The organism is Streptomyces iakyrus (assembly GCF_000717055.1).
In the GTDB taxonomy this organism is placed as follows: Bacteria; Actinomycetota; Actinomycetes; order Streptomycetales; family Streptomycetaceae; genus Streptomyces; species Streptomyces iakyrus.
This window is the reverse complement of record NZ_JNXI01000004.1, coordinates 461374-573694: the sequence shown is the minus strand read 5'-3', so window position 1 is coordinate 573694 and position 112321 is coordinate 461374. Positions and strand designations below refer to the sequence as shown.

The window sequence follows — 112321 nt, the reverse complement described above, 5'->3', positions numbered from 1 at the left end:
GTGGCCACCGCCTACAAGGCCGGTGTCGGAGACGGCGCCTGCCTGTTCGGTCCGAGCCCCGACCTCATGGTGGCGGCCATGAACACCACCGACTACGAGACGTCCAGGGCGTGCGGCGCGTACGTGCTCGTGCGGGCCGCCAACGGCAAGTCGATCACGGTACGGATCACCAACGAGTGCCCCCTGCCCTGCGCGCCCGGGCAGATCGACCTCAGTGAACAGGCCTTCGCCGAACTCGCCGACCTCAAGCTCGGCCGGCTCCCCATCACCTGGAGCCTGGTCAGCCCGAGCACGGTCGGCACGATCTCCATCAGGTACAAGACCGGGTCCAGCCAACACTGGTGTGCCATCCAGGCGATCGACCACAGAAACCCGATCAGCCGGCTGGAGGTCCGCGGCGCGGGTGGCTGGCGGCAACTGCCCCGCACCGCCTACAACTACTTCGTCTCCGCCGATGGCAGCGGGTGCGGCGGCGCGATCAGAATCACCGACATCTACGGCGAACGGCTGACCATCACCGGTCTCACGGTGCGGCCGAACGTCGTCCAGCCCACCCAGGTCCAGTTCGCCCGGCACTGATCCCTCCGCCCGCGCAAAGCCATCATCGGAACCCCTCGACGTCCTGATGGCATGGGCGACGGCCGCGCCGGGCGGCCGACTGTTCCGGACCGTGACGACGCAAGGCGCCGCGCGGTGTACCGGGCGGCTGCACAGCGTCGCTGTGCAGCCGCCGCGGGGCCGGGACACGACCCGGCTCAGGACACCGGCTCGGGCACCGACGCGGGCTCGGGCACAGAGGCGGGCTCGCTGTCCTCGGATACGGCTTTCTGCAGACGTGTGCCCTCGACGTCGAGGTCGGGCAGGACGCGGTCGAGCCAAGCGGGCAGCCACCAGGCGTGTCGTCCGGCGAGGGCGAGGACGGCCGGGACCAGGGTCATGCGGACGGCGAAGGCGTCGATGGCCACGCCGACGGCCAGCGCGAAGGCGATGGGCTTGATCAGGGCGTCGTCGAGGGGGAAGAAGCCGGCGAAGACGGTGAACATGATCAGGGCGGCCGCGGTGACGACCCGTACGCTGTGCCGCGCGCCGTGGATCACCGACCCACGGGCCACGCCGGTGTGGACCCACTCCTCCCGCATCCCGGAGACGAGGAACACCTCGTAGTCCATGGCGAGTCCGAACAGCACGCCGATCAGGATGATCGGCAGGAAGCTGACGACCGGACCGGTGTGGTCCAGGCCGAAGGCGTCCGCCAGCCAGCCCCATTGGAACAGAGCGACGACCATGCCGAGCGTGGCGCCGACCGACAGCAGGAATCCGACGGCGGCCTTGAGCGGGATCAGCAGCGAGCGGAAGACCATCGTCAGCAGGATCAGGCTCAGGCCGACGACGATCGCCATGAACGGCAGCAGGGAGTCACTGAGCCGGTTGGAGACATCGATGTTGACGGCGGTCGTTCCGGTGACCGCGATCCTCGCTCCGGTCGTCTCGCGGATGTCCGGGGCCACGCTCCTCATGTCGCCGACGAGGCGGCCGGTGCGGGCGCTGTCGGGGCCGGTCTCGGGGATGACCTGGATGACGGTCTGCGCGGGGTCACGTGTGGGCACGGGGGGCAGTACTGCCTTGACGCCCTTGAGATCCCGCAGCTTCTGCGCGGTCTGAGCACCCGCCTGCGCGCCCGGCCCCTTGTCGGTCTCGGTCAGCACCAGGAGCGGGCCGTTGAAGCCGGGGCCGAACTTGTCGCCGACCACGTCGTACGCCTTGCGTTCGGTGGAACTCACCGGCGCCGAGCCGTTGTCCGGCAGGGCGAGACGCAGGTCCGCCGCAGGGAGCGCGAGCGCTACCAGGATGCCCGCGACGGCCAGGACGGTCAGCAGGGGCTTGGCGACGACCGCCTTCACCCAACGGGCGCCCAGGGTCGCCCTGCCCCCGGATTCGCCGGGGTCGACGGCCCGCCGGGCCGCCTTGCTGCCCGGCTTGGGCGTCAGCCGGGCGCCGAGGAAGCCGGTGAGAGCCGGAAGCAGGGTGATCGCGGCCAGGACGGCGACGAGGACGGCACCGGCGGCGCCGAGGCCCATCGTGGTCAGGAACGGGATGCCGATGACACTGAGAGCGGCGAGGGCGATGATCACCGTGCTGCCGGCGAAGACGACCGCACTGCCGGCGGTGCCGTTGGCCAGCGCGATGGACTCCTCCGGGTCGGTTCCGCGGGCGAGTTGCTGGCGGTGGCGGGAGAGGATGAACAGGACGTAGTCGATGCCCACGGCCAGACCGAGCATCAGCGCGAGCGTGACGGCCGTGGAAGAGATGCTGAACGCCGGGGTGAGCGCGAGCAGCCCGGTCAGTCCCACCGCAACACCCAGCAGCGCGGGCAGCAGCGACATGCCCGCGGCGAGCAGGGAACCGAACGTGACGACGAGGACGAGCAGGGCGACGCCGACGCCGACGATCTCCGACGGGCCGATGTGGACACCCTTGCTGCCGTAGACGCTGCCGCCCACAAAGGCCTTGAGGCCCTTCCTCTCGGCCGCCTTGGCCGCCTGTTCGACCGCCTCCAGGGATGAGGCGCGCACCTCGGGCTGCTGCACCGAATACTGCACCTGCACGATCGCGGTGGTCCGGTCGGCCGAGACGGCGCCGGAGGTGGTCGGGCCTATGACGGCGCTGACCTGGGGCGCTGTGGAGGCTGCTGTCTCGGCTCCGGCGATGGCCGCCGTATAGGGAGCGTCGGTGACGCGATGGCCCTCGGGAGCGGTGAAGACGATCTGGGCGGCGGCTCCTGATGCCTCGGGCAGCGTCCTGCCGAGCGTGTCCAGGGCCCGCTGAGACTCGGTCCCCGGCACGGTGAAGCGGTCGTCGAGCTTGCTGCCGAAGACGCCGACGCAGGTGATGAGCGCGGCCAGGACCGCGAGCCAGATGCCGAGCACCAGCTTGCGGTGGCGGTAGGCACTTCGGCCCAGCCGGTGGAGCAGGACAGCCATGACGAACTCCCAAGGTCGGTAGGGGATTCCCGGACGCCGCGACAGGGCCGCCGGTCGAGCAGTGGGCGGGTCGGCTCACACGGCCGATCGGTTGAGGGCATGGAAGGGCGGTCCGGCGCCGAGTGTCGACTCGGCGCCGCCTATGCAATCGACTTTATCACTCGCTCAAGTCGAACGCACAAGTCCTTTGTGTGACCCGACTCAGCTCCCCCCGCTCGGTCTCCTGAACAGCTACTTCTTCCGGGTCGATGGCCCACGTCGATCGACATGGGCCACTGACCTTGTCGTACGAGAACGTCACTTGGAGGGTGAGCGGCGGGCGTTACGATCCAGGATCAGGGTCACCGGTTCGAGCGCCGCTTTCGCTCCCGGAAAGCCGACCGCCGCGACGGCCAGACCGAAGCGGGTCATCCTGACGCGCCCCGGCCGGGCGGCCCGTTCGGCCGGCAGGGTGACGACAGCGGTAGCCGTCGACCAGGTCGCGGCTACGATCCCTGCGCCGGAGTGCGGCCGTGGCGGGACCCGGATGAAGTGCGCGCGGCGCGGTGCGCGTCCTGCGGCTGATCGGTGGGCGGCCGCAGACCAGCGCCCATCCGCCGACGCGTCATACCTGAGGCGTACCGGTGATCGGCGCCGAGTGGACCCGCGGTACCACTCGGCCGATCAAGTGTCCCCCCTGGTCCCAGGGTTCGGGCGGGCCGCGCTCCTAACGTCGACTGCGCAGGTCGCGGCACTCGCCCGGCCCAGTCCGAGGGAAAGGCCCACTCCCATGATCGAAGCGCGTGAGCTGACCAAACGGTACGGCGACAAGACCGTCGTCGACGCGTTGAGTTTCACCGTCAAGCCCGGTGAGGTCACCGGCTTCCTCGGCCCCAACGGTGCCGGCAAGTCCACCACCATGCGCATGATCGTCGGCCTGGACGCCCCCACCAAGGGCTCGGTCACCGTCAACGGCACGTCGTACGCGAAGCACACGGCACCGCTGCATGAGATCGGCACCCTGCTGGAGGCCAGGTCCGTCCACCCCGGTCGCAGCGCGTTCAACCATCTGATGGCGCTTGCGTACACGCACGGCATTCCGCGCCGCCGGGTCGACGAGGTCATCGAACTGGCCGGGCTGACCAGCGTGGCCGACAAGCGGGTCGGAGCCTTCTCACTCGGCATGGGCCAGCGGCTCGGCATCGCGGCGGCCCTGCTCGGCGACCCCGCGATCGTCATGCTCGACGAGCCGGTCAACGGCCTTGACCCCGAGGGCGTGCTGTGGGTACGCAATCTGCTGCGCTCGCTGGCCGACGAGGGCCGGGCGGTCATGCTCTCCTCGCACCTGATGAGCGAGACGGCGATGATCGCCGACCACCTGGTGATCATCGGCCGTGGGCGGCTACTCGCGGACACGACCGTCGACGACTTCACCCGGGAGGCGAGCGGAGGCGGCGTGAAGGTCGTCACCGCCGAGGCCGGCAGGCTGCGCTCGCTGCTGGCGGGCCCGGACGTGACGATCTCCTCCTCGTCCGCCGAGGAACTCCTGGTCTCCGGACGCGACGCCCGGGAGATCGGGCGGATCGCGGCCGGGCACGGGGTGGCACTGTACGAACTCACCCCGCAGGCAGTCTCGCTGGAGGCCGCGTTCATGGACCTCACCAGGGACGTCGTCGAGTACCAGAGCCATCCCGTCGAGACCGAGCGAAAGGCAGCCTGATGACTGTCACCGAACTTTCCCCCACTCGGGCGGGCACCCGGGTGTACAAGGTCACCGGTCCGCGGGTGCTGCGCGCGGAGTGGGCCAAGTTCTGGTCCCTGCGCTCCAGTTGGATCACCCTCGCCGTCGCCGTGGCCCTGCTGATCGCCCTCGGCTCGATCGCCTCCGCCACCTACAGCCCCGACGCGGCCCCCCAGGACGGACCGCCCGGACCCGGCTCCGGCGAGCAGGACGCGGTCAGCCTCGCCCTGCTCGGGGTGACCTTCGCGTCGCTGGCCGTCGGCGTGCTCGGCGTCCTGCTGTCGGCCGGCGAGTACACCACCGGCATGATCCGCTCCACCCTCACCGCGGTTCCCCGCCGCCTGCCCGTCCTGTGGACCAAGGCCGCAGTGCTCGGCGCCGTCATCCTGGTCCTGACCACGCTCGGCGCCCTGGCCGCATTCCAACTGGGCACCCTGGGCCTGGACGACGAGAAGATCGCCCTGTCCCTGGGCGACGACGGTGTGCTGCGCAGCCTGGCCGGTGCCGGCCTGTACCTCGCCCTGGTCGCCGTCGCGGGTGTGGCCCTGGGCGTGCTGCTGCGTTCCAGCGCCGGGGCGATCGCGGTCCTGGTAGGCGTCCTGCTCATCCTTCCGGGCCTGGCCTCCCTGCTGCCCGACTCCCTCTACGACAACATCAACCCCTACTTCCCCAGCAACGCGGGCTCGGCGATGTACGCCCTGCATGAGTCCTCCGACGCCCTCTCCCCGGGAGCGGGACTCGCCGTCTTCGCAGGGTGGGTGGCCCTCACCCTCACCGCCGCCGCATGGCGGCTCCTCAAGAGCGACGCCTGAGCGGCGGTGCGAGACAGTGGGATCATGAGACAGGCCCCCGCGACCATCGCCCGGGGGGCGGCCACCACGCCGTCCCCCGGGCTCGCCGACGCCTGGGCACACCCTCTCCTGGGCCGGATACTGCGCGGTCGGAGCGCCCGACGCCGACTGGACCAGCGGCATCCGTGGGTGCTCGACACCGCGGTCGTCCTCGTCGTCGCCCTGCTCAGCCTCCCCGATCTGCTGTCCCACAGTCGCCACGGCCCCTTCGGGGACACGACGGACCGCAGCCACTTGGCCACACCGGCGCTGGTCGCCTTCGCCGTCGCACTCGTCGTACCGCTGTGGTGGCGCCGCAGGACCCCGGCGATCACGTACTGGGTGATCTCCGGCGTGTTGCTGGCCCAGTGGTCGCTGGGGGTGTGGCCGCAGACCGGCATGGCCGCGCTCGTCGCTCTCTACAGTCTTGCCCTGCACGGATCACTGCGCGTGCTCGGTTGGGCCGCCGCTCTCACCGCGGCCGATCTGTCCCTGGCGGTGGGGGTGCTGGCCCCTGTCGAGCACCCCTTCCTCGGTCTCTTCTTCCTGCTGGGCACGGCTACGGCAGCCATCGCCATCGGTCTGACGCTACGGATCCGCCGCCTCTACCTCGCGGCACTGGAGGACCGGGCCACCCGGCTGGAGATCGAGCAGGACCAGCGCATCCGGCTCACCACCGCCGCCGAACGCACCCGCATCGCCCGCGAGATGCACGACATCGTCGGTCACAACCTCTCCGTCATGGTCAGCGTCGCCGACGGCGCCTCCACTCTCGCCGCCAACCGCGGCGAGACGTCCGCCGACGCCCTGCGCATCCTCGCCGACACCGGCCGCCAGGCGATGAGCGAGCTCCGACGGGTCCTCGGTGTGCTGCGTGAGGAGCGGGGACATGAACAGGACGAACAGCTGCTCGGCCCGCAGCCCGGCATCCGGGACCTGGACGCGCTGCTGACACGCGTGCGAGCGGCGGGGCTGCCCGTGACCTACCGGACCATGGGCGACCTCGATGCCCTCGGCAGCGGCGTTCAGCTCACGGTGTACCGCATCGTGCAGGAAGCCCTCACCAACACCCTCAAACACGCCGGCCCGGGTGCCACGGCCGACGTCACCGTCACCAAGGAGACCGACACCGTGCACATCAAGGTAGCCGACACCGGCGCAGCCGCCGGGGCACAGTCCGGTGACGCCGGGCACGGTCTCGTCGGCATCCGCCAGCGGGCCGCCATGTATGGCGGCACCGTCACCCTCGGCCCGCCTGCCACCGGCCACGGCTGGCTCGTGGACGTCGTCCTCGACGTCCCCCCGGGAGATCATCAGCCATGACCACCGTCCTCATCGCCGACGACCAGCCCCTGCAACGCATGGGCGTGCGCATGCTCTTGGAGGGCACTCCCGGCCTGACCCCGGTCGGCGAGGCGGCACACGGCGCCGAGGCCGTCCGCATGGCCGCCGAACTGCGCCCCGACGTCGTCCTCATGGACATCCGCATGCCCGGCATGGACGGCATCGAGGCCACCCGACGCATCATCGCCGCCGGCGGCCGCACCCGTGTCCTCATCGTCACCACCTTCGACCTCGACGAGTACGCCTACGAAGGCCTGCGCGCAGGCGCCGGCGGCTTCCTGCTCAAGGACGCACGCCCCGAGGAACTCGTCGCCGGTATCCACGCGGTTGCCACCGGCGACGCCGTGGTCTCCCCCCGCCTCACCCGTCGCCTCCTGGACGCCTACGCCCACCGGGTCCTGGCCCCCGCGGACAGCCCACCCGCCGAGGACCCCCGCCTGAAGACCCTCACCGATCGCGAACGCGAAGTCCTCGTCGCCATCGGCAAGGGCTGGAACAACACCGAGATCGCCGAGCGTCTCGTCCTGACCGAATCCACCGTCAAGAAGCACGTAGGCCGCGTTCTCGCCAAGATCGGCGCCCGCGACCGCATCCAGGCGGTCATCACGGCGTACGACTCCGGTCTGGTCAGAGCCAAGTCGTAGCCGGCCGAGGCCTGCCGCGGGCCGCTCGGAGCCGTCAGCCGCGGGCCGGAGCGGACGTCGGCATCCGGTGGGCGGCGCAACTGCTCGCGCAGCACCCGCTCGTTGTCCGGCTCGGCGAACGGTTCCTGCACGGATACCCGAACCGCTGGTCACCGGTGCCCGTGGCCTGCGGAAGGGGACGGCTGTCGCACCGAAGTACCTGACGCCGGTGACCGCCGCGTAGCAGGTGCCGGAGATCGGCACGCGGTGACCGCCACCGACGGCGGATCCGGACGGTGGCCGACGCCGTCCGTGCCGAGCGGGGACGGTGTCGCCCTCTGGGGGGCGAAACGGCTGTCGGGTCCGGCTGCGGCAGATCGAACCGTCCGAACTGTGCAGCGATCCTGAGAGAGCTCCCACAGTGCGCCGGACAGGCCGCCGGCCGAGCTCACCGGTCCCTCGGTGCACCCGTCGCGAGGAGTCCGTTGACCACGAGCGTCGCCATCACCTCCGCCGTGTCCGTGAGCTGCTGCGACGAAGCGGGTTCGGGTCGGCCGAGGCGCCGCGCCAGAGGACCCTCCACCATTCCCGCGACGGGCGGGACGACGGCGAAGAACAGCACGTCCATCGGAATGGGGGCCATGCGCCCGGAGGCGACGAGCCGTTCGATGCTGGGCGTCATGAGCTGCAGGACCGGAGCGACGAAACGCTCGTACAGATAGTCCAGCCGTTCGGTGTCCCGTGACGACTCGTCGACGAAGATGCGTCCGATCAACGGCGTGTCCGCCGCGGTGCGGTAGAAGCCGGTGATGATCTGGCGCAGCCGCTCGGCGTCGTCGATCCCGGAATCCACCTGCGGCAGGCGCTCCAGTTGCAGCTCCAGCGCATGGTCCATGACCGCCCGCCAGAAGGCTGCCTTCGACCCGTACCGGTCGTTGATGAAATTGTGGCTGACGCCCAGGCGGCGGGCCAGTTCACGTGCGGAGGCACGGTCGTAGCCCAGCTCCGCGAAGGCCTCGAGGCCTCGCTGGAGGATGTTCTCCTCCCCGGGCACCGCCGGAGTGCCGGCACCGGGGCGCCCCGGCCGCCGGACGGACTCGGTTCGTGCTCCCATCACTGCCTCCATGACTGCTGGTTCGTGCCTGCGCGGCGTGCCTCACAGGGTCGTTCGTCGGTGAGTCCTCGTGCTCTTCCCGAAGTGGCCTTACCCGACTGCCTGCGAGGTTTGCCCGCAGCCCGGCTCCGGTCTCACGAGAAGAGCTTACTTGACACCCGTCAGATTGCTATTAATCTGACAGGTGTCAGAGGGTGTTCGCGCGGACACCCCGCCGCCCCGACCGGCTCGGGGAACCGAGTGCGTCCGACGCCCCGGTCGCACCCTCTCGGAAGTGAGAGCCACATGACCGCGAACCACACCCCCCACCCTCCCTCCGAACGAGTGATCGACCTGGAAGCCGTGGGCCGCCGGCCCTCCATGGAGGCAGACCGCATGGCGCCGCTGCTCACCGCCGGGGATCCGCTTGCCGATGCCGTCATCGCCGAGCTGGACCTGTACGGCGCCAAGGCACGGCAGGCTCTCGACGGCGGTCTGAGGAAGGGGCTGGCAGGCCTCGACGAGCGGCCCCCGGAAGCTGTCGCGGCGCTGCTGAAGCACGTGGAGACGACCCCTTCCCGGGTCGACCCCCTGATGCTCCATCGCGGCGACGCCGTGAGTCTGTCCGTCCCGCCCCTGTGGTTCGGTCTCTGCGTGATCACCGGTGCGCTGGCCCACACCTGCACCTCCCCCGCCACGGCACGGCTGCTGACACCGACCGACAGGCCGATGCCCACCGTTTCGCGCCGGCTCACGGAGACCGGGGTGTGGGCGCGGCAGACCATCCGGCCGGGCGGGCTGCTGCGCGGAGGGCCGGGGTACGTGGCCACCGTCGAGACCCGGCTGCGCCACGCCCGCATGCGGGCCGCGTCCCTCACGGACTGGAACATGGGCGTCCAGGGTCTGCCGATCGGTCAGCTCGACATGGCACGTACCTGGCTCGGCTTCACCCTCACCGGCTTCCAGGCCCTGACGGCCGTCGGTATCGAGATCACCGCCGAGGAGGAGAGCCACCTCTACCAGTACTGGTCTTACGTCGCCCATCTCCTGGGGCTCGAGGAGAGCCTGTACAAGGACGTCACCGACCACGCCGGCGCCCGCCGTCTGCAGGACCTGCTGAGCACCATGACGGCCGCACCCGATGACGCCTCACGCGCTGCGACAGCCGCCTTGATCGGCGCACAGGCCCGTGCCACGGCTCACGCGCCGGGCGCGGTCCTGTCCGAGGAGCAACTGGAAGACCTCATCCACTGCGTGCTCCGGCAGTCCCTCAGGATCACCGCAGCGGACCGGCTGGGCATCCGCGACGTCCCGGCCGCGACCGACCTCATGCCGCTGATCAGCACCCTGAACCGCCAGGCCCGGTACTGGCAGACCTTCTCCCCCGCTTCGGCCCGGGCGGCCCGCCGACAGGCCGCCGAAGAGCCCGGGACCGAATCCGAACCGATCGCGGCTGTTCTTCCTCTCGGTGTCGCTCTCCAGCACGCGGGAGTCCATCGCTCAGGCACGCCGGCGGCCTGACGGCTGCGCGATCAACGACCGCATCAATGACGAGCTCCAACGAAGCAGCCGTCCGCATCACATCCCCGCACGTTCCTCCTCTCTGCCCACGTTCTCTGGAGACTTCGTCATGTCACAAACCTCCCTCGGCACACCGGCCACGGCCACTGTGTCCCCGCTCCCGTCCTCCGGCGCGCCACCTCGCCATCGCTGGTGGATTCTCACCGTCATCGGTGTAGCCCAGCTCATGGTGGTGCTCGACTCGACGATCGTGAACATCGCCCTGCCCTCGGCCCAGAAGGACCTGGGCTTCTCCGACGGCGACCGGCAGTGGGTCGTCACCGCCTATGCCCTCGCCTTCGGCAGCCTGCTGCTTCTCGGCGGACGCATAGCCGACCTGTTCGGCCGCAAGATCACCTTCCTGGTCGGCCTGGTCGGCTTCGCCGGGGCCTCCGCGTTGGGCGGCGCCGCGAACAGCTTCGAGATGCTGGTCGCCGCGCGCGTCGGTCAGGGCCTGTTCGGGGCCTTGCTCGCACCCGCCGCGATGTCGCTGCTGACCACGACGTTCACCGACTCCAAGGAGCGCGCCAGGGCCTTCGGTGTCTACGGCGCCATCGCCGGCGCCGGCGGTGCCATAGGTCTGCTGCTCGGTGGTGTGCTCACCGAGCACCTCGACTGGCGGTGGACCCTGTACGTCAACCTCGTCTTCGCCGGTGCGGCGTTTGTCGGAGGTGTCCTCCTTCTGAGCCGTACGGCCCGCGACAAGACCACCAGCCTCGACATCCCCGGTGCCATCCTCGTCGGCGGCGGCCTGTTCAGCCTGGTCTACGGCTTCGCCAACGCCGAGAGTCATGACTGGAGTTCGCCGCAAACATGGGGCTGGCTGGTCGCCGGAGTCGTCCTGCTCGCCGCGTTCACCGTGTGGCAGACCAGGTCCTCCCATCCCCTGCTGCCCCTGCGCGTGCTGCTCGACCGCAACCGCGGCGCCTCCTTCATCGCCGTGCTGATCAGCGGCGCCGGCATGTTCGGAGTGTTCCTCTTCCTCACCTACTACCTGCAGCAGAGCCTCGGCTACACGCCCATCGAGACCGGGCTGGCCTTCCTGCCCATGACCGGCGCGCTCATGGTGACCTCCGCCCTCGCCACCAGCGTGCTGATCCCCCGCATCGGCCCCAAGCCGGTGGTGCCGCTCGGCATGGGCCTGGCCGCCGCGGGCATGGTCTGGATGACCGCCCTCGACCTGCACAGCTCCTACGTCGGGGACATCCTGCCGACTCTGGTCGTGGTGGGTCTCGGCCTCGGCCTGGTGATGCCCCCTGCCATGAGCCTGGCCGTCGACGGCGTGGACGCCGAGCACTCCGGAGTCGCCTCCGCCACCGTCAACGCCATGATGCAGGTCGGCGGCTCGATCGGCACCGCCCTGCTCAACACTCTCGCCACCAGTGCCGCCACCGACTACCTGGCCGGCAAGGACCCAAGGAATGCCGCCGTGCAGGCCCAGGCGGGCCTGGAGGCCTACTCCACCGCCTACTGGTGGTCAGCTGTCCTCTTCGGCGTCGGCCTGGTCATCAGCGTCATCCTCTACCGACGCGGCGTACCGGAGCAGGACCCGGATGCCGCCCCCGTCGTACACATGTGACATCCGGACAGGGGCCGGACCGACCTGGTATCCCGGGGCGGTCCGGCCCTTTCGGCGACCCTGTGTCGCCGGTCTTCTGCGGCCGCGCCGAGTCAGGGGCACCCGGACGATCTCCGACTCAGGTCACTGGCGCAGCATGGACAGATCGACGGCGTTCGCCATGGCCGCCATTCCGGCGTCGTTGGGGTGCAGATGATCCCCGCTGTCGTAAGCGGGCAGCATCCGGGCCGGGACCAGGACCGCCTTGCCCACCAGCCGTTTCAGTTCGCCACCGAGCTCGCAGCAGACGAACTCAATGCCTCCGACATGGACTTGACGCCGCCGTGTGTGGTGAGTCCGCCGTCGACCGGGATCTCGACGCCGGTGATGAAGGAGGACTCGTCGGACAAGAGGAAGACCACGAGCGGGGCGACCTCGTCCACCGTGCCGGTGCGGCCGAGCGGGGTCTCCCGGATGTTCGCCTCACGGAAGGCAGGGGCGGCGGAGGCGGTCATCTCGGTCTCGATGAAGCCGGGGTGGATCGTGTTGACGCGGATGCCGCGCGGGCCGAGCTCCGTGGCCGCGGTCTTCGACAGGCCGCGCAGTGCCCATTTGCTGGTCGTGTAGGCGACCGGGTAGTGGGCGGTGAGAGCGGCTGTGGAGCCGACGTTGACGATGGACGAGCCGGGCGGCATCAGCGGCGTCAAGTGCTGGATGCCAAGGAGCGGCCCGGTGACGTTGACGGCGTGGACTCGGGCGAAGTCATCGGGTGTCACTTCGTCGAGGCGGGCGCGCCATGTGATGCCCGCGTTGTTGACCAGGCCGTGCACCTGGCCGTACGACTCCCTCAGTTCGGCGGCCAGCTCCGCCCAGTGCTCCTCATCGGTGACGTCGAGGTGGCGGCAGCCGGGGGCCTCGGTCACGTCGGTGGCGATGACGCGGGCGCCTTCGCGGGTCAGGGCCTCGGCCTCGGTGGCGCCCTGGCCGCGCGCGGCGCCGGTGACGACGACGACCTTGCCGAGGAGCCTCTGGGGGCGCGGATCGCTCACGGCCGCTCCCGGGTGCGGCGCCGGGCGGTCGGCAATGGCTCCGGAATCCCGCCCGCGACCACGGTGTTGGAGACGGTGCCGATGCCTTCCACGGTGAGGGTGACGGTGTCGCCCGGCTTCAGTGGGGGTGGGGACTGCTCGCCGCGGACGCCCCACAGCTCGGCGAGGCAGCCGCCGTTGCCGCAGGTGCCGGAGCCGAGCACGTCGCCGGGGCGGACGACGGTGCCTCGCGAGGCGTAGGCGACCATCTCCTCGAAGGTCCAGCTCATGTTGGACAGCAGGTCCTTGCCGACGACCTCGCCGTTCACCGAGGCGGTCAGCGCCAGGCGCAGAAAGCCGTCGGTGTCGCGGTACGGCTCCAGTTCGTCGGCGGTGACCAGGTACGGGCCGAGGGTGGCGGCGGTGTCCTTGCCCTTGCACGGGCCGAGGCGGACCTGCATCTCGCGGGACTGGAGGTCTCGGGCCGACCAGTCGTTGAAGACCGTGTAGCCGATGATGTGGTTCCTCGCCCGGTCGGGAGTCAGGTCGCGCCCCTCCCTGCCGATGACCGCGGCGACCTCCAGCTCGAAGTCGAGGACCTCGCTGCCCGGCGGCACCGGGACGTCGTCGTGGGCGCCGATGACCGCGTACGGGTTGGTGAAGTAGAACGTCGGGGCGTCGTACCAGGCTTCGGGCACCCCGCCGCCGCCGTCCCCGTCGACGGATCGCCGTACTCCTTCGACGTGTTCCTCGAAGGTGACGAAGTCCCGCACGGTGGGCGGCTGGAGCGGTGGCAGCAGCCGCACCTCGGACACGTGGGGGCCCGGCGGGACGTCCAGCGTGGCGGCGCCGGCGCGCAGCAGCGCGTCGAGTCCGTCGCCGCGGCTGATCAGCTCCGTGAGCGAGCGCGCCCCAGGGACCGGGTGGAGGGTGCCGTCCTCCTCAACGACGGCGACCCGGCGCTGGTGTCGGTGTTCATAGGTGGCGAAACGCATGCACGGCTCCAGGCTCCGACGGTGTTCGACAGCGGTGGAAGCCGGGGACGCGGCAAGGGCGTCAGGGCGGTGACAGGGCCACCGCGTCCCCGGGGTTCGAGGAGGATCAGACCGGCGGGGCGACGAACACGCCGCGGTCGACGTCGTTGAACGACTCCTTGGCGATCAGCTCGTTCATCGGGTTCGCCGTGCCCCACTGGTCGGTGACCTCGGGCTGGGAGAAGTCGTAGACGTGGGGGTGCCAGGTGTCCTCGTCCAGATGCTCCAACTCCGTCGTGTACTCGACGGTGTTGCCGTGCGGGTCCAGGAAGTACGTGAAGGTGTTGTCGCCCGCCATGTGCCGGCCGGGGCCCCAGATCTTGCGGACGCCGGCCCGCATCACGCGGCCGGAGCCGCGCATGTACTCGTCCAGGCCGCGCATCTCGAAGGAGACGTGGTGCAGGGAGGTGTGTGGGCCCTTGGCGATGGCCATGGAGTGGTGCTGGTTGGAGATCCGCATGAAGTGCATGACGTCACCGACGTACGGCGAGCTGAGCGTGTCGGAGTGGCGGAAGCCGAGGTGGGTTTCGTACCACTCGCGGGTCCTGTCGAGGTCCGGCGAGTTCAGCACGACGTGCGACAGCTTGACCGGGATGGCCTCCTTCTCCTCGATCTTGCGGTGCTGCCGCACGTCCACATCGGCAGAGACTTCGATGGTGCGTCCGTCGATGTCGAAGAAGCGGAAGCCGTAGCCGCCACCGGGTGTGTCGATCTTGCCCGGCTGGGAGACCAACTGCACTCCGCCCGCGAGGAGTTGCTCGGCGAGGGTGTCCACGTCCGCCGTGCTCGCAGCGCCGTACGAGACGAGGTCGAGGCGCTTCTCCTCGGCCTCGCGCAGCCGCACCACGTACTGCTCGGGGCTGCCCTCGGCGGCGAGGAAGGAGATACCGGAGTCCTCGGCGACCTTGGTCAGGCCCCAGACGCCGGCGTAGAAGTCGAGCTGCTTGTCGTAGTCGGGCACGGCGAGGTCGACGTGACGCAGATGCGTGAGCAGGCGCATGATGTCAGTCCTTCAGAAGGAGGGCGGCGGCGTTGCCACCGCGCACGGCGTGGTAGTCGTCGTCGGGTAGGCGTGCGGCGCGCAGTGCGCCGACGGGGTCCTCGGTGCCCATGTCGAAGGGGAAGTCGGAGCCGAGCAGCACACGGTCGGCTCCGACCGCGCCGATCAGCGCCCGCAAGACGTGCGGGTCGTGGACGAGGGAGTCGAAGTACAGGCGCTTGAGGTAGCTGCTGGGCAGCTGGGCGCAGCCCGCGGCCGCGTCGGAGCGGGCCGACCAGGCGTGGTCGGAGCGGCCGATGTGGGTGGGCAGATAGCCGCCCCCGTGCGCGGCGATCACGTTCAGCTCCGGGTGCCGGTCGAGCACCCCGGAGAAGATCAGGTGGGACAGCGCGACGGCGTTCTCGGTGGGCTGGCCGACGGTGTTGGACAGGTACCACTGGTCGAGTCGCTCGTCGAGCGTGCAGCCGAAGGGGTGCAGGAAGAGGATCGCGCCCGTCTCCTCGGCCCGGGTCCAGAAGGGTTCGTACGCGGGGTCGGACAACTCGCGGCCCGGTGCGTGACTGGAAATCTCGACACCCAGAAGGCCCTGGTCCAGGGCGTGTTCGAGGGCACGCACGGCCTGCTCCGGATGCTGGAGGGGGGCGAGACCGAGTCCCCGCAGCCGGTCGGGTGCCCGTGCGCAGTGCGCGGCCGTCGCCTCGCCCGCGAGCCGGTAGACCTTCTCGGCCGTCTCCTCGTCAGCCCAGTAGTGGTAGTGCGACGGGGAGGGGCTGACCAGCTGGACGTCCACGCCCTGCGCGTCCATCGCGGCCAGCCGCACCGTGACGTCGGTCATCTTCGGGATGCGCTCGCGGACCATGGGGCCGTTGACGGCGAGGGCGGCGGGCCCGTTGCGCCGGGCGTCGAGGGCCCGGACCTCCGCCAGTCCCGGCAGCTCCGACACCAGCGCCTCGACGTCGGGGATCAAGATGTGCGCGTGTACGTCGACGGTCGGGGGGCGGCGCACGTCAGCGCTCGACGAGGGGCGGTGGTCGGACCGGGGCCAACGCCCGGCGAACTCCGAGGGAGGGAGGGCCGTCACGGCAGCTCCTTGAGCCCGGTCATGGTGGCCTCCATCAGCCCGGGCACATCACCGGGCACGCCGTCGAGTTGCCACTGCCCGATCTGCACGGACGCTTCGACGACCGACCGGACCCGATCGATCCGCCGCTCGTAGTAGCGCCTGAGCAGTTCCTCGCCCCACGCGGATCCGCTGGTCAGCAGCTGGGACAGCACCCACGCGTCCTCCAGCGCCATCGCCGCGCCCTGGGCCACCGTGGGCGGGCAGCAGTGCGCTGCGTCACCGACGAGGACGACCCTGCCCCGGTGCCAGGCCCCCTCGACCAGCATCCGTTCGAACCAGGTGTAGTTCACCTGCGCCGGGTCGGTGATCGAGTCGCGGATCTCGTCCCAGGCACCGCCGTAGCTCTTGGAGAGGCGGCGCATCTCCTGCGCGTAGGATTCGGCCGGGATCGTGCCGCGGTCGCGGCTGGGCTCCACCAGATAGGCGTAGATCGTGTCCTTGCCTGTGGGCGTGTAGCCGGCGATGTAGCAGGGCCCTCCGTGGGAGAGGACGCTGCGGTCCACTCCGGCCGGACGGGGTGCCGGGACACGCCAAATGCCCATGCCGGTCGGTTCGGGTTCGGCGTCGATGCCGATGGCGGCGCGGGTCGCGGAGTGCAGGCCGTCGGCGGCAACGACGAGGTCGTAGCGGCCCTCGGTGCCGTCACTGAGGCGGACGGTCACCGACGCCTCGTCCTGGGTGAGGATTTCGGCGGTGGTGCCGAGCCGGACGTTCGCGCCGGACGCGCGGACGGCCTCGACGAGGATGCGCTGGAGCACGGGTCGCTGCATGCCCAAGGTGGCGGGGAGGTCGTCTCCGCCGGTGCGAACGGTTTCGATGACGCGCAGCACGGTGCCGTCGGGCGCCGTATGGCCCAGGGAGTTGGAGCAGTGGCCGTTCTCGCTGACCTCGTCCCAGACGCCGATCTCGCGCAGCACGCGCAGGGCGTTGCCCTGAAGGGTGATGCCGGAGCCGCGTACGTTCCAGTCCTCCTTGACCTCGGCGAGGTCGACGTCGATGCCGGCCCGCCGCAGCAGCACGGTGATGACGTTGCCGGAGGTGCCCCCTCCGATGACCAGGACCCGCTTTCTTTCCATGGCCAACTCCTTTGTTGGTCGGATCACTTGACGGCGACGGGGTTGACGGGGGAACCGACGGCTCCGGTGATGGGCAGCGGGGCGGCGGTGAGCCAGAACTCGTACACGCCGTCGCGAGCGCAGTCGTCCGCGAGAGTGTCGGGGTCCCACATCTCGCCGATCAGCAGGCCCATGTTGGGAATGGCGACCTGGTGCAGCGGCTGGAAGGCGCCCTCGAACTCGTTCGGCCGAACCTCGAATCCCCAGGTGTCGGTGGCGATGGCGGCGATCTCGGTACGGTGCAGCCAGTCGGCGGTGGTGAAGGACAGACCGGGAGAGTCTCCGCCCGCGTAGTCGCCCCACCCCTCACGGCGGGCGCGCGACAGCCGCCCGGTCCTGACGACGACGATGTCTCCGCGGCCGACGGCCACGCCGTGCGCCTCGGCCGTCGCGGTCAGGTGCTCCTCGGTGATCGCGAAACCGTCCGGCAGTTCTCCGGATGCGCCGCCGATCACCCGGCCGACGTCGAGGAGGACTCCGCGCCCGGCGACGTGCGGCGCCATGTGCTCGATGCCTGTGACCAGATCGCCGTCGGAGGTGACGACCTTCTCGGCCGCCCGACCGTTCCATGCCTTGCCGTGGTCGAAGATGTGCCCGAGCCCGTCCCACTGGGTGGAGCACTGCAGGGGCATCGCGATCACGTCGTCCGCACCGCCGAGACCGTGCGGGAAGCCCTGGTTGCCCAGCGCCGCGTCCGTGCCCGTGTCGAGCATGGTGTGCACGGGGTTGGTGCGGCGGCGCCAGCCCTTCTGCGGGCCGTTCACGTCGAACCGCTGGGAGAGGGAGAAGCCGACTCCCCGGCGGACCAGTTCGGCGCCCTCACGGCGCTTGTTCTCGTCGAGGAAGTTGAGCGTGCCGAGCACGTCGTCCTCGCCCCAACGGCCCCAGTTGGAGTAGGCCTTGGCGGCCTCGGCGATCGCGCCCTCGGGGTCATGGCGGTCCGGACTCATGACACCTTCTCCGCCACACAGCAGGTGCGCTGCACGCCCAGCCCGGTGATGGAGCCCTCCATCACGTCGCCGTCTCGCAGCAGCCGCCCCCAGTGGATGCCGTTGCCGGCCGGGCTGCCGGTGAGCACCAGGTCACCGGGCAGGAGCCGGGAGGTCTGGGAGATGTACGACACCAGCCGGGCGATGCCGAAGAGCATGTCCTTGGTGGACTCGTCCTGCATGGTCTCGCCGTTGAGCTTCAGCGTGACCCGCAGGTCACCCGGGTCCGTGATCGACCCGGCCGGCACGATCCACGGGCCGAGCGGGGTGAAGCCGGGGGCGTTCTTGCAGCGCAGCCAGTCGGTGCCGATGGCCTTCATGTCCCGGCGGAAGACGGTGGCGCGGTCGGTGAGGTCGTTGGCGATCGTGTAGCCGGCGACGTACTCCAGGGCCTCCTCGACCGTCACCCGGTGGGCGGGCTTGCCGATCACGGCGGCCAGCTCCAGCTCCCAGTCCGGCTGTTCGGCCCAGGAGGGCAGGACGACGTCGTCGAAGGGGCCGGTGATCGCACCGGGCAGGCCGATGAACACGTACGGCAGGTCCTCGGCCGCCCGCTGGTCCATGACCGCGGCGATCTCCGCGCGCGCCTCCTCCACGGTGCGTGGGTCGTCGGAGGAGCGGTGGGCGACCTCCAGGTCGATGACGTGCTGCCGGTAGTTGGCGCCGGACTGGAAGACCTGGCGGGGCTCGACCGGCGCATGCACCCGCAGTCCCTCCAGCGGCCGCCAGTCCAGGGCCTCTTCGTGCACGAGGGTGTGCAGGACGGGGAGGGCCTCCTCCCAGCGCTCCAGGACGGCGCGCAGATCGGGCGGCTCCCAGGCCAGGGTCTGGCGCAGGTCCAGCACGCGCCCGTCAGGGGTCAGGACACCGGGGAAGGGGGCCTGGTCAGGGGCGGAGAGGAAGCCAAGGGCGAAAGGTCCGGAGAAGGACGTGGAAGCGGCTGCGGGTTTCACGGAAATGTCCTCCAGATTGCGGTGGGACCAATCTGACCCCTCCCCTCTAATCTGGGAAATAGATTCTTTAGATGTTGATCATCCGCTGCGTGAATGCCGCTGCGAGCGGCCTCGTTCTGGAGGCGTCGTGTCCCTCTCCGGTCTCGATCTCAATCTCGTCCTGTCTCTGCGGGCCCTGCTGGAGGAACGCAACGTCACCCGCGCCGGGCAGCGCGTCGGGCTCAGTCAACCGGCGATGAGCGCGGCCCTGGCCCGCCTGCGCCGCCACTTCGACGACGACCTGCTCTCCCGCGCCGGCAAACACTACGAACTGACCGCGCTCGGCCTCGCCCTGCTGGACCGCACCTCGACCGCCTGCGACCTGCTCGAACGGGTCTTCAGCAGCAGGGCCGACTTCGCCCCGGGCAGCGAGGAGCACGAGTTCACCGTGCTGACCTCCGACTACGCCCTGACCGTGTTCGGCGCCGAGCTCACCCGGACCGTGCACGCCGAGGCCCCAGGGGTGCGACTGCGCTTCCAGCAGACGCCCACCGACGTCACTGAGGACCCGGCAACGCTGCTCAGCACGGCCGACGCTCTTCTGATGCCGCACGGCATCATCAGCGGCTTCCCGGCTGTCGAGCTGTTCACCGACCGCTGGGCCTTCCTGGTCGCCGAGGCCAATGACGAGGTCGGCGACCAGCTGACCATGGACGACCTGGCCCGGCTGCCCTGGGTCGTCTACCAGCGTGCCTACGACGCTCCGGCCGCACGGCAGTTGAGCATGCTCGGCGTCGATCCCCGTGTGGAAATCTTCGCCGACAGCTTCCAGGCGCTGCCTTTCCTGGTCGCCGGAACCCGCCGGATCGCCCTGGTGCAGCAGCGCCTGGCCGAGTTGCTGAGCGGGGTGGCCGCCGTACGCCTCATGGAACCGCCCTACGGTGCGGTCCCTCTCCAGGAGGCACTGTGGTGGCACCCGGTGCACACCCACGACGCGGCCCACATCTGGCTGCGGGAGACCGCGGCCCGCGTCGGAGCGGAGCTGGCGGCTTCCCAGCCCGGCCGTATCGCCGCGGTCGCACCGAGATAGCGGGCTCCCACAGGTGTCCGGCATCCAGGACCCGGATGATCCACATCCTCGATCTCGATCGGACAGGGGCTAGGCAGGACCTGTGCCTTGGCTCATAGTCGTCTCCATCCGGCGCCGGAGCCGCACCTTCACCCGTTGCCGGAGCCGCACCCTCGCCCACTGCCGGGACCGCACAGCGCCTGGCAGCCGACCTGCCGGCGCAGCCCGGCGGCATCGGCACCCCCGTCGCGAGCCTGCCACGGACACCGGGTGACCCGACCGCGACGGCCGCACCATCCCGCCCCCTTCCGACACGCCCCGTGGAGTTCCCGCATGCCTGCACCCGTGCCCCCGCTCCCGCCCCCACCGTCCAAGGCTGCAGCGGACTCCCCGGCCGAGCAGACCGTGTCCGGCCCCGGCCATCGGCTTCGCCTCACGCTGCTGATGGCCGGGGCCTGTCTGCCCATCCTGGGCGCCGTGCTCATCGCCCCGGTCCTGCCGCAGATGCAGGACCACTTCGCGGGTGTGCCGGGCGTCGACGCGCTCGTCCCCATCGCCCTGACCATCCCCGCTCTGGCGCTGGCGCTGCTGGCGCCCTTCGCCGGCGTGCTCGTCGACCGACTGGGCCGCAAGCGCCTGCTCGTCGTAGCGACCGTCTTGTACGCGATCCTCGGCACCGCCCCCCTCTGGCTGGACTCCCTGGGCGCCATCGTCGCCAGCCGCGCCCTCGTGGGCATCACCGAGGCCGCCATCATGACCTGCTGCACCACACTGATCGGCGACTACTACTTCGGCCGGCAGCGCGATCGCTACCTCGCGATGCAGACGATGTGCGCCTCGATCTCCGCGACGGCCTTCTTCGTGCTGGGCGGCGCGGCCGGATCGGCCGGCTGGCGCGCACCGTTCTGGGCCTACGCCGTGAGCCTGCTGCTGGCCCCCGCCATGGCCGCTTTTCTTCCCCGGCCCCGACCGGACGACCACGCGAACTCCCCCTCCCCCACCGTCTCGGATCAGATGGCCAGGCGGTCTTTCCCCTGGCGTCCGCTGGCCGGCACTTGCGCGCTGACGGTCTTCGGCGCCGTCCTCTTCTACACCCTCCAGGTGGAGATGGCGTTCCTCCTGGACGACATGGACGTGACCGAGACCGGCATCATCGGACTGGCCACCGCCGCCGCCAGTGCCGCGATCGTGATCGGCGCCATCGTCTTCACCAAGGTCGGCCGCAGCCCGCAAGCCTGGCTGCCGACCGCCTTCGGCCTCTGCACTGTCGGCTTCGCAGTGGTCTGGGTCGCCCCCAACCCCGTCGTGCTGACCCTCGGAGCCGTGATCAACGGCCTGGGCGGCGGCCTCATGCTGCCGAGCCTGCTGACCTTCGCCATGTCCAAGCTCCACTACGCCGACCGCGGTCGCGGCATCGGCCTGTGGACGGGTTCCTTCTTCCTCGGTCAGTTCCTGTGCCCGCTCGTGGCACTCGCCCTCGCCTCCGCCGTCGGCACCCTTGCGGGGGCCATGGGCGTATTCGCCCTCGCCGGGGCCGTCGCCACCGCCGCACTCGGCCTCGCGGCCCGGCGTCGCCGGACCGGTACCGCCCCGGAGCCTGTCCGGCAGATGGCGGGCTGACGTGCCGCGGCGCCGATCGGCCGCGAGAACCACACCGTCGGGATCGGCATCGCGGACATCCCCGCGATGCCGATCACCGCTCGTACCACTCGTCCCATCGGAGAGACATGCTGACCCTGATCGCCGCCATCCGTCGCCGGCCGGGCATGACCCATCAGGCATTCCTGCACTACCTCCACCACGTGCACGGATCCCTGGCCGCCGCGAACCCCCTCCGGATTCGGCGCTACGTACAGAACCACGTCTTCGACGCGTCCTTCGGCAGCGAAGGGGACCTGACGTACCTGACCGAGTTCGGCCGGGACTCCGTCACCGAACTGCACTTCGAGAACATGGAGGCCCTGACCGCCACGATGTCCGACCCGTACTCACGCGAAGTCATCGGCCCCGACGGCGCCCACTTCAACGACCTGCCCAGTGCCCTGGCGCTGCTGACCCGCCCCGCGGTACTCATCGCCCCGCCGGCATCCGATGCGGGCGAAAGCCACGTGAAAGTACTCCACTTCGTCCACAAAGCCGAAGGGCCTGGCCGGGACGACGTCACCGAGCGGTGGCAGGCCGCCCACGAAGAGGTGCTCAACGCGGAGTCCCAGGACAAGGTACTGCGGGGGTACGTCCAGCACCGGCAGATGCCGGGGGCCGAGAGGGCGCTGCGCCATTTCGGCGCCGCGGGCGAACCCGCGTACACAGGAGTCGCCGCCCTGTACTACGACTCCCCGGAGGAAGCGCTGACCCACTTCCCCTCGTACGAACGTTCATTGCGGGAGCTGTCCGCCGGGATCGGCGACTTCTACGACCCGTCCCGCTCGTTCGCCCTCTACAGCCGCGAGGTGACCGTCTTCTGATCGGCTCCGCACTGCGCGGGGCTCGCAGGGCCTGGGTAGCTGGGCGGCCTGGAAGAGTCGCCGGTCGATGTCGAATCCGATTTCCACCCTTCGACCTGCGATGATCCGAGTTGTTCGAGTGACTCCTTCGAGCAATTAAGTCGGTATGGTAGGCGCATGGCTCATGTCTCAGCGGCCGAACGCCGCCCTCAGTTGATCAAGGCGGCCATTGACCTGATGGCGCGAGAGGGAGTCGCTGCCGGCAGTACCCGTGCGATCGCCGCCGAGCTCGGCGTGGCGCAGGCCACGGTGCACTACACGTTCGGCACCAAGGAGGACTTGTACCGCGCGGTCATCCAGCACCTGACCCAGGAGATGGAGAGTCAGGTGCGGCAGGCCGCACCCGACGGCGCCGGCTTCGAGGAAACCGTGGGCGTGCTAGCTGCCGCCCTGTGGCGCACGGTGCGCAACCAGTCGAGGAGCTATCAACTGCTCACCGAACTGACCATGTTCGCGCTCCGGTCGCCCCATCTCCGCGAGGCACTCGAAACGCACAACCTCGGTGTCCTCAGCGTGACATCGGAGCTGGTGACGGACGCGGCCGACCGCGCAGGCCAGCAGCTCGCACAGCCGGCGAGGACGATTGCGCGGTTCTTCCTCGCCGGATTCGACGGACTCGTATTGCAGCACCTGACACACCCCGACGACGAGGCGGAACTCTCCTGTCTGCAGGCTTTGATCTCCTCCACGCTGGCCCTCGCCAGCGGTCGCATGGAGATGGTCGCCGTACCTCATGCTCTCAACGAAGGAGATCTGTCGAGCGGTTGATCCGTCCCACCTGAAACCGACGCGTTCGAGATCCCGAACGCCTTCCCGGCGGTCGCTGACGCCGCCGTCCCGGCGAATGCGAGCGAGTCCGGCCTGGAGCAGGGCAGGCGGCGGCCGGCGCGGCCTGCTCTAGCGTGCGGCACTCTGGGGGGCTGTCACAGGTTCCGGAGACGGCGTGGTGATCGGCACGGGCACGGTGTTCCTGCCCGGGGGGCGGACCGTATCGGACAAACCGCCGGAAGGGGGCGCGGCCGCCCGCAGTTCTTGCGCGGCGGGCCCGAGAGCAGCCCAAGGACCACGTCCCGCACCGCGCGCTGGGGTTCAAGCCCGCGATCCGCTGCATCAGGCCCTCGAATGACCCCTGCCACCGGGCGCGGTCTACGCTGCGACCCGCGGCCACCATATGATCTTCAGTCTTCAGACACCGATGATCAACGGTGGCCGCACCCGTTCACAGCGCCCTCACCGCAGATCGCGCCGGGAGGACATATGCAACACGGCGAAGTCTGGTGGGTCGAGTTCGATGAGCGACGGCCGGTCGTGCTGCTGCCGGGAGACGAGGCGTCCGGGCTCCGGGCGATGCAGGTTGCCGCTCCGGCGGGGGTCGACATCAGCGGTCTGGGCGTCGAAGTGGCCGTGGGCGCCACGGAAGCTCAGGGAGATTGAGGACGCCCTCAGTGTTGCTGGACAGCCACAGGAGTGGACCACGACGGTAGCCGCGAAGATCAGCGAGATGAAGGATGCCCTCCGCCGCGGTGGACTGGAGTAAGCGGGTATGGGACGGAGGCCGCCGATGGTGTGGGCGATCTCGTCCAGATGATCGGCGCCGGCCATCTCCGCGGCGTCCCCCACCAGCAAGATCACGATTTACGGCTGGAGGTCCACACTGTGGAACTCCCACAAGACGACTGGCCAAGTACCAAGCCCCCGCTTCCGGCGCGCGACTCGGTCACTCACCAAGCCGGAACCCATCCGGTGGCCGCCAAGCTTGCTCACTCTGCTGACGCATCATCAGATTAGGGCAGGGTTGGTGTCCTGCCTTTGCGGTGGCAGGGCGGTCGCTGCAAAAGGCGACGCGTAGCGAGGAAGCACTCGCCCACCACGGACCGCTCGAACATTTTCGCTGGTCAGCGTGCCCTTCCCCGTGGCTTCAGAGGCGTCGCCGGCAGTTCGGGAGCCGGCAGCGGATCCCCGTCGTACCCCTTTACCTCGCCAAAACGTGTCCCTTCCATCCAGTCCTGACGCGCCTGCTCGATCTCCTCCTGGGACCGTCCGATCCAGTTCCAGAACATGATCAGTTCCTCCTCGAACGGCTCGCCGCCCAGGAGCATGAGGTTGGCGTCCGACTCCGCCCGCAAGGGCAGTTCGCCGCGGCCGCAGCCGAGGTACAGCATGGAGCCGGGGAGGACGGGGACGCCGTCGACGTGGGCCTCGCCGGACATGGACAGGACGGCGTACTCGAAGTCCGGCTCCAGGGGGAGGCGTAGGTCCGCGCCCCGGGTCAGGGCCAGGTCGGCGCCGACGATCGGGGTGTACGCCGTGCCGGGTGAGGTCGCGCCGTCCAGGTCGCCGAGGATCAGCGTGGCCGTCAGGCCGGGTGCGGTGACGACCGGCAGACCGGCGTGGTGCTCGAAGCGCGGCTCGGTGTGGCGGTGACTGTCGGGGAGCGCGACCCAGAGCTGCGCGCCGTGCAGGAAACGGGCGTGCGAGCGCGGGCTCTCCTCCGAGTGGCTGATGGCCCGGCCGGAGGTCATCAGGCCGAGTTCGCGCGGGCGGATCGTCTGGAGGCTGCCGGTGGAGTCGCGGTGCAGGACCTCGCCCTCGTGCAGCCAGCTCACCGTCTGCAGGCCCATGTGGGGGTGCGGCGGCACCTGCATGCCGGGCTCGTCGGCGATGTCGTCAGGACCGTAGTGGTCGACGAAGCACCAGGCTCCGATCATCCGGCGGCCGAGGTTGGGCAGCAGCCGGCGGACCTCGCTGGACTCGCCCAGCTTCACCCGGCGCGGGCTGAGGAGTTCACGCACCGGCTCCGCCACCACGAAGCCACGGCCACCGCACAGGGAGGGGGCCGCCTCGCGCTCAAGATTGCTCATGGCGCACAACCTAGTCCGGCCCGAGGGCCTGCGTCAGCGTCACGTTCGGGCCGCGCCGCAGATGCCGAGGAATAGTAGCCATGTATATAGTCGCCATGTACTGTATTTGGCATGAGTAACGGCACCGAAGGCGCGACGCCGGGCTTCCTGGTGTGGCGGCTGTCGATGAAGTGGCGGGTCGCGGTCGACCGCGCGGTGGCCCCGCTGGGCCTCACCCACGCGCAGTACTCCCTGGTCGCCTCGCTGCACGGCATGCAGCGCTCCGGCGAACGGCCCAGCCAGCGCCGCCTCGCCGACCACACCGGGCTGGAGCCCCTCTACGTGTCGAAGCTGGCCCGCGCCCTGGAGAGCGCCGGGCTCCTGGACCGCACCCGGGACCCGCGTGACCCGCGCGCGGTGCAGCTCGCCCTCACCGAACAGGGCCGCGAGGTCACCCGGCGGGCGATCGAGGTCGTCCACGGCCTCCTCCAGCAGCTCCTCGGCCCGCTCGGCGGCCTCGACAGCGCCCGCACACAGGAGTTCACGCGCGCATTGACGGCCCTGCTCGACGCACCTCTTGAACCCTTCAGCGAGAACGGGACGGAGCAGTCATGACCACCACCACGCCCCTCGTCGACCCGCGTGTCATCGGCCTGGCCCACTACGCCGGCCGCGCCCTCCTCCAGCAGGTGCTGGACCGGCACGGCATGACCTTCGAGCAGTCCGTCACCCTCCGCCTCGCCGCGATCGCCGACGGCCCGGTCGGGCGCGAACAGCTCGTCGACGGCGTCACCGAAGCGCTGAGGACCGGCGCCGGGGAGGTGCACGGCGTGCTCGACGAGCTGATCACCGCAGGGCTGCTGGCCCCGGACGGGGAGGCGGAGGTGCGGATCACGGACGCCGGGCGCGAGCTGTACGCCATCACCTCCGCCGCGACGGCCCCCATCACCGCGCGGATCTACGACGGCATCCCGGCGGAGGACCTGGCCGTCACGGGCCGCGTACTGACTTTGCTCACCGAGCGGTACGGCACCGAACTGGCCACCCTGACCCGCTAGGGGCTCTCCCCCTACACCCGCAGGCGGAATACCGGACGGGCGGACCCGGTTGTCGGCCTCGAAGGAGGCCCCGAGTGAACGCCACGCAGGACACCACGTACTACGCCCACGGAACCCCGGCCGAGCGCTGGGAGCGCGCGCAGCTGTTCTTCGACGCCAAGGACTACGCCGCCGCCGCGCGCGTCCTGGTCGGGCTGGTCGAGGAGGTGCCGGAGCAGACCGGGCCCCGGCTGCTGCTGGCGCGCTCCTACTACCACTCCGCCCAACTGCACCGCGCCGAGGGCGAGTTGCGGACGATCGTCGAGCGGGACCCCGTGGAGCACTACGCCCGGCTGATGCTCGGCCGCACCCTCCAGCGGCAGAACCGGCACGAGGAGGCGGAGTCGCACCTGCGGATCGCCTCGGCGCTCGCGGGTGACTTCGAGGAGCGCTGACCCGGGCCGTACCCGAAGGTGCCCGGCTCCGTGAGGAGCCGGGCATTCGTGTGCCGGGGGCTTCGCTACCCGGCCGGTGTTCCGTACGACCGCCGCCCCCGCCGGTAGGCGATCTCCCCCAGCAGGACGTCGACGGCGAGGAACGCGGCCAGCGGGATGCCGAACAGAGGCAGGAAGTACCCGAGGACGGCGACGCCCGCGAGCAGCGGCACCAGGATCTGCGGCGGGACCTGCTGCCAGGCGCCGCGCGGGATCGGACGGCCGAAGGCGCTGCCGCGGCCGCGCTGCCACCACATGCGGTAGCCCCAGACGATCAGCAGGATCAGGGACAGCGCGAGCAGCATCAGGGCGATCTGGTTGGCCAGGCCGAAGAGGACGCCGGTGTGCAGGTCGATGCCCCAGCGGGTGAGCTTCGCGAGCACCGGGTAGTCCTCGAAGCGCAGCACGTCGGCGACCTCGCCGCTGGCCGGGTCGATCGCGACGGCGTCCTGCTTCGTGGGCCAGCTGCGCTGGACCTGCTTGACGACGTACGCCGAGTTCGCGTCGGCGGGCGGCACGATCTCCACCGGGTCGCCCAGCCCTTCGGCCCGCGCCGCCGCCAGGACCTTGTCCAGGCCCACGCCGTGCGCGGCGTCGCCCGCCTGCCCGGCGGCGGCGTCGTGGCCGCCGTGCTCGCCGCCGGCCGCGGCCGACACCGACGGGGTGGCCTGGCCCAGTGAGGTCCGCAGCTCGTCGATGTGGGCTCCGGCGTACGCCGACCAGGTCAGACCGGTCACCGAGAGGAAGAAGAACCCGGTCGCCGCCCACACGCCGACGCTGCCGTGCAGTCCGAGCGTGCGGCGCCGCCCCTTGGTGCCCCGCACCTTGCGCAGGGCGCGGCGCCGGGAGAACCACAGCACGAGTCCGCCCGCCGAGATGACGCCCAGCCAGCTGGCCGCCAGCTCGCTGTAGAGCCGCCCCGTCTCCCCCAGGTGCAGGTCCCGGTGGAACTCGTCGATCCAGGTGCGCAACGGCAGGGCGCCGGTCGAGCCGTACTGTTCGAGGGAGCCGCGCACCTTCGCGGTGTACGGGTCGACGAACACGGCGAGCGTGTGGCCCTCGCCGACGCCCGGGACGCCGGAGAGCATCACCCTGGTCGTCGCGTCGGCCTCCGGCGAGGGGCGGACGGCCGAGATCGTGCCCTCGGGGTGGGCCTTGCGGGCGGCGGCCACCTGCTCGCCGACCGGCAGCTTCCGCTCTCCGACGGGGACGGTCATCTCGTGGTCGTACACGAGCTTCTCGGCCTGGAAGGAACCGGCGTACAGCAGACCGGTGACGGCGGCGACGAGGAGGAAGGGCGCCACCAGCACCCCGGCGTAGAAGTGCAGACGGAGGATCAGCGGGCGCAGGGGTGCCCAGGTGCTCTTCGACGGGGCCGGGGTGGCTGGTTGGGGGGCCTCGTCCGTGGTGGTCGAGGGAGCGGTGGTCATCGGCGGGCTTCTCCGGGTGGTGTCTTCTGGGCCGTTGCGGTGTCGGCGGTGGCCGTTGCGGTGCAGTAGTCGGAGCGGCGGGGCGTTCGGTTCCCGGCGAAGTCATATGACGTGCATCACATGGGGGTGGGGGGTGCCATGCCATCCTGAAGCGATGGGAACTCCGGACGATCGCGCACCCCTGGCCGAACGGGTCGGGCAACTCCTCGACGGGGGGCTGCCGTTGACCATCGTCGCGGCCGGTGACCCGGTGCTGCGGCGCGGCAGCGAGCCGTTCGACGGTCAGCTGGAGCCCGCCCTGCTGGCCCGGTTCGTCGAGGCCCTGCGGATCACCATGCGGGCGGCGCCCGGCGTCGGCCTGGCGGCGCCGCAGGTGGGCGTGGAGCTCCGGATCGCCGTGATCGAGGATCCGGCGCCGGTGCCGGAGGAGGTGCGTCTCGTGCGCGGGCGGGTGCCGCAGCCTTTCCGCGTCCTGGTCAATCCCTCCTACGAGCCCGTCGGTGACGCGCGGGCCGCGTTCTTCGAGGGCTGCCTGAGCGTGCCGGGCTGGCAGGCGGTGGTGACGCGGCCCGCCGAGGTGCGGCTGACCGGGCAGGACGAGCACGGGCGGGCGCTGGACGAGGTGTTCTCGGGCTGGCCGGCCCGGATCGTGCAGCACGAGACGGACCACCTCGACGGTGTCCTGTATCTGGACCGCGCCGAGCTGCGTTCGCTGTCCTCCAACCAGGCGATGGCGGAGCGCTGGGGCCGGCCCACGCCGGAGGAGGCGGCGCGGGCGCTGGGCTTCGAGCTGCCGTAGCGAGCAGATCCGTCCAGTGGGCACCTACCAGGGCACGATCGTGATGGTCACGCACGACGAGGGCACCGTCGACGCGCTGGCGGCCGGACCGGTGCCGCTCCTGCCGGAGGCGGAGGAGGACCTTCGGGACGACGACTGGCGGAACCGTCGCCCCGCCTCACCCCGGCCCGGACGGACCACGGGTCACGCGTCCCGGTACGCCTCCAGCAGCCGCAGCCACACCTCGCTGATCGTCGGGTACGACGGGACGGCGTGCCACAGGCGGCCGACCGGAACCTGGCCGGCGACCGCGATGGTCGCGGAGTGGATGAGTTCGCCGACGCCGGGGCCGACGAAGGTGACACCCCGCAGGATCTCGTCCTCGACGTCGACGACCATGCGGGCGCGGCCCTGGTAGCCGTCGGCGTAGAGGCCTGCCCCGGAGACGGTGGACAGGTCCACGTCGACGGCCCTCACCCGGTGCCCCGCCTCTTCCGCCTCGGCCAGGGACAGGCCCACGGCCGCCGCCTCCGGGTCGGTGAAGACGACCTGCGGGACGGCCGTGTGGTCGGCGGTCGCGGCGTGGGCGCCCCAGGGCTCCGCCAGGAGGGTCTCTCCGGTGGCCCGCGCGGCGATGGCGGCGCCCGCGATGCGAGCCTGGTACTTGCCCTGGTGGGTGAGGAGGGCGCGGTGGTTCACGTCGCCGACGGCGTACAGCCAGTCGTGGCCGCTCACGCGGAGGCTGTCGTCGACCGGGAGCCACGAGCCGGGGTCCAGGCCGATCGACTCCAGGCCGATGTCGTCGGTGCGCGGGGCGCGGCCGGTGGCGAAGAGGATCTCGTCGGCCTCGATGCGCTCGCCCGTGCCGGTGACGGCGACGACCGTCCCGTTCTCCCGGGTCACCGACTCCACCGAGGTCCCCGTACGGACATCGGCTCCGGCCTCCTTGAGGGCCTCGGCGATCAGTTCCCCGGCGAAGGGCTCCATCCTGGGGAGCAGGCCCTTGCCGCGGACCAGCAGGGTGACCTGCGAGCCGAGGGCCTGCCATACCGTGGCCATCTCGGTGGCGACCACGCCGCCGCCGATCACGATCAGCCGGCCGGGCACGGTGTGGGAGCTGGTGGCCTCGCGGCTGGTCCACGGCTTGACGGCGTCGAGCCCGGGGAGGCCGGGCAGGGCGGCGCGGCTTCCGGTGCAGACGGCGACGGCGTACCGGGCGGTCAGGACGCGCTCGCCGCCGTCGGGGCCGGTGACCGTCACCGTGCGCGGCCCGGTGAGTCGGCCGTGGCCGCGGTGGAGGTCGGCGCCGATGGAGTCGAGCCAGCCGACCTGGCCGTCGTCCTTCCAGTCGGAGGTGTAGTAGTCCCGGTGGGCGAGGACCGCGGCCGCGTCGAGGGGGCCCTGCACGGACTGGCGCAGCCCGGGCACGCGGCGGGCGTCCGCGCGGGCGATGACCGGCCGCAGCAGGGCCTTGCTGGGCATGCACGCCCAGTAGGAGCACTCGCCGCCGACCAGTTCGCTCTCCACGACCGCGGTGGTCAGTCCGGCGGCGCGGGTGCGGTCGGCGACGTTCTCCCCCACGGGCCCGGCCCCGAGCACCACGACGTCGTACGCGTTGGTTTCCGTTTCCGTCATGGGGTCAGTCTGGTGGGTGGTGTGCGCCCTGGCCACATGGGTAGGGGCGCGGAATACGTGTCCGGTCGGCCGTGTTGTGCCGACGGCTTGACCCCACACCAGGAAGTAGGGATGTACGCCATGAGCAGCACCGTGGAGCTCACCAAGGAGAACTTCGACCAGACGGTCACGGACAACGAGTTCGTCCTGATCGACTTCTGGGCCGACTGGTGCGGGCCGTGCAAGCAGTTCGCCCCGGTGTACGAGAAGGCGGCCGGGGAGAACCCGGACCTGGTGTTCGGCAAGGTGGACACCGAGGCGCAGCCCGAGCTGGCCGCCGCCTTCGGTATCCAGTCCATCCCCACACTGATGATCGTCCGTGACCAGGTCGCCGTGTTCGCCCAGCCCGGGGCCCTGCCCGAGGCCGCCCTGACGGACGTCATCGGACAGGCCCGCAACCTCGACATGGACGAGGTGCGCAAGGCGATCGCCGAGCAGCAGGCCCAGGAGGGCCAGCAGGCCGGCTAACGGACCCCGCTCAGCGTCAGAAGGGGTACGGAGCCACGTCTCCGCGTACCGTCGTCCAGCGCAGTTCGGTGAAGGCCTCCAGGTTGGCCTCACCGCCGAAACGGGCGCCGGTGCCGGAGGCGGCTACTCCGCCGAAGGGCGCCACGGCCTCGTCGTTCACGGTCTGGTCGTTGATGTGGACGATGCCGGTCGGGATGCGCTCGGCGAGGTCCAGGCCGCGGGCCGGGTCCCTGGTGACGATGCCCAGGGAGAGGCCGTACGGGCTCTGCGCGGCCAGGGCCGCCGCCTCGTCGGCGGTGGTGAAGGAGCGGACGGGCGCGACGGGGCCGAAGACCTCCTCCGTGTACGCGGGGGTGCGGTCGTCGACGTGGGCGAGGACCGTCGGCCGGTAGAAGAGCCGGTCGTGGGTGCCGCCGGCGGCGACCTTGGCGCCCGCGCTCCTGCTGGCCTCGACCAGGCCGCTGATCTTGTCGAGCTGACCGGCGTCGATGATCGGGCCCAGGTGGACCCGGTCCCGGTACGGGTCGCCGACGGCGAGCGAGTCCGCCTTGGCGGCCAGCCGCTGGACGTACTCGTCGTAGAGGGACGCGTGCACCAGATGGCGTCCGGTGGTCATGCAGATCTGGCCCTGGTGGAAGAACGAGCCCCAGGCGGCCGTGGAGATCACCGCGTCGAGGTCGGCGTCCTCCAGCACGATCATGGCGGAGTTGCCGCCCAGTTCCAGGTGGGCCCGCTTGAGGTGGCGCCCGGCGGCCTCGCCCACGGCACGTCCGGCGGCGGTGGAGCCGGTGAAGGAGATGACCGGCACGCGCGGGTCGGCGACCAGGGCCTGTCCGGCGTCCGGGCCGCCGGGCAGCACGTGCAGCAGTTCCTCCGGCAGGCCGGCGGCGGCGAAGACCGCGGCGAGGGACAGCCCTCCGCAGACGGCCGTGCGCGGGTCCGGCTTCAGCAGGACCGCGTTGCCCAGCGCCAGGGCCGGCGCGACGGAGCGGATGGACAGGATCAGCGGGGCGTTGAACGGCGAGATCACGCCCACTACACCGGCCGGGACGCGGCGCGTGTACGACAGGCGGGGCGCCTCGCTGGGCAGGACCTGGCCGGCGGGGCGGGAGGCCAGTGCGGCGGCCTCGTAGCACTCCTGGGCGGCCACGTGCAGTTCGAAGTCGGCCTTGCCGGGGACGGAACCCGATTCGCGGACGAGCCATTCCCGGAGTTCGTCGGCGTGCGCGGTGAACAGGTCGCCCGCCTTGCGGAGCACGGCGGCACGGGCGAAGTGCGGGGTGCGTGCCCACTCCCGCTGTGCGGTGGCGGCCCGTCCGGCGGCGGCGCCGACGTCCTCCGCGGTGGCCAGGGCGAGGGTCCCGAGGGCGTGGCCGGTGGCGGGCTCGGTGACGGTGTACCCGGTCCCCGCGAGGCGGCGGGGCTGCCAGGTCCTGGTGTCGAGCAACGGCATGACGGCTCTCCGATCGATCGTCACCGGCTGACGGGGTGGTCTGAACTCCCGTATGTGCGCGGCCGGTTCGGCGGTCACAGGGCGGGACGCGCCCAGCGGGCGCAGCGGTGTGCCGCGGCCGCCCGGGAATGCGCCCCCGTTTTTGTTGAGCATGCAACATCCTAGCCGTGCCGTGGCGCGGGCGCCGGGCACCCGGTCACGCGTCGGCCCGGCGTGTGCCGGGCGTCAGCTCGACTCGCGGTGCAGCACCGTCGCCCCCAGCATCTTGTGCGTCTCGGGTTCGGTGGCGGGCCTGCGTACCGCGCGGTCGACCAGTTCGGCGAGTTCACGGCCGCAGGGCAGCTCCAGACGGACCGTGCTCAGCCGGGGCCGCAGCAGCCGCCCGAGCATCAGGTCGTCGGCGCCGACCACGGCCGTCTCCTCGGGGATGCGGATGCCCTCGTCCAGCAGGGCCCGCATGAGCAGCATCGCGTACTCGTCGTTGTAGGTGAACACGGCGTCCAGGCCCAGGGCCCGCCAGCGGGCGGCGAGGCGCGCCGCGGCAAGTTCGTCGTAGGCGAGGGGCAGTTCGGTCACCGTGGCGTCCGTGCCGCGCACGGACTGGCGTACGCCGTCGAGGCGGGGCGCGGAGAACGTCTCCAGGCCGGGCTCCTGGGGGACGACGACGCCGATCCGCCGCCGGCCGCGGTCGTAGAGGTGGGCGCCGGCGGTGTGGCCGACGACGTCGTGGTCCATGAGGAGCGCGTGCGCGCCCTCGATGGTCTCGGGGCCGAGGGTGACCACGGCCCGCGCCCCCGAGCGCTTGAGCACCGCGACCCCGCGCGGACCGAGGCCGGAGCCCGGCACGAGCACGGCCACGGGCCGCAACTCGGCCCAGGCACGGGCGGCTTCGTCGCCGTGCGGGCCGCCGGTGCCGTGCTGCACGACCGTGTAGTCCAGGGCGGAGAGCGCGTTCTGGAGGTCGGTGAGGAACCGGCTGTAGAGCGGGCCGACGGGGAAGGTCGGCGCGGGGATCAGCACCATGCGGCTGTGCCCGGCGCGCAGGCTGCGGGCCGCCGCGTGCGGTACGTAGCCGAGCTCCTTCGCCGCCTCGCGCACACGGCGGCGGGTGGGTTCGCTGATCCGTACGGCGCTGGTGTTGTTGAGGACGTAGGAGACGGTTGCGCGCGAGACGCCGGCCAGGCGGGCCACATCGGCGCTCGTGGGCACGGAGCGCGACGGTGCGGGGGACGGGGGCGCGGGCGTTTTCGGTATCTGCACCATGACGTACGGCATCTTGGCAGAAGCCCCAATGCGCGCTTCCGGCGGGGGAGTTGTGAGGAAGCCGTGAGCGGTCACGAGGTTCCGGGCGCGGACCTCAGCGGGTCGGGGCCGTGCCCGTCACCCGGTCGACCAGGTCGGTCCACGCCTCCTCCAGGCGCGCCATGGGCAGACCGCACTGCCTGGTCAGGTGGTGTACCAGGGCCGGGTCGAGCTGCCCCATCAGTGCATGGGAGAGCAACTCGCAGTCGGCGTCCGGGACCGCCTGCCGCAGCAGCATGACGACGTGGTGGCGCAGCACGCTGCGGGCCGGGTTGGTGAAGCGGCGGGTGGCGCACGGCTCGGCGGCCAGCTGGAGCTCCAGGTCCTCGGTCGACCTGCGCAGCATCGCCCAGCCGAACGCCCGCAGGCGCTCCACGGGCGGCGCTCCGGGCCCGAGCGGCGGCGGGCCGCCGAGGAAGGAGGCCTGGAACTTCTTCTCCGAATGGTCGAGCAGCGCCGTCAGCAGGCCGGTACGGTCGCCGAACCGGCGGAAGACCGTGCCCTTGCCGACGCGTGCCTCGGCGGCCACCGCCTCCATCGTGACGGCCTCGGCACCGCGCTCCGCCACCAGCCGTCCGGCGGCTTCCAGCAGTCGGGCGCGGTTGCGTGCGGCGTCGGCCCGCAGGCACGGCTCGTCGCCCTCCAGGGCGGTCCCCAGCTGCACCAGCTCGGGGTGGCCGACGGGCTCCTGGGGCGTCGGAAGGGGGTGCGGGACGGCGGACATGAAGCCAGCGTAAAGCATCGGGAACAAAACTGGACCGCGGTCCGGTTAGGGTGCTACAACATTAAACGGACCCCGGTCCGGATCGTCAGCAGTCTTTCCGAGCAGTGCCTCAGATGTGGGAGTTCAGCATGTCCGTTCGTATCCTCGCCCTCGTCGGCAGCCTCCGCGCCGGTTCGCACAACCGCCAGCTCGCCGAGGCGGCCGTCAAGCTCGCCCCCGAGGGTGCCGAGGTGGACCTGTTCGAGGGTCTTGCCGAGATCCCCTTCTACAACGAGGACATCGACGTGGAGAGCAGCGTCCCGGCCGCCGCCGCGCGGCTGCGTGAGGCCGCGAACGCCGCGGACGGCCTGATCCTCTTCACCCCCGAGTACAACGGCACCATCCCGGCCGTCCTGAAGAACGCCATCGACTGGCTGTCCCGCCCGTACGGCGCCGGTGCCCTCAGCGGCAAGCCGGTCGCCGTGGTCGGCACCGCGTTCGGCCAGTACGGCGGTGTCTGGGCCCACGACGAGACCCGCAAGTCCGTGGGCGTGGCCGGCGGCAAGGTCCTGGAGGACGTCAAGCTGTCCATCCCCGGCTCGGTGACCCGCTTCGCCGAGACCCACCCGGCCGACGACGCCGAGGTCGCCCAGCAGCTGACCGAGGTCATCGCCCGGCTGCACGGCGACGTCTCGGAGGCCGCCGCGGCCTGACCGCCCTCACCCCGTGCCCACTGAGGGGCCGCGGCCGGCAACGGCCCCGGCCCCTCCGGCGTGCCCGGGGGCAGGGCCGCCGCGCCCGGGCCGTTCAGGTGACCGCCGCGCCCGCCAGGGCCCGTAGTTCCTCCAGCGCCGCCGCCACCGCCGGCCGGGCGTGTCCGCCGCTCCGGGTGCAGGTCAGGAGCTTGCGGTGCGGGTTGCCGGCGCAGCGCACCCGGACGATCGGCAGGTGCGGGGTCAGATGGGCCAGGCGCGGGATGAGGGCGACGCCGAGCCGGTGGGCCACCAGGTGGGCGCTGACGTTCCAGTCGAGGGCGTGGTGGACGACCTCGGGGGTGAACCCGGCCGCGCCGCAGGCGGACAGGACGTGCGGACGGCAGGGGCTGTCCTCCACGGGCGCGATCCACGCCTCCCGCGCCGCCTCGGCGAGATCGATCCGGGCCCGCCCCGCCAGCCGGTGCCCTTCGGGTACGACCAGGTCGAACGGGTCGTCGAGCAGCGGCTCCTGGTCGAACCGCGCGTCGCTCAGCGGCGGGTTGTGCGGAGTCGCCTCGACGACGGCCAGGTCGCTGACGCCCTCGAAGAGCAGGTCGAAACTCCCCGGAACGCCCGCCTCGGTGATCCGGACGGACAGCCGCGGATGCCGCTCCCCCAGCCGGGCCGCCATCGGCGCCAGCAGCACCGAGACGGCCACCGGGAAGCCGGTCACACGCAGCACCCCGGAGGGCGCCCCGTGGTCGGCCCGCAGATCCAGCTCCGCCTGGTCCCAGCGGGCCTGGATGGCGTCGGCGTGCGCGAGCAGGCTCTCGGCGGCCGGGGTGAGCCGCACCCCGCGCCCCTGCGGTTCCAGCAGGTCGACGCCCAGGTCCCGGGCGAGCTGCCGGACCTGCTGGGAGGCGGCGGACGGGGTGAAGTGCAGGGCGCGGGCGGCCGCGGTGACCGTGCCGTAGTGGGCGACCGCCCTCAGGACGTGCAGTCGGCGCAGGTCAATCATGAAGTCCAGCCTTCACAGTGACGTCTGCAAAGTCAACCTGGACGTGTACGGACTCCCCGACGCACCCTGGCTGTGTCGCGACGTCCCACCAGCCACGACGTACGAGGAGCCAGCCATGCCCAGCACCGACGCCACCGCCTGCCCGCACTGCGGTTGGCCGGACCGGGGCGAGCCGTTCCGGGTGCTGTCCCGGCACACCACCGCGACGGGTCACACGGAGTGGACGCGCTGCGGATGCGGCTCGCTGCAGGTCCGGGTCGCCGACGGCCGCGGCACGCGCGTCGTCTCGCGCAGTGGCCCGGCGGCCCGGTCGGGTGCCGCGAGCCACTGATCGACGCACCGGAACATCCGGAAGCCGCCTCGCACCTCCGCGCCACCGGTCACGACCGGTCAGGTGCAGTCGTATGCGAAGCCGGTGGTGGCCGTGCGCGGCGTCCCGGAGAGGATGCGCAGCTCGGCCCGTGCCGTGCGGTGTCCCGGGCCCTCGAAGGTCCAGCGCAGGTGGAGGCGGGCCTGCCGCTGGCCCCGGACCAGCTCTTCCTTCAGCACGCCCGAGGCGGTGCCGTCGCTCCGGATCCAGCGGTAGGACAGCGTGCCCGGGCGGCCGTTCGTGGTGACGAGGCCGACGAGGTCCGCGGTGCCGCCACAGCCCAGGGCCGTCGGCCGGGCCGTGACCGTCACCGTGTTCACCCTCAGCGGCGGGCCGAGGCGCTGCCAGGCGAGGAACGCGAGGACGCAGACCAGGACCAGCGCGGGCAGGGCGTGCCTGCGCAGCCGACGGACCCGGGGCGCGGGAGGCGGCGGTAGCGCAGGGAGCGTCACGTGGGTGCGCTGCCGTGCGGCGGCGGTCACGCCCGGGCCGAAGCGCAGCACGCTTCCCTCGACCCGGTCGGGGGGCACCGGCCACGGCCCCTGCTCCGGGGCCGGCTGCCCGACGGGGGTCTCGTCCGGGGCGGGCCGCTGGATCCAGTGGCTGGCGAGCACGGTGGCGCTGTATTCGGCGTCGTCGGGGGCGGGCCGGCCACTCGGGGAGGGGGTGTCGGCGGGACCATCGGCTCGGGCGTCGCCGGGGCCGTCGGCGGAGTCGAGTACCCGGGTCCGCTCACCGGCGGGGTCGAGTACCCGAGTCCGCTCGCCCGCGGAGTCGAGGACCCGAGTCCGCTCATCCGAGGCGTTCAGCACCTCGGTCCGCTCGTCGGCCGTTCTCGCGGGTGCGCGGTCGTCGTCGTGTGCGGTCATCGGAGGTCGCACCGCCTGGTCAGGAGCTCCTGCGAGGCGCCTCCGCCGTCGGCGGCCGGGGTCGTGGTGGCCTGCACCGTCCAGTAGCAGCCGAGGGTCTGGAAGGTGTGGTCGACGGTGAGCGTGTACTGGGTGGCGCCGCTGCGCTCGAAGGTCTGGAGCGCGCCGTCCGGGGTGCCCGGCTGCCCCGCCGTGTTCCCCGTGAACCAGGAGACGGTGATGGAGACCGGACCGGTGCCGTCCGTGGTGACGCCGAGGGTCGCCGTGGCGGTCGTGGGGCCCGTCTGCCGGAAGGCCGACACGGTGACGTCCTTGACGGCGGGACCGGTGGGCGGGGCCGCAGTGGTGACCGTCGGTGTCGCCGCGGTGGCCGTCACGCCGGGCGCCGACGTCTCCTCGCCGCCGGGCGGGGTGGCCGGGGCCGGGGGCGCACCGGATCCGGTGGCCGCGGGGTCCGATGCCGACGGGGTGGGGGACGGCGACGGGCCGTCCGACGCGCGGGGGGTGGTGGACGGGGACGGGGAGGAGGTGGCCGGGGAGGCGGAGGCCGCCGGGCCCGCACCTGACCCGGCGCCGGTGGTCGCCAGAGCCTGCGCCGCCCGCTGCGCCGCGGTCCCCGGGTCGTACGGCAGTCCGTACGTCAGGAGGGCTCCGAGGAGTACGGCGGCGGCGGACACGATCAGCCCGGAGCGGCCGGGTAGCCATGGGTGCGCCCGGCCGGGGTCCGGCGTCCGGCTCAGCACCGTCCGGGCGGTGTCCGTGGTGCTGCGGGGGGCGGTGCGGGCCGAGGGCAGGAGCAGCGGCAGCAGGGCCACCAGCGCGGCGAGCCTGCCCCGGCCGCGTTCCTCCCAGTCGGGGCCGTAGGCGGTGCCGGCGACCGCCTCCAGTTCGGTGACGAACGCCTCGGCCTGGACGGGCCGCTCCGCCGGGTCCTTGGCCAGACCGCGCCGCACCAGTTCCCGCACCGCCTCCGGGGCCTCTTCGGCGGGGACGGGCGCGTCGATGTGCCGCAGCGCGAGCTCCGCGAGGTTGTCACCCGCGTACGGCTTGTGGCCCGTCAGGCACTCGAAGAAGGTGGCCGTGGCCGCGTACACGTCGGCGGCCGGGGAGGCGGGTGCGCCGGTCCACTGCTCGGGGGCCATGTAGGACGGGGTGCCCGCCACGCCCGCGCTGGTGCCCGCGTCCACCGCGATGCCGAAGTCGACCAGCTTGGAGGATCCGTCCGGCGCGACCAGCACGTTCTCCGGCTTGTAGTCGCGGTGCACGACGCCGACGCGGTGTGCGTCGGCCAGGCCGAGCAGCGATCCCTTGAGGACGACGAGCGCGGCCTCGGGAGCGAGCGGGCCTTCCCTCCTGAGCAGCGTGCGCAGCGGGACGCCGTCGACCAGCTCCATCACGATGGCGGCGCCGTCCGGGCTCTCGACGTACTCGTACAACCCGGCGACATGGGGGCTCCCCAGCCCGCCGAGCAGCCGCGCCTCCGCCCGGAAGTCGTGCACGAAGCCCGGCCGGGTGCGCAGCGACTCGCTGAGGTACTTCACGGCCACCGGCACGCCGGTCTCCTCGTGCACGGCGAGGACCACCCGCCCGCTCGCCCCCGACCCGAGCTCCAGCGACTCGGTGTATCCGGGCACCGCCCATGCGTTCATTTCCCGTCCCCCCAAGGCGGCCGCTCCCCAGCGGCCGGTCACGCACCCGGAGACACATCTTTCGGCCACTCCGGTTGCGTGGCCAGAAGCAGGCGCGAGGCGTGCCCGGACTGTGACAGAGGCCGGCCTTTCATGAAGGCCCGGGCACACCGAGCAGAAGCAGCGTCACATCGTCGTCAGAGGCGTCCGCGTCCACGATCAGGGTCCTGATCAGGTGGTCCGCCGCCTGGTCGAGGATGCCGGGGTCGTCGACGGGGGCGCCCTTCAACGCGTCGTCGACCGTGTGGGTGAGGACGTCGACCTGGGCCTCGATGTCGGTGCCGGGCCTTTCGACCAGCCCGTCGGTGTAGAGCACGAGCGCACTGCCCGGCGGCAGCGGCATGGTCACTTCCTCGAACGGCACCGCGTGTCCCGCGTCGTTGACGCCCAGCGGCACGCCGACCGGTGCCCCCAGCCGGCAGGCGGGCCCGTCGGGCGGCAGGGCGATGACGGGCAGGTGCCCCGCCGAGCACAGGGTGACCTCGTTTCTGCCCTGATCCAGGACCAGGTAGACACAGGTGACCAGTTGGTCCGCCAGGTCGCCGACGAACGTGTCGAGGGCACTCATCAGCCCGCTGGGTGTGGCACCCGTGCGGGCCAGGGCGTGGGAAGCGGCGCGCAGCCGCCCCATGACGGCCGCGGCCTCCAGGCCCCGGCCCATCACATCGCCGATGAGGACGCCGGTACGGTGCCCGTCGAGCGGGATGACATCGAACCAGTCGCCGCCGACTCCGGGGTCCTGGACGGACGCCAGGTAGCGGTAGGCACATGGCAGGTACGCCAGGCGGGGCGGCTCCCCCATGAGGCTGTGCTGCAGGGTGTAGGCGATCCGCCGCTGTTGCTCGTAGCGCTCGGCTCGTTCGTTCTCCAGCTGTCTGCGCTCGGTGATGTCCCGGACGGTCAGGACCACGAGGGTCTCCTGCTCGGCCTGCAGGCTGCTGACGCTCACCTCGACGGGGAACTCGGTGCCGTCGCCGCGCAGCCCGTACAGGTCCCGGTCGAGGACGACCGGCTTCGGATCACGCAGGCGGAGGTAGGCACCGAGGAGCGCCTGGTGCCGCCGGCGCCGGGCGGTCGGCACCAGGCCGACGACGTCGGTGCCGACGAGATCGCCCGGCGCGCGTCCGAAGAGGCGTTTCACCTGCATGTTGGCCATGACGACCGTGCCGTCGCCGTCCGTGATCAGGGTGGCGTCGGGAGCGGACTCCAGCAGCGCCAGGAACCGCCGGTGCGACTGCTGGACCTCGCGTTCGGCCGCTACGCGGTCGGTGATGTCGATGTACACGCCGCACAGGGCGTAGGGCGCGCCGGAGGCGTCGTTGAGCAGGAACCGGGTGGACAGGAACTCCCGTCGGCCTCCCGGCAGGGCGAACGTCTTCTGCCGCTGTACGGGCCTGCCCTCCGCCAGCACGGCGAGGTCGGAGGCCTGCCCCTGACGCGCGAGGTCGGGGGGCAGGACGTCCTGGTCCCTGCGGCCCAGGATCTGCTCCCGGGAGAGATGCAAGGTCTGCTCGAACCTCGTGTTGACCGCCAGGAAGCGGCCCTCCAGGTCCTTGATGAACACCAGCGCGGGCGTGTGCTCCATGAAGGCCTGCAGCAGTTCGTTCTGGCGCACCTGCCACTCGAGGCGGACCTGAGCCACCTCGACACGGCGGCCCACGGCCAGGGCCGTGAAGATCACTGCGGTGAACACGGCCACGTGACCGAAGACGAGCAGCCCGGTCCCCAGGCGCTCCCCGAACAGCCCGGCGTCCTCGGCGGCCAGCGCGGCCCAGCCCAGCAGCGGCGGCACGATCACGACGGTGACGAACAGCCATCGTCCCAACGCGCCGGTCGTCCCCGCGTTCAGCAGCAGCGCCGCGGGACCCTCGCCCGGACGGGCCAGGAAGAGCGCCGTGCCCACCAGCACCAGAGCCACCGCGGTGTGCAGGGCCATGCCCGTGTAGGGGCCGAACTTCTCCAGTTCGGGCACCCCGTAGGCGGCCCCGTAGAGCCTCAGCATGCCGAGAGCGCCGACGGCCAGGCCCAGGACCTGACTCACCCAGGCGGGAATCCGGGACACACCGGCGCACAGGGCACCCGCCCCCGCGGCCACCAGCGCCGCAGCCGTGTTCGGCGCCATCCGCCCCGGGGCCCCCGTTCTCTGGTGGACGGTGTCGTCCGTGAAGAGCAACTCGTCTATCCCCAGGCCTGCCCCGGTCGCATCCTCCGCGAGGGTGAGCGCGCCGAGCACGGCGACCAGGACCGCCGCCGCGCAGGACACGGCGAGCGCAACGGGGCGGATTCGGCCGCGGGAGATCACGTACAAGGAGAGGCCGAGCGTGACGAGGGCCACGGCGGTGTTGCCCTTCATGGCCACCGAGTCGCCGGGCAGCACCTCCTTCAGCACATCGGCCCCGGAGACCCAGCCGACCAGGCTCACCAGTCCCAGCAGGCCGGCTGCCAGGGCCGCGGCCCCGGACACGTGACGGGCGGTGGCGAGGACGCGCGGGCGGAACGGCAGCCCGTCGGCCTGCACCGGGCTGCGCGCGCCGGACGGTCCCGGCATCTGCTGGTCCCTCGTCACCGCATACTCATCCCTGCCGGGTGAAACCAACCCGTATCAATCAGCCTAAGTAAGAGGAAAGGGTATAGCTGCCGGGGGCCGCGGGCCCTACGAGGCGACGCCCCCTGCGGGCGGCGGCAGGCGGCGGTTCCCGCCGTGCGAGGGCGTCAGGCCGCTACGCTGACCGCCGAGCCGGCGGGGGCGTGCGCCCTGCGGCGCCGTGCTCACCGCGGTGTACTCCGCCCGGCCCGGCGGCGCCACCCGCCGAACGGCGGGCAGGTTCCGCCGCACGGCGGCGCCCGCTGCCGGGGACACCGGGCCGACCATGGCTGCCCGAGCCGCCGCCCGACGTCCGTGCCCTGGAGGCCGCCGCCGCGAACGCCCCCTGGTTGCCGGCCACCCTGCACGCGGTCGCGTCGTCGGGGAGCCTGCGGGCGGCCGCCGCCGGGATCAACGTCCACCACTCCACACTCCAGGACCGGCTGACCCACGCCGAGCACCTGCTCGGCTGGCCGCTGCGCACCCCGCAGGGCCGGCTCCGCCTGCGACTGGCCCTGGCGATGCGCCGGCTGGCCCGGCCGTGAACGTGGGTCAGCCGACGTGATCCGGATCGCGCCGCCGGCCCGCCCGGCAGCCCGTTCCCTGCGGCAGACTGTCCGAGCGCCCTCCGTACAAGATCCGGGAGCTTGAGGCATGAGCGTGCAGCGGTATCCCCTGGCCGGGGTCACGGTGGTCAGTCTGGAGCAGGCCGTGGCGGCGCCCTACGCCACCCGGCAGCTCGCCGACCTCGGCGCCCGGGTGATCAAGGTGGAACGGCCGGGCGGCGGCGACTTCGCCCGCCGGTACGACACGACGGTGCACGGCCACTCCAGCTATTTCGTCTGGCTCAACCGCTCCAAGGAGTCCCTCACCCTCGACCTGAAGGACCCCCGCGGCCACGAGATCCTGCACGACCTCCTCGACGGCGCCGACGTCTTCGTGCAGAACCTCGCCCCGGGCGCCGCCGCCCGCCTCGGGCTGGACGCCGCCACCGTCACCGGCCGGCGCCCGAACCTGATCCCGTGCACGATCTCCGGCTACGGCACGACCGGCCCGTGGTCCGACCGCAAGGCCTACGACCTGCTCGTGCAGTGCCAGACCGGGCTGGTGTCGCTGACCGGCACCCCCGAGGGGACCGCCCGGACCGGGATCTCCGTCGCCGACATCGCCGCCGGCATGTACGCCTACAGCGGCGTCCTCACCGCGCTGTACACCCGTGCCACGACCGGCGAGGCGCACCCCGTGGAGGTGTCCCTGTTCGAGGCGCTGGCGGAGTGGATGGGCCAGCCCGCGTACTACACCCGGCACGGCGGCACCCAGCCCCCGCGGCTCGGCACCCAGCACGCCACCATCGCGCCGTACGGGACGTACACCGCCGCCGACGGCCGGGAGGTGCTGTTCTCCATCCAGAACGAGCGGGAATGGGTGGCCCTGTGCGCCGAGTTCCTCGGCCGTCCGGAGCTGGTGGACGATCCGCGGTTCGCCACCGGCTCCGACCGTGTCGCCCACCGCGAGGAGCTGAACACCGTCGTCGCCGAGCGGTTCGCCCGCTCCGGCTCGGACGAGATCCTGAAGGACCTGGAGCGCATCGGCATCGCCTGCGCGGGGGTCAACGACGTCGCTGCCTTCCTGGACCACCCCGTACTGGCCGCCCGTGGCCGCTGGAGCGAGGTCGGGGTGCCGGGCGCCACCGTGGAGGCGCTGCTCCCGCCCGCCGACCTCGCGGGCCTGCCCGCGCGCATGGACCCCGTGCCTGCGGTGGGTGAGCACACCGATGCGATCCTGGCCGAACTGGGCCGCACCGCCGAGGAGGTGGCGGCCCTCCGCGCGGACGGCGTCGTCTGAGAGCAGGCCCTCCCCGGTCGTCTAGCCGGCCTCGGCGGCCGGCCGGTCCGCGTCCTGGGCTTCCTTGGCCTCCTCGGCCGCCTGCTTGCGCGAGGCGCGCAGGCTCGTGAACGTCGTCACCGCCAGGACCAGCACGATGAAGCTCAGCGAGAACGGGATGCCGATCTCGGGGACGTGGACACCCGACTCGTGCAGGGCGTGCAGCACCAGCTTCACGCCGATGAAGCCCAGGATGATCGACAGGCCGTAGGAGAGGTGGACCAGCTTCTTCAGCAGGCCGCCGATGAGGAAGTACAGCTGGCGCAGGCCCATGAGGGCGAAGGCGTTCGCGGTGAACACGATGTACGGGTCCTGCGTCAGGCCGTAGATGGCGGGGATGGAGTCGAGGGCGAAGAGCACGTCGGTGGAGCCGATCGCGAGCATCACGACCAGCATCGGCGTCATGACGCGCTTGCCGTTCTCGGTGATGAACAGCTTCGTGCCGTGGTAGCGGTCTGCCACGCCGAAGCGCTGCTCCGCCATCTTCAGCAGCTTGTTCTCCTGGTACTCCTCCTCGTGGTCCTGCGTGCGGGCGTCCTGGACCAGCTTCCAGGCGGTCCAGATCAGGAACGCGCCGAAGAGGTAGAAGACCCAGGAGAAGGCGGAGATGATCGCCGCGCCCGCCGCGATGAACACCGCCCGCAGCACCAGGGCCATCAGGACGCCGATCATCAGCACCCGCTGCTGGTACTGCGTGGGCACCGCGAACTTGCCCATGATCAGGACGAAGACGAAGAGGTTGTCGACGCTGAGCGACTTCTCGGTGATGTACCCGGCGAAGAACTCGCCCGTGGGCCCGCCCCCACCGAAGTACCACAGCCCGACCCCGAAGAGGACCGCCAGGACGACCCACACCACCGTCCATGTCCCGGCTTCCTTGATGGACACGTCGTGCGGCTTGCGGCCGACGAAGAAGTCGACGGCGACGAGCACGCACAGGGCCGCCACGGTCAGCAGCCACACGGACAGCGAGACGCTCACTTGTTGCTCCTGATGCAGGTGTGGGGAAGGGAATCCTCGTCCGGCGTGGCTGATTCCCGCCACTCCTGCCAGGTGAACAGTTGGTCAAAGCTGCACGTGCAGCGCCTCCAGGACGTCCTGGTCCGTCAGTTGCCCGAAGTCCTCGTACCAGAGGCCCACGGCCATGAACGCGGCCGGCCTGTGCAGGCAGATCACCTCGTCCGCCTCGGCGCGCATCAGGTCGGCCCCCTCCGGGGAGCAGACGGGCGCGGCCAGGATCACTCGTGCCGGTTCCTGCCGGCGTACGAAGCGCAGTGCGGCGCGTGCCGTGGAGCCGGTCGCCAGGCCGTCATCGACGACGATCACGGTCCGTCCGCGCAGGTCCGGGGCGGGCCGGCCCTGCCGGTACAACCGCTCGCGGCGCCGCAGTTCGGCGCGCTCCCGCTCGATGACGCCGGCGAGGGCGGCCTCCCCGATGCCGAGGAGGCGCAGGGCGTCCTCGTCGAGGAGCGGCACCTCGTCCCCGGCCATCGCGCCGACGCCGAGTTCCTCCTGGTGGGGAGCTCCGATCTTGCGTACGACGAGCACGTCGAGCGGGGCGCCCAGTGCGGCGGCGACCTCGCGCGCCACGGCGACGCCGCCGCGGGGCAGGGCGAGGACGAGGGGATCGGGCAGGGCCCCCTCGCGCTGCCTGGCCCGCAGTGTTTCGGCCAGTTCCGCACCGGCCTGCCGGCGATCACGGAACAGCATGACGGTCACCTCTGCTTCCCGCACGAAAGAGGGCCCTCGGCCGGTCCGGCTCCCGCGTACCCCCGTGTCCGCCGGACGATGCACACCGGCCGGTCACCGGCCTTCGGCGGTCCGTACCTGCTCGTCGCACCACTGCCGGGCGGTCTCGGTGACGTCGTCGAGGGCGCCCGGTTCCTCGAACAGGTGGGTGGCGCCGGGCACCACGTGGAGGGCGGGCGGCGTGGGCAGCCGCCGCGCGGCCTCCTCGTTGAGCCGCAGCACGTGCGTGTCCCGGCCGCCCACGATCAGCAGCACGGGGGCCCGTACGGCGTCCAGGGCGTCACCCGCCAGGTCGGGCCGTCCGCCGCGCGAGACGACCGCCCGTACCCGGGCGGGCCGTTGGGCGGCGGCGACCAGGGCCGCGCCCGCGCCGGTGCTGGCGCCGAACAGGACGACGGGCAGGCCGGAGGTGCCGGGTTCCCGCGCCAGCCAGTCGAGGGCGGCCACCAGCCGGTGGCCCAGCAGGGGGATGTCGAAGCGGAGTTCGGCGGTGCGGGCGTCGAGCCGTTCCTCCTCCTCGGTGAGCAGGTCGATCAGCAGGGTGCCGAGCCCGGCGGTGCGCAGGCCGGCGGCGACCTCGCGGTTGCGGGGGCTGTGCCGGGAGCTGCCGCTGCCGTGTGCGAACAGCACGACCGCGCGGGCGTCCGGCGGCACGGTCAGATCGCCGGTGAGGACCGCGCGGCCCGCGGGCAGGGTGACCGTCCGGGAGATCATCGTCAGCCTCCTCTCCCCCGGTTCCCGGGGTACCCCCACCGCGGTGGACGTCCCATGGCGTGATCTGTGGGATGCGTGTCGTTGACGCCGTACGGCGGGCCGGTGGAGCGTGAGGAGCGTGACCGATCGCCGTATCGTCTTCGTCGTCTTCGACGGTTTCCAGCCGCTCGACCTCACCGGACCGCACGAGGTGTTCCACAGTGCGGGCGGGTACACCTGCGACGTCGTGGCGCCCCGGGCGGGGCCGGTCCGGTCGGTGAGCGGGCTGCTCGTGCACGCCGGGCACGGCGTCGCGGACCTCGATCCGGCCGGGACGGACACCCTCGTGGTGGTCGGCGGCCGGGGCGTCGACCGGGCTCGCGAGGACACGGAGCTGATCGCGTGGGTCGCCGCCGCGGCGGCCGGTGCCCGGCGGGTGGCCTCGGTGTGCAGCGGGGTGTTCCTGCTGGCCGCCGCGGGGCTGCTGGACGGGCGGCGGGTCACCACGCACTGGGCCCGTGAGGGGCAGCTGGCCCGGGAGCATCCCGAGGTGCGCGTGGACTGCGATCCGATCTTCGTCCGGGACGGGCGGGTGTGGACGTCGGCCGGGGTGACGGCCGGGATGGATCTGGCGCTCGCCCTGGTGGAGGACGACCTGGGCCGGGACGTCGCGCACGAGGTGGCCCGCCGGCTGGTGCTGTTCCTGCGCCGGCCGGGCGGTCAGTCGCAGTTCAGTGTGGCGCTGTGGTCGCGGCAGCCGGCGACGGACCCGGTGCGGGCCGCGGTCACCGCGATCCACGCCGATCCGGGGGCCCGGCACGACATCGCCGGCCTCGCCGCGCACGCCGGGCTGAGCCCGCGTCATCTGCAGCGCCGCTTCACCGCCGAGATGGGCGCGCCGCCGGCGGCGTACGTCGAGCGGGTGCGCGTCGAGGCGGCGCAGCGCGCCCTCACGGACGGGGACGAGCCGGTGGAGGCCATCGCCCGCCGCTGCGGCTTCGCCACGGCCGAGACCCTGCGCCGCACGTTCCACCGGCGGCTCGGCGTGGCGCCGTCGGACTACCGCGCCCGGTTCCGCTCCACCGCGGGACCCCGAGAACCTGAGGAAGGACGAACCGCATGACGACCTACGGCCTGCTGGTCTTCGAGGACGCCGAGGAGCTCGACTTCGTGGGGCCCTGGGAGGTGTTCACCGTCTCGGCCCGGCTCCGCGAGGCCGGCGACACGGCGGTGCTGGTCGGCGAGCACCCAGGGCCGGTGCGCTGCAACAAGGGGCTGCGCGTCCTGCCCGACCACACCTTCGACGACCACCCGCCGCTGGACGTGCTGCATGTGCCGGGCGGGCTGGGCGCGCGCGAGGGCCAGCTCCACAACCCGGCCGTGACCGGCTGGATCGGGAGAACGGCGGAGCGGGCCGCGTGGGTGCACGGCGTGTGCACCGGCACGTTCCTGCTGCATGCCGCCGGGCCCGCCCGGGGCCGCCGGGTGGCCACGCACTGGAGCCAGGAGGACACCCTGGAGGCGCGCGGGGACGTGACGGTGGTCCGGGACGTCCGCTACGTCGTGGACGGGAACCTGGTCACGAGCCAGGGCGTCTCGGCGGGAATCGACAGTGCGTTGTGGCTGGTCGGACGGTTGCACGGCCGGGAGCACGCGCGGGCCGTACGGCGCTATATCCAGTACGACCCGGCGCCGCCGTACCTCGCGGACGAGCCCGTCTGATCGCAACACGCGGGCGGGGCCGCATGGGAGGGCGAGCCTCGGGCAGGCGATGTTCATGGGCGGTGACACGGGCGACGGCGGGCAAGGGCGGCAGCCGGGCGAGTGCGGGCACCGGGCGGTGCCGCACCCGGGCGACATCCGGATCGAGGCGTGGGCGGCGTGCAGAGAGCATTGTCTGGCTGAGGCCGTCCTGGCGATGGTGGACGGCTTCGCGGACGTCACCGGGGTGCGGCCCACCGCCGTGGACCGGGTGCGGCTGCCCGCGGCCAGCGACGACGACCTGCTCGCCGCGCTGCTGGACGAGGTCATCTACCGGCTGGAGGCCTACGGTCAGGTGCCCGTGGACGTGGAGGCGGACGAGGCCGACGGCGGCCTGGACGTCCGGCTGGCCGTCACCGGCATCGCGGACGTGGAGATCACCGGGGCGGTTCCGGTGGCGGTGGCGTGGGACCGGCTGCGGATGGGGCCGGACCCGTACGGGTGGTCGTGTGCGGTGACGGTGGACGCCTGACCTACCGTGGAGGGATGGGCGGCGGCGTCGTGACGCTGTTCCTGTGCGGTGATGTGATGCTCGGGCGCGGCGTCGACCAGATCCTCCCGCATCCCGGTGATCCGGCACTGCGCGAGGCGTACGCCGAGGACGCCCGGGCCTATGTCCGGCTGGCGGAGTCGGCGCACGGCCCGGTGCCGGCGCCCGTGGCCCCGTCGTGGCCGTGGGGCGAAGCGCTGCGGGTGCTGGACGAAGCCGCCCCGGACGCCCGGATCGTGAACCTGGAGACGTCGGTGACGGGCAGCGGCACGTTCGCGCCCGGCAAGGAGATCCACTACCGGATGCACCCGTCGAACCTGCCGGCGCTGGCCGTGGCCCGGCCCGACGTGACGGTCCTCGCCAACAACCACGTCCTGGACTTCGGCCGCCCGGGTCTGCTGGAGACCCTGGACGTGCTGGCCCGGGCGGGGCTGCGGACGGCGGGCGCGGGACGGAACGCCGGCCAGGCGTACGCACCCGCGGTGATCCCGCTACCGGACGGCCGGCGGCTGCGGGTGTTCGCCCTCGGGGCGCACTCCAGCGGCATCCCGTCCGGCTGGGCGGCGACCGCGGACCGGCCGGGTGTGGCCTACCTGCCCGGCTTCTCGGGCACCGCCGCCGAGGCCGCGGTCCGGCGCCTCGGAGGGGCCGGCGGCCTCACGGTCGTGTCCGTGCACTGGGGCTCGAACTGGGGCTACCGCGTCCCGCGCGAGCAGATCCGTTTCGCACACGCGCTGGTGGACGGTGGTGCCGACGTCGTCCACGGGCACTCCTCGCACCACCCCCGGCCGCTGGAGGTGTACCGGGGCCGGCTGATCCTCTACGGCTGCGGCGACTTCGTCGACGACTACGAGGGCATCTCCGGATACGAGGAGTACCGCGACGACCTGCGGCTCGCCTTCCTCGTGTCGGTCGAGCCGGACAGCGGGCGGCTGGCCGGGCTGCGCATGGTGCCGTTCCGGGCGCGGCGGATGCGGCTGGAGCCCGCGTCCGGGGAGGACCGCGCCTGGCTGCGCGCCACGCTGGACCGGATCAGCGGTGGGGTGGGGGTGGAGCAGGCGGCCGACGGTTCGCTGGTCCTCGCCGCGCCGGCCGCGTGACGCGGGGGCGTGGGAGGCCAGCTGGGCCTGGGAGATCAGCCCGCCCACGCCACCAGCCGATCGCGGCTCTCCGGCTCCCGCAGCCGGGCGAGTGACTCCTTTTCGAGCTGACGCACCCGCTCACGGGTCAGGCCGACGTGCCGTGCGACCTCGCTGAGCGTGCGGGTGTGCCCGTCGTGCAGTCCGTAGCGCAGGCTGAGGATCATGGCCTCGCGGGGCGCGAGGGTGCCGACAGCCTCGCGGAGTTCCTCGGCGAGCGCCCGGAACTCGGCCACCTCCGGGGCCTGGAGCACCTCGGTGTCGGCGATGAGGTCCCCGACGACGGTCTGGCCCGACTCGTCCACGGGCGTGTCCAGGCTGACGGCGTCCCGCCCGACGTGGCGCAGCCATTCGATCCTGTCCTCGGCGAGGCCGCTCTCCCGGGCCACCTCCCCGGCCCCCGGCTCACGCCCCAGGTCGAGGCGCAGCCGCCGCTCGACCTTGGCGATCTTCTGGAGCTGCTCCACGACGTGCATCGGGAGCCGGACGGAGCGCGCGTGCGCCGCGAGACCCCGCTCGATCGCCTGGCGGATCCACCAGGTCGCGTACGTGGAGAACTTGAAGCCCTTGGTGTGGTCAAACTTCTCCACGGCCCGGATCAGCCCCAGGTTGCCCTCCTGGATGACGTCCAGCAGGGGCAGACCACGGTGGGCGTGCCGTTTCGCCATCGACACCACGAGCCGCAGGTTGGCCCGGACCATGTGGTCCTTGGCCTCCTGTCCGTCCCGGACGGCCTCCTCCAGGTTCCGGCGCGCCTGTGGTGTGAGGTCGTGGTCCCCTGCGTCGGCCGGGTCCAGCCGCTCCAGTGCCCGCAGGCCGGTCTCCATCCGCCGGGCGAGCCGTACCTCTTCCTCGGCGGTGAGCAGTGGCGTCGCCGAGATCTGTGCGAGGTACTGGCCGAGGAGGTCCGGCTCCTCGTCGGGCTCGGGGATGCGGCTGCGCAGCCGGGCGGTGCGGACCGGGGCGCGCCGGTCCTCGCGGACCCTCGCCTCGGGGTCTTCTGCCAGGGGAGACATCGTCGGGTTTCCTCCCTCCCCCGCCTTGTTCCGGCTCGCCCGGGCGGGTACCCGGGGGAACCGGTCCGAACCGTGTGCCCCGGGGTCTCCGGGGGTACCCCGGGGCGCATGACCGGCATCGAACTGAGCAGCAACGCGTTCAACAACCACTCCTTCATCGCGCGCCGGCACGCGTACGAGGGACCGAACGTCTCTCCGCCGCTGGCCTGGAGCGGTGTCCCGGACGACGCGGCCGAACTGGTCCTGCTGTGCGAGGATCCCGACGCCCCGTCGGGCACCTTCGCGCACTGGGTCGTGGTCGGCATCGACCCGCCCAGTGACGGCGTCGAGGCCGGGCAGAGCCCGCCGGGCGGCACGGAACTCGTCAACGGCTACGGGCAGCACGGCTGGGGCGGCCCCCATCCGCCGCCGGGTGACGACGCCCACCACTACTTCTTCCGGCTCTACGCGCTGTCCGAACCGTGCGTCCTGCCCGACGCGCCGCGCGCGGACCAGGTGCACGAGGAGGTCGAGAAGCACCGCCTCGCGGACGGGACGCTGGTGGGCCTGTACCAGCGCTGAGGCCGCACCCTCCGCGCCACAACGGTTGGTTGTGGCGCGGGTGCCGAACGGTTGTTTGCCCGGCCCCCTGCTTCTCGCTTGGATGACTCCCGGACAACGCCGGGTTGTCCGGGAGAGCGGGGAGTGCGCCGGGTATGGCGGGCAGACGGTCGCTGGGGCGGCGGTTCGGATGGCTGTGGGGCGCGTACGCGGTCAGCACGGCCGGCACCTGGCTCGCGTTCGACGCGTTCGCCCTGATCGCGGTCCTCGCCCTGGACGCCGGACCGGCGCAGGTGTCGCTGCTGGCGGCGGCGGGCCCGGCGGTCGGCGCCGCGGTGTCGGTACCCCTCGGGCCGTGGGTGGAGGTCCGCCGCAAACGGCCGGTGATGATGGCGACGGACCTGGTCCGGTGCGCGGTGCTGCTGAGCATCCCCGTGGCGTTCGCGCTCGGCCGGCTGAGCTTCGGCCAGTTGCTGCTGGTGTCGGTGGCCGTCGCGGCGGCCGACATCACCTTCAACGCGGCGGCCGGAGCGTTCCTGAAGGATCTGCTGCCGCGGCAGGACCTGCTCGTGGCGAACGGACGGTTCGAGGCGACGACCTGGACCGCCAGCATGGTCGGTCCGCCGCTGGGCGGAGCCGCGATCAGCCTGTTCGGCCCGGTGACGACGGTGGTGGCCGACGCGGTGAGCTATCTGCTGTCGGCGGCCGGCATCCGGGCGGTCGGCGACGCCGGGCAGCATCCGGCACCACCGGAACCCGCCGTGACGAGGGCCCGCGACCTGCTGGAGGGCTGGCGCCACATCCTGGCCGATCCGGCACTGCGCCCGCTGTTCCTCAACACGCTGCTGGTCAACTCCCTGATCATGGCGGCGTCTCCGCCGCTGCTGATCCTGATGGTCGACGACCTGCGCTTCGCCCCCTGGCAGTACGCCCTCGCCTTCGCGGTGCCCTGCACCGGCGGCCTGCTCGGCTCCCGCCTGGCCCCGCGCCTCGTCGCCCGCCACGGCCGGCACCGGGTCCTGGTCACCGCGGGGGCGCTGCGGGCCTGCTGGCCGATCGGCCTGGCCTTCACCGGCCCCGGCACGCCCGGCCTGGTCCTGGTCATGCTGGTCGAGTTCGGCCTGATCACCTGCTGCGCGGTCTACAACCCGGTCCTCGCAACACACCGCCTCGACCGCACGCCCGCGGGCCGGGTCACGCGCACCCTCGCCGCCTGGTCGGCCACCGGCAAGGCCACCACCGCGACGACGACCGCCCTGTGGGGCGTACTGGCCGCCCGGGCCGGTCCCCGCACGGCCATCGTGCTGGCCGGTGCCCTGCTCCTCGTCACGCCGCTGCTGCTCCCCCGCCGGGACGACACCACGGAGGCCGGCGAGGAACCGGCCTCCGTGGCAGTGCGGCCTGAAAGCGGCTGACCGGACCGGGGCCGGGGTCAGACCGCCCCGGGCACGTCCTCCGTGACGCCGTTCAGCTCGGAGTCCGGGTCGGTGCCGTACGGGCGGGTGAGAATCTCCAGGCCGTGGCCCGCCGGGTCGAGGAAGTAGACGCCCCGGCCGCCGTCGTTGCGGTTGATGCGGCGGGGGTGGGTGCCGTGCGGGTCGGCCTGGATGGGGACGCGGGCCTTGACGAGACGGTCCAGCGCCTCGTCGAACTCGTCCTCGGAGACGAGGAACGCGTAGTGCTGCACGGGGATGTCGGCATCGATGGTGGCGAAGTCCAGAGTGACGCCGTTGGCGGTCGTCACGGGCAGGAACACGCCGGCCGGTGCGCCGACCTCCAGTCCCAGGATGTCTGAGAGGAAGTGAGCGGACTTCTCCCGGTCACGGGACAGGACGATGGTGTGGTTGAGCTCGACTGACACGGTTGAATGCCTCCACGGGCATCTCCGCGGCGCCTCCATGCCTCACCCGGACGGTGACCGGCACGCGATGCCGCGCGACGGATCGTAGACAGGGACCGCGCCGGCCGTCGAGCGGTTTCCGGCCGTGCCTCGCCACCGTCCGGACACGCCTGCGGCGGACCACCGCGCATCCGGTGGTCCGCCGCTGGCGTGTGGGCCGTGGTGCGGCTCAGTACCAGGCGGTGTTCACCAGGTCGTGGCCGTCGCACGAGAGCACGGCGCGCGAGACGCGGCCGTTGAGGTTGTTGCCCATCTGCGTGTAGGCGTAGTTGATGCCGGAGTCCACCGTCTCGGAGACCCAGCCGTCGTTGCGGCCCGTGCCGTTGTTGGAACGCTGCAGTACGGCCGCGCAGCCGGGCCGGGAGTTCTCGATCCGGGCGAACGAGCCGCACTTGTCGGAGTAGAAGTACTTCAGTGCCATGCCTTCGAAGTACTTGGTGGCTCCGATCTGCCGGAACGTGCCCGAGCAGAACGAGGTGGTGGGGTACTGGCCCTCCTGCCCGTAGAGCCCGTAGTTGCCGCCCGAGAACGCCTGGGCGTGGGCGGAGGCCGGAAGGAGCGCCATCACCGCGGCGGCGCCCCCCGCGGCCAGCAGTGTCGTGAGTGATCGGCGGCTCATGAGCCCTCTTTCGTTTTCGTGTGCCGTGGGGTGGTCGGGTCGTGCGCGGCGGCCGGCCCCCGTGCCGGCCGCCGCCCGCTGTCGTGACCGTAAGGGTCGTCACCCCACCACCGACACCTGACATCTATCAGGATCGAAGCCGAAGCCGCAGGTCGCCCGCTCCCCGGTTGCCCTGACATCCGTCAGGAGCGCCCGCCCCGCCCGGGCTCATACCGTTGCCGCGGGCCGAGGTCCCGTCGGACAACCGGGCCATCCAGGAAGGGCAACCATGCGCATGCTCCTGCGCGGCGCCGCCGCGCTCGCGGCCGTCGTCACGGTCGCGGCACTCACGAGCGGTGCCGCGGCACACCCCCGGACGGAAGGGGCGGCCGGCGCCATCAAGAGCTCCGCAGCGGCCCAGATTCCGCCCGGTGTCACCGCCGGCGTCGCCGTCTTCGACCGCCAGACCGGCACGTTCACCGAACAGGTCAACGACAGTGCGCAGTTCCGGTCGGCGTCGGTCGTCAAACTTCTGCTGGCGCTGGACTTCCTGTGGGACCGGGGGCCCGACTACGTCATCCCCGCGGCCGACCGTGCCCGGCTGGAATCGATGCTGCGCGGCAGCGACGACGACGCCGCGAACCACTACTGGTCGACGTACGGCGGCTCCGCGATCATCAAGCGGATGCTCGACCGGCCCGAGGTCGGTCTGCGAGACACGGTGGCACCGCCCGCCGAGTACCCGGGGTTCTGGGGCTACACGGCCATGTCCGCCCGGGACACGGTGGCCGTCTACCGGTACATCCTGGAGAAGGCACCCGCGCCCGTCCGCACCTTCATCATGGACAACCTGAGCCGCTCCACCCGTTGTTCGGCCACCGACCACTTCGACCAGCACTTCGGCATCGCCGGGTCGTTCGACCGGCCCTGGGCGGTCAAGCAGGGCTGGTCCGGGAAGTTCGCCAAGGGCACGTGCGGCTCCCAGGCGACGCCCGCGGAGACGGCCGCGCAGACGGCCGCCGCTCCCCGTGCGGCCGCCGTAGACCTCACCCGCCCCGCGCTGCACACCACCGGCACGGTGGGCGCGAACGACCGCACGATCGTGGCCGTACTGACCCTGCACGCGACCGGCACGACGTACGGCAAGGCCTACACCGACATCGGCCGGCTGACCCGCTCGCTGAACGTGCCGGGCGGGGTACGGCCCTCCGGGACCTGGTTCGGCACCTGGGGGGAACTCGTCAACGTCCGCAGGGGACCGGCCACGGGCGACGAGCGGATCACCCGGCTCCCCGCCGGTGTCGAGGTGCTGGTCGGCTGCCAGACCCGGGGCGAGGTGGTCAGTGTGCCGCCCTACACCAACGACTGGTGGGCCTATCTGCCCCAGTACGGGGGCTACATCTCCAACATCTACATCAGCTCGCCGGACAACCGGCTGCCGAACGTCCCGGAGTGCGGCTCGCCGCGGCCGTGACGGGAACGGGGGACGAGCGGTGGGCGGGGCTGCGGCTCCGTCCACCGCTCGCGTTCGTGCCGCTCAGCCCTCGTACTCGGCGAGGTAGCGCATCACCTTGTCCACGTGCGGCCGCACCCGCTCCGGCACGCCCCGCTCCTCGATGACCGTGCGGTCACTGGTGCGGTAGCCGGCCGCGACGAGCGCGGGCAGGTCCTTCTTCGGCAGCCCCGCCTGCTTGAAGCGCTGGTCGAGCCAGCACACGTACAGGCTCATGGTGGAGATCGCGTCCGGTGGCGACATGTGGTCCTTGTCGCCGTCGCCGTCCCCGTCGACGGCCCACGCCCGGAACACCGACGGTGTCCACATGGCGATGCCGTACTCCTCGCTCTCCGGGCGGGAGGCCTTGGGGTCGAAGTCGCTCTCCGCCTTGATCAGCGCGGCGAGCAGGGCGGGCGTGATCTCCTCGTCTGTGCAGCGGTGGGCCGCGCGGGCGATGACGGGGCGCAGCGCCTCGGGTACGTCGGAGTTCTCGGGGATCTCACCGGCGAGCGGGCTGGGTGTACCGGTGACCGTGGGGGTGCCCCTGTCGCGTTCGTCGTCCTGGGTGAGGCCGCCTTCGCCTCCGCCACCGAGCAGTGCCGCCCCGGCGGCCGCGGCGGCGGTCAGGACGACGAGCCCGGCTGCGAGAACGGGCATCCGTCTTCGGCGGCGGTGCGGACCGGCGGTGACGGCCTCGACCCGGGCGGCGACGCTGCCGGCCGTGTGCGGGAGCCGGGCGGCGTGGTCCGGGGCCAGGCAGTCGGCGATCAGGCGGCGCATGTCCTCGTCGAGGCCGGCGTCGAGCCGCAGGGGCGCGGTGCCGCGTGCGTAGGTCTGGGCGACGAGCGAGCGGGCCCGGGCCGTCGCGCCCGGGAAGGGGTGGAGTCCGCCGGTGAGGACCTGGTGGGCGAGGACGCCGAAGGCCCAGATGTCGGCGGTGGGCCGGACGACGGCGCCCTGGGTGCCGGTGCGCTGGGACCACCACTCGGGCGGCAGGTGGTCGAGGGTGCCGAGCGGCGGCAAGTGGGCGTGGGTGCCGTCGAGTTCGGCGGCGAGACCGAAGTCGGCCAGCCACACCTCGCCGTCGGGGCCCAGCAGCACGTTGGCGGGTTTGAGGTCGCCGTGCACCCAGCCGGCGTCGTGCATGTGGGCCAGTCCGGCGGCGACTCCGCGCAGGACGCGGTCGGCGTCCGCGATCGGCCCGCCCGTCCCGGCGGCGTCCAGTACGTCTTTCAGGCTGGCCTCGGCCCGGTCCATGACCAGCGCGATGGCGCCGTCCAGGGCGGGCAGTTCCGGCACCTCGACGGTGCACACGGCGTGGGTGCGGACGAGGTGGGGGTGGTCGGCCTCCGCGCTGAACCGGACCTCGCGCGCCACGAGTTCACCGAGCGCCGCGCGCTGCCCGGGCCCCAGGGCTCCGGTCGGGAGCACCTTCACGGCGACGGGCGAGCCGTCGGTGACCGTCCGGGCCTCGTACACGGTTCCCCAGCCGCCGGAGCCGATGACCGCGCCCACTTCCCAGCCCTCGATGCGGAAGCCCTCCGGCAGCCCAGGCGGGCGGGGCGCTTCCAGTTCGTCGTCCCGTTCCTCGGGCGTCGTCATGCGCGGGCCTCCTGCTGGTCGGTGAGGCGGGCCGCACCGCGGGGCGGCAGCAGGCCGAGGTGCTCCTCACCGACCAGACCAAAGCGCAGGGCGACGGAGGCGAGCCGGGTGCGCTTGGCGCCGGTGCGGCCGCCGTCGGCCGCGGTCGCCGCTTCCTCGCCGAGGTCCAGGCGCAGTTTGGCGAAGGCCAGGTAGTCGATGTGGTAGTTGACCGCGGAGCGGGTCAGGTCCCGGCAGGACTCCAGGGGCCGCAGCCGCTCCACGATCTGGCCGACGCCGGGCAGTGCCGCGTCGGAGGGGTCGCGCAGGCGGGGTTCGCACAGGGCGACCAGGACGAGGAAGTACTTCGACGTCGGGTCCAGGGCGAAGGGGTGGACGGTCTGTTCGCCGCCGCCGGGGACCGACTGCTCGCCGAGATAGGCGTGCTGGGGTGCGAACACCTTGAAGGTGGCGGTGCCGGACAGAGCGGGCAGCACCACACGGGAGAACTCGAAGGGCACGGGCGCCCCGAGCCGCCCGGGTGCGACGGTGAGGTACTCGCCCGCCCCCTCCAGGTTCTCCACCACGTACGACACGCTGCGGCTGAAGTTGGACAGCCGCCAGTAGTCGCCCGCTGCTTCCAGTTGCCCGGCCCGGCGGGAGATTCCGGGGTCGGTGAGCACGATACGCACTCCCGCTCCGCCGCGTCCGAAGTCCGCGATGTCCCCCGGTCCCAGGTGGATCAGTTCGGGACTGCCCGTCTCCTCCGCACCCCACTGGGTGGTGCCGGGCAACTGCACGATGATCGTTTCCACGCGGACTCCCCCGCTGATGTCGCCCCCGATTTGGTCGCGAGGATTGTACGGTCGGCTTCCGCTTGCCGCGGAGCCGGCGGGGCCGCCTCGGGGGGCGGTTTCCCGGCGCTGCGCGACGAGCTCGGAGACGGTCGTACGGGTCCTCACGGTTCCGGTCCTGCGGGGCGGCTGCGCGCGGCCACCGGTTACCGGCGGCCGCGTGCCCTCAGCCGAGGCAGATGACCAGCAGGCAGAGTTCCTTGGGCTTGGTGTCCGAGGGAGACGTCTCGGGCGGAGTGCTCGCCGCGGGCGGGGGTGTCGAGGGGGACGTCGGCTGCTGCGCGTCCGAGCCCGACCCGGCGGCCGGCGCCGTCGCCGGCTCGGTGGCGTCCGACGCGGCGGAAGCGGCGTCGCCGGTGGCCGTGTCGACGGTGTCGGTGACGGTCTTGCGCCGGGGCGGGGTCGTCAGCGGCAGCTCGCGGGGCGCGGCGGCCGCGTCCGTCCGCGTGCCGGCCGGCGCGGTGCGGGGGTCGGCGGCCCGGGACTGCTGGTGACGCGAGGCCCGGTCGGCGCGCGACGGAGCGGTGGGGGTGGCCTCGGAGCGGGGGGTGTCGGCCTGCCTGGAGGTCGGTTCGGCATACGTGGGCGCCTCTCCCACGGAGCCGCCCATGGTCGTGTCCTGCGGCGTCGTGGCCGCCTGCACGCCGGGCTTGGCGTTCCCGTTCATCGCGGCGACGGTCAGTCCGCCTCCGACGAGCGCGACCGCCGTCGCGACCACGGCCCGGCGCTGGTTCTTCTTCCAGCGGGCCAGCTGGCGACGCCGGGCCGCCCGCCCCTGCGGCCGGGCCTTGAAGCCTTCGGCCGTGTCGGCGGCCGTGTCCGTGTCCGTGTCCGGGGAGTCGTACGCGTCGGACGGGCCGGAGCCGGGGCCCTCCTGCGCACGCGCGCGGGTCTCGTCCCACAGGGTGCCGTCGTGCCAGGTTCCGGTGGCGGCCGGGTACTCCCACGTGGCCGGTCCGCCCGGGGCCGTGACGGGCGCGGGGGCCGGGCCGGGCCGGTCTTCGACGGCACGGGGGTCGATGTCCGGGGCGTAGGCGCCGCACCCCGGGCAGACCAGGGCGCCGTTGAGGTGCCGACGGCACGACGAGCAGTAGTCCATGTGTGGTTTTCCCGATCTGGCTGTTCCGGCGGCTCGCCGGCCGCGGCCTGGTCACGTTCGCACGTGGGATCGAGCCGTAACGCTAACGAGACTTTGGAAGGGCGGTGTGCAGCCTGTGTGATACCCCTGCACAGATCCTCTGGATCTCGCGTGTGCCCCACGTGACCCGCGAATAAAGGGGACGAGGAGTGGGAACGCTCGGGCACTCACCGTGACGGCGCGCCCTCTCCGCCCGCGCTCATCCTCAACTCCCCTGGTTTTCCTGCGAACTGACGCACAACCCTTTGCATGCCCCGAGGGTCACACCATGCAGGAGCAACCACCTCGAAGAGTTGCAAGGGGGAAATATGCGATTCACCCGTTCCGTCCTGGCCGCATCCGCCGCGGCGGCGCTGTCGGTGGGAACCATGACCGCCCTGGCGTCGCCGGCCTCAGCGGCGCCCAACACCACACCGCAGAAGGTCTGCGGGAGCAGCTACAAGACGGTCAACAAGGCGACCGTCGGCTCGCTGGGGACCGTCTACCTGACCTACAACGCCTCCAACGGCAAGAACTGCGTCGCGACCATCCGCAACAACCCCGGCACGGCCGTGAACATGTCCGCCTGGATCTACGTGCCGGACACCGAGGAGAGCCACTACGACGAGGGCCTGTTCACGTCGTACGCCGGACCGGCGTACGCCTACGGCAAGGGCCACTGCGTCGACTGGGGCGGCAGCATCGCCAACACGTACGTGCAGGTGTACGGCTCCAACTGCGGTTCCCTGAAGGAGCACCGGGTCACCTTCACCCGCTGACCCCCTCCAGCCGGGCCATCACATCCCCCTGCCGCGCTTCGCGGCGGCTGTGGTGGCCCGGCCTTCTGCACGCCGCCGGGTGCGGCGGCATCAAGCCAAGGCCGCGTCGCGCCTTCCGGGTTGGCCGCCCCGCCCCTATCCTCGTGCGCCGATGTTACCGACGGTAAGGGGTAGAGATGAGCGGCACCACGCGCAGAAGATTCCTGGGTACCGCCGCGGCCACCGGCGGGCTCGCCCTCGGGACGGCTCAGCGGGCCTCGGCCGAGAACGCCGCGGTGGCACAGAGCGTGGCCGTACTGGGCGGGGGCGTCGCAGGGCTCACGGCCGCACACGAACTCGCCGAACGCGGCTTCCGGGTCACGGTCTACGAGCGCAAGGCGCTGGGCGGCAAGGCCCGCAGCATGGACGTACCGGGCAGCGGCACGGGCGGGCGCCGCCCCCTGCCCGGGGAGCACGGCTTCCGTTTCATCCCCGGCATCTACCACAACCTGCCCGACACCATGCGGCGCATCCCGTTCCCCGGCAACCCGGGCGGCGTCCACGACAACCTCGTCGCCCCCAAGGAGATGCTGTTCGCCCGGTCGGGCGGCCGTGAGGACATCCGGATACCGCTCCCCTGGCCCGGCAACACCCCGGCCGAACTCACCCCCGACGAGATCCGCCGCGCCTTCACCTCCGTCCTGGACACGGCCTTCAACCTCCCCCTCCACGAGGCCCTCTACTTCGCCAACCGCTTCCTGGTCTTCCTCACGAGCTGCGACGAGCGCCGTGACGAGGTGTGGGAGCGGACGCCGTGGTGGGATTTCGTACGGGCCGGACGGATGTCCTACGACTACCAGCGGATCCTCGCCGTCGGCATCACCCGCAACATCGCGGCCACCAAGGCGGAGGAGGCCAGCACCCGTACGGTCGCCACCCTGCTGGAGGCCTTCGCCTTCAATCTCCTCGGTCGGGGCGCGGACGGACCACTGGACCGGATCCTCAACGCGCCCACCAACGAGGCCTGGATCGACCCCTGGGTGACGTACCTGGAGTCACTCGGGGTCGAGTTCCGCGTCGGCTGGACCGTGCGGGACCTGACCCTGGGCGGGGGTGTGATCGCCGGGGCCGTGGTGGAGGACCCCCAGGGCACGCGCCGGACGGTCACCGCCGACCACTACATCTCGGCGATGCCGGTCGAGCACGCCCGCCGCACCTGGAACTCCGCCGTACGCGCCGCGGACCCCCAGCTGGCCGCGTGTGACCGGCTGGAGACGGACTGGATGACCGGCATCCAGTTCTATCTGACCGAACGCACGCCGATCCTGCACGGCCACCTGGACCTCATCGACTCCCCGTGGTCGCTGACCGCGATCGCCCAGGCCCAGCACTGGCCGGGCCACGACTTCCCGGCCGACTTCGGCGACGGCACGGTCGCGGACTGCCTGTCCGTGGACGTCTCCGAGTGGGACCGCCCGGGCATCCTGTACGGCAAGACGGCCAAGCAGTGCACCCGTACCGAAGTCGCCCGCGAGGTGTGGGCGCAGTTGAAGGCGGCGCTCAACGACAGCGGCCGTACGGTCCTGAAGGACTCCGTGCTGCACTCCTGGTTCCTCGATCCGGCCGTGGACGGACTGGGCACTCCGCACCCGGTCAACGAGGAGCAACTGCTGATCCATCCGGTGGGGACCTTCCACCACCGCCCGCGGTCGGCCACGAGGATCCCCAACCTCTTCCTGGCCGGCGACTACGTGGCCGTGCCCATCGACCTGGCCACCATGGAGGGCGCCAACTCCTCGGCCCGCCAGGCCGTCAACGCCCTCCTGGAAGAGACCGGCTCGACCGCCGAGCGTTGCACGGTCACCCCCTTGTACCGGGCCCCCGAGCTGGAGGCGTTCAAGCGGCACGACCGCACCCGGTACCGCCTCCGCCTGCCGAACGTCTTCGACGTCGGCTGAGCCGTGACATCGCGCAGCCCGAGGCCCTCATCAGGCCCTCGAACGCCTCCTGCCGGCGGGCAGGGTCTACGCTGTGACCTGCGGCCATCGCATGATCTTCAGTTGTCACACACCGAATGATCAACGGTGGCCGCACCGTCTCCACAGCGCGTCAGGGTCGCGCGGCGTCCGTCTGCCGTCCGGTGTCAGGAGGACATGTGCAACGTGGCGAAGTCTGGTGGGTCGAGTTCGACGAGCGGCGGCTGGTCGTACTGCTGTCGGGAGACGACGCGTCCGGGATCCGGGTGATGCAGGTCGTCGCTCCGGCGGGCGTCGACATCAGCGGTCTGGGCGTCGAAGTGGAGGTGGGCGCCATGGAAGGACTGCCCTTCGAAGGCGTGCTGCGGTTCGCGTTCCCGCGTCCGGGCCTTACCCCTTGCACGTGGCTGACCACCGTGTCCCGGGACGACCTGATCGAGCGGGCGGGCGCCCTGTCCTCAACGAAGCTCAGCGAGATCGGGGATGCCCTCCGACTCGGTGAACAGGAGAAGGAGTGGACCTCGGCGACGACCGCGAAGCTCAGCGAGATGAGGGACGCCCTCCGTCTCGGCGGACCCGCGTAGGCAGCGAGGTGCACCTCGGTGGTCAGTCCGCCGCCTGGTCCCGCGTCTCGGCGACCACTTCCCACCGCCCCGCGTCCGGCGCGAAAGGTACAGGTCAAGCCCAGGCCGTCACCGGCACGAACGAACTGTCCTGCCGGAACAGGTCCGTTCCGTCGGAGCGCTCCACGCGGAGCTGGTAGGCGTAGTGCCGCAGGTAGCGACCTGGGTAGTTGTACGACTCGAAGCGGACGGAACCCGATGCCGTACCGGCCCGGAGGATGAACGTGGCGTCCTTGGCGAAGGTGCTCGTGCCGTCGTTCGGGTCGAAGCGGGCGCGGAAGTCCCAGTGGCGCAGGTAGTTCCCGGCGGCGTCGCGGAAGGAGCAGCCGCTGCCGTCGGCGAGGCCTGCGACGACCGTGAAGGTGGCTGCCTGCTTCTCGGCGGTGGTGCTGGAGGCGCTGACCACAGGCAGGTTGAGCAGTGAGGACTGCTGCTGCCAGTAGCGGGTGGAGTAGTTGGCCGAGCGGAACGAGCGTGTGACGTTCCGGGACAGGGCCGGCCCGCCCGTGACCGTCTCCTTGACGACCGTGAAGTGCCGTGCCGTGCCCGAGATCGCGGGCAGTACGGCCGGGGCCGACCAGGTGGCGAAGGTGTCGTAGCTGTCGCTGTAGTAGTAGGAGCCGTCGCCGTAGCCGTCGAAGAAGATGCGCCAGCCGCCGTTGTCGAGCCGGACCAGAGCGGGGCCTTCGCGGTAGCTGCCCCAGCCCGCCCAGTCGCCGGTCCGGCGGATCGTGTACGGGCCGGTGAGGTTCGAGGCGGTGGCGTACTCGATGTACTTCGTCGTCTCGTTCTTCGGGAAGGCGTGGTACGTGGAGCCGATCTTCACGATGAACGTGTCGATGTGGTTGGCGCCGATGCCGGACAGGGCGACGGGTGAACTCCACGCCGTCAGGGCCGAGTTCGTGGCCCGCAGCAGGTACGGCGTGAAGATCCACTCGTCGTTCGTGGTGGAGCAGGACACGATGATGCTCACGCTGCCGTCGCTGTCGACGAACCACTCGGGCGCCCAGGCGCGGGAGAGACCCGCGATGGGGACGGTGTAGTCGTACAGGAACGTCCAGTTGACGCGGTCGGAGCTGCGGGCGAATCCGATGGTCGTGCTGGGGTCCTGCCAGGTGTGGGTGGTGTAGGTGACGTAGTAGTAGCCGTCGGTGTGCCGGATGACACTGGCGTCGCGGATCCGGTTCGCGGGCGGGGTGTACGCGGAGGAGCGCAGCAGCCGGAAGTCGGTGGCGTCGTCCGACTGGTAGACGTCGACCGTGCCGTCGTTGCTGTCGAGGAACGGCACGATGGTGTAGCGGGTGGCCGAGCCGTTCGGGGGTGCGGCGGCAAGGGCGGTGCCGAGCAGTCCGGGTGTCTCGCCGAGCAGGACCGCCGAGGCGGGCAGGGCGGCCAGGGCGCGCAGCAGGGTGCGGCGGGACGGGGCGGCGGGGTGTGAGGTCACGGACGGCTCTCCCTGGGACACCTGGATGAGGAAGTTCGATATGCCGAACAAGGTTCGGACCATCGACCGACGTCGGGGGCTCAGAACGTAAGGGCGACGGGGCGGGCCGTCAATGGTTTGAACAGGGGCCGATGCGCCCCGTGAGGAAGACGTGGCCGGTGGGTGAACTTACACTCCTGTCGTCGGCATTCCGCCCCCGGCCGCCGGACGTTACCGTTCGGTAGACAGCCGATTCCGGAGGTGTCCGTATGGTGCTCGACCGTTCCGAAGGCCTGGCGGAGACCGCCCGCGCGCTGGCCGCCGGGGAGGTGACGTCGCGGGCGCTGGTCGAGCGGACGCTCGCGCGGATCGAGGCGTCCCAGGAGAGCCTCAACGCCTTCCGGATCGTCCGTGCCGAGGCCGCGCTCGCGGAGGCCGACGCCGCGGACCGGCAGCTGGCGTCCCCGGGCGCGCGGAAGCCGTTGCTCGGCGTCCCCGTCGCCGTGAAGGACGACATGGACGTGGCCGGTGAGCCGACCGCGTTCGGCTGCTGCGGGGAGTTCCCGCCGGTCGCCGAGGACGGCGAGGCCGTGCGGCGGCTGCGCGCGGCCGGGGCCGTGATCATCGGCAAGACCAACACCTGCGAGTTCGGGCAGTGGCCCTTCACCGAGGGGCCCGCCTTCGGCGCCACCCGTAATCCGTGGAGCACCGAGCACACGCCCGGCGGTTCCTCGGGCGGATCGGCCGCCGCGGTCGCCGCCGGTCTGGTGCCCGCCGCGCTGGGCTCGGACGGTGCCGGGTCGGTGCGGATCCCGGCCGCCTGGACCCATCTGGTCGGGATCAAGCCACAGCGCGGCAGGATCTCGACCTGGCCGCGCGGGGAGTCCTTCCAGGGCATCACCGTCAACGGCACCCTGGCCCGCACGGTCGCCGACGCGGCCCTGCTGCTGGACGCGGCGAGCGGCAACCACGCCCAGGACCCGCACCAGCCCCCGCACCTCGACGTGTCCAGGGCTGTCGGCCGCGACCCCGGGCGGCTGCGCATCGCGCTCTCCCTCAAGCCGCCCTTCACGGCGGTGCCCGCCCGGCTCCTGCCCGAGGTGCGGACCCGGGTCGTCGAACTGGCCGAACGGCTCGCCGCGCTGGGGCACTTCGTCGAGGAGGCGGATCCGCCGTACGGGCAGATCGGGCTGACCTTCGTGCCGCGCGCCACGGCCGGGATCGCCGAGCGGGTGGGCGAGGCGCCCTTCCCCGCGCTGCTCGACCGGCGCACCCGGGACGCCGCCCGGCTGGGCCGGCTGCTCGGCGGTGCCCCGCTGCGGGCGGCCCGGCGTGCGGAGAGCGCGCTGCACCGGCGTATCGGCTCCTTCTTCACCTCCTACGACGTCGTGCTCGCGCCGACGACCGCCGCTCCTCCGCCCCGGATCGGCGCCCTGCTCGAACTCAGCGGGTTCGCCACCGACCGGGCGATGATCGCGGCCTGCCCGTACGCCTGGCCGTGGAACGTGCTGGGCTGGCCCGGGGTCAACGTGCCGGCCGGGTTCACGCCGGACGGCCTGCCGGTCGGCGCGCAGTTGCTTGGCCCGGCCAACAGCGAGCCGCTGCTCGTGCAAGTGGCCGCCCAGCTGGAGGCGGAGCTGCGCTGGGCCGAGAAATGGCCGTCGCCGCCGGTCACGGCACGTTCCGCCGCCGCCTGAGCGACCGTACGCTGCCCTCATGGCGGACGCGTCGATGGTCGGGCTCATGGGGCGGGTCACCGGAACGGTCGGGCCCGGGCTGGTCGGTGAGGTGATCGTCCGGGTGCGCGGGGGTGCCGAGCACTTCCTCGCCCACCCGGCTTCCGCGGCGGATCGCATCGAGACGGGCACGGTCGTGATGGTGGTCGAGTACCTGCCCCCGAGAACCGTCTACGTCGCGGCTGCGTACGACAGTTGAGCCCGCTGCGACGCAGGTGAGAGCCGTACGCGTCAAGCTTCGGCCAAGGATGCGCAGGTGTCTGTACCGGGGCTCCGCCGAGGAGCACACTCCCCTTCGTTCGGTGCCGAGAGGGCACCATGCAGAGGGGGCGCATGCCGATGGTCGTCGGCGTCGTTGTGGGGGCGGCGGTTGCCGCCGTCCTCGTGCTGATCGGTGTTCAAGCTCATGTGGCGGGTCGCCGAACCCAACGAGGCACTGATCATCTCGGGGTCCAAGCACCGAACGGAGGGCCTTGAGGAGGGCATGGGCTCACCAGGCAGACGCGGGCCGCGTGCGGCACCGAGATGGAGAAGCTGGGCCTGATCGTGGACTCGTTGCAGATCCACGAGATCGAGGACCCGACCGGGTACATCCGGAACCTCGCCATGCCGCACGCGGCGGCCGTGCAGCGCGACGCGCGCATCGCACAGGCGGAGGCCAACCGGCTGGCCACCGAGGCCGAGCAGCAGTCGTTCGCCCGGATGGCGGAGGCGACCCGGGACAGCGAGATCCTCCAGGCCGGCTACCAGGCGGAGCGCGACAAGGCGGCCGCCAAGGCCCGGCAGGCGGGGCCGCTCGCCGAGGCCGGTGCCCGGCAGGAGGTCGTCGTCCAGGAGACGCGGGTGGCGGAGCTGGAGGCGCACCGGCGCGAGCAGCAACTCCAGGCGGACGTCCGCAAACCCGCCGACGCGGCGGCCTACGAGACCCGCACGCTGGCCGAGGCCGACCGCGACGCGCGGATCTCGTCGGCGCAGGCGCAGGCGCGGGAGACGGAGCTCGCGGCGGCGGCCGAGGCGACCCGGGTCAAGGCGGCCGCGGGCGCCGAGGCCGAGGCGACCAAGGCGCGGGGCGAGGCGGCCGCGCAGGCGACCCGGGCCACCGGTGAGGCCGAGGCGGCGGCGGCGCGGGCCAGGGGGCTGGCCGAGGCCGAGGCGGCCAAGGCGAAGGGCCTCGCGGACGCGGAGGCCATCAAGGCCCGTGCCGCCGCCTTGGCCAAGAACCAGGAGGCCGTCGTCGCCCGGCAACTCGCCGAGAACTGGCCGGAGATCGTGAAAGCCGGCGCGTCCGCCTTCGGCAACGTCGACAACATGGTGCTGCTCAACGGCGCCGACGGCATGGCCGACCTGTTCGCCAAGGCGCTGACCATGCGCGGGACGGGGCTGGGCCTCGCCCGTCAGCTGCTCGCGTCGATGGACCGGGGCGGGCAGGCGCCGCAGGACGCCTCCGCCCTCAACGGGCAGGCGCGGAAGGTGCCGCTGGACGACAAGTGACCCGGGCGGCGTGCTCGCGGGGGCTGCCTCTAAGGTGCCCCCCGTGAGCACGTTTGCCGACGAGAACGTCCCCGGCCGTCATGGCCCCTCCGCCACCGTCCAGGCCGACCCGCGCGAGGTGGGCCGGGTGCGGACGGAGTACTCCCCCGCGCACGACGGCGACCCCGACCCCGGGGAGATCGTCTGGACGTGGGTGCCCTACGAGGAGAACGACGGCCGCGGCAAGGACCGCCCGGTACTGGTGGTCGCCCGCGAGCCGGGCGGCACGTTCCTGGCCGTGCAATTGTCCAGCAAGCGGCACGACGGCGACCGGGAGTGGGTGCCGATCGGCAGCGGGCCGTGGGACCGGACGGGCCGGGACTCGTGGGTCGACGTGGACCGGGTGCTGCGCCTGCACGAGTCCGGCATGCGCCGGGAGGCCTGCGCCCTGGACCGCATGCGGTTCAACCTGGTCAGACGCCGCCTGCAGGAGCGCTACGGCTGGAGCTGAACGTCGTCTCGAAGGCGCCCAGTACCGCGCGGTCCCGGGTGCGGTCCAGGATTCCGAACGTCACGTGCTCGAAGGCCCCGGCGAAGCGGCCGTCCGGCCCCAGCAGGGCCCGGAACGCCTCCGCCACCTGCGCGGGGTCGTTGCGGAAGACCCCGCAGCCCCAGGCGCCGAGGACGAGCCGGCGGTAGCCGTGGGCGGCGGCCGTCTCCAGGACGCGCTCGGCGCGGACCGCGAGGGCCCGCGGCAGTTCGCCGGCCCGTTCGGGCGCCGTGCGCAGCACCACGCCCGCGTTGGGCGCGGGCGAGGTCAGGAATCCGGCAATCCAGGGCTCGGCCAGCAGGGCACCCCGGTCGTCGCGGAAGACGGGCACGGCCGGTGAGTGGATGACACGGTCCGTATAGAACGGGTCGCGGTGGGCCCGGTGGTGGTCGTAGAACGCGCGGGCCTGAAGGAGGCACGTGTACAGCGCGGAGGCCCGGCACAGGGCCTCCTCCTGGGCCTGGGCGCCGTTCAGATAGCCGCCGCCGGGATTCCTGGCCGAGGCGAAGTTCAGCACAGCCACGCGCCCGCCGAGCCTGCGGGCGGCCGCCAGGCTGCTCTCGTCGGTGACCTCCAGCAGCGTCTCCCGCGCCCCGGTCACCCGATCGGCGGGCACCGGCACCGGTTCGGGCCCGTACAGGCACGTGCCCTCGCGCGCCGCCCGTAGCTCCTCCGCGATCGAGACCTCGCGCCCGTCCGGCGCGCGGTAGCACCCGGCGGCGACGATCTGCTCGGTCTGCTGCGCGATACCGCGCAGGCGCGTGCTCACGGCGCCACCCCCGTACGCGCCGTGACCGCGCGCCGCGCGGCCGTTCTTGTCGTGCTCACGCAGGCATGGTGAGTGATGCCGGATCGTCGGGGCAACAGAGTTTTCGCCATCGGAGAACGCCCGGGAAAGTCCTTGGAAACACGGGGCCGGACCGGATGACCGCCCGGGAACGCCCCGGTTCGCCCCCTTGTGCCGAGCGGCAGGAGCGTCTTGGGTGGGACGAGTGATCCCGGCCCGGGCCGCCGAAGAGCCCGGACCGGTGGCATGGTGGAATCTCAGGAGGATCCCGACATGTCCGATTCGGTAAGTGGCTGTACCCGGCCACGCACGTCCATGTCCGAAGCCGAGGTCGAGGCGCTGGTGCGCGGCATCTGCTTCAAGACCGGCCCGCCGCGCCGCCTCGGTGTCGAGGTGGAATGGCTCGTCCACGAGTTGCGCGCACCGCAGCTCCCCGTCACACCCGAACGACTCGAAGCGGCCTACAAGGCACTGCGGCCGCTGCCTCTGAGGTCGGCGCTCACCGTGGAACCCGGCGGCCAGCTGGAGCTGAGCTCGCCCCCCGCCGCCTCGCTGACGGAAGTCATCGCCACCGTCTCCGCCGACCTCGACGCCGTCCGCGCGGTTCTGCGCGACGACGGCCTCGCCCTCGTCGGCCTCGGCCAGGATCCCTGGCACGAACCCCGCAGGTTCCTGCGCGAACCGCGCTACGATGCCATGGAGGCGTGCCTGGACCGCACGGGCCCCGCCGGCCGCGCCATGATGTGCACCTCCGCCTCCGTGCAGGTGTGCCTGGACGCCGGTCACGAGGAGCCCGGGCCGCTCGGCCTGGTGCGGCGCTGGTGGCTGGCCCACCATCTGGGCCCGGTCCTGGTGGCCGCGTTCGCCAACTCGCCGCTCGCCGGGCACCGTCCCACCGGCTGGCTGTCCACCCGGCAGCTGACGTGGACCCGGATCGGCGCCGGACGGGCGGGCGGACCGCGGCTGGACGCCGACCCGCGCGGCGCCTGGGCCCGGCACGTGCTGGACTCCCCCGTGATGTGCGTACGGCGGGACGGCGGGCCCTGGGACGTCCCCGAGGGCCTCACCTTCCGGGACTGGATCCGCACGGGCGCGCCCCGGCCGCCCACCCGGGAGGATCTCGACTACCACGTCACGACGCTGTTCCCGCCGGTCAGGCCGCGCGGCCACCTCGAACTGCGCATGATCGACGCGCAGCCCGGGGACGACGGCTGGATCGTGCCGCTCGCCGTGACGGCGGCGCTGTTCGACGACCCGGAGGCCACCGAGACCGCCTACCGGGCCGTGAAACCACTGGCCGAGCGGACCCTGGGGCTGCCCGCGCCGCACAACCCGCTGTGGCTCGACGCGGCCCGCGGCGGGCTGTCCGACGCCGAACTGCGCGAGGTGGCCGTCACGTGCTTCACGACCGCACTGGACGCCCTGCCCCGGCTCGGCGCCGCCCCCGAGGTCATCGAGGCCGTCACGGCCCATCTCGACCGCTATGTCGTCCTGGGCCGCTGCCCCGCCGATGACCTGCTCGACCGCCAGCGCGGCACGGACGGCCGCGCCCACGGGAAGGACTTCCGCCCATGACCGACACCGAGCCCGCCGTCGACGCCCGGGACGTCGACCCCGAGGTGCTCCGCGAGCGGGCGGTCGCCTCACTGATCGTGGCCCGTGACCGCACCACGCTGCTGACGAGCTGCGTGGAGGATCCCGACCTGACAGCGCAGCACTCGCCGCTGATGTCGCCCCTGGTGTGGGACCTCGCGCACATCGGCAACCAGGAGGAGCAGTGGCTGCTGCGGGCCGTCGCCGGGCACGAGGCGCTACGCCCCGAGATAGACGGCCTCTACGACGCCTTCGAACACCCGCGTGCCGAGCGGCCGAAGCTGCCCCTGCTGTCGCCCGCCGAGGCCCGCACCTACGCGGCCGACGTACGCGGAAGGGCACTGGACGTGCTGGAGCGGCACACCTTCCACGGAACGCGGCTGACGGAGGCCGGGTTCGCCTTCGGGATGATCGCGCAGCACGAACAGCAGCATGACGAGACCATGCTGATCACCCATCAGCTGCGCACGGGCCCGCAGGCCCTGACCGCCCCGGACCCGGAGCCGGTGCCGCTGTTCACCGGCCCGGCCGAAGTCCTCGTCCCCGGCGGGCCGTTCACCATGGGAACCTCCGGTGAGCCGTGGGCGCTGGACAACGAACGCCCCGCGCACCGGCGGGAGGTGGCGCCCTTCCGCATCGACACCACCCCGGTGACGAACGGCGCCTACCGGGCGTTCATCGAGGACGGCGGCTACGACGACCCCCGCTGGTGGGCGCCCGAGGGCTGGGCGCACATCCGCAGGCACGGCATCGACGCCCCGCTGTTCTGGCGGCGCGACGGAAAGCAGTTCCTCAGGCGCCGGTTCGGCGTCACCGAGGTCGTCCCGCCGGACGAGCCGGTGCTGCACGTGTGCTGGTACGAGGCCGACGCCTACGCCCGCTGGGCGGGGCGCCGGCTGCCCACGGAGGCCGAGTGGGAGAAGGCGGCCCGGCACGACCCGGCCGGCGACCGCTCGATGCGCTACCCGTGGGGCGACGAGGACCCGGGGCCCGAGCACGCCAACCTCGGCCAGCGGCACCTGCGTCCGGCCCCGGCCGGGAGCTACCCGGCCGGCGAGTCGCCGCTCGGCGTTCGGCAGTTGATCGGCGACGTGTGGGAGTGGACGTCGAGCGACTTCCTGCCCTACCCGGGGTTCAGGGCGTTCCCGTACAAGGAGTACTCGGAGGTCTTCTTCGGGTCCGACCACAAGGTGCTGCGCGGCGGTTCGTTCGCGGTGGACGCGGTGGCCTGCCGGGGCACCTTCCGCAACTGGGACTACCCGATCCGGCGGCAGATCTTCGCCGGCTTCCGCACGGCCCGTTCGGAGGACGCCTGATGTGCCGTCATGTGGCGTACGTGGGGCCCGCGGAACCGCTGGGCCGGCTCCTCGTGGAGCCCCCGCACGGGCTGTACCGGCAGTCGTGGGCGCCCCGGCACCAGAGGTACGGGACGGTCAACGCCGACGGTTTCGGCGTCGGCTGGTACGCCGAGGGCGACCCGGTGCCCGCCCGCTACCGCCGGGCCGGGCCCGTCTGGGCGGACCTGTCGTTCGCCGACCTCGCCCGGGTCGTGACGTCCACCGCGCTGCTCGCCGCCGTGCGGGACGCGACCCTCTCGGGCGCCGACGCGGAGGCCGCCGCGGCCCCGTTCGCGGCGGGGACCTGGCTGTTCAGCCACAACGGGGCGGTGAAGGGCTGGCCCGGCTCGCTCGCCACGGTGTCCCGGACGCTGCCGCACGAGGACCTGCTGTCACTGGAGGCCCGCAACGACTCCGCGCTCGTCTGGGCGCTGGTGCTGGCGCGGCTGCGCAGCGGCGACGAGGAGAGCCAGGCGATGGCCGACACGGTCCTGGAGGTCGCCGCCGCGGCGCCCGGTTCCCGGCTCAACCTCCTCCTCACCAACGGCGACACGATCACCGCCACCGCCTGGGGCGACACCCTGTGGTACCTCACCCGGCCCGGCGGCGGCACCGTCGTGGCCTCCGAGCCCTACGACGACGATCCGCACTGGCGGGAGGTCCCTGACCGCACTCTGCTCGCGGCGAGCCGCACCGACGTGCTGCTCACGCCGCTCAAGGAGCCGGCCGACGCCGCCGTGTCCTCCCCATCGCCGAAGGAGCCCCGTACGTGAGCCCGTTCCACGTCACCCGCACCCTGCCCGAGGACGCCACGGACGCCGCGCTGCGCGCCGACGTCCACCGGGGTCTGACCGGACGCCCCAAGACCCTGCCGCCGAAGTGGTTCTACGACGCGCACGGCAGCGACCTGTTCGAGAAGATCACGGAACTGCCGGAGTACTACCCGACGCGTGCGGAGCGGGAGATCCTCCTCGCGCGCGCCGGCGACATCGCCGCGGCGACCCGGGCGCGGACCCTGGTCGAGCTCGGCTCCGGCTCCTCGGAGAAGACCCGGCACCTGATCGACGCCCTCACGGACCTGCGCACCTACGTCCCGGTCGACGTCAGCGGGAGTGCCCTCAGCCAGGCCGGGCAGGCGCTCGCCGCCGAGCGGCCCGGGCTGGACGTGCACGCCCTGATCGCCGACTTCACCGGGGAACTGACCCTGCCGGACACGCAGGGGCCCCGGCTGGTGGCGTTCCTCGGCGGCACGATCGGCAACCTGTTGCCCGCCGAACGCGCCGCGTTCCTGGCGTCCGTGCGTGCCCTGCTCGCTCCGGGCGACGCCCTGCTGCTGGGGACGGACCTGGTCAAGGACGAGGAGGTGCTGGTCCGGGCGTACGACGACGGGGCCGGGGTGACGGCCGCGTTCAACAAGAACGTCCTGACCGTGATCAACCGCGAGTTGGGCGCCGACTTCGATCCCGCCGCGTTCGACCATGTGGCGCTGTGGGACGCCGGGCACGAGTGGATCGAGATGCGGCTGCGCTCCCGTACGGCGCAGACGGTGAAGGTGCCGGCGCTCGGCCTCGCCGTCGACTTCGCGGCGGGCGAGGAGATGCGCACCGAGGTGTCGGCGAAGTTCCGGCAGGAGGGCGTACGCACCGAACTGTCGGCGGCGGGGCTGGAGCTGGCCCACTGGTGGACGGACGACGCGGGCCGCTTCGCGCTGTCGCTGAGCGTGGCGCGCTGACCCCCGCCGGCCCCGGAGCGGTGGCACCGGCGGGAGGCGACGTCTCGCGCTTCGCCGCCGCTTGGGGCACGGTGGAATGACGCGTGACACTCCCGTCACAGGAACGTCATGGGAAGAGGAGCAGCGGCATGTCGAACCACACCTACCGGGTCACGGAGATCGTCGGCACCTCACCGGACGGCGTCGACCAGGCCATCCGCAACGGCATCGACCGGGCCTCGCAGACGCTGCGCAACCTGGACTGGTTCGAGGTGACGCAGGTGCGCGGCCAGTTGGAGGACGGGCAGATCGCGCACTGGCAGGTGGGGCTGAAGGTGGGCTTCCGCCTCGACGAGTCGGAGTAGTGCTCAGGTCCGCCCCTCGCGCTCCTGCGCCGCCTTCAGCTCGGCGGACCGGGTCACCCAGTCGGCCCGTACGACGGTGAATCCGGCGCGCCGGGCGTCCGCGCAGACCAGCTCGTCGTCGTCCACGAGGACGCGGACCTCGCGGGTGCGGGCGAGCCGTCGCAGGATCTCCAGCTTGGTGAACCGGGCGGGACGCCGGTCGGCGTCCCGCCGCATGTGTACGCGCCCTTCGGGCAGCCCCTGGGCGGCGAGCCAGTCCAGCGTGTCGCGCCGGCAGCGCTCGGGCCGCCCGGTGAGGTAGACGATCTCGCACTCCCGCGCGCTCTCCCGGACCAGGGCGATGCCCTCAGGGACCGGCGGGTCCTGGGGCGCGGCCGAGAAGAACCCGTCCCAGTCCTTCGGCCTGCGTTCCAGGAACCGCTGCCGGTGCGTGGTGTCGGCGAGGGTGTTGTCCAGGTCGAACACGGCCAGCGGGGCCTTGCTGCGGTCGTCGCTCACGCCGCCCAGCGTAAGGGGTCCCCGCGCTGTGCGCATGTGAGACAACACGCATGAACAAGCCATGTAAGCGGGTCTGTTCACCCTCACAGTTGATGGCTCAAGGACAGCACTGACATACTCCGCTCTCAGCCTCGCCACCACCCGCGGCCGAGGCTGGTCGGGGAACTCCACACAGAACCCCGAGGCCGTCCGCGTGAATCCGAGCAGGGCGTTTTCCGGATTCACGCCCCCCCCACAGAGCCCGCACCCCCACCGCGCGTCCGGCACCCCTTCCCCCTGCCCGAAAACCGGACGCGTCCACTGACCCGACGGGGTCGAGTGCGGGGCACGATGCAGCGAAGAAGGTGCGCCTGTGCCCGAATATCCACCACGGCGGGATGACACTCCCACATTCCCGCTTCCGCACATCGAACAAACTCCGCCGTCTCGCATATCCGACCATCCCGAATTTCACTCTCTGCGTCGGGCGCAGCGCCGGTTCGGCATCCGCGCGACGGTCCTGTCCGTCGGTGGATTCCTGCTGTACGTACTGCTGTCGAGTTTTGTGCCCGCGGTGATGAACCAGCCGCTGTTCGGCCGCCTCACGGTCGGACTCAGCCTCGGTCTCGGGCAGTTCGTCATCATGGGCGTGACCGCGTGGTGCTATGTCCGGCACATGCGCACCCGGGTCGATCCGCTCGCCCGCGGCCTGAAGTCCCGGCTGCACGAGACCGGGAGCCGCCGCGCCCGGACGACGGCGCCACCCCAGGGGGCCGGGCAGCCGCTCCGGCCCGGCGCGAGGGGGTTCCGCACGTGGTGAGCGCCGCCGCCATCGACGACAGCAGCTTGCAGCTGACGTTCGTCCTGTTCCTGACCGTGGTCGTGATCACTCTGTTCATGGCGCTGCTGACGGCTCCTCAGCGCGATGAGATCAGCGAGTTCTACCTCGGCAACCGCGCCATGTCGCCGCTGCGCAACGGCCTCGCCATGTGCGGCGACTACCTGTCCGCCGCCACGCTGCTGGGCAGCACCGGGCTGGTCGCCCTGACCGGCTATGACGGGCTGATGTACCTCGGCGGGACCACCGTCGCCTGGATGATGGTGCTGCTGCTGATCGCCGAACCCCTGCACCGCACGGGCAGGTTCACGCTCGGCGACACGGTGGCGCTGCGCCTGCCGCGGCAGCAGCGGCCGGTCCGGGTCGCGCTGGCGGTCTGCATCCTGGCCATCGCCACGCTGTACCTGGTGGCCCAACTCGTCGGCAGTGTGGCCCTGCTGACCCAGTTCACCGGTGTGCCCAGCGGCAGCACCCGTACCCTGTGCGTGGTGGTGATCGGCGCCTTCGTGATCCTGTACGCCTCCCTCGGCGGCATGCCCGGCGCGACGGTCATCCAGATCATCAAGGCCGTGATGCTGGTGGTGGGCGTGCTGTTCACCGCGGGCTGGGTGCTGCACCACTTCGACTGGAACCCCAACGCGCTGCTGGAGAGGGCGTCCCAGCGCAGCGGTTCGGGTCTGAGCTTCCTCGAACCAGGGCTGCGCTACGGCGGCACCGTCAGCAACAAGCTGGACTTCCTCAGTCTCGAACTGGCCATCGTGCTCGGCCTCGCCGCCCTGCCGCACGTGCTGATGCGGCTGCTCACCCCGCGCAACAGCGGCGTGCTGCGCTCCTCCGTGCTGTGGGCCGTCGGCCTGGTCGGCGCCGTCTGCTTCGGAGCCGGCATCATGGGGCTCGGCGCCACCGCGCTGCTCGGCCGGGAGACCATCGAGAGCACGGACCGCACCGGCAACGCCTCCGTCCTGCTGCTCGCCCACGAGCTGGGCGGCAGTGTCCTGACCGCGCTGCTGACCTGTCTGGCGTACCTGACGCTGCTGGCCGTGGCGGTCGGTCTCACCCTGGCCGCGGCTTCCTCCCTGGCGCACGACCTGTACAGCGAGGTGATCCGCAAGGGCCGGGCGACCGAGACGGAGGAGCTGACCGTCGCCCGGCTGTCCGGGGCGGTCATCGGGGTTCTCGGCATTCTGCTGGCCCTCGTCGCCTGGGGGGCGAACACCGCGACGCTCGCCTTCCTGGCCTTCGCCATCGCCGCGTCCGCGATCCTGCCGACGATCATCTACACCCTCTTCTGGCGGCGCTTCAGCGCGAAGGGCGCCCTGCTGAGCCTCTACGGCGGTCTGCTCTGCTCCGTCCTGCTGGCCGCGTTCTCCCCGGTCGTCTCCTCGGCCCCGGGCTCGTTCTACCCCGAGGCCGACTTCGCCTGGTTCCCGCTCCAGAACCCCGGCATCGTCTCGATCCCGGTGGGCTTCCTCCTGGGCTGGCTCGGCACCGTGCTGGACAAGGGGCCGGCCGAAGAGCCCTCCGCCCACGAGAAGTTCGAGGTGCGGATGCTCGTGGGCGCGGACGACTGACCCGCACCCCGGGACAGCGGCGGCCGGGCGCTGGGACGCACATTGTTAATGGGATCCATTTTCATGTAGCGTCCTCGGTGCCCGTCCACCGAGGAGGAGTCCCATGGCCGTCCCGAAGCGGAAGATGTCCCGCAGCAACACCCGTCACCGCCGCGCCCAGTGGAAGGCGGCCACGCCGACCCTGGTCCCCGTCACCGTCGACGGCGTGCGTCACCTCGTCCCGCAGAACCTGGTGAGGGCCTACGAGCGCGGCCTGCTACGCCCCGACGGCTGAGCTCGCCGTCTGGGCCCAGAAGTGCTCCCGGACCCGGCGCAGCCAGGCTTCCACCGGCGCCTCGTCGGGCTCGTCCGGCAGCGCCGTGGGCCCTGCGCCGAAGGCCTCCTCGTAGTGCCGGAGCAGGGGCAGGGCCTCCGACGGGTCGGCGGCGACGCGCTCGCCGAAGGCGTGGTACTCGTCCGGGTTCTCGACGCGGATCGTCAGCCGCCCGGTGGTGTACAGCTCCAGGCCCTGCGCGCACAGCCGTTTCAGATGCCGGGCGTGCTTCGCGGTCCGCTTGCGGGTGTCGGCGGAGAACGAACCGTCGCCGCGTGCCTCCAGCCGCCGGAACTGCTGCGTGGCGTATCCGAGGTAGGCGTCCCTGACCCGCTTGGCGCTCAGGAACGCGGTACGGATGCCGATGAGCTCGTCGCCGAGCGGGGTGCGCACCTCGTACAGGTCGTCGGGGAGCCACACCAGCTCCATCGCGGTCGGGTTGCCGCCCAGCGCCAGCCGGCACCACTTGGCCGCCTCGTGCAGGGTGCGGTCCGGCGCCGTGCTGACGTGTGACTCCTTCGGCATGCGCAGACCGTGCAGCTCGTCGGTGGGCACGGCGAACAGGCCGAGGCGGTCGATGTCCGAACCCGGGCGGGCGAGACCGTATGCGGTCGATCCCACGATGCCGGAGAGCAGGATGTTGGGGACGGTCACGGTCGGCCGCCTTTCGCTTCTGGATACCGGCACATTGTGCTGACGTGCCGGGACGCGGTCACGCGGTTTTCCGGCGGTGGTTCCCTAGGGGCGATGGAATACCGGCGGCCCCGCCGGGCGTAGAACCTGGTATGGATCCCGTGCGCCTGTCCGTCCTCGACCGCTCCCGCACTCGCGAGGGGCACACCCACCCCGAGGCGCTGCGCGACACCGTGCGGCTGGCGCAAGAGCTGGAGCGGCTCGGCTACCACCGGCTCTGGGTCTCGGAGCATCACGGTGTGCCCGGGGTGGCCGGTTCCGCGCCGACCGTGCTGGCCGCCGCCGTCGCGGGCGCCACCCGGACGATCCGGGTCGGCACCGGCGGGGTGATGCTGCCCAACCACCGGCCGCTGGTCGTGGCCGAGCAGTTCGGGGTGCTGGAGTCGCTGTTCCCCGGTCGGATCGACATGGGCCTCGGCCGGTCGGTCGGCTTCACGGACGGCGTGCGCCGGGCCCTGGGCCGCGACAAGGGTGACGCCGAGGACTTCGAGGCCCAGCTCGCGGAGCTGCTCGGCTGGTTCCGGGGCACCTCCCCCACCGGGGTGCGCGCCCGCCCCGCCGAGGGTCTGACCGTGCCACCGTTCGTCCTGGCCATGGGCGCGGGCGCCGGCATCGCCGCCCGCGCGGGCCTGCCCATGGTCATCGGCGACCTCAGGAACCGGGAGAAGATGCGGCGCGGCATCGACCACTACCGCGACCGTTTCCGCCCCTCCGTCTGGGCACCGGAGCCCTACGTCGTCATCTCGGGCACGATCGCCGTGGCCGGCACCCCCGAGGAGGCCCGGCGGCTGCTGATCCCCGAGGCCTGGTCGATGGCCCACTCCCGCACCCGCGGCACCTTCCCGCCGCTGCCGCCCGCCGAGCGCGTGGAGGCCCTCACGATGACCGGCAAGGAGCGGGACTTCTACGAGTCGGGCCTGACCGGTCACATCGCCGGGACCGAGGAGCAGGTGGCGCACGAACTGGCGACGGTGGTGAAGGAGACGGGCGCCCAGGAGGTCCTGGTCACGACCAGCACGTACGACCGTGAGGCCCTGCTGGACTCCTACACGCGGCTGGCCGCGATCGCCTCCGGTTAGATCCGGTTAGAGTCGTCTCCCATGCACGACCGCGACCCCCGTGACCCGTTCGTCCGTGTCCGCGGAGCCCGCGAGCACAACCTCCGGGGCATCGACGTCGACATCCCCCGGGACGTGCTGGCCGTGTTCACCGGCGTGTCCGGCTCGGGGAAGTCGTCGCTGGCGTTCGGCACGATCTACGCGGAGGCGCAGCGCCGCTACTTCGAGTCGGTCGCGCCGTACGCGCGCCGGCTGATCCACCAGGTCGGCGCGCCGAAGGTCGGGGAGATCACCGGTCTGCCGCCGGCCGTGTCGCTCCAGCAGCGCCGTGCCGCCCCGACCTCGCGCTCCTCCGTCGGCACGGTCACCAACCTCTCCAACTCCCTGCGGATGCTGTTCTCCCGGGCCGGCACCCATCCGCCGGGTGCTGAGCGGCTGGACTCCGACGCCTTCTCACCCAATACGGCGGTGGGGGCCTGCCCGGCGTGCCACGGGCTCGGGCAGGTGCACCGTACGAGCGAGGAGCTGCTGGTCCCCGACCCCTCGCTGTCGGTCCGCGACGGGGCGATCGCCGCGTGGCCGGGCGCCTGGCAGGGCAAGAACCTCCGGGACATCCTCGACGCGCTCGGACACGACGTGGACCGGCCGTGGCGGGAGCTGCCCGCCCGCGAGCGGGAGTGGATCCTGTTCACGGACGAGCAGCCGGTGGTCACGGTGCATCCGGTACGGGACGCCGACCGCATCCAACGGCCCTACCAGGGCACGTACATGAGCGCCCACCGGTACGTGATGAAGACGTTCTCGGACTCCAAGAGCCCGGCCCTGCGGGCGAGGGCCGAGCGGTTCCTCACCAGTGCGCCCTGCCCGGCGTGCGGCGGCAGCCGGCTGCGTCCCGAGGCCCTGGCGGTGACGTTCGGCGGCCGGACCATCGCCGAGCTGGCCGCGGTGCCGCTGACGGAGCTGGCCGCCGGTCTCGACGGGACCTCGGAGGCCGCCCGGGTCCTCACCGACGACCTGCGGTCCCGGATCGCGCCGGTCGTCGAGCTGGGCCTCGGCTACCTCAGCCTCGACCGGCCCGCTCCCACCCTCTCCCCGGGCGAGCTGCAACGCCTGCGCCTCGCCACCCAGCTGCGCTCCGGTCTCTTCGGGGTGGTCTACGTCCTCGACGAGCCGTCGGCCGGACTGCACCCGGCGGACACCGAGGCGCTGCTCACGGTGCTGGATCGGCTGAAGACGTCCGGGAACTCGGTGTTCGTGGTGGAGCACCACCTCGACGTCATGCGGGGCGCCGACTGGCTGGTCGACGTGGGGCCGGCAGCGGGCGAACACGGCGGGCGCGTGCTGCACAGCGGCCCCGTGGCCGGGCTGGCGGGGGTCGCGGAATCGGCGACGGCCCGCTACCTCTTCCATGACTCCCCCGCCCCGGCCCGGGACGTGCGCGAGGCGACCGGGTGGCTGAAGACCGGCCCGGTCACCCGGCACAACCTGCGCGGTGTGACAGCGGAGTTCCCGCTCGGCGTGTTCACCGCGGTGACCGGGGTGTCCGGCTCCGGCAAGTCCACGCTCATCGGCGAGATCACGCAGGACTCGGCCGGCGTGGGCCGGCTGGTCTCGGTCGACCAGAAGCCGATCGGCCGCACGCCGCGCTCGAACCTCGCCACGTACACGGGCCTCTTCGACGTCGTACGCAAGGTGTTCGCGGCCACCGACGGGGCCCGCGAACGCGGTTTCGGCGTAGGGCGGTTCTCCTTCAACGTGGCGGGCGGGCGCTGCGAGACCTGCCAGGGCGAGGGGTTCGTCAGCGTGGAGCTGCTGTTCCTGCCCAGCACGTACGCGCCCTGCCCGGACTGCGGCGGGGCCCGCTACAACCCGTCGACGCTGGAGGTGACGTACCGGGGGCGGAACATCGCGCAGGTGCTGGATCTGACGGTGGAGAGCGCGGCGGAGTTCTTCGCGGACACCCCGGCCGTGGCCCGCAGCCTTGCCGCCCTGCTCGACGTCGGCCTTGGTTACCTCCGCCTCGGCCAGCCCGCGACCGAGCTCTCCGGCGGCGAGGCCCAGCGCATCAAGCTGGCGAGCGAACTGCAGCGCGGCCGGCGCGGCCACACGCTCTACCTCCTCGACGAACCCACGACCGGCCTCCACCCGGCCGATGTGGACGTCCTGATGCGCCAGTTGCACGGCCTCGTCGACGCCGGGCACACCGTGGTCGTCGTCGAGCACGACATGTCCGTCGTCGCACGCGCGGACTGGGTGATCGACCTCGGCCCCGGCGGCGGCGACGCGGGCGGCCACATCGTGGCGGCGGGCCCACCGCGAGAGATCGCCCGGTCCCGGACGAGCCGCACGGCCCCCTACCTGGCACGCACGCTGTCCGACAGCCGCTGAGACACATCCGGTGGGACGGGCGGGGGCGTGGCGGGCAGCGCGCGGGGACGCGCCCGCGGCAGGCACTGCGGGCGCCCGGCCTCGGGGGACGCAGCGCGCCGGGCCGCCGCTTCCGGCGTCACGCCCCGGCGACCGACTGCCGCCATCCGCGTGGAGGCATCTTCGTCCGGCTACCGGGGCGCGTCTCGGGCCGGGGGGCCCGCAGCCGGGGCATTCAGCGGCGGGCGGACGGGACGCGCCGGGTTCGCTGCCGGGCCACAGCCCAACCGGCGCGCACCTACGCCACCAACACCGTGCGCGCCGGTACGCAGCGCACCAGTACGCACCCGCAGCCGCCCCTGCCGACGTCCCGCCCCGGCGGTCGACTGCCGCCGACCCGCAAACGCGCCCCGTGCGGCGGCCGGGCCGCGCCACGGGCCCGACGGCCCGCATCGTCCCGAACGCGTTGCGCAGCCGGACCGAGCCCGCGGGCGGGGCCGGACACGCCGCGTTCGATGCCGGGTCGCCGCCCGGCCGGGGCGCGTCTACGCGACCAGCACCGTGTGCGTCCACGTCGGCGCCGTCGTGTCCGGGGGCTGGGCCGCGCGGGCGAGGGTGCGGCGGTCGGGGCCGGCGCCCGGTGGGAGGGGGGCGCGGACCTCGACCTCCGCGATCAGGCCGTGGGCCGTCGCCACCCGCCAAAGAGAGGCGAGCAGCGTGTCGTCGCCGACGTACGCGGGGGCCGTGGTGGCCCTGCCGCCGCTGAGCCGGTAGCCGATCCGCACCGGCTGGACCGGCACCCCGGCGTCCAGGGCCGCCTGGAAGACGGCACGCCGGAAGGTGCCCTGGGCCCGGCCGCACCAAGTGCTGCCCTCGGGGAAGGCCGCGACCGCGGCGCCCTCGCGCAGGGCGCCGGCGATCCGGGCGACCGTGTCGGGCAGGGCCCGCAGCCGGTCCCGGTCGATGAACAGGGTTCCGCCGCGGGCGGCCAGCGCACCGGCGACCGGCCAGTGCCGCACCTCGGTCTTGGCCAGCATCCGGGCGGGTCGGACGGCGGCGAGCAGCGGGATGTCCAGCCAGGAGATGTGGTTGGCGACCAGCAGCAGTCCGCCGGTGGGGGCGGCGGCGCCGGTGATGCGGACCCGGACGCCTGCGGCCCGCACGATCCACCGGCACCACCGCCGGACCAGCGACACCGGTATCCGCCCGCCGAAGGGCGTCAGCGCGATCCCCGCGAGCAGGAGCAGCAGGACCGCGGTGAGCCGCAGCACGGCCCGCGGCACGGTCCGTGCCCGCACGGCCGCCGGCGCCTCGACGCAGCTCTGCGGCGTGCAGGGCGCGGTGGGCAGCCAGGCGCTCATCAGGCCGGTACGAGGGAGAGGAAGTGACGCAGGTACCGGGCGTTGACGCGGCTCATCGGCAGCAGCACGTACAGGTCGGCCACGCCGAAGTCCGGGTCGTGGGCCGGTTCGCCGCACACCCACGCACCCAGCCGGAGGTAGCCCCGCAGCAGGGCGGGCAGTTCGACGCGGGCGGCGGGCGCGGGACCCGGCGTCCACGGCAGCAGCGGCCGCACCCGGAACTCCTCCGGGGAGAGGTGCTTGTCGCGCACCCGGTCCCAGGTGGCGGACGCGAGGGTGCCGCCGTCGGCGAGCGGGACGGAGCAGCAGCCGGCGAGCCATTCGTGGCCGTGGTCGACCATGTAGCGGGCGATGCCGGCCCAGATGAGGCTGATGACAGCACCGTCGCGGTGGTCGGGGTGCACACAGGAGCGGCCGACCTCGACGAGCTGCGGCCGGATCCCGTCGAGCGCGGCCAGGTCGAACTCGCCTTCGGAGTACAGCCGCCCCGCGACCGCGGCGCGCTCGGGCGGCAGCAGCCGGTAGGTGCCGACGACCTGGCCGGTCGTCTCCTCCCGGACGAGCAGGTGGTCGCAGTACGCGTCGAACGCGTCGGCGTCGAGGCCCGGCTGCGGGCCGGCCAGCAGGGCGCCCATCTCCCCGGCGAAGACGTCGTGCCGCAGGCGCTGGGCGGCACGCACGTCCTCCTCGTTCCGGGCGAGGGCGACGGTGTAGCGGGTGGGGGCCGTGGGCTGCGCGGGGCGGTCGACGGTCAGTACGCCGGTCATGGCTCTCTCCTGGTCACGGGCCGGTTCGGCGAGGCGGGGCGGGGCGCTGAGCGGTGTCGTACAGGTCCTGCGCCTCTGTTCTTCCGATGCCGACTGACCTGCGCGTGTCATGTGCAGAGAGAGCGGGTGTGGGGTTGTTGAACGGCTCGCGCCCGCGGAGGCGGCCCACGAGCAGGTGCTCAGCACGTCGTTCCTGGTGCGACGCGTCGACGAACAGCGCTTCCGGCAGGCCGTGGCCGCGCAGGCACACGACGTCGGGACAGACTGGCGCTCGGCGTGACCGGTCCGCTGCCGTGCTACAGCTTCGTGACCGCGCCGCGCACCCACGCCCTGGACCTCGGTCCCGAGCGGTCACGAACGATTTGGCGGCCCTGGTACTGACCGTGTCCTGGCCGATCCGGGCCCGTGACGGATAGGCGCGAGACGGGGCCGGAGAGCACCACTCCCGGCCCCGCCCGTCCGCACCTGCCGGCGAACGTTCACTGCAACCCCCTGGGGGCGCGGGGAACTGCGCGATCGACCACGACGCATCCGCAGCCGCCGCAGCACCGAAGCCCCTGCGGCGCTACCGCTTGGCCCTCCGCGCGGCTCGCAGCCACTCCTTGTTCATGTTCGTGATGGACATCAACGGGATGCCCTTCGGGCAGGCGGTGGCGCACTCGCCCGCGAGCGTGCACCCGCCGAACCCCTCCTCGTCCATCTGCTCCACCATGTCCAGCACCCGCGTCTCCCGCTCGGGCGCCCCCTGCGGCAGCACGTTGAGGTGGTTGATCTTGGCGGACGTGAACAGCATCGCCGCCCCGTTCGGGCAGGCCGCCACGCACGCCCCGCACCCGATGCACTCGGCGTGCTCGAAGGCGAGGTCGGCGTCCGGCTTCGGCACCGGCGTGGCGTGCGCCTCGGGAGCCGCCCCCGTCGGCGCGGTGATGTACCCGCCGGCCTGGATGATCCGGTCGAAGGCCGACCGGTCCACGACGAGATCCTTGATCACCGGGAACGCCGACGCCCGCCACGGCTCGACGTCGATCGTGTCGCCGTCCTGGAACGACCGCATGTGCAGCTGGCAGGTCGTCGTGCGCTCGGGACCGTGCGCGTCGCCGTTGATGACGAGCGAGCACGCGCCGCAGATGCCTTCGCGGCAGTCGTGGTCGAAGGCGACCGGGTCGTCGCCCTTGACGATGAGTTCCTCGTTGAGCGTGTCGAGCATCTCCAGGAACGACATGTCGGGCGAGATGCCGTCCACCTCGTACGTGGACATCGTGCCGTCGGCGTCGGCGTTCTGCTGCCGCCAGACGCGCAGGGTGAGCTTCATGCGTAGCTCCGCTGAGTGGGGTGGACGTACTCGAAGACCAGGTCTTCCTTGTGCAGCACCGGAGCTTCGCCCGTGCCGGTGAACTCCCAGGCGGCGGCGTACGCGAACCGCTCGTCGTCGCGGGCGGCCTCGCCGTCGGGCGTCTGGGACTCCTCGCGGAAGTGGCCGCCGCAGGACTCCTCACGGTGGAGCGCGTCGAGACACATCAGCTCGGCGAGCTCCAGGTAGTCGACGATGCGGTTGGCCTTCTCCAGCGACTGGTTGAATTCCTCGCCGGTGCCGGGCACCTTGATGCGCCGCCAGAACTCCTCGCGGATCTGCGGGATGCGTTCCAGCGCCTTGCGCAGCCCGGCGTCGGTGCGGGCCATGCCGCAGAACTCCCACATGAGTTCGCCGACCTCGCGGTGAAAGGAGTCGGGGGTGCGGTCGCCGTCGACGGACAGCAGCAGGTTGAGGCGGTCCTGGGTGCCGGCCAGTACCTCCTGCACCTCGGGGTGTTCGTCGGTCACCGTGTCGTGGTGCGGGTTGCGGGCCAGGTAGTCGTTGATGGTCGAGGGGAGGACGAAGTAGCCGTCCGCGAGTCCCTGCATCAGCGCGGAGGCGCCGAGGCGGTTGGCACCGTGGTCGGAGAAGTTGGCCTCGCCGACCGCGAACAGCCCGGGGATGGTGGTCTGGAGGTCGTAGTCGACCCACAGGCCGCCCATCGTGTAGTGCACGGCGGGGTAGATCCGCATCGGCACCTCGTACGGATCCTCGTCGGTGATCCGCTGGTACATGTCGAAGAGGTTGCCGTACTTGGCCTCGACGGCCCCCCGGCCCATGCGTTCGATGGCGTCGGCGAAGTCGAGGTAGACGCCCTGGCCGCCGGGGCCCACTCCCCTGCCCTCGTCGCACACGTTCTTCGCGGCGCGCGAGGCGATGTCCCGCGGGACGAGATTGCCGAAGGAGGGGTAGATGCGCTCCAGGTAGTAGTCGCGCTCGTCCTCGGGGATGTCGTTCGGGGGCCGCCGGTCGCCCTTGGCCTTCGGCACCCAGATGCGGCCGTCGTTGCGCAGCGACTCGCTCATCAGCGTCAGCTTGGACTGGTGGTCGCCGGTGCGCGGGATGCAGGTGGGGTGGATCTGGGTGAAGCAGGGGTTGGCGAACAGGGCGCCGCGCCGGTGGGCCCGCCAGATGGCGGTGGCGTTGGAGTTCATGGCGTTGGTCGACAGGTAGAAGACGTTGCCGTAGCCGCCGGAGGCGAGGACGACGGCGTCCGCGAAGTACGTGTCGATGCGCCCGGTGACGAGGTCCCGTGCCACGATGCCGCGTGCCCGCCCGTCGACGACGATCAGGTCGAGCATCTCGGTGCGCGGGTGCATCTCGACGTTCCCGGCGGCGATCTGCCGGCTGAGGGCCTGGTAGGCGCCCAGGAGGAGCTGCTGGCCCGTCTGGCCGCGGGCGTAGAACGTGCGCGACACCTGCACCCCGCCGAACGACCGGGTGTCGAGCAGGCCGCCGTACTCGCGGGCGAAGGGCACGCCCTGGGCCACGCACTGGTCGATGATCTCGACGGAGATCTGCGCGAGCCGGTGCACGTTGGACTCGCGGGCCCGGAAGTCGCCGCCCTTGACCGTGTCGTAGAACAGGCGGTGGACGGAGTCGCCGTCGTTGCGGTAGTTCTTCGCGGCGTTGATGCCGCCCTGCGCGGCGATGGAGTGGGCGCGGCGGGGTGAGTCCTGGTAGCAGAACTGCACGACGTGGTAGCCCTGTTCGGCGAGCGTGGCCCCGGCGGAGCCGCCGGCGAGGCCGGTGCCGACGACGATCACGGTGTGCTTGCGCCGGTTGGCGGGGTTGACCAGCTTGGCCTCGAAGCGCCGCTTGTCCCAGCGCTCGTTGACCGGCCCGGCGGGGGCCTTGGTGTCGGCGACCGGTTCCCCGGTCGTGTAGTCGGCGTAGGAAGTCATGTTCAGCTCACCACTCCGGTCATGACGCCCACGGGTACGGCGATGAAGCCGGCCGTGAGCAGCAGCGCGAGGACGTCGGCGAAGGTCTTGAGGAAGCGGTCGCGGGTGCGGCTGCCCACACCGAGGGTCTGGGCCGCGCTCCAGAAGCCGTGCCGGATGTGCAGGCCGAGGGCGAGCATCGCGACGATGTAGATGACGTTGCCGTACCAGGTGGAGAAGGTGTCCACGACGTTCTGGTACGGGTGGCCCTCCTGGAAGCCGCCGGTGTGCACGGTGCCGGTCGTCAGGTCGAGGATGTGCCAGACGATGAACAGGCCGAGGATGATGCCGCCCCACCGCATGGTGCGCGTGGCGTAGGAGGCCCGGGCCTTCTTGTGGACGTACTTGCTCGGCCGTGCCCTGATGTCGCGCCGGCTGAGCTGGTACGCCGAGGTGGCGTGCGCGACGACGGCGACGACCAGCACGATCCGGACGAGCCAGAGCGTCCACTCGTAGTGCATGAACGGCTCCCCGACGGTGCGCAGCCAGTGCGCGTAGTGGTTGAACTCGCCCGCCCCGAAGAAGATCTTCAGGTTTCCGATCATATGGACGACCAGGTACAGCAGCATGATCAGACCACTGACCGCCATCACGGTCTTCTTGCCGACGGTGGAGTCCCACACGGTGCGTGCGAAGGACGGCCGTCGGTCCGTCCGCGTTGCCAGAGCCATGCGCAGCACGCTACGGACGTGCGGCCGATCGGTCCAAGACATGGTCCGGCTTGATTCCATAGGCTGGAGCTATCGTAGGAGTATGCAGTTCCAGCAGCTCCAGTACTTCGTGGCCGTCGCCGAGACCCGGCACTTCACCCGGGCCGCCGATCTGGTCCATGTCGCGCAGCCGTCGCTGTCGCAGCAGATCAAGGCGCTGGAGCGGGAGTTGGGAGCGGACCTCTTCCTGCGCGCCCGCGGCAACATCACGCTCACGGACGCCGGGGAGGCGCTCCTCCCGCTGGCCCGGCGGATCCTGGCCGACGCGGACACGGCGCGGCACGAGGTGCAGGAGCTGGCGCAGTTGCGCAGCGGCCGGGTGCGGCTGGGGGCGACGCCGAGTGTGTGTACAGGACTGCTGCCGGATGTGCTGCGGGCCTTTCACGACCGCTATCCGGGAATCCGCCTGCTGATCGAGGAGGGCGGGTCGCACGACCTGGTGCGGGAGCTGGCACGCGGCGCGCTGGATCTGGCCCTGGTCGTGCTGCCGCTGCCGACGCCGGCGCCGGCGCTGACCACGGTGGAGCTGCTGCGGGAGGATCTGGTCGTGGTCTCGTCTCCGGACGCGCCGAGGCCCGGCCAGGGGCGGCGTACGGTGCGCGTCTCCGACCTGGAGGGTGAGCGGCTGGTGATGTTCCGGCACGGGTACGACCTGCGGGAGCTGACCGTGGCCGCCTGCCGTGCCGAGGGGTTCGAGCCCGACTTCGCCGTGGAGGGCGGGGAAATGGACGCGGTGCTGGGTTTCGTGCGGGCCGGGCTGGGGGTGGCCGTGGTGCCGCGGATGGTGGCGGCGAGGTCCGGGCGCGGGCTGCGGGTCACTCCGCTGGCCCGGCCCGGACTGCATCGCGTGATCGCGCTGGCGCATCGCAGTGATGTGGCGCCGCCTCGGGCCGCCCGGGAGCTGCAGCGGATGCTGCAGCGGATGCTGCTGGAGCGGTGACACGGCCCGTCCCTGTGGAGGATCCGGCACCCGCCGCCCCACGCCCGAGATCCCACTCCGCGGCGCCTTGCCGCAGAGGCCGCTGCTACCCCGCCGGGAGACGGCCGGCGGCCGGCCGGTGGGAGGACGCCAGGAGCAGGAGTTCATCGACGGGCCACTGGTCGTATACGTGCTCACCGTACTTGGCCGCGAGGATCCGGCCGTCGGTGCCGATCAGGAAGTCGGCGGGCAGGCCGAGCCTGCCGCCGGCCTGACGGGTCGCAGGGAGCCGCTCGCGGCCGCGGAGGACCTCCCGTCCGCCGCGCAGCACCGCCCGGACGACCGGCCCCCATGCGCGCGGGCTGAGCAGCGCCCGGGGAGCCGACTCGACGCCGAACTCGGCGTACAGCCGCTTGCCGGGATCGGCGACGACCGCGAAGGGCAGGTCGGCGGTATGCCGGAGCAGTTCCTCGGCGGGCGAGTGGAAGACCACGACCTCACGGACGCCTGCGGCCTCGATCTCCGCGTGCCTGCGGACCACCGACCGCAGGTGCAGATGACACACGGGACATCCGGCGAACCGCCGGAACTGGAGGTGGACCAGGCGGTCGGGGTCGGGGACGCCGACCGGGCCGCCCGAGACGGTGTCGATCCGGCGGCCGGTGACGGTGGAGCCGGGCCGTAACGGCCGGGCGGGCCTGCGCATCAGCATGGGCGCTTCCGCTGTCCATGCGCTCGGTCGCGAAAGAACTCGGCATGAGCACCATGGCGCTGTACCGGTACGTCGACGACCGCGCAGAGCTGGAAAGGCTGGTCGTCGACCTCGTGCTCGAAACGGTGGACACGGAAGCGCCCGGCCCGGGAGGCCACTGGCACGACCGCATCGAGGTGCTGGTGCGGCGGCTGCGGGACGCCATGGCGGCCCATCCGGAGGTCGTGCCCCTGACCGTCGCCCATCGGCACCGCTCGCTCGTCGGGCTGCGCTGGTCGGAGTCCGTGCTCGGCGTGCTCGCGGAGGCCGGATTCGACGGCGCCCAGCGCGTGGTCGCACTGCGGGGCCTGCTCGGCTACGTCATCGGCGCGATCCAGCTGGAGCAGCTCGGGCCCCTGTCCGGCGAGGGCACGGTCGCCATCACCGAGCTGCCCCCCGACGCCTTCCCCTACATGACCGAGACCGCCCGGGACGCCCGGAAGGTCAGTGCCGACGGGGAGTTTCTGGGCGGTCTCGCGCTGCTGCTGCGCGGGCTGGGGGCCTGACCCGGCCGCGCGCAGCGGCCGGGGGCGTCAGCCCGTCGCGTCCACCAAAGCCAGTTCGTGGAGCCTGTCCGGGGGGCCCGGGCGGGCGTAGTACCAGCCCTGGGCCGTGTCGCAGCCGAGTATGCGCAGCTGTTCGGCCTGGGCACCCGTCTCCACGCCCTCCACCGTCACCGCCAGGTCCAGGCTGTGGGCCAGGGAGACGATCCCCTCGACGATCTTGAGGTCGACGGGGTCGGCCGGGAACTGCTGCATGCTCTGGGTGAAGGACCGGTCCAGCTTCAGGATGCTGACGGGCAGCCGGCGCAGGTTGGCGAGGTTGGAGTAGCCCGTTCCGAAGTCGTCCAGGGCGATGTCGACGCCCATCTCCGCCAGCCGCCGCAGCGGCTTGAGCAGGTCGTCGTCCGCGCCGATCAGCGCCGACTCCGTGACCTCCAGGCACAGCGCGTCGGGCGCGACGCCCGTGCGCTCCAGGATGTCGACCGTGTCCTGGACCAGACCGGGATGCGTCAGCTGGCACGGCGAGAGATTGACGTTGATCCGCAGCGGCCCCATCGCCTCGGCGCCGCCGTGCAGTTCCCGCCACTCGCGGGCCTGACGCACCGACTGCTCCAGCACCCAACGGCCCAGCGGCACGATCAGGCCCGTGTGCTCCGCGAGCGGGATGAAGCGGTCCGGCCCGAGCACGCCGTGCTGCGGATGCAGCCAGCGCACCAGGGCCTCGGCGCCCCGGACGCTGCCGTCGCCGAGGTGGACCAGCGGCTGGTACTCGATGAAGAACTCGCCGCGTTCCAGCGCCGTCGGGAGCGCCGTGGTCAGCCCGTGCCGGGTGATGGCCCGGGCGTCCGCCTCCGGGTCGGCGAGCTCGAAGCGGTTGCCCCCCGCCGACTTGGCCCGGTACATGGTGATGTCGGCGCTGCGCAGCACCTCCGCCGGGCTGCGTTCCCCGGCCGGGCCCTCGACGATGCCGATGCTGCCGCGCACGGTCAGCTCCCGGCCGTCGACGCTGATCGGCGCGAGCAGCGCGTTCATGATGCGCCCGGCGAGCTCGTCGACGTCACCCTGGGTGTCGGGGCCGGTGGTCAGCGCCACGAACTCGTCGCCGCCGAGCCGGGCGACCATCTCGCCGGGCGCGGTGGCGCAGGACTGCAGCCGGTCGGCGACCTCCACCAGCAGCCGGTCGCCGGCGGCGTGGCCGAGGCTGTCGTTGATGGTCTTGAAACCGTCGAGGTCCAGGTAGCACAGCCCGAACCGCTGGCCTTCCCCGGCGCCCAGTGCCTTCTCCAGACGCTCGAAGAAGAACGTGCGGTTGGGCAGGCCGGTCAGGGCGTCGTGCGTGGCCTCGTAGCGCAGCCGCAGATTGAGCAGCCGCCGCTCGGTGGTGTCCTCCATGAGGGCAAGCTGGTACTGGGGTTCACCGTCGGCGTCCCGCAGCAGGGAGACCGTCAGATTGGTCCACAGGACGGTTCCGTCGGGGCGGTAGAACGCCTTCTCCAGGTGGTAGTGCTCCCGGTCGCCCCGCACGAGTTCGTCGTAGAGCCGCCAGGTCTGCGGAGCGTCGTCGGGGTGGGTCCACTCGCGGACGTTGCGGCTGCGCAGCGTCTGGTCGGACACCCCGAACATGCGCAGCAGCGCGCCGTTGACCTGCAGTATGTTGCCGTCGAGGTCGGCCATGCCGATGCCTATGGCCGCGCCCTCGAACACGGCCCGAAAGCGCGCCTCGCTGGCGTGCAGAGCCTGGGCCACCACACCCTGCGCCTGGAGGGCGGCCTGTGCGATGGCCTCTTGCTCTGCCAGGGTCCGCTCGCGCAGCGCCCGGGCGAAGCCGGCGGCCATGGCGTGCTGGAGCCGCGCGCACCGGGCCCGCAGGTCCTCCTGGTCCCCGCCGTCGCCGCAGTACAGGACCAGGTACGCGTCGACGCAGTCCAGGGTGCGGCTGAGCGCCTCCGGGTCGGTGCAGTGCGCGTCCACGAGGGCGGCGCCGACGGCCCTGCCCGCGTCGGAGTCGAAGGCCCGGGCCAGCAGTGCCTCGCTCAGCCGCCGGGCCAGGGGCAGCAGGTGCGCCTCGAACTCGGTGCGGGTCGACGACGTCGAAGTCACCGGGAAGACGGCCCGGCTCCAGATCGTCGCGAATCTGCGCAGTCTGTCCTCCGGCCCGTCCGGTTCCGCGGTCACGCGGTACGCCCCACGCCCGCGAACCCGGAGAACGCGTAGGGATCCTCGTCCTCCGGTGCGGTGTCGGGGCGCCAGCGCGGCATCGCCACCAGTCCGGGTTCCACCATGTCGTACCCCTCGAAGAACCGCGCGATCTCGTCGCGCGAACGCATGATCAGCGGGTTGCGGATGTCCTCGTACACGTCCACCGCACCCCCGGCCCGCTCCGGCGGCAGCGGGATCCCCTCGTAGGAGGCGTGGGTGAGCACGAGCAGGCTGCCGGGCGCGAGCGCCTCGCGCAGTTCCGCCACGGCCCCGTACGGGTCGTCCTCGTCTTCCACGAAGTGCAGTATGGCAACGAGGAGCAGCGCCACTGGCTGATTCAGGTCGATCAGCCGCTCCACCTCGGGACTGCGCAGGATTTCCTGGGGCTTGCGCAGATCCGCGGCGACGACGCCCGCGTCGTCGTTGGCCTCCAGTACCGCCTGGCTGTGCGCCACGGCCACCGGGTCGTGGTCGACGTACACCACGCGCGCGCCGGGGCGGGCGGCCTGCGCCACCTCGTGCACATTGCCGAAGGTGGGGATCCCGGAGCCGATGTCCAGGAACTGGGTGACGCCCTGGCCGGCCGCGTAGCGCACGGCGCGGCGCATGAACGCACGGTTCGCCTGCATGATCTTGGGGAGCCCCGGCATGAACTCCATGGCCCTGCGGGCCGCTTCGCGGTCGACCTCGAAGTTGTGCGATCCGCCCAGGTAGTAGTCGTACATCCGGGAGACGCTGGGCACCGATATGTCGATGCTCCGTGGGGCCCAGGCGGGACGCTCCATCTATCTCTCCAAGGCGTAGGCGATCCGGTGTTCGAGCAGAGGCTACTGATCGCCCGCCAATGGAGCGACCTGAAACGGAAATTGACCATCCGTTCCCGGTCACTGCCTGCGGCACGTGCCGAATTGATACCCCTCCGCATGCCCCTCGAACATATGACGAACAGTGTTCGAGGCATTCCGGAGGGTTCCGCCCCGGAAGGGTAAAGGTGTTGGCAATTCGATGACTTCAGGTGAAGAACGGCAAAACGGTCCGCCCCTCCGTGGGTCACGGAGGGGCGGACCGGGTCTGCGCTTCGGTTGGACGAGCTGATCAACCCTGGGGAGGTTTCTCCACTACTCCGACGCGCCGACCAGCTTTCCGTCGGGCCGGACGGCGAACCAGGTGCCGCCGACGCCCTGGCCGTTGGTGTCGCCCGGGGCCTTGTCGTTGGCGAAGGTGTAGATGGGCGAGCAGTTGATCGTCTGCTGCTTGCCCTTGCCGTCGGTCCGGTCGAAGATCATGTAGCCCTTCTTCTGGATGCCCTTGGTGTCGGCGAAGTCGACGGGCTCCACGAGCGGCCACTTCTCGAGGCACTCACCGGTGCAGTTGGAGACCGGCTTGGGCCAGGCCTCGTCCTTCTTGAACCGGTAGACGGTCATGCCGTTCTTGTCGACGACGATCTCGCCGAGCTTGGGGTCGTTGCGGGTGGACAGCCCGGCCTGGACCGCTTCGCCGCCGCCCTCCGCACCGCCCTCCGCACCGCCCTGCGCCTTCTTGCCGTCGGGGGCGAGCGCGTACCACTTGCCGCCCACCCCCTGGCCCTTGACGTCACCGGCGTTGACGTCCTTGGCGTAGCGGTAGGCGGGCCAGCCGCCGACCGTGAGCTGCTTGGTGCCGTCGGCCCGGGTGACGGAGCCGAGCAGCGCCTTGTCGATGCCCTCGCCGGCCTCGGCGTCGTCCGCGGGCACCGGCGGCCAGGTCTTGGCGCAGTCGCCGTCGCAGTTCGACTTGGGCGGCTGCTCGGTGTCCTGGTCGAACCGGTACAGGGTGAGTCCGAGGCTGTCGGTGACCACCTTGCCGACCTTCTCGGCGGTGGAGACGGACAGCTTGCCGGCGGGGTTGGACGGGCTGGAGGCACTGGGCGCGGCCGGCTGACCGGTCGCGGCGCCGCCCGCAGCGCCCGCGGTACCCGAGCCGATGCTGCCGTAGTCCCCGGGCGCGGCCGTGGCGCCCACGTTCTGGCTGGCCGCCGGTGGGCTGTCCTGACCGCACGCCGTCGTCAGCGCCAGGACCGCCGCGGCGCTCGCCACGAGTGAGGCGCTCCGCCAGGAGGTCTTCATCGTCAACTCCCCATAATCGCAAGGGTGTTGCAGCGCCCTGCTGCGCCGCCGCACGGTCATGAGTACGCACGGGGGCAGCGCTTGTGTTCAACCGTCGGCCAAATTTCTTTCCCGAATCTCCGACGAGCCCCCGACGGACTCGTACGCACGTACACCCGAGCCCCCCGCGGGCGACCGCTGATCAAACCGGCGGCACCGAAGATCCCTCTTTCGGGCCAATCCCCTTGCGCTCCGGCACGTCCTGGCGGCACAGGGCTCATGATCTTCGTCGTGCATGGACCCCTCTCGACTCAACCCGCCCTTGCGGCACGGGCCTTGGCGGCGGCGACGCTGACCTGGGCGCTCGTCGGCGCACCGGCCGGGGTCGCGGTGGCCGACGCGTGCGCGTACGCCTCGACGGGGCCGGACGGCACGGAGGCGGTGGCGTACGCCGGGAGCAAGAAGACCTGGCCGACCAAGCCGCCGTGCCCGGCACCCACGCCGAGCCCCTCCCCCACGCCGAGCGCGCCCCCGTCCCCGCCGCCGAAGCCGCCCCCGCCGAAGCCCACCCCGACGCCCGAGCCGCCACCACCGAAGCCTGCGCCCCCGAAACCGGCCCCCACCACGGCCAGACCCGCGCCACCGCCGCCAGAACCACCGCCCGCGCGGCGACCGGCGCCGGCCCCGCCCCGGCCGGTCCCGGAGCCCGTGCCGCCGACGCCCGCTCCCCGGGCACCGGCTCCGCCGGCCACCCCCGCGCCGCGTCCGTCCGCGACACCCGTGCACTACCCGCGCTATCGCGCCGCCCCGCCCCGGCCACGGCCGGCGAACGGCACGCTGTCGCCGCTCACCTTCGTCCTGCTCGTCACGGTGCCCGCGGTGGTGGCCGTCGCCGCGCTGCGCGCGCGCTGATCCCTGAAGCCCTGGAGGTACCCCTTGCCGGAATGGCTTGTTCTCACCCTCGCGATGCTGGCCGCCTGTGCCGTGGTGGTCGTCATCACCTTCGTACGCCACCGCGCGGCGCCCGAGGACGAGGACCCCAGTGAGACTCCGGACGTCATCGAGTACATGACGATGTGGATCGGCGTGGTCTACGCCATCGTCCTGGGCCTGGCGATCGCCGGTGTCTGGGAAGGGCGCAGCGCCGCGCAGGACCATGTCCAGGCCGAGGCGACCGCGCTGCACGAGATCTCGGAGCGGGTACGGGTCTATCCGGCGGAGGAACGCGACCGCATCCGGGACGACATCCGCACGTATGTCAGCCATGTCGTGACCACCGAGTGGGACACGATGGCCGACGAGAGCGAGGTCACCGAGCGCGGTGCCCGGCTCTTCGAGCGGATCCGCCAGGACGTCACCGACTACGAGCCGGCGACGGACTTCGAGGCCCAGGCCTACCAGCCCTTGATGGACCAGGTGACCGCGGCGAGCCAGGCCCGGATCGCCCGGGCGGAGTCGACCGGGGAGACCATGCCGGGTGTGGTGTGGTTCGGGCTGATCGCCGGGGCCGTCGTCACCATCGGGATGATCTTCGCGCTGCAGATCCGCAGAACCACCCGCGAGCTGGTCCTGGCGGGGCTGTTCTCGGCGCTGATCGCCTTCCTGCTGTTCCTGATCTGGGACTTCGACTCTCCCTACAGCAGGGGCGTGACCGCCTCGGCCGACCCGTTCCTGAACCTCTTCCCGGGCGTCGGGGACTGACGACGCCTCGCACCACACAGCCCGGCCGGGGGGCGTGCGACACACCGTCGCCGTCCCCCGGCCGCGTGGCGGATGGTCCCCCGGTCGGTCCACACCCGTGCCCCATTCGCACTACAGCGATCGCGCCGCCCCACGTGCTTTTCTAGCGTTTCGGGCATCGAGGTGCATTGGTGACGTGAGCGGAACAGGTCCGCGATTGCTCCTCGGGGACCGGAGGATCCACCATGCGCGCGATATGTCTCGCTTCGGCCGTAGTGCTGGGCACCGTCGCCCTCACCTCCTGCGTGCCCGCCGACGCGGCGGTCCGGACCGACTTCGGTTTCAGCGTCGAGCCCTCCACCGTCAGGGCCGGGGGCGACGTCACCCTGCGGGTGGTGCGCAATGAGGCGTGCCGGGGTGAGGCGGCGGTCAACTCACCGGTCTTCGACCTGGTCACCATCCGGCCGTACGAGTCCTGGGCGAGGGCCAGCGTCGACTGGGACGCCAAGCCCGGTGCCGTGTACATCGTGGAGTTCGAGTGTGACGGGTCGAGCGGCACCGCGCACCTGACGATCGCGCGCGGCCGCCCGACCCACCACCCCACCCCTCACCCGACGCGCCACCCCCACAGGGGGGTGCACGCCGGGGAGGGCGGCACCATCGCCGGCTTCGACCTCAAGGAGATCGGCCTCGGCGCCGCGCTCATCGCCGGGTCGCTCGGTGTCGCCTGCCACTTCGCGCGCCGCCGCCCCGACGAGGACGCCGGCTGACCCCTCCCGCACCGCAGGTCCTCGCCCCGGCTCGCCGACGAGGGAGAGCCGGAGCGAGGACCGTTCACGTGCGAGGTGACGGCGCGTCCAGGAAGGGTGCGGCGATGGTGTCAGATGTTCCGCTCGGCCCGGCGGCGCATCCAGAACACACCGCCGCCGACCACGGCCGCGGCCACGAGACCGCCGCCGATGGCCACGTCGGTCGGCGTCGCACCGGTGGTGCTGCTGCCGCCGATACCGCCGCGGACACCACCGATGACGGTGAAGGCCTGCGGCTTGGTCATCCGCCTGCCGTTGCAGTCGACCGTGATGTCGTACGGCCCCGGGCGGGCGTTGCTGTTGATGATGGCGGTGCCCCGCGCGGTCCCGCTGCCGCCGCCGTTGCCACCGCCATTGCCGCCGCCATTGCCGCCTCCGTTGCCGCCGCCGTTGCCACCGCCGTTGCCACCGCCGTTGCCACCGCCATGGCCGCCGCCGTTGCCGCCATCGCCGCCACCGTTGCCGTCGCCGCCCCGGTTGCCCTCGTGGCCCCTGCCGCCATCGCCGCCGACCGGCGAGAGCCGCGTCGGCGAGAACGCGTTGGACGTCGCCGTGCCGCCGTGGCGGCAGCCGTCGACCGTGATGGTCAGCTGGCCGCCGCGGGCGATCACGCTGGGCAGGGCGGTGATGTTGCTGGGCGTGTCCCACGCGACGGCCGCGGGGGCGGAGAGGCCGAGGGCGGCGACCGCTGCGCCGGCGACCGCCAGGGCACGAGTGTTACGCATGTGAACCTCCGCGGAAGACGCCCCGGGACCCGTCCCCGGTCGATCGGCGAGAAAGCGCCTCCCAGAAAGACAGTCAGTTGCCGTGCCCCAAGCCGCATTTCGGGAATGGTCCGTCCTGGTGAGAGAAGGCGGTGGGGGAAAACCGCGCAACCGGATATCCCCGCAGGTCACGGGCCGTCAGAAATTTCCTCGCGGCGGCAACTCGGATGGCGCACCACATGTCGCCGCACCGCCCCGCACCTCCCGCGGCCACCCGTTCGCCGCCGCCCCGTCGCCGGTTTCCCGCACGCCACTTAGCGTGTCGCTATGCGCGATGGACACGGCGACGGCCGCGTCGAGAGGGGATGGCGAATGTCTGCGTCCGAGCTGGCCCAGGCGGAAGAGGAGGCCCGGCCCAGGAAGCGCGCCCCATGGGGTGTGATAGCGCTGGTTCTGCTGACCGGCCTCGCGCTCATCCGGAACGGTTCGGGTGAGTTCGACGAGGGCCCGCCGCAGCCGGCGACCGCGGCCGCGGCGGACAGCCGGGTACCGGGCGGCACCTTCGCCGGGACCGTGCGGCCCTTGTCCTACGCCCTCCCGGACCGGGTCCGGATCCCGGCGATCCAGGTCGACGCGCCGATCATCCCCGTCGGGCTGGACGCGGACGGCTGGGTCGGCGCACCGCCGCCGGAGGACCCCAACCTGGCCGGCTGGTTCACCGGTGCCGTCACCCCCGGCGAGAAGGGCACCGCGGTCGTGGTCGGCCATGTCGACAACCAGCAGGGTCCTGCCGTGTTCTACGGGCTCGGGGCCCTGAAGCAGGGACATCGCGTCGAGGTCGCCCGGCAGGACGGAAAGACCGCCGTATTCGAGATCTACGGCGTCGAGGTGTTCGAGAAGGACAATTTCCCCGGCGACCGTGTCTACGCGTCCAAGGGCGCCGCGGAACTGCGGGTCATCACCTGCGGCGGCGGTTTCTCCAAGCAGGACGGATATGCGGGGAACGTCGTCGCGTTCGCCCGCCTGGTCGAGGTGCGCTGAGCGTTCCCGGCCGGGCGGGCGAAAGCCCCGGTGTCCTTACGCGTAATCCCGCCGGGGCACCGTGACGTGGTAGCCGGAGTCCAGCAGTTCGGGGAGGTAGCGCCGCAGGGCCCGCACACTCTGCGAGCGGTCGCCCCCGGCGTCGTGCGCGAGCACCACGACGCCGGGGGCGGCGCCGCGTTCGACCCGGTTCGCGATGGACCGGGCCCCGGGGGTGGTCCAGTCGAGGGTGTCGACCGTCCAGGCGAGCGGCTCCATGCCCAGTTCGGCGCCGATCTGGAAGGCGGCGCGGTTCCAGGCTCCGTAGGGTGCGCGGAACCACTCGGGGCGCTCTCCGTAGGCGTCCTCGATGACGTCGGAGGTGCGTTCCATCTCGGAGCGGATCTGCCGGCGGGTGAGGCGGGTGAGCAACGGGTGGGACCAGGTGTGGTTCCCCACGACGTGGCCCTCGTCGGCCATCCGGGCCAGCATCCTCCGGCCACCGGCGACCATCTCGCCGCACACGAAGAACATCGCGCGCACGTCGTACTCGGCCAGGGTGTCCAGGATGTCCGGGGTGTAGCGGGGATCGGGGCCGTCGTCGAAGGTCAGCACCATGGTGCGGCCCCGGCCGGACACGCGCAGCAGCGGTTCGCGGCGCACCAGGGTCCGCCGGGGAGCGGCGCGCGGCGGGCCGTAGCCCGTCAGGGGCTGCAACCGGTACGCGGAGGACTTGACGAGGCTGCGGGCCCGGGGGCCCGCCGCCGGGGCGGAGGCGACGGAGCCGTCCCCGGTGACAGCCGTGACCACTCCGGCCGTGGCGGCCGCTCCCACGGCGCCGGCCCCCGCGATCAACGCCCGGCGCCGGGTGAGCAGCCGGGAGAGCAACTGATCCTTCTTCATGACTCATCAGTCGCCCGGCGGGAGGCCGACGCACGCGAGCAACACCGGTGCGGCGGCACAGTTTCACCCGTTCGGCCCACGCAGATGGGTCAGCGGCGGCGCACCAGGGGGAAGGGCAGGGTCTCGCGGATCGTCAGTCCGGTGAGGAACATGACGAGCCGGTCCACGCCGATGCCGAGGCCGCCGGTGGGCGGCATGGCGTATTCGAGGGCGTCGAGGAAGTCCTCGTCGAGCTCCATCGCCTCGGGATCGCCCCCGGCGGCGAGCAGGGACTGGGCGGTGAGGCGGCGGCGCTGCTCGACGGGGTCGGTGAGTTCGGAGTAGGCGGTGCCGAGTTCGGTGCCGAAGGCGACGAGGTCCCAGCGTTCGGCCAGGCGCGGGTCGGTGCGGTGCTGCCGGGTCAGCGGGGAGACGTCGGTGGGGAAGTCCTTGTAGAAGGTGGGCAGCCGGGTCTTCTCCTCGACGAGCCGCTCGTACATCTCCAGGACGACGTCGCCGTGGCCGTCGTCGGCGGTGTACGGCACGCCGGCGCGGTCGCAGAGCCGCAGCAGTTCCGGCAGTTCCGTGCCGGGGCGGATCTCCTCGCCGAGGGCCTCGCCGATGGCGCCGTAGACGGTCTTGACGGGCCACTGGCCGGAGATGTCGTACTCCTTGCCGTCCTTGTGGGCGACGGGGGTGCCGAAGGCGGCGGTCGCGGCGCCCTGGATCAGTTCACGGACGAGGTCGAGCATCACGTCGTAGTCGGCGAAGGCCTGGTAGGCCTCCAGCATCGTGAACTCGGGGTTGTGCTTGTAGGAGACGCCCTCGTTGCGGAAGGTGCGGCCCATCTCGAAGACCTTTTCCAGGCCGCCGACGCACAGTCGCTTCAGGTACAGCTCGGGGGCGATGCGCAGGTAGAGGTCGAGGTCGTAGGCGTTGATGTGGGTGGTGAAGGGGCGGGCGTTGGCGCCCCCGTGGATCTGCTGGAGCATCGGGGTCTCGACCTCCAGGTAGCCGCGTTCCAGCAGGCCCTGGCGCAGGGCCTGGACGGCGGTGGAGCGGGCGCGGACCACCTGGCGGGCGTCGGGGCTCGCGACCAGGTCGAGGTAGCGGCGGCGGACCTTGGCCTCCGGGTCGGCCAGCCCGCGGCGTTTGTCGGGCAGCGGGCGCAGGCACTTGCCGGTGAGCTGCCAGGAGGTGACGAAGACGGTCGGCTCGCCCTTGTCGCTGACGCCCGCCTCGCCGGTGACGGTGATGTGGTCGCCGATGTCGGTGTCGGCGGTGAAGCGGTCCAGGGCGGGGCCGGAGCGGTCGCGGGTGAGGGCGAGTTGGTGGTCGCCCGACCAGTCGCGCAGGACGACGAAGACGATGCCGCCGAAGTCGCGGACCAGCATGATCCGGCCGGCGACGGTGACCTGCTCGCCCGGCCGGACCTCGGCGAGGGTGTGGGTGCGGGCCGGGACGGCCACCGGGTAGGGGTCGGTCCCGTCGGCACGCAGCCGGTCGAGTGTGCGGTGCCGGACGCGGACCTGGTCGGACAGGCCGGAGAGGGGGTCGGCGGGCTCGGTCCCGTCCCCTCCGGCGAGGCCGAGCGCCGCCAACGACGGCAGCCCCTCCGTGGTGGCGGGCCGCTGCCCGCCCTTCGGGTGCCCTTTTCCCCAGAGTTTGCGCATGGACGGTACGGAGACGAAACCCTCGGCGATGCCGGAGGCGAGGCCGACCCGGGCGAGGGAGGCGGCCTCCGCGTAGCAGAGGAAGCGGGGGTACCACTCGGGGTGGTACTTGGCGTTGGAGCGGTACAGGGCCTCCAGCTGCCACCACTTGGAGAAGAACAGCAGCAGGCGGCGCCAGAGGCGGAGCACGGGTCCCGCGCCGATGCGGGCGCCCTCCTCGAACACGGAGCGGAACACGGCGAAGTTCAGGGACACCTTGCGCACGCCGAGTTTCGGGGCGGCGGCGCACAGTTCGGCGACCATGAACTCCATGACGCCGTTGGGGGCGGTGCGGTGACGGCGCATCAGGTCCAGGGAGACGCCGTCCTTGCCCCAGGGCACGAAGGACTGGATGGCGAGCAGCCGGCCGTCCTGGTCGAGGGCCTCGGCGAGGAGGCAGTCGCCGTCGGCGGGGTCGCCGAGGCGGTCCAGGGCCATGGAGAAGCCGCGTTCGGTCTCGGTGTCGCGCCAGGCGTCGGCCCGTTCGACGAGCCGGCGCATCTCCTCCTCGGAGAGCGTGGAGTGGCGGCGGACCCGGCAGGTGACTCCGCTGCGGCGGATCCGGTTGACGGCCTGGCGGGTGACGCGCATGTCGCGGCCGTCGAGGTCGAAGTCGAGGACGTGCAGGATCGCCTCGTCACCGAGCTGGAGCGCGCCGAGCCCGGCGCGGACGAAGGCCCGGGCGCCCTCCTCGGAGGCCCCCATCACGGCCGGGACCCAGGCGTAGCGGCGGGCCACGTCCTGCCAGGCGGCGATCGCGTGCGGCCAGGCCTCCCGGTCGCCCACCGGGTCGCCGCCGGCCAGGCACACCCCGGCCTCGACGCGGTATGTGACGGCGGCCTTGCCGCTGGGTGAGAAGACGACGGCCTTGTCGCGGCGGGTGGCGAAGTAGCTGAGGGAGTCCTGGTCGCCGTAGCGGCCGAGGAGGGCGCGGATGCGGGTCTCCTCGTCGTCGTGCAGGGCGGCTTCCAGGCGCTGGGAGCGGAACAGGGTGGCGGCGGCGTTCAGCAGGGCGAGCGCACCGAACAGGCCGAGCAGGAAGTACAGGGCGTGCGGCGGGCGGCCGTCGAAGGAGCCCGCGGGCACCAGGCCGCCGCAGACCCGGTTCGCGGCCCAGGCCAGGCGCTCGCCCCTCGGCAGGCTGCCCGGGAACGCCTCGACCAGGGCCCAGCCGACCAGGATCGCCACGACCAGGCCCGCCACCAGGACGGCCAGGGCCCGGCGGACGGCGGCGCGGCGGGAGGCGGCGTAGAACTCCTTGCGGGCGTAGATCAGCAGGATCAGGGCGAGGCCGCACACGACGAAGGACGGGACGGACTCGGCGAACTCGCCGACGGCCATGCCGAGGATGTCGGTCAGGACCAGCAGGCCCAGGTAGACGACGACCAGCCACCAGGCGATCTTCTTGCGGGCGCCGGTCGCGGCGGCGAGCAGGAACAGGAAGACCGCGTAGGCGAGGTTGGCGCTGACCGGGACGAGCAGCAGGTCCAGGAAGCGGACGAGGGGGCGCAGCCCGGTGCGCAGCGGGGGGATCAGCGCCAGCAGGGCGCAGAGCAGACCGAGGGCGCCGAAGAAGACCGCGAAGCCCTCGGGTACCCGGCTCAGGAAGCCGTGCGCCCGGCGGGGCGGCCGTATGGCGCCTGAGGTGCCCCCGGCCGTCCCGGTGTCCGCGATGACGCTCATGCTTCCGACTCTAGGAACACCCGCGCCTCCCCGCCCGTCGAGCGCTCCCGCCCGGCGGGCGGACCTCGGTGTTCCGATAGCCTCGCGGCGTGACGGAACAGCACGCCCATCGGTTCGAGCGGGGCACGGACGGGCCCAAGGTGATCGTGGCCGGGGTGGACGGCTCCGAGTCCTCCCTGCGGGCCGCGGCTTACGCCGCCGGGCTGGCCCGCCGGCAGCACGCACTGCTCGCGGTGGTGTACGTGCAGCCGGTGCTGGCGGCGGGCGCGGCGCTGGGGGCGCCGGTGGCGGAGACGACGGACGAGATAGCCGAGGACCTGGTGGCGCAGATCCGGGAGGCGGCCGAGCGGCTCAAGGGGATATTCGAGGTCCGCTGGGAGTTCCACACGTTCCGCGGCGATCCCTACAACGGCCTGGTGACGGCGGCCGACGAACTCAAGGCGGACGCGGTGGTCGTGGGCGCCTCGGAGCAGGCGGGCCACCGCATCGTCGGCTCGGTGGCGGTCCGCCTGGTGAAGGCGGGGCGGTGGCCGGTGACGGTGGTGCCGTAGCGGGTGACGCCCGGGCGGGCGGTGCGGGAGGTGACCGCCCGGGGCCGTGCCGGCGGCCGCTGTTGTGCGGCCGGTCCTTCATGAACCGCCGTCAGGTGTCCGCGGGGCTTAGGGCAGCCGCAGCGGGCCTACTCCCCCATCACCAGGCCGTCCCCGGCCGCGCCGCGGCTGAGGACGACGTCACGGATGCGGTCGCGGACGGCCCGGACGTCGGCGCCCTGCGCGATCGCCCGGTTGAGGTTGACGACCCGGCCCGCGTCGACGTCGAACAGCTGCGGGACGAACTCCGCCTTCGTCACCTTCCAGCGCTCGCCGGGCCGTGCGGGCGGGGCGAAGGTGAAGCGGCCCAGGGTGGACTGGTTGCCCCGCGGGTCCTTGGCGCCCTGGTAGTTGGTCATCTCGCCGGCGATCTGGTCGCCCATGCCGTAGATCACCCAGGTGCCGTTGACCTTCTCGTAGGCCTGCGGGACGTGTGCGTGGGTGCCGAGGATCAGGTCGATGTCGGGGCGGTTCCCGGTGCGTGCGGCGGTGAGGGTCCGGGCCAGGGTCAGCTGCCGGTCGTCGGGGGCGTCCTGCCACTCGGTGCCCCAGTGCAGGGAGACCGCGACGACGTCGGCGCCCGCCCGGCGCGCGGCCCGGGCGTCCTCGATGATCCTGGCCTCGTCGATGAGGTTGACGGCCCACGGCTGTCCGGCCGGGAGGGGGAAGCCGTTGGTGTCGTAGGTGTAGGCGAGGTGGGCGACCGTGGCCGTGCCGGCCCGCAGGACCGTCGTCGTGCGTGCCTCCTGCTCGGTGCGGGCCGATCCGGCGTGCCGGACCCCTGCCCGGTCGAGGGTGTCGAGGGTGCGGCGGATGCCGTCGGCGCCGTCGTCCAGGGTGTGGTTGGAGGCGGTGGAGCAGCCGTCGTAGCCGGTGACGGCGAGCGCCCGGGCCACCTCGGGCGGGGACTTGAAGGTCGGGTAGCCGGTGTAGACGCCGTCCGCGCCGTAGACGGTCTCCATGTGGCACAGGGACAGGTCGGCGCGGGAGACGACGGAGCGGATCCCGGCGAGCATCGGCCGGAAGTCGTAGCCGGTGCCGTCGGCGTCGAAGCGGGCCCGGTCGATGATCGTGTCGTGCGGGAGGACGTCACCGGAGGCGACGAGTGTGAAGCCGCGGGGTCCGGCGGCGGCCGGTGCCGGGCGTCCGCGGTCGGGCTTGTCGTGGCCGCGGGCCTGGCAGGCGGCGCCTGCGGCGAGGACGACGGTCAGGGCCAGGGCGATCTGTCGACTGCGCGCGAGCATGCATTCACCCCACTGTGGGCGTTGTGGTCGTATTTACGCACAATCAGGAAAGAAGGCTCTCGACGCCCCACGCTGCTCCGACACGCTCATCAGCCCGTCCGGCACCCACATGGCCGGGCACCCGACCGTTCGTCGAACCGTTCGTCGACGCGATCGACCGTCCGCCGCACAGCCGGGTACGTGCCCTGTGCCGGGGCCACACCCTGCGGTGGCATACGGCCATGACGGCCGGATCCACTCTCACGAACGGAACGACCGCCGAGCACGAGCTCGCCGCACTGCAGCGGGAGCACGGCCGGCCCCTCTTCGCGTTGCTGCTGCGGCTGTGCGACGGCGACCGGCAGCGCGCGGAGGACCTGGTCCAGGAGACGCTGGTGCGTGCCTGGCAGCACCCCGAGGCCCTGCGCGCCGACGATTTCGACTCCGTACGGCCCTGGCTGATGACCGTCGCGCGGCGGCTCGCGATCGACGCCCGGCGAGCCCGCCAGGCCCGTCCGCCCGAGGTCGGGGACGCGGTGCTGGAGAACGCGCGGGTCATCTCCGACCACGCCGAGCGGGCCGCGGCGATGCTCGATGTCCGCCAGGCTGTGAAGACACTCACTCCACAGCACCGTGAAGTCCTGGTGCTCGTGTATTTCCAGGGGGCGAGTGTGGCGGAAGCAGCGGCGACCCTCGGGATCCCGCCCGGTACGGTGAAGTCCCGCGCGTACTACGCGCTGCGCGCCCTGCGCAGGGTGCTACCGGGTTACGCCGCCGACCTGCGGTGAAACCAATGGATGGGTCAAGCCTCCGTAAAGCGCCTTGCCGATGACCCCGGTTGAGTAATCGGCTGTTCTCATCCGTGTTCCGGAGGGGGGCCGCGAGCGTCCCCGGGGGCCCGGTGTCGGGCAACGCGCACGTACCGGAGGAAGGCAGGAAGGGATGCTGGACGAAGAGCAGGGGAGCACGGACGGCGCCGACGGCGAACTGACCGTTCCCATGGCGTGGTTGTACGCCGAGTACATCGCCGACGAGCTGCTGCGGACGGGCGATCTGATGCCGCCGACGTCCTTCGAGTTCCGCGCCGGGCGGGACGCCCTGGCGCTGACCATCTTCCTGTCCGACACCGACGGGGAGCTGTCCGGCATCCGGGTCGTCACGCAGCTGGAGACGTGGCTGTCGCTGACGGCGTACGACCAGCCGTGGCAGGAGTGGGTGCGCGAACGGCTGGCCGAGCTCGCCGCGGGCGCAGCGCGGACGGGCGGCCCCGCACCGGACCTGGACCTCGCGGAGGAGGCCTGGCGCTGGCTCCAGGAGACGGAGCTGCTCGCGCCCGATCTGAACGCGGTTCCGGGCGGTGCTCCCGTGGCCGGGGAGGACGACGGGCCGAAGGTCTGGACGCCCGCCTGGCAGCTCGGACTGCCCCTGGGACACCTCGCCATCCATCTTTTTTGAATTTCTGCGGCCCCGGACCAATCCGGGAGCCGGAGGGCTCCGAATCCTTTGGTTGCGATTGTGTCACCGGCTTGAGTGATTCCGCTGCCTGGTCCGTACCGGTGGGAGCAAGGAGTAACCCCACCCGCACCCAACGGCACGAGGATTCGGCATGAGGTCCCTGGAGAGGCATCGCGACGTCGCGGCCTACGCGCTCGGCGTGCTGGACGAGGCGGAGGCCTTCCGCTTCGAGGACCACCTCATGGAGTGCCCTCGGTGCGCTGCAGAGGTGACGGAATTCGGCGCCACCACACGGCAGTTGATGCTGTACCGGCGCTCCACGCCCCGGTTCGTGCACCCGATGGCGCAGCCCGGTCCGCGCATGCTGGACGCGCTGCTCGCCGAGGTGGCGACCCGGCGCCGGGCCGGACGCAGACGCCTGCTGTTCGCCCTGGCCGCCTCGGTGGTCTTCGCGGCGTCCGTACCGGGCATCGCGATGATGGCCCAGGGCAGCAGCGCCGAGGAGCCCCGGACGGTCGCGGCGACCGACACGCGGACGGGGGTGTGGGCGCAGGTGACGACGGCGGACGAGGCCTCGGGCAGCCAGGTCGAGCTGAAGGTGAAGGACGCCGCCGGGCCGCGCGCCTGCCACCTGGTCATCATTGGACGCGACGGCACCGAGGAGACCGCGACCAGCTGGCACGGCCCGGGGCACGACGCCGACCCCGACACGATGATGGCCAGCACCTCCATGCATCCGGGGCAGATCGCACGCTACGAGATCCGCTCGGCCTCCGGCGAGGTCCTGTGGAGACTCCAGCCGAGCTGACCATCCGTCCGCCCCGGCCGCCGGGCGCTCCCCCCGCCCCGGTGTGAGACTGCTGGCGACGCACCCGGGAGATCACCGGGTGCCCGCGGTCCCGGCGGAGGGAGACGAGGTGACGACGGCAGAGACCGGCGGCGGTCGCCTGGAGGAGTTCCTCGCCGACCCGGAGACCTCGGCGCTGGAACTGCCCGCCGCGGTCGCCCGCTGCACCGCGGCCCTCGGCCTCCAGCACTCCGTGGTGTACCTGGCCGACCTCCAGCAGCGCCGGCTCGTGCCGCTCACCGACGTGACCCGGTCCCTGCCCGTCGACGACTCGCTCGCCGGCTGGACCTACCGCACCCAGTCGCTGCGGGTCGAGGAGTCCGGGACGGGCGGCATGACGGCCTGGATCCCCCTCCTGGACGGCGCCGAGCGGCTCGGCGTCCTCGCGGTGCTGTCCCCGTCGCTGACCCCGGCGGTGCTGCGCCGCGGCCGGGCCCTCGCCACGCTGCTCGCCATGATGATCACGTCGAAGCGGGCGTACAAGGACTCCTTCGTCCGGCGTACGCGCACCGAGCCGATGCGGCTGCCCGCCGAGATGCTGCGGGCCTTCCTGCCGCCGCGCACGATCGGCACCGCCCACGTGGTGTCCACGGCTGTTCTGGAACCGGCCTACGACCTCGGCGGCGACGCCTTCGACCACTCCCTCACGGAGACGGCCCTGCACGCCACGGTCCTCGACGCCATGGGGCACAACCTGGCCTCCGGGCTCACCACGGCCGTGGCGCTGGCCGCGTGCCGCAACGCCCGGCGGACCGGGGCGGACCTGCCCGAACTGGTCGAGTGCGTCGACGACGCCCTGGCGCACTGGCTCCCCGACCAGTTCTGCACGGGCGTGATGGCCCAGCTGGACCTGGCGTCCGGAGTGCTGCGGTGGAGCAACTGCGGGCACCCCACCCCGCTGCTCATCCGCGACGGGCGGCTGCGCACCGACGCCATGCTGCGCGATCCCGAACCGCCGATGGGGCAGCCGTCCCTGCTCGCCGGGCGGCAGCGGCAGACGCACGAGATCGCGCTGAAGCCCGGCGACCGGGTCCTGATGTACACCGACGGGGTGACCGAGGCCCGCACCGGCGACGGCGCCGAGTTCGGCCTCGAACAGTTCGCCGACTACATCATCCGCACGATGGCCGCGGGCGAGCTGGCGCCCGAGACGCTGCGGCGGCTCATCCACTCCATCCTCGACTCGCCCGCCGGCCGGCTACGCGACGACGCGACCATCCTGATGTTCGAGTGGACTCCGCCGCCGCGCTGACGCGGCACCGTCTCACTTGAGCAGGCGGGACATCCTGCGGTCCGCGAGCGGCTTGCCGCCCGTCTGGCAGGTCGGGCAGTACTGGAGCGAGGAGTCGGCGAAGGACACCTCGCGGATGGTGTCGCCGCACACCGGGCAGGGCTCGCCGGTACGGCCGTGGACGCGCAGTCCGCTCTTCTTCTCGGCCTTGAGCCGCCCCGCCGCCACGCCCCGGGACCGTTCGACCGCCTCGGTGAGCGTGTCGCGCAGGGCCGCGTACAGCCGTCCGGTCTCCTCCTCGCTCAGGGACGCCGCCAGCTTGAACGGCGACATCCTCGCCGCGTGCAGGATCTCGTCGCTGTAAGCGTTGCCGACACCCGCGATCAGGCTCTGGTCGCGCAACGCGCCCTTGAGCTGCCGTCGTTCCCCGGCCAGGAGCTCCGCGAGGCGCCGCTCGCCGAAGTCGTCCGCGAGCGGATCGGGGCCGAGCCGGGCCACGCCCGGGACCTCCTGCGGGTCGGCCACGACGTACACCGCGAGCCGCTTCTGCGTGCCGGCCTCGGTGAGGTCGAACCCCGCGCCGGTCTCCAGGGCCACGCGCAGCGCGAGGGGGCCCTTGCCGGGGCGGGGCGGGCCGTCGGGGAGGCGGTCCTTCCAGTGCAGCCAGCCGGCGCGGGCCAGGTGCGTCACGAGGTGCGGGCCGTCCGCGGTCGCGAGGTCGAGGAACTTGCCGTACCGGCGCACGGCGGTGACCTCGCGGCCCTCCAGCACGGACAGGGGCGGGTCGTACGTCTTCAGGACGCTGATCGCCACGGGCAGCACCCGTACGATCTCGTGGCCGACGAGGTGCTCGGTCAGGAAGTCCTTGAGCGCCTCGACCTCGGGGAGTTCCGGCATGGGTCCAGAGTGCCACGCCCGGTCAGCCGGAGCCGGGCACCACGAACTCGCACCACACCGCCTTGCCGCCGCCCCGGGCCTCCACGCCCCACACGTCGGTGAGCAGCTCGACCAGGAGCAGGCCCCGCCCGGAGACGCCCGAGTCGCCCGCCTCCCGGCGGCGTGGCAGGGCGCTGGAGGAGTCCTCGACCTCGACGCGCAGCCGGCGCTCCGAGCCGCTGAAGGCCCGCAGGGTGACGACCGCGGAGCCCTCGGTGTGCATCAGGGCGTTGGTGATCAGCTCGTCGGCGACCAGTTCGATCTCGTCGGCGCGCTCGCCCGCTCCCCACCCGGTGACCGCGGTGCGGATCATGCGCCGGGCCTCGGCGAGGGCGCCGGGGTCGCCGGGGGCCACATGCCGCTGGAGCCGGCGGCCGGACCGCGTGCCGTCCGGGTCGCGGCGGCGCAGCAGGAGCAGCGCCACGTCGTCGTCGCCGCCCCGCTCGGCTGCCACGTCGATGAGCCGGTCGGCCAGGTCCCGTACGTCCTCGGGGCCGGTGTCGACGAGCGCGGTGAGGGTGCGCATGCCGTCGTCGAGGTCGGCGCCGGGCTGCTCCACCAGGCCGTCGGTGCACAGCAGCAGGGTGTCGCCGGGGTCGAGCTCCAGGGTGCCCACGGGGTAGTCGAGGCGGCCGAACTCGGCGGACAGGCCGAGCGGCAGCCCGCCGGGGACGGTGACGCGCCGGCAGGTGCCGTCGGTGTGCCGCACCAGCGGATCGATGTGCCCGGCCCGGACCATCTGGAGCACGCCGGTGGTCAGGTCGGCCTCGGCGTAGAGGCAGGTCGCGGAGCGGTCGGTGTCGAGTTCGTGCAGGAAGACGGAGGCCCGGGCCATGACGGTGGCCGGGGGGTGCCCCTCGGCGGCGTAGGCGCGCAGCACGATGCGCAGCTGCCCCATGACGGCGGCCGCGTGCGTGTCGTGGCCCTGGACGTCGCCGATGACGGCGCCGACCCGGCCGCCGGGCAGCGGGATCAGGTCGTACCAGTCGCCGCCGATGTCCCGGCCGAAGGAGCCGCCGATGGTGGCGGCGCGGTAGCGCACGGCGACGTCGGCGCCGGGCACGCTCGGGATGGTCCGGGGCAGCATGGCCTGCTGGAGGCCCTGCGCGAGGTCCATCTCCTGCTCGTAGAACATGGCCCGTTGCAGGCTCTGCGCGATGCTGCTGCCGAGGGCGACGAGGATGTTGCGTTCCTCGGACGTGAAGCCGTAGCGGTCGCTGTAGAGCAGCCCCACCACGCCAATCGGCCGGGCCTGGACGATGAGCGGCAGATAGGCGGCCGAGGTGATCTCGAGGTCGGTGATGTGGGGCCACAGGATGGGGTAGCGCTCGGCGAACTCCTGCGGGGACTCGATGAAGCACGGGCCGAGGGTCCGGACGGCCTCACTCATCGGGTAGGGCTCGTCGATCCGGGTGACGCGGGTGCCGGGCACGAAGCTGTCCGCGGGCCCCTCGGCGACCAGACGGATGCGGCCGGCCTCGACCAGGCCCATGACGAGGCTGGCGGCGCCCAGGTGGGTGAGGCCGTGGGTGTCCTTGAGGACGTCGATGACGTCCTGGACCGTGCGGGCGTGGGCGAGGGCGGCCGTGGTGAGCTCGACGACGCTGGTCTGCCAGCGGCGGGCCTCGTCCTGGGCGGCCTGGTCGCGACGGGCGGCGCTCTCGCCGAGTTCCTGGGTGGCGTCCCGGATGATGCCGATGATGCGGCGGGGGCGCCCGGTGTCGTCACGCCGGATGTAGCCCTGGGTGTGGGTCCAGCGCAGGCTGCCGTCGCGGCGGCGGATGCGGAAGTAGGCGCCGTAGTTCTCGCTGCCGTCCTTCAGGGCCTGGGAGACCGCGGTGTCCAGGCGCCGGGACTCGTCGGGCGGGACGCGTTTGGCGAGGGTCTCGGGGTGGTCGTCGTACTCGTCGGGGCGCACGTCGAAGACTTCGTGGGCCTGGGCGTCCATCTGCATCAGGCCGGTGTCCAGATCCCAGTCGAAGCTGCCCATCCGGTTGAGCACGAGGATCGGGTCCGGGTGGGCGGGCCAGTCGTCCGGGAGGGACAGGGCACTCGCTCCCCGATCAGCCATGGGCCCACCTTGCCAGGATTCGTCCGATTCTTCGACCGGATGGATGTGCCGAGTCTACGAGCCGCTCCGCCGGACCGGCCCCCAGTCGGTGAAGACGTTTGCGGAGCTGCCGGGGATGCGTTCGGCGGCCCGGTCGTCGGGGATGAGCCCGGCGCCGTCGGGCGGATCGGGGTTGTCCGGGACGGCGTCGGGTCCGACCTCGTCCGGGCCTCCGGAGTCCTCCGGGTCGGTCGGCCGGCCGGAAGGCGGGACCTCCACGGCGGGAGGCACGGGCGTGCCGACGTCCGTGTCCGCGCTGCCGCTGTCGACGGGCGGGTCGGTGTCGGTGTCGGGGAGGCCCGCGTCTGCCGGGGCGTCCCAGGGGGATGCGCTGCGCGTGCCGGGGCCCGGGTCCGGGGCCGGGGTCCGGGAGGGCCGCGGTGGGTGTGCCGCCCGGACCGGCGGGGGCAGGGCCCGGTCGTGCCGTACGTCGTGGCCGGTGCGGCGTTCGATCCAGGCCCGGGAGGTGCTGTCGATGATCGTGAAGAGGGTGACGGCCCGCGGGGCGGGGGTCACGACGACCGCCTCGCCGGGTCGGTAGCCCGGCCAGGGCGTGCCCGTGGTGACCGGCGTACCGCGCGGCGCCACCGGAGGGCCGAGCGGGTTGCCGCAGGCGCAGCGCAGGCGCGGCAGGCCGCGGTCGTCGATGAGGACGGCGGTGCCGGTCTGGAGGACGGACTGGTGGCGGGTGATCCGTCCGGCCCGGAAGCCGTGGCCGGTGACGCGGGTGTCGGCGCGCAGGACGACGGGTGTCAGCGCGCGCACGTGGTCGGGGACGGACGCCGGGGAGATGCCCGTGGCCTCGGCGAAGGCGCGGCCCCGGGCGGGGTCGCGGGTCAGATGGCCGATCTGCCGGCCGATGTCACAGCTGCCGGTCCGCTCGGTGCCGCCGTACAGGCCGGGCGTCGCCCCGGAGAGGGAGCGGGGCCCGCCCGGCGTTCGCGGGGCGGGGGACGGGGTAGCCGCCGTGAGGGCCGTGGAATCCGTGAAGGGGTCGGGCCCCGGATCGGCTGCCGGCTGGAGGAGGAGTTCACCACCGGTGCCGGTGCCCGCGTCGTCGCCGAGGCCGGGGGTGCCGCCGCGACCGGTGGTGCCGCCGCAGCCCGAGAGGAGGAGCGCCGCCGAGAGCACGCAGGCCAGGGCGAAGGTCCCGGTGGGTGTCCGCACCTCGCCCTCCCGCTCACCTCGGCCCGTTTCCGGCGGCTCGTCACTATTGTTTGCTTCGCTCACTCGGGTTACGCAACCGGAGCGGCGTTACACGGATCGTGACGGCGGGCTGATGCGCCGCACGAGGAGGAGGAGCGCACGGACGTGGAGTGGTTCACCGCATCCGACTACTGGCTGACCCGGCTGGTCTTCCAGAAGGCGCTGGCCGCCGTGTACCTGGTGGCGTTCCTGACGGCGGCCCTCCAGTTCCGTCCGCTGATCGGGCGGCGCGGCATGCTGCCCGTGCCGCGGTTCGTGGAGCGGGTGCCGTTCAGGCGGGCGCCGAGCCTGTTCCAGTGGCACTACTCGGACCGCTTCTTCGCGCTCTGCGCCTGGGCGGGCTGCGCGGTGGCGGCGGCGCTGCTGGCCGGGCTGGACTCGCTGCTCCCGTTGTGGGGCGCCATGCTGCTGTGGCTGGTGCCGTGGGTGCTGTACCTGTCGATCGTCAACGTGGGGCAGACCTGGTACTCGTTCGGCTGGGAGTCACTGCTCCTGGAGGTCGGCTTCCTCGCCGTGTTCCTCGGCAACGACCAGGTGGCGCCGCCGGTCGTGGTGCTGTTCCTGCTGCGGTGGATCCTCTTCCGGGTGGAGTTCGGCGCGGGGCTGATCAAGATGCGCGGCGACGAGTGCTGGCGGAAGTTGACGTGCCTGGACCACCATCACGAGACCCAGCCCATGCCGGGTCCGCTGAGCTGGTTCTTCCACCATCTGCCCCGGCCCCTGCACCGCGTGGAGGTGGCCGCGAACCACGTCACCCAGCTCGTGGTGCCGTTCCTGCTGTTCACCCCGCAGCCCGTCGCGACGGCCGCCGCGTCGCTGATGATCGTCACCCAGCTGTGGCTGGTGCTGTCGGGCAACTTCTCCTGGCTGAACTGGATCACGATCGTGCTGGCGCTGGCGGCGGTGCGTTTCCCGGCCGATCCGCCCGAGGTGCCCGAAGCGCCCCTGTGGTTCGTGGTGGTGGTCCTCGCGGTGGCCGCGCTGCTGGTGGGCCTCGGCTACCGGCCGGTGCGCAACATGCTGTCCCGCCGCCAGGTCATGAACCGCTCCTTCGACCCGCTCCATCTGGTCAACACCTACGGAGCGTTCGGCAGCGTGAGCCGGGTGCGGTACGAGGTGGTGCTGGAGGGCACCAGGGACGACGTACCGCGTGCGGACTCGGACTGGCGGGAGTACGAGTTCAAGGGCAAGCCGGGCGATCCCCGGCGCTGGCCGCGCCAGTTCGCGCCCTATCACCTGCGGCTCGACTGGCTGATGTGGTTCGCGGCCCTCT

104 protein-coding genes and 3 pseudogenes (2 of these 107 running past the window's edge) are annotated in these 112321 nt (G+C 72.2%); 57 read left to right on the top strand and 50 right to left on the bottom strand.

Features of this window, described 5'->3' with window-relative positions; genetic code table 11:
• Window positions 1-579 carry the 3' portion of an expansin EXLX1 family cellulose-binding protein gene (locus tag OO68_RS10700; protein WP_051814577.1) on the top strand. It extends 369 nt beyond the left edge of the window, so only the last 579 of its 948 coding nucleotides appear in the window; its start codon lies beyond the left edge, outside the window; its stop codon occupies window positions 577-579.
• Between the two features lie 176 nt (window positions 580-755).
• On the opposite strand, the gene OO68_RS10695 is transcribed toward OO68_RS10700, so the two are convergent.
• Window positions 756-2981 (bottom strand): MMPL family transporter, encoded by a 2226-nt coding sequence (locus OO68_RS10695; RefSeq protein WP_033307966.1) that lies wholly within the window; start codon window positions 2979-2981, stop codon window positions 756-758.
• Window positions 2982-3750: 769 nt separating this feature from the next.
• Here OO68_RS10695 and OO68_RS10690 point away from each other — a divergent pair.
• The 4 genes from OO68_RS10690 to OO68_RS10675 are packed head-to-tail and all read left to right on the top strand — an operon-like array spanning window position 3751 to window position 7519.
• Window positions 3751-4680 carry an ABC transporter ATP-binding protein gene (locus tag OO68_RS10690; RefSeq protein ID WP_033307965.1) on the top strand — a complete coding sequence of 310 codons (930 nt, stop codon included), beginning with the start codon at window positions 3751-3753 and terminating at the stop codon, window positions 4678-4680.
• A complete protein-coding gene (locus OO68_RS10685; RefSeq protein ID WP_033307964.1) occupies window positions 4680-5513 on the top strand; it encodes an ABC transporter permease in 834 nt (277 codons plus the stop codon). The genes OO68_RS10690 and OO68_RS10685 overlap by 1 nt, the downstream gene beginning before the upstream one ends.
• Before the next feature lie 24 nt (window positions 5514-5537).
• A complete protein-coding gene (locus OO68_RS10680; protein WP_033307963.1) occupies window positions 5538-6854 on the top strand; it encodes a sensor histidine kinase in 1317 nt (438 codons plus the stop codon).
• Window positions 6851-7519 carry a response regulator gene (locus OO68_RS10675; protein WP_033307962.1) on the top strand — a complete coding sequence of 223 codons (669 nt, stop codon included), beginning with the start codon at window positions 6851-6853 and terminating at the stop codon, window positions 7517-7519. The genes OO68_RS10680 and OO68_RS10675 overlap by 4 nt, the downstream gene beginning before the upstream one ends.
• Before the next feature lie 427 nt (window positions 7520-7946).
• Here OO68_RS10675 and OO68_RS10670 read toward each other — a convergent pair whose 3' ends face one another.
• Window positions 7947-8612 carry a TetR/AcrR family transcriptional regulator gene (locus tag OO68_RS10670; RefSeq protein ID WP_051814576.1) on the bottom strand — a complete coding sequence of 222 codons (666 nt, stop codon included), beginning with the start codon at window positions 8610-8612 and terminating at the stop codon, window positions 7947-7949.
• 285 nt (window positions 8613-8897) lie between these two features.
• Between OO68_RS10670 and OO68_RS10665 the strand changes: the two genes are divergently transcribed.
• Both OO68_RS10665 and OO68_RS10660 read left to right on the top strand, forming a co-directional pair.
• Window positions 8898-10112: an oxygenase MpaB family protein gene (locus OO68_RS10665; RefSeq protein ID WP_033307961.1), complete on the top strand. Its 1215-nt coding sequence runs from the start codon at window positions 8898-8900 to the stop codon at window positions 10110-10112.
• Between the two features lie 109 nt (window positions 10113-10221).
• Window positions 10222-11730 carry an MFS transporter gene (locus OO68_RS10660; protein ID WP_033307960.1) on the top strand — a complete coding sequence of 503 codons (1509 nt, stop codon included), beginning with the start codon at window positions 10222-10224 and terminating at the stop codon, window positions 11728-11730.
• Window positions 11731-11853: 123 nt separating this feature from the next.
• On the opposite strand, the gene OO68_RS48275 is transcribed toward OO68_RS10660, so the two are convergent.
• The 8 genes from OO68_RS48275 to OO68_RS10625 all read right to left on the bottom strand — a co-directional run bounded on the left by OO68_RS48275 (window position 11854) and on the right by OO68_RS10625 (window position 18951).
• Window positions 11854-11982: a hypothetical protein gene (locus OO68_RS48275; RefSeq protein ID WP_280922483.1), complete on the bottom strand. Its 129-nt coding sequence runs from the start codon at window positions 11980-11982 to the stop codon at window positions 11854-11856.
• 8 nt (window positions 11983-11990) lie between these two features.
• The gene (locus tag OO68_RS10655; RefSeq protein WP_033307959.1) at window positions 11991-12758 is read right to left on the bottom strand and encodes an SDR family NAD(P)-dependent oxidoreductase; all 768 of its coding nucleotides are present in this window, start codon (window positions 12756-12758) and stop codon (window positions 11991-11993) included.
• Entirely contained in the window at window positions 12755-13732 is a 978-nt protein-coding gene (locus OO68_RS10650; protein WP_033307958.1) for a fumarylacetoacetate hydrolase family protein, read from the bottom strand. Before OO68_RS10650 ends, OO68_RS10655 begins: the two co-directional genes overlap by 4 nt.
• A 106-nt stretch (window positions 13733-13838) precedes the next feature.
• Window positions 13839-14771, bottom strand: a complete 933-nt coding sequence (locus OO68_RS10645) for a VOC family protein (RefSeq protein WP_033307957.1) — start codon at window positions 14769-14771, stop codon at window positions 13839-13841.
• Window positions 14772-14775: 4 nt separating this feature from the next.
• Entirely contained in the window at window positions 14776-15777 is a 1002-nt protein-coding gene (locus tag OO68_RS10640) for an amidohydrolase family protein (RefSeq protein ID WP_033308038.1), read from the bottom strand.
• Between the two features lie 71 nt (window positions 15778-15848).
• Entirely contained in the window at window positions 15849-16970 is a 1122-nt protein-coding gene (locus OO68_RS10635) for an FAD-dependent oxidoreductase (protein ID WP_033307956.1), read from the bottom strand.
• 23 nt (window positions 16971-16993) lie between these two features.
• Complete coding sequence (locus OO68_RS10630) at window positions 16994-17959, bottom strand: cyclase family protein (protein WP_033307955.1); 966 nt, start codon at window positions 17957-17959, stop codon at window positions 16994-16996.
• Window positions 17956-18951: a fumarylacetoacetate hydrolase family protein gene (locus tag OO68_RS10625; protein ID WP_033307954.1), complete on the bottom strand. Its 996-nt coding sequence runs from the start codon at window positions 18949-18951 to the stop codon at window positions 17956-17958. Before OO68_RS10625 ends, OO68_RS10630 begins: the two co-directional genes overlap by 4 nt.
• Window positions 18952-19078: 127 nt before the next feature.
• On the opposite strand from OO68_RS10625, the gene OO68_RS10620 reads away from it, so the two are divergent.
• The 5 genes and pseudogenes from OO68_RS10620 (at window position 19079) to OO68_RS43890 (ending at window position 24040) form a co-directional block, all read left to right on the top strand.
• Window positions 19079-20020, top strand: coding sequence for a LysR family transcriptional regulator (locus tag OO68_RS10620; protein ID WP_033307953.1), 942 nt, complete (start codon window positions 19079-19081; stop codon window positions 20018-20020).
• Between the two features lie 312 nt (window positions 20021-20332).
• Entirely contained in the window at window positions 20333-21619 is a 1287-nt protein-coding gene (locus tag OO68_RS10615) for an MFS transporter (RefSeq protein WP_051814575.1), read from the top strand.
• A gap of 107 nt (window positions 21620-21726) precedes the next feature.
• A complete protein-coding gene (locus OO68_RS10610) occupies window positions 21727-22464 on the top strand; it encodes an EthD domain-containing protein (protein ID WP_033307951.1) in 738 nt (245 codons plus the stop codon).
• A 156-nt stretch (window positions 22465-22620) separates the two neighbouring features.
• A complete protein-coding gene (locus tag OO68_RS10605) occupies window positions 22621-23271 on the top strand; it encodes a TetR/AcrR family transcriptional regulator (protein WP_033307950.1) in 651 nt (216 codons plus the stop codon).
• 489 nt (window positions 23272-23760) lie between these two features.
• A pseudogene (locus OO68_RS43890) lies at window positions 23761-24040 on the top strand (type II toxin-antitoxin system PemK/MazF family toxin).
• Between the two features lie 358 nt (window positions 24041-24398).
• On the opposite strand, the gene OO68_RS10595 reads toward OO68_RS43890, so the two are convergent.
• On the bottom strand, window positions 24399-25364 hold the full coding sequence (locus tag OO68_RS10595; RefSeq protein WP_033307948.1) for a pirin family protein: 966 nt from the start codon (window positions 25362-25364) through the stop codon (window positions 24399-24401).
• 111 nt (window positions 25365-25475) lie between these two features.
• Between OO68_RS10595 and OO68_RS10590 the strand changes: the two genes are divergently transcribed.
• The 3 genes from OO68_RS10590 (at window position 25476) to OO68_RS10580 (ending at window position 26835) form a co-directional block, all read left to right on the top strand.
• The gene (locus OO68_RS10590) at window positions 25476-25958 is read left to right on the top strand and encodes a MarR family winged helix-turn-helix transcriptional regulator (protein WP_033307947.1); all 483 of its coding nucleotides are present in this window, start codon (window positions 25476-25478) and stop codon (window positions 25956-25958) included.
• Window positions 25955-26401 (top strand): winged helix DNA-binding protein, encoded by a 447-nt coding sequence (locus OO68_RS10585; protein WP_033307946.1) that lies wholly within the window; start codon window positions 25955-25957, stop codon window positions 26399-26401. The genes OO68_RS10590 and OO68_RS10585 overlap by 4 nt, the downstream gene beginning before the upstream one ends.
• 74 nt (window positions 26402-26475) lie before the next feature.
• On the top strand, window positions 26476-26835 hold the full coding sequence (locus tag OO68_RS10580; protein ID WP_033307945.1) for a tetratricopeptide repeat protein: 360 nt from the start codon (window positions 26476-26478) through the stop codon (window positions 26833-26835).
• A 65-nt stretch (window positions 26836-26900) separates the two neighbouring features.
• Here OO68_RS10580 and OO68_RS10575 read toward each other — a convergent pair whose 3' ends face one another.
• Window positions 26901-28304: a PepSY-associated TM helix domain-containing protein gene (locus OO68_RS10575; protein WP_033307944.1), complete on the bottom strand. Its 1404-nt coding sequence runs from the start codon at window positions 28302-28304 to the stop codon at window positions 26901-26903.
• 154 nt (window positions 28305-28458) lie between these two features.
• Between OO68_RS10575 and OO68_RS10570 the strand changes: the two genes are divergently transcribed.
• Window positions 28459-29103 carry a peptide deformylase gene (locus OO68_RS10570; protein ID WP_033307943.1) on the top strand — a complete coding sequence of 215 codons (645 nt, stop codon included), beginning with the start codon at window positions 28459-28461 and terminating at the stop codon, window positions 29101-29103.
• A gap of 183 nt (window positions 29104-29286) precedes the next feature.
• Here the strand turns inward: OO68_RS10570 and OO68_RS10565 are convergent, their stop codons facing one another.
• Window positions 29287-30717 carry a dihydrolipoyl dehydrogenase family protein gene (locus tag OO68_RS10565; RefSeq protein ID WP_033307942.1) on the bottom strand — a complete coding sequence of 477 codons (1431 nt, stop codon included), beginning with the start codon at window positions 30715-30717 and terminating at the stop codon, window positions 29287-29289.
• 120 nt (window positions 30718-30837) lie between these two features.
• Here OO68_RS10565 and trxA point away from each other — a divergent pair, with 120 nt between their 5' ends.
• Window positions 30838-31224, top strand: a complete 387-nt coding sequence (trxA, locus tag OO68_RS10560) for a thioredoxin (protein ID WP_033308037.1) — start codon at window positions 30838-30840, stop codon at window positions 31222-31224.
• A 16-nt stretch (window positions 31225-31240) separates the two neighbouring features.
• On the opposite strand, the gene OO68_RS10555 is transcribed toward trxA, so the two are convergent.
• The 3 genes from OO68_RS10555 to OO68_RS10545 all read right to left on the bottom strand — a co-directional run bounded on the left by OO68_RS10555 (window position 31241) and on the right by OO68_RS10545 (window position 34703).
• Window positions 31241-32677, bottom strand: coding sequence for a benzaldehyde dehydrogenase (locus OO68_RS10555; RefSeq protein ID WP_033307941.1), 1437 nt, complete (start codon window positions 32675-32677; stop codon window positions 31241-31243).
• A gap of 225 nt (window positions 32678-32902) precedes the next feature.
• Window positions 32903-33952, bottom strand: coding sequence for a LacI family DNA-binding transcriptional regulator (locus OO68_RS10550; protein WP_403551381.1), 1050 nt, complete (start codon window positions 33950-33952; stop codon window positions 32903-32905).
• Between the two features lie 82 nt (window positions 33953-34034).
• Entirely contained in the window at window positions 34035-34703 is a 669-nt protein-coding gene (locus OO68_RS10545) for a TetR/AcrR family transcriptional regulator (RefSeq protein WP_033308035.1), read from the bottom strand.
• Between the two features lie 128 nt (window positions 34704-34831).
• Between OO68_RS10545 and OO68_RS10540 the strand changes: the two genes are divergently transcribed.
• Window positions 34832-35395 carry an NAD(P)H-dependent oxidoreductase gene (locus OO68_RS10540; RefSeq protein WP_033308034.1) on the top strand — a complete coding sequence of 188 codons (564 nt, stop codon included), beginning with the start codon at window positions 34832-34834 and terminating at the stop codon, window positions 35393-35395.
• A gap of 94 nt (window positions 35396-35489) precedes the next feature.
• Here the strand turns inward: OO68_RS10540 and OO68_RS10535 are convergent, their stop codons facing one another.
• Window positions 35490-36395 (bottom strand): LysR family transcriptional regulator, encoded by a 906-nt coding sequence (locus OO68_RS10535; protein WP_033307940.1) that lies wholly within the window; start codon window positions 36393-36395, stop codon window positions 35490-35492.
• A gap of 115 nt (window positions 36396-36510) precedes the next feature.
• Between OO68_RS10535 and OO68_RS10530 the strand changes: the two genes are divergently transcribed.
• A complete protein-coding gene (locus tag OO68_RS10530; protein ID WP_033307939.1) occupies window positions 36511-36726 on the top strand; it encodes a hypothetical protein in 216 nt (71 codons plus the stop codon).
• 59 nt (window positions 36727-36785) lie between these two features.
• On the opposite strand, the gene OO68_RS10525 is transcribed toward OO68_RS10530, so the two are convergent.
• The 3 genes from OO68_RS10525 to OO68_RS43045 all read right to left on the bottom strand — a co-directional run bounded on the left by OO68_RS10525 (window position 36786) and on the right by OO68_RS43045 (window position 41888).
• Window positions 36786-37634, bottom strand: a complete 849-nt coding sequence (locus tag OO68_RS10525) for a hypothetical protein (RefSeq protein WP_033307938.1) — start codon at window positions 37632-37634, stop codon at window positions 36786-36788.
• A complete protein-coding gene (locus OO68_RS10520; RefSeq protein WP_033307937.1) occupies window positions 37631-39283 on the bottom strand; it encodes a serine/threonine-protein kinase in 1653 nt (550 codons plus the stop codon). Before OO68_RS10520 ends, OO68_RS10525 begins: the two co-directional genes overlap by 4 nt.
• Before the next feature lie 130 nt (window positions 39284-39413).
• On the bottom strand, window positions 39414-41888 hold the full coding sequence (locus OO68_RS43045) for a SpoIIE family protein phosphatase (protein WP_051814574.1): 2475 nt from the start codon (window positions 41886-41888) through the stop codon (window positions 39414-39416).
• A 311-nt stretch (window positions 41889-42199) separates the two neighbouring features.
• Here OO68_RS43045 and OO68_RS10510 point away from each other — a divergent pair.
• Window positions 42200-42451: pseudogene (locus tag OO68_RS10510) on the top strand (helix-turn-helix domain-containing protein); the annotation flags it as partial.
• 109 nt (window positions 42452-42560) lie between these two features.
• Window positions 42561-43751 carry a CaiB/BaiF CoA transferase family protein gene (locus OO68_RS10505; protein ID WP_033307935.1) on the top strand — a complete coding sequence of 397 codons (1191 nt, stop codon included), beginning with the start codon at window positions 42561-42563 and terminating at the stop codon, window positions 43749-43751.
• Between the two features lie 21 nt (window positions 43752-43772).
• On the opposite strand, the gene OO68_RS10500 is transcribed toward OO68_RS10505, so the two are convergent.
• The 3 genes from OO68_RS10500 to OO68_RS10490 all read right to left on the bottom strand — a co-directional run bounded on the left by OO68_RS10500 (window position 43773) and on the right by OO68_RS10490 (window position 46253).
• Entirely contained in the window at window positions 43773-44771 is a 999-nt protein-coding gene (locus tag OO68_RS10500; RefSeq protein WP_033307934.1) for a TerC family protein, read from the bottom strand.
• A gap of 84 nt (window positions 44772-44855) precedes the next feature.
• Window positions 44856-45500: a phosphoribosyltransferase gene (locus OO68_RS10495; RefSeq protein ID WP_033308032.1), complete on the bottom strand. Its 645-nt coding sequence runs from the start codon at window positions 45498-45500 to the stop codon at window positions 44856-44858.
• Window positions 45501-45593: 93 nt separating this feature from the next.
• Window positions 45594-46253, bottom strand: coding sequence for a dienelactone hydrolase family protein (locus OO68_RS10490; RefSeq protein WP_033307933.1), 660 nt, complete (start codon window positions 46251-46253; stop codon window positions 45594-45596).
• A 118-nt stretch (window positions 46254-46371) separates the two neighbouring features.
• Here OO68_RS10490 and OO68_RS10485 point away from each other — a divergent pair, with 118 nt between their 5' ends.
• Genes OO68_RS10485 through OO68_RS10470 form a run of 4 tightly spaced genes read left to right on the top strand, consistent with a single transcriptional unit; the run spans window position 46372 to window position 49583 of the window.
• Entirely contained in the window at window positions 46372-47355 is a 984-nt protein-coding gene (locus OO68_RS10485) for a GlxA family transcriptional regulator (RefSeq protein WP_033307932.1), read from the top strand.
• Window positions 47352-47954, top strand: coding sequence for a DJ-1/PfpI family protein (locus OO68_RS10480; protein ID WP_033307931.1), 603 nt, complete (start codon window positions 47352-47354; stop codon window positions 47952-47954). Before OO68_RS10485 ends, OO68_RS10480 begins: the two co-directional genes overlap by 4 nt.
• A gap of 55 nt (window positions 47955-48009) precedes the next feature.
• Window positions 48010-48465: an archease gene (locus OO68_RS10475; RefSeq protein WP_033308031.1), complete on the top strand. Its 456-nt coding sequence runs from the start codon at window positions 48010-48012 to the stop codon at window positions 48463-48465.
• A gap of 14 nt (window positions 48466-48479) precedes the next feature.
• The gene (locus tag OO68_RS10470) at window positions 48480-49583 is read left to right on the top strand and encodes a CapA family protein (RefSeq protein ID WP_051814573.1); all 1104 of its coding nucleotides are present in this window, start codon (window positions 48480-48482) and stop codon (window positions 49581-49583) included.
• Window positions 49584-49618: 35 nt separating this feature from the next.
• Here the strand turns inward: OO68_RS10470 and OO68_RS10465 are convergent, their stop codons facing one another.
• Window positions 49619-50638 (bottom strand): sigma-70 family RNA polymerase sigma factor, encoded by a 1020-nt coding sequence (locus OO68_RS10465; RefSeq protein WP_033307930.1) that lies wholly within the window; start codon window positions 50636-50638, stop codon window positions 49619-49621.
• Between the two features lie 108 nt (window positions 50639-50746).
• Here OO68_RS10465 and OO68_RS10460 point away from each other — a divergent pair, with 108 nt between their 5' ends.
• Both OO68_RS10460 and OO68_RS10455 read left to right on the top strand, forming a co-directional pair.
• The gene (locus OO68_RS10460) at window positions 50747-51199 is read left to right on the top strand and encodes a YbhB/YbcL family Raf kinase inhibitor-like protein (protein ID WP_033307929.1); all 453 of its coding nucleotides are present in this window, start codon (window positions 50747-50749) and stop codon (window positions 51197-51199) included.
• 134 nt (window positions 51200-51333) lie between these two features.
• Window positions 51334-52593 carry an MFS transporter gene (locus OO68_RS10455; RefSeq protein ID WP_033307928.1) on the top strand — a complete coding sequence of 420 codons (1260 nt, stop codon included), beginning with the start codon at window positions 51334-51336 and terminating at the stop codon, window positions 52591-52593.
• 17 nt (window positions 52594-52610) lie between these two features.
• Here OO68_RS10455 and OO68_RS10450 read toward each other — a convergent pair whose 3' ends face one another.
• Together OO68_RS10450 and OO68_RS10445 are read right to left on the bottom strand one after the other, a co-directional pair.
• The gene (locus OO68_RS10450) at window positions 52611-53039 is read right to left on the bottom strand and encodes a VOC family protein (protein WP_033307927.1); all 429 of its coding nucleotides are present in this window, start codon (window positions 53037-53039) and stop codon (window positions 52611-52613) included.
• Window positions 53040-53247: 208 nt separating this feature from the next.
• A complete protein-coding gene (locus tag OO68_RS10445) occupies window positions 53248-53697 on the bottom strand; it encodes a hypothetical protein (protein ID WP_033307926.1) in 450 nt (149 codons plus the stop codon).
• Between the two features lie 268 nt (window positions 53698-53965).
• On the opposite strand from OO68_RS10445, the gene OO68_RS10440 reads away from it, so the two are divergent.
• Window positions 53966-55150: a hypothetical protein gene (locus OO68_RS10440; RefSeq protein WP_033307925.1), complete on the top strand. Its 1185-nt coding sequence runs from the start codon at window positions 53966-53968 to the stop codon at window positions 55148-55150.
• Window positions 55151-55213: 63 nt separating this feature from the next.
• Here OO68_RS10440 and OO68_RS10435 read toward each other — a convergent pair whose 3' ends face one another.
• From OO68_RS10435 to OO68_RS46230, 3 genes are all read right to left on the bottom strand, one after another.
• Window positions 55214-56773, bottom strand: a complete 1560-nt coding sequence (locus OO68_RS10435) for a protein kinase domain-containing protein (RefSeq protein ID WP_033307924.1) — start codon at window positions 56771-56773, stop codon at window positions 55214-55216.
• Window positions 56770-57567 (bottom strand): hypothetical protein, encoded by a 798-nt coding sequence (locus tag OO68_RS10430; RefSeq protein WP_033307923.1) that lies wholly within the window; start codon window positions 57565-57567, stop codon window positions 56770-56772. The genes OO68_RS10435 and OO68_RS10430 overlap by 4 nt, the downstream gene beginning before the upstream one ends.
• A gap of 205 nt (window positions 57568-57772) precedes the next feature.
• The gene (locus OO68_RS46230) at window positions 57773-58705 is read right to left on the bottom strand and encodes an SCO2400 family protein (protein WP_033307922.1); all 933 of its coding nucleotides are present in this window, start codon (window positions 58703-58705) and stop codon (window positions 57773-57775) included.
• Window positions 58706-59052: 347 nt separating this feature from the next.
• Here OO68_RS46230 and OO68_RS10420 point away from each other — a divergent pair, with 347 nt between their 5' ends.
• The 3 genes from OO68_RS10420 (at window position 59053) to OO68_RS10410 (ending at window position 62041) form a co-directional block, all read left to right on the top strand.
• The gene (locus OO68_RS10420) at window positions 59053-59502 is read left to right on the top strand and encodes a hypothetical protein (RefSeq protein ID WP_033307921.1); all 450 of its coding nucleotides are present in this window, start codon (window positions 59053-59055) and stop codon (window positions 59500-59502) included.
• Window positions 59503-59678: 176 nt separating this feature from the next.
• The gene (locus OO68_RS10415; protein WP_033307920.1) at window positions 59679-61439 is read left to right on the top strand and encodes a hydroxysqualene dehydroxylase; all 1761 of its coding nucleotides are present in this window, start codon (window positions 59679-59681) and stop codon (window positions 61437-61439) included.
• A 197-nt stretch (window positions 61440-61636) separates the two neighbouring features.
• Window positions 61637-62041 carry a putative type II toxin-antitoxin system PemK/MazF family toxin gene (locus tag OO68_RS10410; protein ID WP_033307919.1) on the top strand — a complete coding sequence of 135 codons (405 nt, stop codon included), beginning with the start codon at window positions 61637-61639 and terminating at the stop codon, window positions 62039-62041.
• A 94-nt stretch (window positions 62042-62135) separates the two neighbouring features.
• Here the strand turns inward: OO68_RS10410 and OO68_RS10405 are convergent, their stop codons facing one another.
• Complete coding sequence (locus OO68_RS10405; protein ID WP_033308029.1) at window positions 62136-63524, bottom strand: glycoside hydrolase family 43 protein; 1389 nt, start codon at window positions 63522-63524, stop codon at window positions 62136-62138.
• A 248-nt stretch (window positions 63525-63772) separates the two neighbouring features.
• Between OO68_RS10405 and OO68_RS10400 the strand changes: the two genes are divergently transcribed.
• The 4 genes and pseudogenes from OO68_RS10400 (at window position 63773) to OO68_RS10385 (ending at window position 67220) form a co-directional block, all read left to right on the top strand.
• Window positions 63773-65200 (top strand): amidase, encoded by a 1428-nt coding sequence (locus OO68_RS10400; RefSeq protein ID WP_033307918.1) that lies wholly within the window; start codon window positions 63773-63775, stop codon window positions 65198-65200.
• 19 nt (window positions 65201-65219) lie between these two features.
• On the top strand, window positions 65220-65438 hold the full coding sequence (locus OO68_RS10395) for an NfeD C-terminal domain-containing protein (RefSeq protein WP_033307917.1): 219 nt from the start codon (window positions 65220-65222) through the stop codon (window positions 65436-65438).
• Between the two features lie 134 nt (window positions 65439-65572).
• A pseudogene (locus OO68_RS42210) lies at window positions 65573-66730 on the top strand (flotillin domain-containing protein).
• A 43-nt stretch (window positions 66731-66773) separates the two neighbouring features.
• The gene (locus OO68_RS10385; protein WP_033307916.1) at window positions 66774-67220 is read left to right on the top strand and encodes a type II toxin-antitoxin system PemK/MazF family toxin; all 447 of its coding nucleotides are present in this window, start codon (window positions 66774-66776) and stop codon (window positions 67218-67220) included.
• Here the strand turns inward: OO68_RS10385 and OO68_RS10380 are convergent.
• Window positions 67183-68028, bottom strand: a complete 846-nt coding sequence (locus OO68_RS10380) for a TIGR02452 family protein (RefSeq protein ID WP_033307915.1) — start codon at window positions 68026-68028, stop codon at window positions 67183-67185. The genes OO68_RS10385 and OO68_RS10380 overlap by 38 nt on opposite strands.
• 291 nt (window positions 68029-68319) lie before the next feature.
• Here OO68_RS10380 and egtA point away from each other — a divergent pair, with 291 nt between their 5' ends.
• The 5 genes from egtA (at window position 68320) to OO68_RS10355 (ending at window position 73052) form a co-directional block, all read left to right on the top strand.
• Window positions 68320-69621: an ergothioneine biosynthesis glutamate--cysteine ligase EgtA gene (gene egtA, locus OO68_RS10375; RefSeq protein WP_033307914.1), complete on the top strand. Its 1302-nt coding sequence runs from the start codon at window positions 68320-68322 to the stop codon at window positions 69619-69621.
• Entirely contained in the window at window positions 69618-70955 is a 1338-nt protein-coding gene (gene egtB / locus OO68_RS10370; RefSeq protein ID WP_033307913.1) for an ergothioneine biosynthesis protein EgtB, read from the top strand. Before egtA ends, egtB begins: the two co-directional genes overlap by 4 nt.
• Entirely contained in the window at window positions 70955-71749 is a 795-nt protein-coding gene (gene egtC / locus OO68_RS10365; RefSeq protein WP_033307912.1) for an ergothioneine biosynthesis protein EgtC, read from the top strand. Before egtB ends, egtC begins: the two co-directional genes overlap by 1 nt.
• A complete protein-coding gene (gene egtD / locus OO68_RS10360) occupies window positions 71746-72708 on the top strand; it encodes an L-histidine N(alpha)-methyltransferase (RefSeq protein WP_033307911.1) in 963 nt (320 codons plus the stop codon). Before egtC ends, egtD begins: the two co-directional genes overlap by 4 nt.
• A gap of 128 nt (window positions 72709-72836) precedes the next feature.
• Window positions 72837-73052: a dodecin gene (locus OO68_RS10355; RefSeq protein ID WP_033307910.1), complete on the top strand. Its 216-nt coding sequence runs from the start codon at window positions 72837-72839 to the stop codon at window positions 73050-73052.
• Window positions 73053-73055: 3 nt separating this feature from the next.
• Here the strand turns inward: OO68_RS10355 and OO68_RS10350 are convergent, their stop codons facing one another.
• On the bottom strand, window positions 73056-73586 hold the full coding sequence (locus OO68_RS10350; protein ID WP_051814572.1) for a phosphatase domain-containing protein: 531 nt from the start codon (window positions 73584-73586) through the stop codon (window positions 73056-73058).
• A 316-nt stretch (window positions 73587-73902) separates the two neighbouring features.
• Here OO68_RS10350 and OO68_RS10345 point away from each other — a divergent pair, with 316 nt between their 5' ends.
• The 3 genes from OO68_RS10345 to rpmF all read left to right on the top strand — a co-directional run bounded on the left by OO68_RS10345 (window position 73903) and on the right by rpmF (window position 76212).
• On the top strand, window positions 73903-74349 hold the full coding sequence (locus OO68_RS10345; RefSeq protein WP_033307908.1) for a DUF485 domain-containing protein: 447 nt from the start codon (window positions 73903-73905) through the stop codon (window positions 74347-74349).
• Window positions 74343-75938, top strand: a complete 1596-nt coding sequence (locus OO68_RS10340; RefSeq protein ID WP_033307907.1) for a sodium/solute symporter — start codon at window positions 74343-74345, stop codon at window positions 75936-75938. The genes OO68_RS10345 and OO68_RS10340 overlap by 7 nt, the downstream gene beginning before the upstream one ends.
• Window positions 75939-76041: 103 nt before the next feature.
• Window positions 76042-76212 (top strand): 50S ribosomal protein L32, encoded by a 171-nt coding sequence (gene rpmF, locus OO68_RS10335; RefSeq protein ID WP_031108795.1) that lies wholly within the window; start codon window positions 76042-76044, stop codon window positions 76210-76212.
• On the opposite strand, the gene OO68_RS10330 is transcribed toward rpmF, so the two are convergent.
• Window positions 76195-76905 (bottom strand): nucleotidyltransferase domain-containing protein, encoded by a 711-nt coding sequence (locus OO68_RS10330; protein WP_033307906.1) that lies wholly within the window; start codon window positions 76903-76905, stop codon window positions 76195-76197. The two genes, rpmF and OO68_RS10330, sit on opposite strands and share 18 nt — an antisense overlap.
• A 131-nt stretch (window positions 76906-77036) precedes the next feature.
• Here OO68_RS10330 and OO68_RS10325 point away from each other — a divergent pair, with 131 nt between their 5' ends.
• A complete protein-coding gene (locus OO68_RS10325; RefSeq protein WP_033307905.1) occupies window positions 77037-78023 on the top strand; it encodes an LLM class flavin-dependent oxidoreductase in 987 nt (328 codons plus the stop codon).
• Window positions 78024-78044: 21 nt separating this feature from the next.
• Window positions 78045-80390 (top strand): ATP-binding cassette domain-containing protein, encoded by a 2346-nt coding sequence (locus OO68_RS10320; RefSeq protein WP_033307904.1) that lies wholly within the window; start codon window positions 78045-78047, stop codon window positions 80388-80390.
• A 524-nt stretch (window positions 80391-80914) separates the two neighbouring features.
• On the opposite strand, the gene OO68_RS10315 is transcribed toward OO68_RS10320, so the two are convergent.
• The 5 genes from OO68_RS10315 to OO68_RS10295 all read right to left on the bottom strand — a co-directional run bounded on the left by OO68_RS10315 (window position 80915) and on the right by OO68_RS10295 (window position 86465).
• Window positions 80915-81730 carry a lysophospholipid acyltransferase family protein gene (locus tag OO68_RS10315; protein WP_033307903.1) on the bottom strand — a complete coding sequence of 272 codons (816 nt, stop codon included), beginning with the start codon at window positions 81728-81730 and terminating at the stop codon, window positions 80915-80917.
• The gene (locus OO68_RS10310) at window positions 81730-82497 is read right to left on the bottom strand and encodes a GNAT family N-acetyltransferase (RefSeq protein WP_033307902.1); all 768 of its coding nucleotides are present in this window, start codon (window positions 82495-82497) and stop codon (window positions 81730-81732) included. The genes OO68_RS10315 and OO68_RS10310 overlap by 1 nt, the downstream gene beginning before the upstream one ends.
• 565 nt (window positions 82498-83062) lie before the next feature.
• The gene (locus OO68_RS10305; RefSeq protein ID WP_033307901.1) at window positions 83063-83809 is read right to left on the bottom strand and encodes a succinate dehydrogenase/fumarate reductase iron-sulfur subunit; all 747 of its coding nucleotides are present in this window, start codon (window positions 83807-83809) and stop codon (window positions 83063-83065) included.
• A complete protein-coding gene (locus OO68_RS10300; protein WP_033307900.1) occupies window positions 83806-85755 on the bottom strand; it encodes a fumarate reductase/succinate dehydrogenase flavoprotein subunit in 1950 nt (649 codons plus the stop codon). Before OO68_RS10300 ends, OO68_RS10305 begins: the two co-directional genes overlap by 4 nt.
• A gap of 2 nt (window positions 85756-85757) precedes the next feature.
• Entirely contained in the window at window positions 85758-86465 is a 708-nt protein-coding gene (locus OO68_RS10295; protein ID WP_051814584.1) for a succinate dehydrogenase, read from the bottom strand.
• Between the two features lie 82 nt (window positions 86466-86547).
• Here OO68_RS10295 and OO68_RS10290 point away from each other — a divergent pair, with 82 nt between their 5' ends.
• On the top strand, window positions 86548-87444 hold the full coding sequence (locus OO68_RS10290; protein WP_033307899.1) for a LysR family transcriptional regulator: 897 nt from the start codon (window positions 86548-86550) through the stop codon (window positions 87442-87444).
• A gap of 85 nt (window positions 87445-87529) precedes the next feature.
• Here OO68_RS10290 and OO68_RS10285 read toward each other — a convergent pair whose 3' ends face one another.
• Window positions 87530-88135 carry a peroxiredoxin-like family protein gene (locus tag OO68_RS10285; RefSeq protein ID WP_245236940.1) on the bottom strand — a complete coding sequence of 202 codons (606 nt, stop codon included), beginning with the start codon at window positions 88133-88135 and terminating at the stop codon, window positions 87530-87532.
• A 44-nt stretch (window positions 88136-88179) separates the two neighbouring features.
• Here OO68_RS10285 and OO68_RS10280 point away from each other — a divergent pair, with 44 nt between their 5' ends.
• Window positions 88180-88680 carry a TetR/AcrR family transcriptional regulator C-terminal domain-containing protein gene (locus OO68_RS10280; protein WP_329503678.1) on the top strand — a complete coding sequence of 167 codons (501 nt, stop codon included), beginning with the start codon at window positions 88180-88182 and terminating at the stop codon, window positions 88678-88680.
• 27 nt (window positions 88681-88707) lie between these two features.
• Here OO68_RS10280 and OO68_RS10275 read toward each other — a convergent pair whose 3' ends face one another.
• The 4 genes from OO68_RS10275 to OO68_RS47550 form a co-directional block, all read right to left on the bottom strand.
• Window positions 88708-90852, bottom strand: coding sequence for a putative bifunctional diguanylate cyclase/phosphodiesterase (locus OO68_RS10275; protein WP_033307898.1), 2145 nt, complete (start codon window positions 90850-90852; stop codon window positions 88708-88710).
• Window positions 90849-91661 carry an SAM-dependent methyltransferase gene (locus OO68_RS10270; protein ID WP_033307897.1) on the bottom strand — a complete coding sequence of 271 codons (813 nt, stop codon included), beginning with the start codon at window positions 91659-91661 and terminating at the stop codon, window positions 90849-90851. Before OO68_RS10270 ends, OO68_RS10275 begins: the two co-directional genes overlap by 4 nt.
• A gap of 333 nt (window positions 91662-91994) precedes the next feature.
• A complete protein-coding gene (locus OO68_RS10265; protein ID WP_033307896.1) occupies window positions 91995-92981 on the bottom strand; it encodes an SCO0930 family lipoprotein in 987 nt (328 codons plus the stop codon).
• Window positions 92982-93271: 290 nt separating this feature from the next.
• Complete coding sequence (locus OO68_RS47550; RefSeq protein WP_033307895.1) at window positions 93272-93712, bottom strand: hypothetical protein; 441 nt, start codon at window positions 93710-93712, stop codon at window positions 93272-93274.
• 28 nt (window positions 93713-93740) lie between these two features.
• Between OO68_RS47550 and OO68_RS48270 the strand changes: the two genes are divergently transcribed.
• The 3 genes from OO68_RS48270 (at window position 93741) to OO68_RS10245 (ending at window position 95410) form a co-directional block, all read left to right on the top strand.
• Window positions 93741-93872, top strand: coding sequence for a hypothetical protein (locus tag OO68_RS48270; protein ID WP_033308025.1), 132 nt, complete (start codon window positions 93741-93743; stop codon window positions 93870-93872).
• Between the two features lie 54 nt (window positions 93873-93926).
• The gene (locus OO68_RS10250) at window positions 93927-94661 is read left to right on the top strand and encodes a bestrophin-like domain (protein ID WP_033307894.1); all 735 of its coding nucleotides are present in this window, start codon (window positions 93927-93929) and stop codon (window positions 94659-94661) included.
• Between the two features lie 224 nt (window positions 94662-94885).
• The gene (locus OO68_RS10245) at window positions 94886-95410 is read left to right on the top strand and encodes a hypothetical protein (RefSeq protein WP_033307893.1); all 525 of its coding nucleotides are present in this window, start codon (window positions 94886-94888) and stop codon (window positions 95408-95410) included.
• A gap of 110 nt (window positions 95411-95520) precedes the next feature.
• On the opposite strand, the gene OO68_RS10240 is transcribed toward OO68_RS10245, so the two are convergent.
• Window positions 95521-96174 (bottom strand): hypothetical protein, encoded by a 654-nt coding sequence (locus OO68_RS10240; protein WP_033307892.1) that lies wholly within the window; start codon window positions 96172-96174, stop codon window positions 95521-95523.
• Window positions 96175-96525: 351 nt separating this feature from the next.
• Here OO68_RS10240 and OO68_RS10235 point away from each other — a divergent pair, with 351 nt between their 5' ends.
• Window positions 96526-97194, top strand: a complete 669-nt coding sequence (locus OO68_RS10235) for a class F sortase (RefSeq protein WP_033307891.1) — start codon at window positions 96526-96528, stop codon at window positions 97192-97194.
• 36 nt (window positions 97195-97230) lie between these two features.
• On the opposite strand, the gene OO68_RS10230 is transcribed toward OO68_RS10235, so the two are convergent.
• Together OO68_RS10230 and lysX are read right to left on the bottom strand one after the other, a co-directional pair.
• Window positions 97231-98076, bottom strand: a complete 846-nt coding sequence (locus tag OO68_RS10230; protein WP_033307890.1) for a polysaccharide deacetylase family protein — start codon at window positions 98074-98076, stop codon at window positions 97231-97233.
• Between the two features lie 89 nt (window positions 98077-98165).
• The gene (gene lysX, locus OO68_RS10225) at window positions 98166-101450 is read right to left on the bottom strand and encodes a bifunctional lysylphosphatidylglycerol synthetase/lysine--tRNA ligase LysX (protein ID WP_033307889.1); all 3285 of its coding nucleotides are present in this window, start codon (window positions 101448-101450) and stop codon (window positions 98166-98168) included.
• A gap of 89 nt (window positions 101451-101539) precedes the next feature.
• Here lysX and OO68_RS10220 point away from each other — a divergent pair, with 89 nt between their 5' ends.
• Window positions 101540-102001 (top strand): universal stress protein, encoded by a 462-nt coding sequence (locus tag OO68_RS10220; protein ID WP_033307888.1) that lies wholly within the window; start codon window positions 101540-101542, stop codon window positions 101999-102001.
• 128 nt (window positions 102002-102129) lie between these two features.
• Here OO68_RS10220 and OO68_RS10215 read toward each other — a convergent pair whose 3' ends face one another.
• The gene (locus tag OO68_RS10215; RefSeq protein WP_033307887.1) at window positions 102130-103284 is read right to left on the bottom strand and encodes a CapA family protein; all 1155 of its coding nucleotides are present in this window, start codon (window positions 103282-103284) and stop codon (window positions 102130-102132) included.
• Between the two features lie 221 nt (window positions 103285-103505).
• Between OO68_RS10215 and OO68_RS10210 the strand changes: the two genes are divergently transcribed.
• The 4 genes from OO68_RS10210 (at window position 103506) to OO68_RS10195 (ending at window position 106817) form a co-directional block, all read left to right on the top strand.
• Window positions 103506-104051, top strand: a complete 546-nt coding sequence (locus tag OO68_RS10210) for a sigma-70 family RNA polymerase sigma factor (RefSeq protein ID WP_033307886.1) — start codon at window positions 103506-103508, stop codon at window positions 104049-104051.
• 154 nt (window positions 104052-104205) lie between these two features.
• A complete protein-coding gene (locus tag OO68_RS10205; protein ID WP_033307885.1) occupies window positions 104206-104718 on the top strand; it encodes a hypothetical protein in 513 nt (170 codons plus the stop codon).
• Between the two features lie 151 nt (window positions 104719-104869).
• Entirely contained in the window at window positions 104870-105526 is a 657-nt protein-coding gene (locus OO68_RS10200) for a zf-HC2 domain-containing protein (RefSeq protein ID WP_033307884.1), read from the top strand.
• Window positions 105527-105635: 109 nt separating this feature from the next.
• On the top strand, window positions 105636-106817 hold the full coding sequence (locus OO68_RS10195; RefSeq protein ID WP_033308024.1) for a PP2C family protein-serine/threonine phosphatase: 1182 nt from the start codon (window positions 105636-105638) through the stop codon (window positions 106815-106817).
• Window positions 106818-106829: 12 nt separating this feature from the next.
• On the opposite strand, the gene OO68_RS10190 is transcribed toward OO68_RS10195, so the two are convergent.
• The 3 genes from OO68_RS10190 to OO68_RS10180 are packed head-to-tail and all read right to left on the bottom strand — an operon-like array spanning window position 106830 to window position 111009.
• The gene (locus OO68_RS10190) at window positions 106830-107693 is read right to left on the bottom strand and encodes an Fpg/Nei family DNA glycosylase (RefSeq protein WP_033307883.1); all 864 of its coding nucleotides are present in this window, start codon (window positions 107691-107693) and stop codon (window positions 106830-106832) included.
• A gap of 22 nt (window positions 107694-107715) precedes the next feature.
• A complete protein-coding gene (locus tag OO68_RS10185) occupies window positions 107716-109803 on the bottom strand; it encodes a SpoIIE family protein phosphatase (protein ID WP_033307882.1) in 2088 nt (695 codons plus the stop codon).
• 54 nt (window positions 109804-109857) lie between these two features.
• Window positions 109858-111009, bottom strand: coding sequence for a DUF6777 domain-containing protein (locus OO68_RS10180; protein WP_033307881.1), 1152 nt, complete (start codon window positions 111007-111009; stop codon window positions 109858-109860).
• A gap of 144 nt (window positions 111010-111153) precedes the next feature.
• On the opposite strand from OO68_RS10180, the gene OO68_RS10175 reads away from it, so the two are divergent.
• Window positions 111154-112321, top strand: partial view of a lipase maturation factor family protein gene (locus OO68_RS10175; RefSeq protein WP_033307880.1) — the 5' portion only. 254 nt of this gene lie beyond the right edge of the window; only the first 1168 of its 1422 coding nucleotides appear in the window; it begins with the start codon at window positions 111154-111156; its stop codon lies off the right edge, out of view.

Coding starts and splice junctions, on each gene's coding strand:
- egtB (WP_033307913.1), top strand. CDS start 69,618: ATGACCGACACCGAGCCCGCCGTCGACGCCCGGGACGTCGACCCCGAG.
- OO68_RS10490 (WP_033307933.1), bottom strand. CDS start 46,253: ATGATCTCCCGGACGGTCACCCTGCCCGCGGGCCGCGCGGTCCTCACC.
- OO68_RS10270 (WP_033307897.1), bottom strand. CDS start 91,661: ATGGAGCGTCCCGCCTGGGCCCCACGGAGCATCGACATATCGGTGCCC.
- OO68_RS10320 (WP_033307904.1), top strand. CDS start 78,045: ATGCACGACCGCGACCCCCGTGACCCGTTCGTCCGTGTCCGCGGAGCC.
- OO68_RS10535 (WP_033307940.1), bottom strand. CDS start 36,395: ATGATTGACCTGCGCCGACTGCACGTCCTGAGGGCGGTCGCCCACTAC.
- lysX (WP_033307889.1), bottom strand. CDS start 101,450: ATGAGCGTCATCGCGGACACCGGGACGGCCGGGGGCACCTCAGGCGCC.
- OO68_RS10585 (WP_033307946.1), top strand. CDS start 25,955: ATGACCACCACCACGCCCCTCGTCGACCCGCGTGTCATCGGCCTGGCC.
- OO68_RS10505 (WP_033307935.1), top strand. CDS start 42,561: ATGAGCGTGCAGCGGTATCCCCTGGCCGGGGTCACGGTGGTCAGTCTG.
- OO68_RS10570 (WP_033307943.1), top strand. CDS start 28,459: ATGGGAACTCCGGACGATCGCGCACCCCTGGCCGAACGGGTCGGGCAA.
- OO68_RS10235 (WP_033307891.1), top strand. CDS start 96,526: ATGTCTGCGTCCGAGCTGGCCCAGGCGGAAGAGGAGGCCCGGCCCAGG.
- trxA (WP_033308037.1), top strand. CDS start 30,838: ATGAGCAGCACCGTGGAGCTCACCAAGGAGAACTTCGACCAGACGGTC.
- OO68_RS10645 (WP_033307957.1), bottom strand. CDS start 14,771: ATGCGCCTGCTCACGCATCTGCGTCACGTCGACCTCGCCGTGCCCGAC.
- OO68_RS10680 (WP_033307963.1), top strand. CDS start 5,538: ATGAGACAGGCCCCCGCGACCATCGCCCGGGGGGCGGCCACCACGCCG.
- OO68_RS10200 (WP_033307884.1), top strand. CDS start 104,870: ATGAGGTCCCTGGAGAGGCATCGCGACGTCGCGGCCTACGCGCTCGGC.
- OO68_RS10445 (WP_033307926.1), bottom strand. CDS start 53,697: ATGAGCCGCCGATCACTCACGACACTGCTGGCCGCGGGGGGCGCCGCC.
- OO68_RS10460 (WP_033307929.1), top strand. CDS start 50,747: ATGACCGGCATCGAACTGAGCAGCAACGCGTTCAACAACCACTCCTTC.
- OO68_RS10530 (WP_033307939.1), top strand. CDS start 36,511: ATGCCCAGCACCGACGCCACCGCCTGCCCGCACTGCGGTTGGCCGGAC.
- OO68_RS10290 (WP_033307899.1), top strand. CDS start 86,548: ATGCAGTTCCAGCAGCTCCAGTACTTCGTGGCCGTCGCCGAGACCCGG.
- OO68_RS10350 (WP_051814572.1), bottom strand. CDS start 73,586: ATGCGCACAGCGCGGGGACCCCTTACGCTGGGCGGCGTGAGCGACGAC.
- OO68_RS10315 (WP_033307903.1), bottom strand. CDS start 81,730: ATGAGCGCCTGGCTGCCCACCGCGCCCTGCACGCCGCAGAGCTGCGTC.
- OO68_RS10555 (WP_033307941.1), bottom strand. CDS start 32,677: ATGCCGTTGCTCGACACCAGGACCTGGCAGCCCCGCCGCCTCGCGGGG.
- OO68_RS10650 (WP_033307958.1), bottom strand. CDS start 13,732: ATGCGTTTCGCCACCTATGAACACCGACACCAGCGCCGGGTCGCCGTC.
- OO68_RS10205 (WP_033307885.1), top strand. CDS start 104,206: ATGCTGGACGAAGAGCAGGGGAGCACGGACGGCGCCGACGGCGAACTG.
- OO68_RS10285 (WP_245236940.1), bottom strand. CDS start 88,135: ATGCTGATGCGCAGGCCCGCCCGGCCGTTACGGCCCGGCTCCACCGTC.
- OO68_RS10615 (WP_051814575.1), top strand. CDS start 20,333: ATGCCTGCACCCGTGCCCCCGCTCCCGCCCCCACCGTCCAAGGCTGCA.
- OO68_RS10525 (WP_033307938.1), bottom strand. CDS start 37,634: ATGACCGCACACGACGACGACCGCGCACCCGCGAGAACGGCCGACGAG.
- OO68_RS10210 (WP_033307886.1), top strand. CDS start 103,506: ATGACGGCCGGATCCACTCTCACGAACGGAACGACCGCCGAGCACGAG.
- OO68_RS10400 (WP_033307918.1), top strand. CDS start 63,773: ATGGTGCTCGACCGTTCCGAAGGCCTGGCGGAGACCGCCCGCGCGCTG.
- OO68_RS10470 (WP_051814573.1), top strand. CDS start 48,480: ATGGGCGGCGGCGTCGTGACGCTGTTCCTGTGCGGTGATGTGATGCTC.
- OO68_RS10475 (WP_033308031.1), top strand. CDS start 48,010: ATGGGCGGTGACACGGGCGACGGCGGGCAAGGGCGGCAGCCGGGCGAG.
- OO68_RS10230 (WP_033307890.1), bottom strand. CDS start 98,076: ATGAAGAAGGATCAGTTGCTCTCCCGGCTGCTCACCCGGCGCCGGGCG.
- OO68_RS10250 (WP_033307894.1), top strand. CDS start 93,927: ATGCTGGCCGCCTGTGCCGTGGTGGTCGTCATCACCTTCGTACGCCAC.
- OO68_RS10690 (WP_033307965.1), top strand. CDS start 3,751: ATGATCGAAGCGCGTGAGCTGACCAAACGGTACGGCGACAAGACCGTC.
- OO68_RS10440 (WP_033307925.1), top strand. CDS start 53,966: ATGCGCATGCTCCTGCGCGGCGCCGCCGCGCTCGCGGCCGTCGTCACG.
- OO68_RS10295 (WP_051814584.1), bottom strand. CDS start 86,465: ATGGCTCTGGCAACGCGGACGGACCGACGGCCGTCCTTCGCACGCACC.
- OO68_RS10575 (WP_033307944.1), bottom strand. CDS start 28,304: ATGACCACCGCTCCCTCGACCACCACGGACGAGGCCCCCCAACCAGCC.
- OO68_RS10695 (WP_033307966.1), bottom strand. CDS start 2,981: ATGGCTGTCCTGCTCCACCGGCTGGGCCGAAGTGCCTACCGCCACCGC.
- OO68_RS10670 (WP_051814576.1), bottom strand. CDS start 8,612: ATGGGAGCACGAACCGAGTCCGTCCGGCGGCCGGGGCGCCCCGGTGCC.
- OO68_RS10545 (WP_033308035.1), bottom strand. CDS start 34,703: ATGTCCGCCGTCCCGCACCCCCTTCCGACGCCCCAGGAGCCCGTCGGC.
- OO68_RS10480 (WP_033307931.1), top strand. CDS start 47,352: ATGACGACCTACGGCCTGCTGGTCTTCGAGGACGCCGAGGAGCTCGAC.
- OO68_RS10435 (WP_033307924.1), bottom strand. CDS start 56,773: ATGACGACGCCCGAGGAACGGGACGACGAACTGGAAGCGCCCCGCCCG.
- OO68_RS10215 (WP_033307887.1), bottom strand. CDS start 103,284: ATGCTCGCGCGCAGTCGACAGATCGCCCTGGCCCTGACCGTCGTCCTC.
- egtC (WP_033307912.1), top strand. CDS start 70,955: ATGTGCCGTCATGTGGCGTACGTGGGGCCCGCGGAACCGCTGGGCCGG.
- OO68_RS10300 (WP_033307900.1), bottom strand. CDS start 85,755: ATGACTTCCTACGCCGACTACACGACCGGGGAACCGGTCGCCGACACC.
- OO68_RS10185 (WP_033307882.1), bottom strand. CDS start 109,803: ATGGCTGATCGGGGAGCGAGTGCCCTGTCCCTCCCGGACGACTGGCCC.
- OO68_RS10265 (WP_033307896.1), bottom strand. CDS start 92,981: ATGAAGACCTCCTGGCGGAGCGCCTCACTCGTGGCGAGCGCCGCGGCG.
- OO68_RS10595 (WP_033307948.1), bottom strand. CDS start 25,364: ATGAGCAATCTTGAGCGCGAGGCGGCCCCCTCCCTGTGCGGTGGCCGT.
- rpmF (WP_031108795.1), top strand. CDS start 76,042: ATGGCCGTCCCGAAGCGGAAGATGTCCCGCAGCAACACCCGTCACCGC.
- OO68_RS10240 (WP_033307892.1), bottom strand. CDS start 96,174: ATGCGTAACACTCGTGCCCTGGCGGTCGCCGGCGCAGCGGTCGCCGCC.
- OO68_RS10630 (WP_033307955.1), bottom strand. CDS start 17,959: ATGAGTCCGGACCGCCATGACCCCGAGGGCGCGATCGCCGAGGCCGCC.
- OO68_RS10635 (WP_033307956.1), bottom strand. CDS start 16,970: ATGGAAAGAAAGCGGGTCCTGGTCATCGGAGGGGGCACCTCCGGCAAC.
- OO68_RS10540 (WP_033308034.1), top strand. CDS start 34,832: ATGTCCGTTCGTATCCTCGCCCTCGTCGGCAGCCTCCGCGCCGGTTCG.
- OO68_RS10395 (WP_033307917.1), top strand. CDS start 65,220: ATGGCGGACGCGTCGATGGTCGGGCTCATGGGGCGGGTCACCGGAACG.
- OO68_RS10325 (WP_033307905.1), top strand. CDS start 77,037: ATGGATCCCGTGCGCCTGTCCGTCCTCGACCGCTCCCGCACTCGCGAG.
- OO68_RS10610 (WP_033307951.1), top strand. CDS start 21,727: ATGCTGACCCTGATCGCCGCCATCCGTCGCCGGCCGGGCATGACCCAT.
- OO68_RS10685 (WP_033307964.1), top strand. CDS start 4,680: ATGACTGTCACCGAACTTTCCCCCACTCGGGCGGGCACCCGGGTGTAC.
- OO68_RS10605 (WP_033307950.1), top strand. CDS start 22,621: ATGGCTCATGTCTCAGCGGCCGAACGCCGCCCTCAGTTGATCAAGGCG.
- OO68_RS10420 (WP_033307921.1), top strand. CDS start 59,053: ATGCGATTCACCCGTTCCGTCCTGGCCGCATCCGCCGCGGCGGCGCTG.
- OO68_RS10590 (WP_033307947.1), top strand. CDS start 25,476: ATGAGTAACGGCACCGAAGGCGCGACGCCGGGCTTCCTGGTGTGGCGG.
- OO68_RS10665 (WP_033307961.1), top strand. CDS start 8,898: ATGACCGCGAACCACACCCCCCACCCTCCCTCCGAACGAGTGATCGAC.
- OO68_RS10565 (WP_033307942.1), bottom strand. CDS start 30,717: ATGACGGAAACGGAAACCAACGCGTACGACGTCGTGGTGCTCGGGGCC.
- OO68_RS10455 (WP_033307928.1), top strand. CDS start 51,334: ATGGCGGGCAGACGGTCGCTGGGGCGGCGGTTCGGATGGCTGTGGGGC.
- OO68_RS10520 (WP_033307937.1), bottom strand. CDS start 39,283: ATGAACGCATGGGCGGTGCCCGGATACACCGAGTCGCTGGAGCTCGGG.
- OO68_RS10310 (WP_033307902.1), bottom strand. CDS start 82,497: ATGACCGGCGTACTGACCGTCGACCGCCCCGCGCAGCCCACGGCCCCC.
- OO68_RS10190 (WP_033307883.1), bottom strand. CDS start 107,693: ATGCCGGAACTCCCCGAGGTCGAGGCGCTCAAGGACTTCCTGACCGAG.
- OO68_RS10280 (WP_329503678.1), top strand. CDS start 88,180: ATGAGCACCATGGCGCTGTACCGGTACGTCGACGACCGCGCAGAGCTG.
- OO68_RS10415 (WP_033307920.1), top strand. CDS start 59,679: ATGAGCGGCACCACGCGCAGAAGATTCCTGGGTACCGCCGCGGCCACC.
- OO68_RS10495 (WP_033308032.1), bottom strand. CDS start 45,500: ATGCTGTTCCGTGATCGCCGGCAGGCCGGTGCGGAACTGGCCGAAACA.
- OO68_RS10355 (WP_033307910.1), top strand. CDS start 72,837: ATGTCGAACCACACCTACCGGGTCACGGAGATCGTCGGCACCTCACCG.
- OO68_RS10660 (WP_033307960.1), top strand. CDS start 10,222: ATGTCACAAACCTCCCTCGGCACACCGGCCACGGCCACTGTGTCCCCG.
- OO68_RS10465 (WP_033307930.1), bottom strand. CDS start 50,638: ATGTCTCCCCTGGCAGAAGACCCCGAGGCGAGGGTCCGCGAGGACCGG.
- egtA (WP_033307914.1), top strand. CDS start 68,320: ATGTCCGATTCGGTAAGTGGCTGTACCCGGCCACGCACGTCCATGTCC.
- OO68_RS10245 (WP_033307893.1), top strand. CDS start 94,886: ATGCGCGCGATATGTCTCGCTTCGGCCGTAGTGCTGGGCACCGTCGCC.
- OO68_RS10550 (WP_403551381.1), bottom strand. CDS start 33,952: ATGCCGTACGTCATGGTGCAGATACCGAAAACGCCCGCGCCCCCGTCC.
- OO68_RS10675 (WP_033307962.1), top strand. CDS start 6,851: ATGACCACCGTCCTCATCGCCGACGACCAGCCCCTGCAACGCATGGGC.
- OO68_RS10305 (WP_033307901.1), bottom strand. CDS start 83,809: ATGAAGCTCACCCTGCGCGTCTGGCGGCAGCAGAACGCCGACGCCGAC.
- OO68_RS46230 (WP_033307922.1), bottom strand. CDS start 58,705: ATGGACTACTGCTCGTCGTGCCGTCGGCACCTCAACGGCGCCCTGGTC.